Annotated in this window: 101 protein-coding genes, 1 tRNA gene, 2 pseudogenes and 2 riboswitches (2 of these 106 only partly in view); of the genes and pseudogenes, 32 read left to right on the plus strand and 72 right to left on the minus strand. The window is 61.8% G+C overall.

Annotation, left to right across the window (positions count from 1 at the left end; genetic code table 11):
- A protein-coding gene (locus OEG81_RS14165) for an ABC transporter substrate-binding protein (RefSeq protein WP_264129922.1) crosses the window boundary here: on the minus strand, positions 1 to 413 show its start. 1,102 nt of this gene lie to the left of the window's left edge; only the first 413 of its 1,515 coding nucleotides appear in the window; it begins with the start codon at positions 411 to 413; its stop codon lies beyond the left edge, outside the window.
- A 27-nt stretch (positions 414 to 440) separates the two neighbouring features.
- Positions 441 to 2,069 (minus strand): gamma-glutamyltransferase family protein, encoded by a 1,629-nt coding sequence (locus OEG81_RS14170; protein ID WP_264129923.1) that lies wholly within the window; start codon positions 2,067 to 2,069, stop codon positions 441 to 443.
- A 109-nt stretch (positions 2,070 to 2,178) separates the two neighbouring features.
- Between OEG81_RS14170 and OEG81_RS14175 the strand changes: the two genes are divergently transcribed.
- Both OEG81_RS14175 and OEG81_RS14180 read left to right on the plus strand, forming a co-directional pair.
- On the plus strand, positions 2,179 to 3,060 hold the full coding sequence (locus tag OEG81_RS14175; RefSeq protein ID WP_264129924.1) for a LysR family transcriptional regulator: 882 nt from the start codon (positions 2,179 to 2,181) through the stop codon (positions 3,058 to 3,060).
- A 29-nt stretch (positions 3,061 to 3,089) separates the two neighbouring features.
- Positions 3,090 to 4,427, plus strand: a complete 1,338-nt coding sequence (locus OEG81_RS14180; RefSeq protein ID WP_264129925.1) for an MFS transporter — start codon at positions 3,090 to 3,092, stop codon at positions 4,425 to 4,427.
- 21 nt (positions 4,428 to 4,448) lie between these two features.
- Here OEG81_RS14180 and OEG81_RS14185 read toward each other — a convergent pair whose 3' ends face one another.
- Entirely contained in the window at positions 4,449 to 4,781 is a 333-nt protein-coding gene (locus OEG81_RS14185) for a YnfA family protein (RefSeq protein ID WP_264129926.1), read from the minus strand.
- A gap of 159 nt (positions 4,782 to 4,940) precedes the next feature.
- Positions 4,941 to 5,927 carry a Bug family tripartite tricarboxylate transporter substrate binding protein gene (locus OEG81_RS14190; protein WP_264129927.1) on the minus strand — a complete coding sequence of 329 codons (987 nt, stop codon included), beginning with the start codon at positions 5,925 to 5,927 and terminating at the stop codon, positions 4,941 to 4,943.
- A 394-nt stretch (positions 5,928 to 6,321) separates the two neighbouring features.
- Here OEG81_RS14190 and OEG81_RS14195 point away from each other — a divergent pair, with 394 nt between their 5' ends.
- Positions 6,322 to 7,101: an enoyl-CoA hydratase-related protein gene (locus tag OEG81_RS14195; RefSeq protein WP_264129928.1), complete on the plus strand. Its 780-nt coding sequence runs from the start codon at positions 6,322 to 6,324 to the stop codon at positions 7,099 to 7,101.
- A gap of 37 nt (positions 7,102 to 7,138) precedes the next feature.
- A complete protein-coding gene (locus tag OEG81_RS14200) occupies positions 7,139 to 8,335 on the plus strand; it encodes a CaiB/BaiF CoA transferase family protein (RefSeq protein ID WP_264129929.1) in 1,197 nt (398 codons plus the stop codon).
- Between the two features lie 15 nt (positions 8,336 to 8,350).
- Here the strand turns inward: OEG81_RS14200 and gcvA are convergent, their stop codons facing one another.
- The 8 genes from gcvA to OEG81_RS14240 all read right to left on the minus strand — a co-directional run bounded on the left by gcvA (position 8,351) and on the right by OEG81_RS14240 (position 17,216).
- Positions 8,351 to 9,271 carry a transcriptional regulator GcvA gene (gene gcvA / locus OEG81_RS14205; RefSeq protein WP_264129930.1) on the minus strand — a complete coding sequence of 307 codons (921 nt, stop codon included), beginning with the start codon at positions 9,269 to 9,271 and terminating at the stop codon, positions 8,351 to 8,353.
- A gap of 101 nt (positions 9,272 to 9,372) precedes the next feature.
- Positions 9,373 to 10,869 carry a tripartite tricarboxylate transporter permease gene (locus OEG81_RS14210; RefSeq protein ID WP_264129931.1) on the minus strand — a complete coding sequence of 499 codons (1,497 nt, stop codon included), beginning with the start codon at positions 10,867 to 10,869 and terminating at the stop codon, positions 9,373 to 9,375.
- A gap of 3 nt (positions 10,870 to 10,872) precedes the next feature.
- On the minus strand, positions 10,873 to 11,349 hold the full coding sequence (locus OEG81_RS14215; protein WP_264129932.1) for a tripartite tricarboxylate transporter TctB family protein: 477 nt from the start codon (positions 11,347 to 11,349) through the stop codon (positions 10,873 to 10,875).
- A 36-nt stretch (positions 11,350 to 11,385) separates the two neighbouring features.
- Positions 11,386 to 12,369 carry a Bug family tripartite tricarboxylate transporter substrate binding protein gene (locus OEG81_RS14220; protein ID WP_264129933.1) on the minus strand — a complete coding sequence of 328 codons (984 nt, stop codon included), beginning with the start codon at positions 12,367 to 12,369 and terminating at the stop codon, positions 11,386 to 11,388.
- A gap of 156 nt (positions 12,370 to 12,525) precedes the next feature.
- Positions 12,526 to 13,437 (minus strand): amidohydrolase family protein, encoded by a 912-nt coding sequence (locus OEG81_RS14225; protein WP_264129934.1) that lies wholly within the window; start codon positions 13,435 to 13,437, stop codon positions 12,526 to 12,528.
- 62 nt (positions 13,438 to 13,499) lie between these two features.
- A complete protein-coding gene (locus OEG81_RS14230) occupies positions 13,500 to 14,942 on the minus strand; it encodes an NAD-dependent succinate-semialdehyde dehydrogenase (protein ID WP_264129935.1) in 1,443 nt (480 codons plus the stop codon).
- Between the two features lie 32 nt (positions 14,943 to 14,974).
- The gene (locus OEG81_RS14235; RefSeq protein WP_264129936.1) at positions 14,975 to 16,186 is read right to left on the minus strand and encodes an iron-containing alcohol dehydrogenase; all 1,212 of its coding nucleotides are present in this window, start codon (positions 16,184 to 16,186) and stop codon (positions 14,975 to 14,977) included.
- Positions 16,176 to 17,216, minus strand: coding sequence for an Ldh family oxidoreductase (locus OEG81_RS14240; RefSeq protein ID WP_264129937.1), 1,041 nt, complete (start codon positions 17,214 to 17,216; stop codon positions 16,176 to 16,178). Before OEG81_RS14240 ends, OEG81_RS14235 begins: the two co-directional genes overlap by 11 nt.
- Positions 17,217 to 17,394: 178 nt before the next feature.
- Here OEG81_RS14240 and OEG81_RS14245 point away from each other — a divergent pair, with 178 nt between their 5' ends.
- The gene (locus OEG81_RS14245; protein ID WP_264129938.1) at positions 17,395 to 18,093 is read left to right on the plus strand and encodes a GntR family transcriptional regulator; all 699 of its coding nucleotides are present in this window, start codon (positions 17,395 to 17,397) and stop codon (positions 18,091 to 18,093) included.
- 141 nt (positions 18,094 to 18,234) lie between these two features.
- Here the strand turns inward: OEG81_RS14245 and OEG81_RS14250 are convergent, their stop codons facing one another.
- From OEG81_RS14250 to OEG81_RS14315, 14 genes are all read right to left on the minus strand, one after another.
- Positions 18,235 to 18,945, minus strand: coding sequence for a M48 family metallopeptidase (locus OEG81_RS14250; protein ID WP_264129939.1), 711 nt, complete (start codon positions 18,943 to 18,945; stop codon positions 18,235 to 18,237).
- Entirely contained in the window at positions 18,945 to 22,070 is a 3,126-nt protein-coding gene (locus tag OEG81_RS14255; protein WP_264129940.1) for a type I restriction endonuclease subunit R, read from the minus strand. The genes OEG81_RS14250 and OEG81_RS14255 overlap by 1 nt, the downstream gene beginning before the upstream one ends.
- Positions 22,071 to 22,074: 4 nt before the next feature.
- Positions 22,075 to 23,130: a PDDEXK nuclease domain-containing protein gene (locus tag OEG81_RS14260; protein WP_264129941.1), complete on the minus strand. Its 1,056-nt coding sequence runs from the start codon at positions 23,128 to 23,130 to the stop codon at positions 22,075 to 22,077.
- Positions 23,127 to 25,043: a restriction endonuclease subunit S gene (locus OEG81_RS14265; RefSeq protein ID WP_264129942.1), complete on the minus strand. Its 1,917-nt coding sequence runs from the start codon at positions 25,041 to 25,043 to the stop codon at positions 23,127 to 23,129. Before OEG81_RS14265 ends, OEG81_RS14260 begins: the two co-directional genes overlap by 4 nt.
- A complete protein-coding gene (locus tag OEG81_RS14270) occupies positions 25,034 to 27,814 on the minus strand; it encodes an N-6 DNA methylase (RefSeq protein WP_264129943.1) in 2,781 nt (926 codons plus the stop codon). The genes OEG81_RS14265 and OEG81_RS14270 overlap by 10 nt, the downstream gene beginning before the upstream one ends.
- 174 nt (positions 27,815 to 27,988) lie before the next feature.
- Complete coding sequence (ychF, locus tag OEG81_RS14275) at positions 27,989 to 29,080, minus strand: redox-regulated ATPase YchF (RefSeq protein ID WP_264129944.1); 1,092 nt, start codon at positions 29,078 to 29,080, stop codon at positions 27,989 to 27,991.
- Between the two features lie 116 nt (positions 29,081 to 29,196).
- Positions 29,197 to 29,985, minus strand: coding sequence for a type II CAAX prenyl endopeptidase Rce1 family protein (locus tag OEG81_RS14280; protein ID WP_264129945.1), 789 nt, complete (start codon positions 29,983 to 29,985; stop codon positions 29,197 to 29,199).
- Positions 29,978 to 30,577: an aminoacyl-tRNA hydrolase gene (gene pth / locus OEG81_RS14285; protein ID WP_264129946.1), complete on the minus strand. Its 600-nt coding sequence runs from the start codon at positions 30,575 to 30,577 to the stop codon at positions 29,978 to 29,980. The genes OEG81_RS14280 and pth overlap by 8 nt, the downstream gene beginning before the upstream one ends.
- Positions 30,578 to 30,682: 105 nt before the next feature.
- Positions 30,683 to 31,306 carry a 50S ribosomal protein L25/general stress protein Ctc gene (locus OEG81_RS14290; RefSeq protein WP_264129947.1) on the minus strand — a complete coding sequence of 208 codons (624 nt, stop codon included), beginning with the start codon at positions 31,304 to 31,306 and terminating at the stop codon, positions 30,683 to 30,685.
- 126 nt (positions 31,307 to 31,432) lie between these two features.
- Positions 31,433 to 32,383, minus strand: a complete 951-nt coding sequence (locus tag OEG81_RS14295) for a ribose-phosphate pyrophosphokinase (RefSeq protein WP_264129948.1) — start codon at positions 32,381 to 32,383, stop codon at positions 31,433 to 31,435.
- A gap of 110 nt (positions 32,384 to 32,493) precedes the next feature.
- A tRNA-Gln gene (locus tag OEG81_RS14300) sits at positions 32,494 to 32,570 on the minus strand.
- Positions 32,571 to 32,573: 3 nt separating this feature from the next.
- The gene (gene ispE, locus OEG81_RS14305; protein WP_264129949.1) at positions 32,574 to 33,500 is read right to left on the minus strand and encodes a 4-(cytidine 5'-diphospho)-2-C-methyl-D-erythritol kinase; all 927 of its coding nucleotides are present in this window, start codon (positions 33,498 to 33,500) and stop codon (positions 32,574 to 32,576) included.
- Positions 33,501 to 34,082, minus strand: coding sequence for a lipoprotein insertase outer membrane protein LolB (gene lolB, locus OEG81_RS14310; RefSeq protein ID WP_264129950.1), 582 nt, complete (start codon positions 34,080 to 34,082; stop codon positions 33,501 to 33,503).
- The gene (locus OEG81_RS14315) at positions 34,079 to 35,857 is read right to left on the minus strand and encodes a tetratricopeptide repeat protein (protein WP_264129951.1); all 1,779 of its coding nucleotides are present in this window, start codon (positions 35,855 to 35,857) and stop codon (positions 34,079 to 34,081) included. The genes lolB and OEG81_RS14315 overlap by 4 nt, the downstream gene beginning before the upstream one ends.
- 85 nt (positions 35,858 to 35,942) lie before the next feature.
- Between OEG81_RS14315 and mutM the strand changes: the two genes are divergently transcribed.
- The 6 genes from mutM (at position 35,943) to fahA (ending at position 42,405) form a co-directional block, all read left to right on the plus strand.
- Complete coding sequence (gene mutM / locus OEG81_RS14320) at positions 35,943 to 36,770, plus strand: bifunctional DNA-formamidopyrimidine glycosylase/DNA-(apurinic or apyrimidinic site) lyase (protein ID WP_264129952.1); 828 nt, start codon at positions 35,943 to 35,945, stop codon at positions 36,768 to 36,770.
- A gap of 78 nt (positions 36,771 to 36,848) precedes the next feature.
- A complete protein-coding gene (locus OEG81_RS14325; protein WP_264129953.1) occupies positions 36,849 to 37,805 on the plus strand; it encodes an MBL fold metallo-hydrolase in 957 nt (318 codons plus the stop codon).
- 35 nt (positions 37,806 to 37,840) lie between these two features.
- A complete protein-coding gene (locus tag OEG81_RS14330) occupies positions 37,841 to 39,523 on the plus strand; it encodes an FAD-dependent oxidoreductase (protein WP_264132606.1) in 1,683 nt (560 codons plus the stop codon).
- Positions 39,520 to 39,726 (plus strand): DUF2783 domain-containing protein, encoded by a 207-nt coding sequence (locus OEG81_RS14335; RefSeq protein WP_264129954.1) that lies wholly within the window; start codon positions 39,520 to 39,522, stop codon positions 39,724 to 39,726. The genes OEG81_RS14330 and OEG81_RS14335 overlap by 4 nt, the downstream gene beginning before the upstream one ends.
- A gap of 21 nt (positions 39,727 to 39,747) precedes the next feature.
- A complete protein-coding gene (hmgA, locus tag OEG81_RS14340) occupies positions 39,748 to 41,049 on the plus strand; it encodes a homogentisate 1,2-dioxygenase (RefSeq protein WP_264129955.1) in 1,302 nt (433 codons plus the stop codon).
- A 36-nt stretch (positions 41,050 to 41,085) separates the two neighbouring features.
- On the plus strand, positions 41,086 to 42,405 hold the full coding sequence (fahA, locus tag OEG81_RS14345; protein ID WP_264129956.1) for a fumarylacetoacetase: 1,320 nt from the start codon (positions 41,086 to 41,088) through the stop codon (positions 42,403 to 42,405).
- Between the two features lie 61 nt (positions 42,406 to 42,466).
- On the opposite strand, the gene OEG81_RS14350 is transcribed toward fahA, so the two are convergent.
- The 4 genes from OEG81_RS14350 to OEG81_RS14365 form a co-directional block, all read right to left on the minus strand.
- Complete coding sequence (locus tag OEG81_RS14350) at positions 42,467 to 43,828, minus strand: phosphatase PAP2 family protein (protein ID WP_264129957.1); 1,362 nt, start codon at positions 43,826 to 43,828, stop codon at positions 42,467 to 42,469.
- Between the two features lie 129 nt (positions 43,829 to 43,957).
- A complete protein-coding gene (locus OEG81_RS14355) occupies positions 43,958 to 45,334 on the minus strand; it encodes a sensor histidine kinase (protein ID WP_264129958.1) in 1,377 nt (458 codons plus the stop codon).
- Positions 45,301 to 45,999: a response regulator transcription factor gene (locus OEG81_RS14360; RefSeq protein ID WP_264129959.1), complete on the minus strand. Its 699-nt coding sequence runs from the start codon at positions 45,997 to 45,999 to the stop codon at positions 45,301 to 45,303. The genes OEG81_RS14355 and OEG81_RS14360 overlap by 34 nt, the downstream gene beginning before the upstream one ends.
- A gap of 41 nt (positions 46,000 to 46,040) precedes the next feature.
- Positions 46,041 to 47,456: an FAD-binding oxidoreductase gene (locus OEG81_RS14365; protein WP_264129960.1), complete on the minus strand. Its 1,416-nt coding sequence runs from the start codon at positions 47,454 to 47,456 to the stop codon at positions 46,041 to 46,043.
- A gap of 149 nt (positions 47,457 to 47,605) precedes the next feature.
- Between OEG81_RS14365 and OEG81_RS14370 the strand changes: the two genes are divergently transcribed.
- Positions 47,606 to 48,997, plus strand: a complete 1,392-nt coding sequence (locus OEG81_RS14370; protein WP_264129961.1) for a phosphomannomutase/phosphoglucomutase — start codon at positions 47,606 to 47,608, stop codon at positions 48,995 to 48,997.
- A gap of 37 nt (positions 48,998 to 49,034) precedes the next feature.
- Here the strand turns inward: OEG81_RS14370 and OEG81_RS18085 are convergent, their stop codons facing one another.
- The 15 genes and pseudogenes from OEG81_RS18085 to OEG81_RS14440 form a co-directional block, all read right to left on the minus strand.
- Complete coding sequence (locus OEG81_RS18085; RefSeq protein WP_317135383.1) at positions 49,035 to 50,201, minus strand: glycosyltransferase family 4 protein; 1,167 nt, start codon at positions 50,199 to 50,201, stop codon at positions 49,035 to 49,037.
- 216 nt (positions 50,202 to 50,417) lie between these two features.
- Positions 50,418 to 51,395 (minus strand): annotated as a pseudogene (locus tag OEG81_RS18090) (glycosyltransferase); the annotation flags it as partial.
- Positions 51,392 to 52,531, minus strand: a complete 1,140-nt coding sequence (locus OEG81_RS14380) for a glycosyltransferase family 4 protein (RefSeq protein WP_264129963.1) — start codon at positions 52,529 to 52,531, stop codon at positions 51,392 to 51,394. The pseudogene OEG81_RS18090 and the gene OEG81_RS14380, both read right to left, overlap by 4 nt.
- A 2-nt stretch (positions 52,532 to 52,533) precedes the next feature.
- Complete coding sequence (asnB, locus tag OEG81_RS14385; protein ID WP_264129964.1) at positions 52,534 to 54,447, minus strand: asparagine synthase (glutamine-hydrolyzing); 1,914 nt, start codon at positions 54,445 to 54,447, stop codon at positions 52,534 to 52,536.
- Positions 54,448 to 54,483: 36 nt separating this feature from the next.
- The gene (locus OEG81_RS14390) at positions 54,484 to 55,578 is read right to left on the minus strand and encodes a glycosyltransferase family 4 protein (protein ID WP_264132607.1); all 1,095 of its coding nucleotides are present in this window, start codon (positions 55,576 to 55,578) and stop codon (positions 54,484 to 54,486) included.
- 46 nt (positions 55,579 to 55,624) lie between these two features.
- Entirely contained in the window at positions 55,625 to 56,980 is a 1,356-nt protein-coding gene (gene murJ / locus OEG81_RS14395; protein WP_264129965.1) for a murein biosynthesis integral membrane protein MurJ, read from the minus strand.
- Between the two features lies 1 nt (position 56,981).
- A complete protein-coding gene (locus tag OEG81_RS14400; protein ID WP_264129966.1) occupies positions 56,982 to 58,007 on the minus strand; it encodes an SDR family oxidoreductase in 1,026 nt (341 codons plus the stop codon).
- A 13-nt stretch (positions 58,008 to 58,020) separates the two neighbouring features.
- On the minus strand, positions 58,021 to 59,295 hold the full coding sequence (gene tviB, locus OEG81_RS14405) for a Vi polysaccharide biosynthesis UDP-N-acetylglucosamine C-6 dehydrogenase TviB (protein WP_264129967.1): 1,275 nt from the start codon (positions 59,293 to 59,295) through the stop codon (positions 58,021 to 58,023).
- A 55-nt stretch (positions 59,296 to 59,350) separates the two neighbouring features.
- The gene (locus tag OEG81_RS14410) at positions 59,351 to 60,430 is read right to left on the minus strand and encodes an MraY family glycosyltransferase (RefSeq protein WP_264132608.1); all 1,080 of its coding nucleotides are present in this window, start codon (positions 60,428 to 60,430) and stop codon (positions 59,351 to 59,353) included.
- Positions 60,431 to 60,961: 531 nt separating this feature from the next.
- A complete protein-coding gene (gene coq7, locus OEG81_RS14415; RefSeq protein WP_264129968.1) occupies positions 60,962 to 61,651 on the minus strand; it encodes a 2-polyprenyl-3-methyl-6-methoxy-1,4-benzoquinone monooxygenase in 690 nt (229 codons plus the stop codon).
- Between the two features lie 25 nt (positions 61,652 to 61,676).
- Complete coding sequence (locus OEG81_RS14420; RefSeq protein ID WP_264129969.1) at positions 61,677 to 62,270, minus strand: hypothetical protein; 594 nt, start codon at positions 62,268 to 62,270, stop codon at positions 61,677 to 61,679.
- A complete protein-coding gene (locus OEG81_RS14425; RefSeq protein WP_264129970.1) occupies positions 62,267 to 62,896 on the minus strand; it encodes an SCO family protein in 630 nt (209 codons plus the stop codon). The genes OEG81_RS14420 and OEG81_RS14425 overlap by 4 nt, the downstream gene beginning before the upstream one ends.
- 10 nt (positions 62,897 to 62,906) lie before the next feature.
- Positions 62,907 to 63,503, minus strand: a complete 597-nt coding sequence (locus tag OEG81_RS14430) for a c-type cytochrome (RefSeq protein WP_264129971.1) — start codon at positions 63,501 to 63,503, stop codon at positions 62,907 to 62,909.
- A 57-nt stretch (positions 63,504 to 63,560) separates the two neighbouring features.
- Positions 63,561 to 64,154 carry a cbb3-type cytochrome c oxidase subunit II gene (locus OEG81_RS14435; RefSeq protein WP_264129972.1) on the minus strand — a complete coding sequence of 198 codons (594 nt, stop codon included), beginning with the start codon at positions 64,152 to 64,154 and terminating at the stop codon, positions 63,561 to 63,563.
- Positions 64,155 to 64,156: 2 nt separating this feature from the next.
- Positions 64,157 to 65,833, minus strand: coding sequence for a cbb3-type cytochrome c oxidase subunit I (locus OEG81_RS14440; RefSeq protein ID WP_264129973.1), 1,677 nt, complete (start codon positions 65,831 to 65,833; stop codon positions 64,157 to 64,159).
- A 248-nt stretch (positions 65,834 to 66,081) separates the two neighbouring features.
- Here OEG81_RS14440 and OEG81_RS14445 point away from each other — a divergent pair, with 248 nt between their 5' ends.
- The 5 genes from OEG81_RS14445 to OEG81_RS14465 all read left to right on the plus strand — a co-directional run bounded on the left by OEG81_RS14445 (position 66,082) and on the right by OEG81_RS14465 (position 70,045).
- On the plus strand, positions 66,082 to 66,504 hold the full coding sequence (locus OEG81_RS14445; protein WP_264129974.1) for an OsmC family protein: 423 nt from the start codon (positions 66,082 to 66,084) through the stop codon (positions 66,502 to 66,504).
- 57 nt (positions 66,505 to 66,561) lie between these two features.
- Complete coding sequence (locus OEG81_RS14450) at positions 66,562 to 67,356, plus strand: thymidylate synthase (RefSeq protein WP_264129975.1); 795 nt, start codon at positions 66,562 to 66,564, stop codon at positions 67,354 to 67,356.
- 19 nt (positions 67,357 to 67,375) lie between these two features.
- Positions 67,376 to 67,873 (plus strand): dihydrofolate reductase, encoded by a 498-nt coding sequence (locus tag OEG81_RS14455; protein ID WP_264129976.1) that lies wholly within the window; start codon positions 67,376 to 67,378, stop codon positions 67,871 to 67,873.
- A 103-nt stretch (positions 67,874 to 67,976) separates the two neighbouring features.
- Entirely contained in the window at positions 67,977 to 69,260 is a 1,284-nt protein-coding gene (locus tag OEG81_RS14460; RefSeq protein ID WP_412034148.1) for an aspartate aminotransferase family protein, read from the plus strand.
- A 131-nt stretch (positions 69,261 to 69,391) separates the two neighbouring features.
- Entirely contained in the window at positions 69,392 to 70,045 is a 654-nt protein-coding gene (locus OEG81_RS14465; protein WP_264132609.1) for a dihydrofolate reductase family protein, read from the plus strand.
- An 81-nt stretch (positions 70,046 to 70,126) separates the two neighbouring features.
- Here the strand turns inward: OEG81_RS14465 and OEG81_RS14470 are convergent, their stop codons facing one another.
- From OEG81_RS14470 to OEG81_RS14480, 3 genes and pseudogenes are all read right to left on the minus strand, one after another.
- Positions 70,127 to 70,933 (minus strand): SDR family NAD(P)-dependent oxidoreductase, encoded by an 807-nt coding sequence (locus OEG81_RS14470; RefSeq protein WP_264129978.1) that lies wholly within the window; start codon positions 70,931 to 70,933, stop codon positions 70,127 to 70,129.
- Positions 70,917 to 71,807 carry a glutathione-dependent disulfide-bond oxidoreductase gene (gene yghU, locus OEG81_RS14475; RefSeq protein ID WP_264129979.1) on the minus strand — a complete coding sequence of 297 codons (891 nt, stop codon included), beginning with the start codon at positions 71,805 to 71,807 and terminating at the stop codon, positions 70,917 to 70,919. Before yghU ends, OEG81_RS14470 begins: the two co-directional genes overlap by 17 nt.
- Positions 71,808 to 71,838: 31 nt before the next feature.
- Positions 71,839 to 71,994: pseudogene (locus tag OEG81_RS14480) on the minus strand (glutathione S-transferase family protein); the annotation flags it as partial.
- 108 nt (positions 71,995 to 72,102) lie between these two features.
- Between OEG81_RS14480 and OEG81_RS14485 the strand changes: the two are divergent.
- The 3 genes from OEG81_RS14485 (at position 72,103) to OEG81_RS14495 (ending at position 74,146) form a co-directional block, all read left to right on the plus strand.
- Positions 72,103 to 72,696 carry a TetR/AcrR family transcriptional regulator gene (locus OEG81_RS14485; RefSeq protein ID WP_264129980.1) on the plus strand — a complete coding sequence of 198 codons (594 nt, stop codon included), beginning with the start codon at positions 72,103 to 72,105 and terminating at the stop codon, positions 72,694 to 72,696.
- A gap of 37 nt (positions 72,697 to 72,733) precedes the next feature.
- On the plus strand, positions 72,734 to 73,417 hold the full coding sequence (locus OEG81_RS14490; RefSeq protein WP_264129981.1) for a haloacid dehalogenase type II: 684 nt from the start codon (positions 72,734 to 72,736) through the stop codon (positions 73,415 to 73,417).
- A gap of 219 nt (positions 73,418 to 73,636) precedes the next feature.
- Complete coding sequence (locus OEG81_RS14495) at positions 73,637 to 74,146, plus strand: GNAT family N-acetyltransferase (RefSeq protein WP_264129982.1); 510 nt, start codon at positions 73,637 to 73,639, stop codon at positions 74,144 to 74,146.
- Positions 74,147 to 74,186: 40 nt separating this feature from the next.
- Here OEG81_RS14495 and OEG81_RS14500 read toward each other — a convergent pair whose 3' ends face one another.
- Together OEG81_RS14500 and OEG81_RS14505 are read right to left on the minus strand one after the other, a co-directional pair.
- Positions 74,187 to 74,789 carry an NADPH-dependent F420 reductase gene (locus tag OEG81_RS14500; protein WP_264129983.1) on the minus strand — a complete coding sequence of 201 codons (603 nt, stop codon included), beginning with the start codon at positions 74,787 to 74,789 and terminating at the stop codon, positions 74,187 to 74,189.
- A 72-nt stretch (positions 74,790 to 74,861) separates the two neighbouring features.
- Positions 74,862 to 75,596, minus strand: a complete 735-nt coding sequence (locus OEG81_RS14505; protein WP_264129984.1) for an SDR family NAD(P)-dependent oxidoreductase — start codon at positions 75,594 to 75,596, stop codon at positions 74,862 to 74,864.
- A gap of 113 nt (positions 75,597 to 75,709) precedes the next feature.
- Between OEG81_RS14505 and OEG81_RS14510 the strand changes: the two genes are divergently transcribed.
- A complete protein-coding gene (locus OEG81_RS14510; RefSeq protein WP_264129985.1) occupies positions 75,710 to 76,648 on the plus strand; it encodes a LysR family transcriptional regulator in 939 nt (312 codons plus the stop codon).
- 72 nt (positions 76,649 to 76,720) lie between these two features.
- Here OEG81_RS14510 and OEG81_RS14515 read toward each other — a convergent pair whose 3' ends face one another.
- Entirely contained in the window at positions 76,721 to 77,041 is a 321-nt protein-coding gene (locus OEG81_RS14515; RefSeq protein ID WP_264129986.1) for a DUF1330 domain-containing protein, read from the minus strand.
- A gap of 118 nt (positions 77,042 to 77,159) precedes the next feature.
- Here OEG81_RS14515 and OEG81_RS14520 point away from each other — a divergent pair, with 118 nt between their 5' ends.
- Positions 77,160 to 77,690: a nuclear transport factor 2 family protein gene (locus tag OEG81_RS14520; protein ID WP_264129987.1), complete on the plus strand. Its 531-nt coding sequence runs from the start codon at positions 77,160 to 77,162 to the stop codon at positions 77,688 to 77,690.
- A 42-nt stretch (positions 77,691 to 77,732) separates the two neighbouring features.
- Positions 77,733 to 78,596: a helix-turn-helix domain-containing protein gene (locus OEG81_RS14525; protein WP_264129988.1), complete on the plus strand. Its 864-nt coding sequence runs from the start codon at positions 77,733 to 77,735 to the stop codon at positions 78,594 to 78,596.
- Positions 78,597 to 78,885: 289 nt separating this feature from the next.
- Here the strand turns inward: OEG81_RS14525 and gcvP are convergent, their stop codons facing one another.
- The 9 genes from gcvP to apbC form a co-directional block, all read right to left on the minus strand.
- Positions 78,886 to 81,789, minus strand: a complete 2,904-nt coding sequence (gene gcvP, locus OEG81_RS14530) for an aminomethyl-transferring glycine dehydrogenase (protein WP_264129989.1) — start codon at positions 81,787 to 81,789, stop codon at positions 78,886 to 78,888.
- Positions 81,790 to 81,836: 47 nt separating this feature from the next.
- Positions 81,837 to 82,217, minus strand: a complete 381-nt coding sequence (gcvH, locus tag OEG81_RS14535) for a glycine cleavage system protein GcvH (RefSeq protein ID WP_264129990.1) — start codon at positions 82,215 to 82,217, stop codon at positions 81,837 to 81,839.
- Between the two features lie 47 nt (positions 82,218 to 82,264).
- Positions 82,265 to 83,359 (minus strand): glycine cleavage system aminomethyltransferase GcvT, encoded by a 1,095-nt coding sequence (gene gcvT, locus OEG81_RS14540; protein ID WP_264129991.1) that lies wholly within the window; start codon positions 83,357 to 83,359, stop codon positions 82,265 to 82,267.
- Positions 83,360 to 83,413: 54 nt separating this feature from the next.
- Positions 83,414 to 83,524: riboswitch (glycine riboswitch) on the minus strand.
- A 20-nt stretch (positions 83,525 to 83,544) separates the two neighbouring features.
- A riboswitch (glycine riboswitch) is annotated at positions 83,545 to 83,633 on the minus strand.
- Between the two features lie 64 nt (positions 83,634 to 83,697).
- Positions 83,698 to 84,939 (minus strand): NAD(P)/FAD-dependent oxidoreductase, encoded by a 1,242-nt coding sequence (locus OEG81_RS14545; RefSeq protein WP_412034149.1) that lies wholly within the window; start codon positions 84,937 to 84,939, stop codon positions 83,698 to 83,700.
- 91 nt (positions 84,940 to 85,030) lie between these two features.
- Complete coding sequence (locus OEG81_RS14550; protein WP_264129993.1) at positions 85,031 to 87,292, minus strand: arginine/lysine/ornithine decarboxylase; 2,262 nt, start codon at positions 87,290 to 87,292, stop codon at positions 85,031 to 85,033.
- Between the two features lie 39 nt (positions 87,293 to 87,331).
- Positions 87,332 to 87,895, minus strand: coding sequence for a dCTP deaminase (gene dcd / locus OEG81_RS14555; protein ID WP_264129994.1), 564 nt, complete (start codon positions 87,893 to 87,895; stop codon positions 87,332 to 87,334).
- A gap of 74 nt (positions 87,896 to 87,969) precedes the next feature.
- A complete protein-coding gene (locus OEG81_RS14560) occupies positions 87,970 to 91,686 on the minus strand; it encodes a translocation/assembly module TamB domain-containing protein (protein WP_264129995.1) in 3,717 nt (1,238 codons plus the stop codon).
- 5 nt (positions 91,687 to 91,691) lie between these two features.
- Positions 91,692 to 93,464 carry an autotransporter assembly complex protein TamA gene (locus tag OEG81_RS14565; RefSeq protein WP_264129996.1) on the minus strand — a complete coding sequence of 591 codons (1,773 nt, stop codon included), beginning with the start codon at positions 93,462 to 93,464 and terminating at the stop codon, positions 91,692 to 91,694.
- 4 nt (positions 93,465 to 93,468) lie between these two features.
- Positions 93,469 to 94,554: an iron-sulfur cluster carrier protein ApbC gene (gene apbC, locus OEG81_RS14570; protein WP_264129997.1), complete on the minus strand. Its 1,086-nt coding sequence runs from the start codon at positions 94,552 to 94,554 to the stop codon at positions 93,469 to 93,471.
- Between the two features lie 128 nt (positions 94,555 to 94,682).
- Here apbC and OEG81_RS14575 point away from each other — a divergent pair, with 128 nt between their 5' ends.
- The 3 genes from OEG81_RS14575 (at position 94,683) to OEG81_RS14585 (ending at position 98,156) form a co-directional block, all read left to right on the plus strand.
- Positions 94,683 to 94,931, plus strand: a complete 249-nt coding sequence (locus tag OEG81_RS14575; protein ID WP_412034074.1) for a hypothetical protein — start codon at positions 94,683 to 94,685, stop codon at positions 94,929 to 94,931.
- A 238-nt stretch (positions 94,932 to 95,169) separates the two neighbouring features.
- Positions 95,170 to 97,242, plus strand: a complete 2,073-nt coding sequence (metG, locus tag OEG81_RS14580; RefSeq protein ID WP_264129999.1) for a methionine--tRNA ligase — start codon at positions 95,170 to 95,172, stop codon at positions 97,240 to 97,242.
- Positions 97,243 to 97,244: 2 nt separating this feature from the next.
- Positions 97,245 to 98,156, plus strand: a complete 912-nt coding sequence (locus OEG81_RS14585) for a cation diffusion facilitator family transporter (RefSeq protein ID WP_264130000.1) — start codon at positions 97,245 to 97,247, stop codon at positions 98,154 to 98,156.
- A 25-nt stretch (positions 98,157 to 98,181) separates the two neighbouring features.
- Here OEG81_RS14585 and OEG81_RS14590 read toward each other — a convergent pair whose 3' ends face one another.
- From OEG81_RS14590 to OEG81_RS14600, 3 genes are all read right to left on the minus strand, one after another.
- A complete protein-coding gene (locus tag OEG81_RS14590; protein ID WP_264130001.1) occupies positions 98,182 to 98,883 on the minus strand; it encodes a tellurite resistance TerB family protein in 702 nt (233 codons plus the stop codon).
- A 194-nt stretch (positions 98,884 to 99,077) separates the two neighbouring features.
- Positions 99,078 to 99,494: a DUF411 domain-containing protein gene (locus OEG81_RS14595; protein ID WP_264130002.1), complete on the minus strand. Its 417-nt coding sequence runs from the start codon at positions 99,492 to 99,494 to the stop codon at positions 99,078 to 99,080.
- 35 nt (positions 99,495 to 99,529) lie between these two features.
- Positions 99,530 to 100,210, minus strand: a complete 681-nt coding sequence (locus tag OEG81_RS14600) for a GntR family transcriptional regulator (protein WP_264130003.1) — start codon at positions 100,208 to 100,210, stop codon at positions 99,530 to 99,532.
- 210 nt (positions 100,211 to 100,420) lie between these two features.
- On the opposite strand from OEG81_RS14600, the gene OEG81_RS14605 reads away from it, so the two are divergent.
- The 5 genes from OEG81_RS14605 to OEG81_RS14625 are packed head-to-tail and all read left to right on the plus strand — an operon-like array spanning position 100,421 to position 105,048.
- Positions 100,421 to 100,774, plus strand: coding sequence for an NIPSNAP family protein (locus OEG81_RS14605; RefSeq protein ID WP_264130004.1), 354 nt, complete (start codon positions 100,421 to 100,423; stop codon positions 100,772 to 100,774).
- Positions 100,771 to 101,748, plus strand: coding sequence for an NAD(P)-dependent oxidoreductase (locus OEG81_RS14610; protein ID WP_264130005.1), 978 nt, complete (start codon positions 100,771 to 100,773; stop codon positions 101,746 to 101,748). The genes OEG81_RS14605 and OEG81_RS14610 overlap by 4 nt, the downstream gene beginning before the upstream one ends.
- Positions 101,745 to 102,896 carry a mandelate racemase/muconate lactonizing enzyme family protein gene (locus tag OEG81_RS14615; RefSeq protein WP_264130007.1) on the plus strand — a complete coding sequence of 384 codons (1,152 nt, stop codon included), beginning with the start codon at positions 101,745 to 101,747 and terminating at the stop codon, positions 102,894 to 102,896. Before OEG81_RS14610 ends, OEG81_RS14615 begins: the two co-directional genes overlap by 4 nt.
- A 35-nt stretch (positions 102,897 to 102,931) precedes the next feature.
- Positions 102,932 to 104,041, plus strand: coding sequence for an enolase C-terminal domain-like protein (locus tag OEG81_RS14620; RefSeq protein WP_264130008.1), 1,110 nt, complete (start codon positions 102,932 to 102,934; stop codon positions 104,039 to 104,041).
- A 38-nt stretch (positions 104,042 to 104,079) separates the two neighbouring features.
- The gene (locus OEG81_RS14625; protein WP_264130009.1) at positions 104,080 to 105,048 is read left to right on the plus strand and encodes a Bug family tripartite tricarboxylate transporter substrate binding protein; all 969 of its coding nucleotides are present in this window, start codon (positions 104,080 to 104,082) and stop codon (positions 105,046 to 105,048) included.
- A 197-nt stretch (positions 105,049 to 105,245) separates the two neighbouring features.
- Here OEG81_RS14625 and OEG81_RS14630 read toward each other — a convergent pair whose 3' ends face one another.
- The 5 genes from OEG81_RS14630 to OEG81_RS14650 all read right to left on the minus strand — a co-directional run bounded on the left by OEG81_RS14630 (position 105,246) and on the right by OEG81_RS14650 (position 109,458).
- Positions 105,246 to 105,860 carry a membrane integrity-associated transporter subunit PqiC gene (locus tag OEG81_RS14630; protein ID WP_264130010.1) on the minus strand — a complete coding sequence of 205 codons (615 nt, stop codon included), beginning with the start codon at positions 105,858 to 105,860 and terminating at the stop codon, positions 105,246 to 105,248.
- Positions 105,861 to 105,904: 44 nt separating this feature from the next.
- Positions 105,905 to 107,512 (minus strand): intermembrane transport protein PqiB, encoded by a 1,608-nt coding sequence (locus tag OEG81_RS14635; protein WP_264130011.1) that lies wholly within the window; start codon positions 107,510 to 107,512, stop codon positions 105,905 to 105,907.
- Positions 107,509 to 108,132 (minus strand): paraquat-inducible protein A, encoded by a 624-nt coding sequence (locus tag OEG81_RS14640; protein ID WP_264130012.1) that lies wholly within the window; start codon positions 108,130 to 108,132, stop codon positions 107,509 to 107,511. The genes OEG81_RS14635 and OEG81_RS14640 overlap by 4 nt, the downstream gene beginning before the upstream one ends.
- The gene (locus tag OEG81_RS14645) at positions 108,129 to 108,632 is read right to left on the minus strand and encodes a paraquat-inducible protein A (protein WP_264130013.1); all 504 of its coding nucleotides are present in this window, start codon (positions 108,630 to 108,632) and stop codon (positions 108,129 to 108,131) included. The genes OEG81_RS14640 and OEG81_RS14645 overlap by 4 nt, the downstream gene beginning before the upstream one ends.
- A 124-nt stretch (positions 108,633 to 108,756) precedes the next feature.
- A complete protein-coding gene (locus tag OEG81_RS14650; RefSeq protein WP_317135384.1) occupies positions 108,757 to 109,458 on the minus strand; it encodes a MarC family NAAT transporter in 702 nt (233 codons plus the stop codon).
- A gap of 736 nt (positions 109,459 to 110,194) precedes the next feature.
- Between OEG81_RS14650 and OEG81_RS14655 the strand changes: the two genes are divergently transcribed.
- On the plus strand, positions 110,195 to 110,779 hold the full coding sequence (locus OEG81_RS14655) for a YSC84-related protein (RefSeq protein WP_264130014.1): 585 nt from the start codon (positions 110,195 to 110,197) through the stop codon (positions 110,777 to 110,779).
- A 71-nt stretch (positions 110,780 to 110,850) separates the two neighbouring features.
- On the opposite strand, the gene OEG81_RS14660 is transcribed toward OEG81_RS14655, so the two are convergent.
- The 4 genes from OEG81_RS14660 to OEG81_RS14675 all read right to left on the minus strand — a co-directional run.
- Positions 110,851 to 112,062, minus strand: a complete 1,212-nt coding sequence (locus tag OEG81_RS14660) for an NAD(P)/FAD-dependent oxidoreductase (RefSeq protein ID WP_264130015.1) — start codon at positions 112,060 to 112,062, stop codon at positions 110,851 to 110,853.
- Between the two features lie 3 nt (positions 112,063 to 112,065).
- Positions 112,066 to 114,066, minus strand: coding sequence for a LodA/GoxA family CTQ-dependent oxidase (locus OEG81_RS14665; RefSeq protein WP_264130016.1), 2,001 nt, complete (start codon positions 114,064 to 114,066; stop codon positions 112,066 to 112,068).
- A gap of 116 nt (positions 114,067 to 114,182) precedes the next feature.
- On the minus strand, positions 114,183 to 114,464 hold the full coding sequence (locus OEG81_RS14670) for a twin-arginine translocation signal domain-containing protein (protein ID WP_264130017.1): 282 nt from the start codon (positions 114,462 to 114,464) through the stop codon (positions 114,183 to 114,185).
- Between the two features lie 585 nt (positions 114,465 to 115,049).
- Positions 115,050 to 115,343, minus strand: the 3' end of a protein-coding gene (locus OEG81_RS14675) for a helix-turn-helix domain-containing protein (protein WP_264130018.1). It continues 732 nt past the right edge of the window; the window shows 294 of its 1,026 coding nt (coding positions 733-1,026); the start codon falls outside the window, past its right edge; its stop codon occupies positions 115,050 to 115,052.

The raw sequence follows: 115,343 nt of genomic DNA on the forward strand, positions 1-115,343 counted from the left end.
ATGACCAGCGTATACGCATCGGGCGCCTCAACCTTGCTGACCGATGCCAGCTCGCTCTTGCGCTGGCTTTCGGGCAGGGTCAGGGCCCTGTCCAGGTTGGCCTTGGCGGCCTGCGCGTCGAACTTGCTGCCGTCATGGAAAACGGCGTCTTCGCGCAGCTTGAAGGTCAGCGCGGTGTTGTCGTCGTTCCAGGACCAGGACTTGGCCAGCTTGGGCACGAATTGCAGCTTGCTGTCGATATCCACCAGCTTGTCGCACAGCGAGGTGAAAACGATGCGCGCCGCATAGGTGCGCGAGCGATGCGGATCCAGCGTGTCCGGATCGTCCTGCATGCCGATGCGCAGATCCTGCGCGTGGCCGACGGCGGCCATGCCCATCAGCAGGCCGCCCGCGAGTAAGGCTATTTTTTTCATGTCTTGTCTCCTCTTTACCCTTATTGATTAGAAACCTACCGCCTGGCCATCCCTGCGGCCGTCGCTGGCCGCCACATACCCTTGCTCATTGTCGTCTTCGGATATGCGCCAGATGAACTGGCCCGCACCGAAATCCATGTAGGGGTCGTTCACCGAGTGCAGCTTGTGTCCCAGTCCGATCAAGCCCTGGGTAAGCGAGGCATCCATGGTGTGCTCGATATCCAGCGTGAAGTCGCGGTTCACCTTCCAGCGCGGCGCGCAGCAGGCGGCCTGCGGCTGCTGGTCGTAATCGATCATGCGCACCACGGTCTGCAAATGGCCCTGCGGCTGCATGTCGCCGCCCATCACGCCGAAGCTCATGACCGGCTTGCCGTCCCGGGTCAGGAAGCCGGGGATGATGGTGTGGAAAGGCCTCTTGCCACCCTCGACCACATTGGGCGATTTCGGGTCCATCGAAAAGCCCACGCCGCGGTTCTGCAGGCTGATGCCCGTATCGGGCACCACCACGCCGGACCCGAAGCCCATGTAGTTCGACTGGATGAAGGAAATCATCATGCCGCTTTCGTCGGCGGCGCTCAGGTAGATGGTGCCGCCGGCATGGGGACGGCCCGCCTCGGGGAAGGAGGCCTGGTCCAGGCGTATGAGCTTGGCGCGGCCATCCAGGTAGTTGTCGTCCAGCATTTGCTCGGGCGTCACCGGCATGCTGCGCGGATCGGACACATAGCGGTATAGATCGGCGAAGGCCAGCTTCATGGCCTCGATCTGGATGTGCTGGGAACGGATCGAATCGACCGGAATATTGCGCAAGTCGAAACGCTCGCAGATGCCCAGCGCGATCAGCGCCGCGATGCCCTGCCCGTTGGGAGGAATCTCGTTCAGGGTGTAGCCGTGATAATTCTTGGAAATGGGCTCCACCCATTCGGGCTTGTAGCCGCGCAGGTCGTCCAGCGTCATGGCGGCGCCGCACTCGCGGCTGAAGGCGGCGATCTTCTCGGCCAGTTCGCCTTCGTAGAAATCGCCGCCATGGCTTTGCGCAATACGCCTGAGGGTGTTGGCCGCCCCCTTCAAGCGGAACAGCTCGCCGGTGCGCGGCGCGCGGCCTTCGGGCATGAAGGCATCGGCATAACCCGGCTGGTCCTTCAGCTCTTCAGCCGCTTTGGCCCACTTGCCGGCCACCACGGGCGGCACCACATAGCCGCGCTCGGCGATCTCGATTGCCGGCTCGAACAGGGTTTCGAACGGAAGTTTGCCGAATTTGCCGTGCAGGGCAGCCCAGCCCGCCACCACGCCCGGCACCGAAACGGCGTCCCAGCCGCGCTTGGGCTGCCTGGCCAGGCCATTGGAGTCGGTGCCGTACTTGCGCTTGAAATACTCCACATTCCAGGCGGCCGGCGCCACGCCCGATGAATTCAGGCCGTGCAGCTTCTTGCCGTCCCACAAGATGGCGAAGCAATCGCCGCCTATGCCGCAGGACACCGGCTCGACCAGCGTGATCGCCGCGGCGGCCGCAATGGCCGCGTCGACCGCATTCCCCCCTTTCAGCATCATGCGCAATCCGGCCTGGGCGGCCAGCGGATGGGACGTGGACACCACATTGCGCGCGAAGACCGGCGTACGAATGGACGGATAGGGATTGGACCAGTTGAAGTTTTTCATGTCGGAGGAGGATGTGTTGCCAAATAAAGATGTTGCTCAAACCGCCTAAGCTACTATCATTCTCTCATTAGATCAATTTAGTTTTATATTTGTCTTTCAAGTTTTTCTTATGAGTTCACTACGCTTCCTGCGCACCTTCGTCGCCATCGCCCGGCTGGGCTCGTTTTCCGAGGCCGCCGAGCACGTGGGGCTGACCCAGGCCGCCGTCAGCCTGCAGATGCGGACGCTGGAAAAAGAGTTCGGCCGCGAACTGTTCGACCGCAGCGGGCGGCTGGCCCTGCTGAACCAGGCGGGGCGCGAATTGCTGCCGGAGGTGAACCGCCTGCTGGAACTGTACGACCGCATCCGGCTGCCGAAGCCGCCCACCGGACACTTCATGGGCGAACTGGCCATAGGCTCCATCGTCTCCAGCATGAGCATCCTGGCCAAAATCGTGTCCCAGTTCAAGAACGAGCACAAAGAGCTGGGCATACGCCTGGTCTCGGGAAAATCCAGCGAGCTGACCCAGAAGGTGGAACGGGGCGACATCGACGCCGCCTTCGTCGTCGGAACCGTCAAGCGGCCCGCCGGCACGACGTGGTCCCTGCTCTACCGCGAACCGCTGCGCATCATCGCGCCCCCGTCCGTCCGCAGCGACGACCCCAGGGAAATCCTGACCCAGCATCCTTTTCTGCGCTTCGACCGCAGCCAGCACACCGGCAGGCAGATAGACCGCGTGCTGCAAAAAATGGGCATCGTTCCCGACGACTTCCTGGAACTGAACGCCATCGAGCAACTGCTCAGCCTGGTGCAGCAGGACGTGGGGGTCACCGTGCTGCCGCTGCTGCATACGCTGGACTGGGAAACCGTGAGCGGCCTGCGCATACTCCCTTTGCCCGCCGAGCTGGGCTCGCCCTCGCGCGATATCGGCATGATCGTGCGGCGCGACAGCATGCAGCTGGACATCACCCAGGCCATCTACGACCGTTACGCCAGCCTGTCTGTCTCTTAGGTAGAATGTGAAAAAAACAGGAGGCGGTCTTGGCGCTCGGACGTATCGGTAATTGGTATTTCGGATGGACCATCGTTGCCGCGGCCGCAACGCTTACGCTATTGACGGTGGGCCTGCGCATGGGCATAGGCCCATTCTTCCTGCCCATCGCGCACGACCTGGGGTTCAGCCGTAGCCTGCTGGCCGGCATCGTCGCCATCGGCATGCTGTTCTACGGCATAGGCATGCCCATCGCGGGGCATCTGGTCAATACCCGCGGAACGCGCTTCGTGCTGCTGCTGGGCACCGTCCTGGTCGTGGCCGCCATCGCCTGGACCGTCGTCGCCAGCGGCCCCATAAGCTTCCTGCTGGCCTTCGGGGTGCTGCTGTCCCTGGGCCTGTCTTTCATCAGTCCCGTCACCATGACCCCTGTGCTGAGCCGCTGGTTCGTGCGGCGGCGCGGCATGGCGCTGTTCTTTCTGTCCACCGGCTCCATGGCCGGCATCGCCATCCTGACGCCCGTGCTGGGCCTGTCCATCGAATGGCTGGGCTGGCGCGAGACCATACTGAGCTTCGCCGCCGTGCTGGCCGTGGTCACCGTCCCCATCGCGCTGTTCATCATCCGCGAAGATGCGCCGCCCGAAGCGGATGCCGGCCCCGCGGCAGCGGGCGCCGCTGCATCAACGGCATCAACGGCCGCTCCATCGGCGCTCGCCGCCGCCAACTGCGCATCGCCCGCGATCGGACAGGCGGCGATCCGGCCCCTGCCCTCCGCCGATCTTAAAGTCCGCGATGCCCTGCACACCGTCCAGTTCTGGAAGATCGCCTTCGGCCTGTTCGCCTGCGGGTACAGCATGAACCTGCTGGGCACCCACGGCGTACCCATGCTGATGGACCATGGCTTCGACGCGATGACCGGTTCCTTCGGCATCGGCCTGATCGGCTTCGCCGCCATATTCAGCACCCTGGTGCTGGGCCGCCTGTCGGACATGGTGCCGCGCAAGAACATTCTTTCCGCGATCTATCTGATCCGCGGCCTGGGCTTTTTCGCGCTGGTGATGGTGGGCACGCAATGGGAACTCTACGCCGCCGCCACCATAGGCGGCATCGTGTGGGCCGGCAGCATCGCCCTGTCCTCCGCCATTCTGGCCGATCTTTACGGCGTGCGCCTGGTCGGCATTCTTTACGGCTGGACCTACCTGGGCCACCAGGTCGGCGGCATGATCAGTTCGTGGCTGGGCGGCTGGGGCTACGAAACCTTCGGCACGCACTGGATCGCATTCGGCAGCGCGGGGGCGCTGCTGCTGGCGGCCAGCAGCGTATCCATGACGCTGCCCGCGTCCCGGCAGGCCTTCGTGCTGCCCGCGGTAGCGCGACAGCCGCGATAGACAGGCCGCGAGCCCTTACTCTCAATGCGCCGGAGGCTGCAAGGCGATGACGGCCATGCCGAGCAGCGCAATGGCCGCCCCCGCCACGTCCCAGCGTGTCAATGCAACGCCATCGACGAATCGCAGCCACAGCAGGGCCATCGCGATATACATGCCGCCATAGGCCGCGTAGGTCCTGCCCGCGGCGGTGGGGTGCAAGGTCAGCAGCCAGGCGAACAAGGCCAGCGAAATAAAGGCGGGAACAAGCAGGTACAGGCTCTTTCCCTGGCGAAGCACCAGCCAGGGCAGATAACAGCCGATGATTTCGGCCAGGGCCGTAACGGCGAACAGCAAGCTCAAACGCAACAGTTCCAACACGGGCTCCACGGACGCAATACTTCATAGCGGGACGATAACGCACAAAGCGGCGGCCTGCCGGCCGCCGCTTTGTGCGTCGTTGCTGGATATCTCGGTGGCCCTTTGCGTTCGCCGTCCCGAATCGGTCCGATCGGACGCTTCCGGCCAGCGCCCCGCCTATTGCGGCTGCAGGTTCGCCTTTTTGATCAGCTTTCCAAACCGCTCGAATTCCTCGCGATTCATCTCGGCCATTTCCGCCGCGCTTATCGGCGTTATCTCGCCCCCCAGGCCCAGCAAACGCTCACGCACATCCGGCATGGCCAGCGTCTGATTCAAGGTCTTGTTGAGCAGCTCTATGATTTTGGGATCGGTGCCGCCGGTGACGAACATGCCGTACCACGTGTACATATCGGCCCCCGTCACCCCGCTTTCAGCCAATGTCGGGACGTCGGGCAATTGCTCGGAGCGCTTGGGTGAAAGAACGGCCAGGGCGCGCAATCCGCCGCTGCGAATCTGGGCCATGGAGGAAGAGCTGGTGTCGAACATCATGGACACTTCGCCCGAGATGATGTCTATATGCGCTTGCGAGCTGCCCTTATAAGGCACATGCGTCGCTTCGGCGCCCACCGCCAACCCAAAAGCCACTCCAGCAATGTGCTGCGTGCTGCCGATACCCGAGGAGCCATACGTCAGTTGGCCCGGATTGGCTTTCATGGCCTCGATGACATCCTTCACCGACTTGTACGGCGAATCCTTGCCCACCACCAGAACGTGCGGCACCTTGGCAATCAGGCCTACCGCGTTGATGTCCTTGAGCGGGTCATAAGCCAGCTTGAGCATGTGCGGGGCAATGGCCTGATTGGTGTTCGTGGCGGCAAGCAGCGTATGGCCGTCCGCCGCTGCGCGCGCGGTGGCATCCGCCGCAATGGTCTGGGAGGCGCCGGGGCGGTTCTCCACGATCACCGACTGCTTCAGCGCCTGGCTGAATTTGTCGGCGAACATTCTGGCCAGAATGTCTGTGCCGCCCCCGGCCGAGGCGCCCACCATGATGCGTATGGGCTTGCTCGGGTAGTCGCCGGCAGCCATGGCGGGTGCCGCAAAGGCCAGCGCCAGCGCCATGCCGCCGCGCAGCAGTCCCCGGTAAAAAGCAACGTTCCTGATCATCGAATTGTCTCCTGGGTTTTCTATTTAGCTGGTTATTCAATGCCAATGAAGAGATGGCATGACTGCTGAGTGTACAAGTGGGATGAATGCCGGCCAAATGATTTTTTCTTTCGTCGAGGACAAGAAAAGGTATCGCCGAAAAGCAGATCGGCAGACCCTTTCACAGGCTAGTTTTTTTGCTCATATGCACAAGAAAATGTCGTTTGATTCGCTATGGGGGCTCTTGTAGACTGTTTTCACTCAAGGGACACGGCGGTCCGAAGGCATGCCCCGTGCCGTTTCCCGGCGTTTCCCGACAACATCAAGCCCACGCAAGCACCACGTCTCCGTCCGCCCCGTCGGACACCGGATTCGTTTGCACTTGCCGATCAACCCAGACGTAGGATAGGAACACATGACGAACAGTATCCAGGTAGCAAAGAAAGATCACGTTGCCACGGTCTTGCTAAACCGTCCTGACAAAATGAACGCGCTTGACTACGACGGCTGGATACAGCTTGACCAGGCGCTGCGCGCGCTGTCGGACGATGATGACGTACGCTGCATCGTGCTCAGCGGCGCCGGAGGCCGTGCATTCTCGTCGGGCGCCGACATTTCGGAATTCACGACACGGCGCCAGAATGCGGAGCAGGCAGCCGCCTACGGGGTGGTAACGCAATCCGCCATGGATGCGCTGGCCACTTGCCGGCATCCCACCATCGCCATGATCACCGGCGTATGCGTCGGGGGCGGACTGGAGCTCGCTTCGGTTTGCGATCTGCGCTACAGCAATGCGTCAGGCCGTTTCGGCGTGCCCGTGAACAAGCTGGGACTGGTCCTGTCCTACGGGGAAATGCGCGGTCTGGTCCGTGTCGTGGGCACGGCCATCGCCATGGAGATCGTCCTGGAAGGCCGGGTGTTCGATGCCGAAGAAGCCCAGGACAAGCGGCTTATCAATCGCATCTACCCGGATGAGGCGCTTGAAGGCGCCGTCATGGATATTGCCAACACCATCGCGGAGCGCGCCCCGCTGGTGAACAGGTGGCACAAGAAGTTCAGCCGCCGCCTGCTGGACCCCGCGGAGATTACCCCGGAGGAATGGAAGGAATCCTATGCCTGCTTCGATACCGAAGACTTCCAGATCGGCTACCAGGCATTCCTGAACAAAGAAAAACCACAATTCAAGGGCCGCTGAGCCGCCCGATTCCCAATCAATTCCCACACGAGTCACTATGGATCTACCTCTTTCCAACATACGCGTCCTCGATGTCAGCCAGATCATGGCCGGCCCTTTCTGCTGCATGCTGCTTGGCGATATGGGCGCGGACGTCATCAAAATAGAACCTCCAGGCGTCGGCGACCAGACCCGCAAGGCGATGGGGTTCAAGCTCAAGGGCGAAGACAGCGGCGGCTTTCTGGCGCTGAACCGGAACAAGCGCAGCGTCGAGATCAATCTCAAGTCGGAAGCGGGCCTGGAGGCGTTCTACGCCCTGGTCAAGACGGCGGATGTGCTGGTCGAAAACAACCGGCCGGGCGTCGCCAAGCGCCTGAAGATCGACTATGAGACGCTTAAGGAAATCAATCCGCGACTGGTGTATGCCAGCATCTCGGGCTTTGGCCAGACAGGGCCGTGGACATTGCGCCCCGGCCTGGACCTGATAGCACAGGCCACGTCCGGCGTGATGAGCGTCATGGGCCACCCCGGCGGCTTGCCCGTCAAGTCCAGCATACCGCTTGCCGACCTGGGCGCGGGACTGTTCTGTGTATACGGGATACTCAGTGCCTTGATGGGCCGGCAAAGCAGCGGCCTGGGCCAGTACGTCGATGCATCGCTGTTCGAGACGGCGCTGGGCTTGTCGGTCTGGGAAACCACGGAGTACTGGGGCACCAATACCCTGCCGACACCCATCGGAAGCGCAAACCGCATGAGCGCGCCCTACCAGGCCGTCAAGGCCAGCGACAGGTACTTCGTCATTGGCGCCGCCAACCAGAAGCTGTGGACCGCCTTGTGCCGCGCCATAGGCGGCGATGCCTTGCTGGACGATCCGCGCTATGCAACGAACGCCGACCGCATCAAGAACCTGGCGCCGCTCATCGAAAGCCTGGAATCCATATTCTCGGCCAAAACCGCCGAGGAATGGGTGGACATCATTCTGGAGGCGGGTGTGCCGGCCGCCCCCATTTTGAACTACCAGGAGGCCACGACGAATGAGCAGGCGCAAGCGCGGCAAATGGTGTTGCCGATAGAGCATCCGGTCGAAGGCAGCATCAATACATTGGGCTTTCCCGTCAAGCTCAGCCGGACACCCCAGAAAGTGCGCCATGCGCCTCCCCTGCTGGGCCAGCACACCCGCGAAGTCCTGCTCGAGTCAGGCCTCGATCCGGAACAGTTCGAGCAGCTTGCCGAGAAAGGCGCGTTTCAAAAGTAGCTCAAGGAGCGGCCGTCAAGCGGCCGCTTCGGAGTTGCATGCCGCCTGTCCGGCCTGCGATTGAACCCAATCGACGAAACTGCGTATGGCGGGAGACGCCGAGCGGGCCTCGGGATAGCTGATGTAGTACGCATAGCTGACCGGCAGGCTGGTATCGAACAATTGCACCAGACGGCCTTCGGCCAGGTCCTGCTCGATCCATGCGCGCTTGATCAAGGCAACCCCCAGGCCGTCGATGGCCGCATCGATGACCAGATGGCTGGGCCAGAAGGTGGGGCCGCGCGAGGTATCCACATCGTGGCAGCCGACATGCTCGAACCAGCTTCGCCAATTGGGATGGGTATGATCGCTGCCATCGTGCAGCAAAGGATAATGCTGCAAGTCTGCGGGCTTGCCCGGCGCTCCCCTTTCGGCCAGCAGCCTGGGGCAGCAGACCGGCACCGCTTCCACTGAAAAGCAGCGTTCGGACCGCATCCCGGGGTAATTCCCATGTCCGTACCGGATGACGAGATCCAGGTCTTCCCTTGAGAAGTCGATCAGGTGATTGGACGTGGAGAGCTTCAGGTCGATGTCCGGATACCTATGGAAGAAGCCCTCGAGCCGGGGCAGCAGCCACTTCACCGAGAAGGTGGGGGACGCGTTGATCTTCAGCACCGAAATATCCTTATGCCTGTGCAGAAGGTCGGTGGCGTCCAGCACTTGCCGGAAGGCCTGCTGGATCGCGGGCAGATAGGCCTGGCCGATATCCGTAAGGGCCAGTACGCCGTTATTGCGCGAGAACAGCTTGACTCCAAGGCTTCCTTCGAGCACGCGTATCTGGTGACTGACGGCGGCCGCTGTGACCGACAGTTCATCGGCGGCACGTATGAAGCTGAGATGCCGGGCCGCCACCTCAAACGTGCGCAAAGGGTTCAATGGTGGAATTCTGGGCGCCATGTTTACTCCGATTTAGCATTACGCAGCGACAGTCGACCCGTGGCCGCCGATTCCTTCAACCGGCGGCCACGCTGCGCGGCCGCCGCCGCATGCCGGCCCGCTTAAGCCATTGCCCGCGCAGTCCCCTTCCGGAACAGCCGGCGCAACAAGGGGAAGCACCAAACCAGCAAGGTGACGATGCCCAGGATCGCGGACAAGGGACGCTCGAAGAACCCGGTCAAGCCGCCTTGCGTGCTGATCAGCGACTGCATCAAGTTGCGCTCCACAATTGCTCCCAGCACGATTCCCAGCACCACCGGCGCTATGGGAACTCCACATTCCTCCAGTATGTAGGCCATGATTCCGACCCAGAACATCACGGCGATTCCGGAAGCATCGTTATTGATGGCAAACGACCCCACCACGGCAAGAATCAGCAGTGCCGGCATGATGAGCCTCTGCGGTATCCGCAGCACGACCTTGGCAATGCGTATGGCAAACCAGCCGAATGGCAGCAGCAATAGATTGGCCAGGAAGAAGACAATGAACACGGCGTAGACCAGATCCGCATTGTTGATGAAGACCGCCGGCCCCGGGTTCATTCCTTTCAGGTAAAGCACGCCGATGGCGATTGCCGTGATGGTATCCCCAGGTATGGCAAATACCAAGGCGGGAATCCATGCGCTGCTCAAGGCCGCGTTGTTTGCGCTGGAACCGGCGATCACGCCTTCTATGTGGCCTTTGCCCCATTTTTCCGGCGTCCGTGAAAAGCGCCGGGTAATGGCGGTCGAGATCCATGAGGCAATGTCCGCGCTGGCGCCGGGCAACATGCCGACGAAGGAACCCAGGCTGCAGCTGCGCAGCACGACTCTGCCATAGCCCCACACCGACGAGAACACATTGCGCCACTCGTCCACTGCCCGGGTGCCCTGCGCATTGGCGGCTTTTCCGGTACGCAGGAAGGATCGGATGATTTCGGGCAGGGCAAACATGCCTATCAATGCCGGAATAAAAGAGACGCCCTCGAGCAGATCGGCATTGCCGAAGGTGAACCGGGGATGGCCCGAGGAATACTCCATGCCGACGCAGGAGATTCCCAATCCTATAAGCAGAGCCAGGCCGCCCTTGATCGTGTCGTCTCCCGCCACGAAGATCGCGCAGCTCAGGCCCAATGCGCTAAGCCAGAAGAATTCGAATACGCTGAATTTCAGGGCCACGTTCGCCAGCATCGGCGCGGCGAAGATAAGGACGGATGAGCCGAACACGCCGCCCAGCATCGAACACAGCGCCCCGATGCCTATGATATAGCCCGCCCTTCCCTGCAAGGTCAGCTTGTGGGCGTCGTCCACGTAGGCGGCGGATGCCGGCGTGCCGGGAATGCGCAGCAAAGCCCCGGGAACGTCTCCGGCGGCCATGACCATGGCCGCCGCCGACACAATGGAGGCAATTGCGGCAAGGGGGCTCAAGGCGAAAGTAAGCGGAACCATCAAGGCGACGGCCATCGTCGCCGTCACTCCAGGGAGCACACCCACGACGAAGCCGAACAACGACGATAGCAATACCACCAGCAATATGTCGGCTTGAAACACCATGTCCAAGGCCGGAAGCAAATAATCCATGGGCTACCACCAAAACGGTTGAAGGACGCCGGCTGGCAGCGGCACCCGGAGCAGTTTGCTGAACAGGGCATCCAGCAATAGTGTGATGAACACCGCCAGGCCGACGGAGAAAACGAGGCTCCGGCCCGCCCATAGAAACAGCACGCCCATGGTGACGATGCTGAGCAGGGGGAAGCCGATCGCATCACCCAGATGAATGAAGGCTTGAATGGAGGCCAAGACGACAAGGACGGCGAACGCCCCCCTGCCGTTGCCGCGCCAGTCCGGGCAGGAAAGCAGGGCCTGGCGCCAGCCGGCCTGACGGCCCACCCGTATCAGGAGCAGTCCCCCGAACAGGATGAAGCCCCATGCCACGATGGCGGGAAACATGGCAGGCCCATAGTAGTGGCCGGGAATCTGGGGAAAGCTCTGGATATGCCACAGTATGGCTATCCCCAGGACTGTGGCCAGCAGCCCCAGCAAAGTATCGCTAAGTCGCACGCTATTTCCTGATATTTTTTGAACGGGGCAAGGGCCTTACTTCTTGACCTTGGCGAGGATGTCGGAAGTGCTCTTCAAGTCGTTCGCCAGCAAGGCCTTCCACTCTTCATCGTCACGCCACATCACGTCGATGCCGCGGGCGTCCATCGCTTTGCCGAATTCTTCGCTCTGGATCACCTTGCCCAGGGCAGCCGTCAATTTCTTCGCGATATCGTCCGGCAGGTTCTTGGGACCGGCTATGCCGTGCAACACCGAATAGGTCCAGTTCGAACCCGCTGCTTCCTTGAGCGTGGGCGTATTGGGGAAGCGCGGCAGACGCTCCGGCGTCATGACCGCCAGGGCTTTGAGCTTATCGGATTCCAGCAGTGCGGCCGCCTCGGCCATGGACGCCGTGGAAAACGTGGAATTTCCCGAAGCCACGTCCAGGTGGCCGGCGGTTCCGCCCTGGGTCGGCACCCAGATGACCGTATCCGGGTCTATCCCCAGGTCCAGCATCAATCCCAGAAAAGAGATGTGCCAGTTCACGCCCGGCGCGGCGCCGGTCGCCTTCAGCTGGCCCGGCTTGGCCTTGATGTCATCGACCAGATCCTGAAGCGTGTTGTAAGGCGCATCTTTTATGACGTTGACGGCCGATGCGATTTGTGTCGCCTGCCCGAGCGGGCGCATGTCGGCGTAGGTGAGCTCGGCCAGGCCCTGCGGCTTGTACAGGCTGATGTCGTTGGTCACCACGCCGATGGTGTAGCCGTCGGGCTTGGCCTTGGCAATGGCGGTGTGCCCGGGTATGGCTGCACCGCCCCCGCGGTTGATGACATTGACCGGCACGCCCAGTTCCTTCTCCAGCAACCCTCCCCAGGTTCGCGCGCCGATGTCGGCGCCGCCGCCGGCGGGATAGGGAACGATGACCGTGATGGGACGGCTGGGCCAGTCTTTTGCGTGGGCTACGCCTGCGCCGGCGACGACGCCAAGAGCCAGCGATACGGCGAGAAGGTTGCGTTTGGAATGCTTGAATAAACCGAGCATGTTTGTCTCCCTATTGGTTCTGATCATGTGGGCTGTTCTTCGCCGCATGCGCGGCGATAGACAGCGTCTTGAAAAAAGTATAACGGATATTAGATACGATATGATTTCAAAAGGGCTTGAATATACCGGTGTTTTCCCTAGGCCTGCGAACGGCCGCTACGCGATCCGATAGTACCGGCGCGCATTGTCATGAAACAGCTTGGCCTGCGCCGCCTCTGGAAGATTGCTCACTATGGTCTTGAATCCGGTGAAGATCGTGTCGAACGACGCACACAATCCATCGACCGGGAAATTGCTGGCGAACATGGCACGATCCACGCCGAACAGATCGATGACCTGTCGGACGATCCATTCGTTGGCCTGCACCGTCCACGGAACGCCGCGCACGCCAATGCCGGATATTTTCACGGCCACATTGGGGCATTGCGCGAACAAGGCCATCGCCTCGCGCCACTGCGCCAATCCGGCTTCGCTGCGATCCTGTGGCAGACCGGTGTGATTCAACAAAATGGTGGTGTCGGGGAAATCCCTGGCAAGCCTGGCCGCCTCGCGCAGGTTCCACCAAGGCGTTTGAAGGTCGAAATGCAGGCCCACGTCGGCGAGCCGGTCATAGCCGCTACGCCATGCCGGATCGCTCATCAGCGTTGTCTGCTTGCCCACGTCCTCCGGGCGCTCGGGCCCGCCGGGCTTGTGGCGCACACTGCGGACCAAGGGAAAAGCCGCCTGCGCCCGCAGGATTTCAATCGCATTGGCGTGATGCAGCCATGCCTGTGCAACAACCGCATTGGGATAGCCTGCGACGCCGGCCAGCTCCGTCACAAACCGCGTTTCGCCTGTCGGATCGGACGGCTCCCATTCCGTTTCGATATACACCGACTGCACGACATTATGGCCGGCGGTATCGGCCAGGTAGTCCTCGGGGAAATAACGGCGCTTGATCGGGTTGTAATCGCCGTATCGGAACGGAATGTTGACCTCCGGCCGCAGCCACGGATGCGGGTTGTTCTGCGGATCCCAGAAATGTTGATGGGCGTCAACGATGGGCCCTTCATAAAGGACATGACTCATGCTGCCTCTGCAAAGCTGATTATTCATGGCTCATCGGGGATGAGCCATACAAGGAAAATGGATCACCAGTCGGTTGCTATGTATTTGGCTTCCATGAACTCGAGCATCCCATGGTGGGCTCCTTCGCGCCCAAGCCCGCTTTGCTTGGTCCCGCCGAAAGGCGCGGCGGGGTCCGAGACCAGGCCCCGGTTCAAGGCCAGCATCCCGGCCTCCAGCTTCTCGGATACCCGCAAGCCGCGCGCCAGATCGCGGGTATAGACATAGGCGACCAAACCGTATTCGGTATCATTGGCGCGGGCTATCGCTTCGTCTTCGGTATCGAAGACGTAGATCGGCGCGACCGGCCCGAATATTTCTTCCCGCTCCATCGCCGCCCCCGCCGGGACGTCGGTCAGCACCGTGGGCAGATAAAAGCAGCCGTCCTGATCCAGCGCCTTGCCGCCGCACAGGACCTTGGCCCCGCCCGACACCGCCTCGTCGACCAGCTTGGCCACCTTGTTGACCGCCGCGGCATCGATCAGCGGTCCGCAATCGGTATCCTCATTCACGCCCGGCCCCACCTTCAGGCTTTGCATCTTTTCAGTCAGGCGGCGCGCAAACTCCTCCGCCACGCCGCGCTGGACGTAGATCCGGTTCGCCGCCGTGCAGGCTTCGCCGCCATTGCGCATCTTGGCGATCATGGCGCCTTCCAGCGCCTTGTCCAGATCCGCATCGTCAAAGACTACGAAAGGCGCATTGCCGCCCAGTTCCATCGAACTATGGATCACCTGGTCGGCCGCCTTGCGCAGCAGCACCCGGCCGACTTCCGTGGAGCCCGTGAACGAAAGCTTGCGCACGCGCGGATCGTCCAGCATGGCATCGACCACCTCCGACGTCGTCGATGAGGTGATGACGTTCACCACCCCGTCGGGAACCCCCGCTTCAGCCAGTATCTTGGCGACCGCGTAGGCCGTAAGCGGCGTGGCGGTGGCGGGCTTGAGCACGCACGTACACCCCGCGGCCAGAGCCGGCGCAATCTTGCGGGTGGCCATGGCCGCCGGGAAATTCCAGGGGGTTATCAGCAGCGCAACCCCGATGGGCTGGTACTGAACCAGAATCCGGTTCGCGCCTGAAGGCGCGATGGACAGGTCACCATTGATGCGGACCGCCTCTTCGGCAAACCAGCGGAAGAATTCGGCGGCGTAAGCGACTTCGCCCCGCGCATCTTTCAGCGCCTTCCCGTTTTCCAGCGAGATGAGCTGGGCAAGGCTTTCCGCATCGCGGACCATCAGCTCATAGCATTTGCGAAGAATTTCCGAACGCCGGCGCGGCGCGGTGGCCGCCCAGCCGGCGGCGGCGTCCGCAGCCGCATCCACAGCGGCGATGGCATCGTCGGCGCTGGCATTGGCCACCTTCAGAAGAAGGCTGCCATCCGATGGGTTCACTACGTCGATCGCGTGTTCGCGGCTTGCCGCGCGCCATGCGCCGCCGATGAAAAGCTTGTTGTCGTATACGCTGTCAGTCATGTTTTTTCCTGTCTTCCTGTTCAGGCAAGTATTCAAGCGGCCTTCATGGCCTGGGTCAGAATGGATTTGATCGACGCCGGATCCAGCGGGCGCGGATTGTTTTCAACCAGGCGCGCGGCGCCCATGGAAAGCGTGGAGATGCTTTCCAGATGCTCGTCCTGGATGCCGATTTCGCGTAGGCTGACCGGTATGCCGACTTTTGCCAGCAAAGCGCGGATCGCGGCAATCGCCTTTTCGGCCGCCTCGAGGTCGGAATCCGTGGCCGAGGCCGCGCCTATGGCCCGGCCTATTTCGGCATACTCGGTTGTTGCGGCGGGCAGATTGAAATCCATCGTATAGGGCAGCAGCACGCCGATGCCCAGCCCATGCGCCGTCGAGGTCTGGGCGCCTATCGGATACTGAATGGCGTGGGCCGCCGACGTGCCCGCGCTGCCGAAGGCCAGGCCGGCGTAGGTTGCGCCCAGCATGACCGAGCTGCGGGCGTCGATATCGTCGCCCGCATTGGTAGCGCGCTCCAGGTTCGCAAATATCAGCTTGATCGCCGTCAAGGCGTAATGGTCGCTAAGCGCGTTCTTGCCCACAAACACGCGGGACATCGCCATTTCCGGGTCCGCCGGCCGCGATTTGGCCGCGAACGCCTCTATCGCGTGCGTCAGGGCATCGGCGCCCGAAATCGCCGTCAGGCCTCTTGGGCACGTCGCGGTCAGCTCGGGATCGCAGATCGCCGTATGCGGAATGAGCTCGGGGCTGGAGATACCCACCTTCATCGTCCGGCCGGAGTCGCCCAGCACCGCAACCGGCGTGACCTCGGCGCCCGTTCCCGACGTCGTGGGCACGGCGATGACCGGCAGTATCGGGCCGGGAACCTTGAATTCGCCGTAGTACAGCGACAGCGGGCCGGGATGCACAAGAAGCAGGCTGACCAGCTTGGCCAGGTCGACGCAGCTGCCGCCGCCGATGCCGATCAGCACCTGGGGCGCAAAATCCCGATGCTGGTCGACGCAAGCCAGGATGTTGTCCAGGGGAAGCTCGGCCTGCGTCTCGCTGAAAAGCCGGGTCTGAACGCCATGGCTGGCCAGGTCCGCAAGGATTTCCTTCATGACCGGCAGATCGGCAAAGCGCGCATCGGTACAGATCAGCGCCCGCTCGCCCAGGCTGGCGGCGGCCTTACCGATGGAGCGTCTTTGCCCTGGGCCAAATATCAAACGGGCCGGCGCCCTGGTCACACCATAATCAAGCCTCATGTATCTTCTCCTGAATCGTCCGGCAAGGCGCCGGACCGTGTTGTGCTAGTTGTTGAATGTTTTCCCATACCCGCGCCGCCAGGGGTATGTTGCCGTCCAGGCCTGTGGCCCTAGCTTTCAGGGCCCGGTCTCCCGGCACCCGTACCGGCGTGGCCGGATCGGCCGCCGGCGATTGGCGGATGGCATCGAGGTAGCGTGTCACCATCATTCCGGCATCGGCATGAGGCTCGATCACGATGAAGATGTCGCCTTTATTGCAAGGCTCCGTGGAATCCAGCGTTCCCTTCACATCGCGCCCAATGGCCGAACCGGCAAGGCTTGCCACCAGCAGTTCAAATGCCAGGCCCAGCCCATATCCCTTGGCGCCGCCAAAAGGCGCGATCGCGCCCGATTTGGCCGCATTCGGATCGGCGGTGGGATTGCCTTGCGCATCCAGCGCCCAATCAAGCGGAATGGGCAGGCCCCGGCCGGCGTGGTCATGTATCTTTCCCATGGACACCCGGCTGGTGGCCATGTCGAATACAAAAGGAGCATCGCTGCCCGGAATGCCGATGGCAATGGGATTGGTGCCCAGCAAGGCCTGGCGGCCGCCCCAGGGATGAACCAGCGCCTCGCTGATCGTCAAGGCGATCAGTATTTTTCCCTGTCCGGCCACGTGTCTGGCATACCAGGCCAACATGCCCAGATGATCGCAGTTGCGCACGGCGGCGATCGCCACACCGGTTTCAGCCGCCTTCCCGCATATCGTGTCCAAGGCCTCGACCGCAACCACCGGCCCCAGGCCCTGAGCGCCATCCACTTGCCAGAATGCGCCGGCCTGCCAATGCCCGGTTCCGCAGGCGAGCGGATCCGTCACGCCATTGGCGATGCGTTCCACTATCCGCGGCAGGCGCAACAGGCCATGAGACGGCACCCCGCTCAACTCGGCTTCCAGAAGCAGGGAAAGCTGGGTTTCGGCGTGGCGCGGGGGAACGCCGACGCGTTGCAGCGCCTGCAAGCTGGCTGACCGGATTTCCTGCAGAGTCGGCATGGGTCTCCTTGCTCGCCCGTCGATTTATTTGGGCTTTTGTCGCTATAATTATGATTGAATATCAAATATCATATCCGATCTTAAATAATCGAGTCAATCAAAAGCGCAATAATAGCTATTGAATTTCCGACATCGTTGGGATCAAATCCTACGTGCCCATAAGGCGAAAACGAGAACCATGAAACCATTACGAGACAAAACAGACCCCGCTTACATAGTGCCCATCCACCGCGCGTCGTTAAGCGAAGACGTGTACGAGACCCTGGTTTCCCACCTGATTTCCCTGCGGGTGCGGCCGGGGGAGCGGCTATCGGTGGATGCGCTGGCGCGTCAGTTCGGCGTATCCCAAACCCCGATACGGGCCGCGCTGATCCGGCTGGAAACCGAAGGGCTGGTCGTCAAGAAATTCAATAGCGGCTACAGCGCCGCACCCATTCCTTCAGGCGCCCACTTTCGGGATATCTATGCCATGCGCCTGCTGCTGGAGCCCGAGGCGGCCTTTCTTGCCACCCAGCGCATGAATAAAGAGGGATTGCAGCAGCTTGTCGAGCTGTGCGAGAAGATGGCGAACCTGGTGAAGGGCGATACCCACGCCAATTATGGGCGTTTCGCCCTGCTTGACGGCCAGTTCCATTCGCTGCTGGCTTCCTTGTGCGGAAACCAGGTTCTTGCGGATACGCTGCATGGCTTCTATGCCCACATGAATCTGTTCCGCTTGCGCTATCACTCGGCGGTCGCCGAAGAAGCCATCAAGGAACACCAGGCCATCATGGAGGCCATGGAAAAAGGCGACGCGCAGGCGGCCAGGGCCGCCATGGCAACACATATCGCGGCATCCAGGGACAGGATGGAGCCGTATTATCAGACGGAGGAGTAGGCGGTCCGTGGAAATTGGCGCTTTAAATGGGGGATTGGCTTGATGAATACCCCATTTAAAGCGCCGATTACCCTGTTTGCAGATCCGGTACGGCATGGGCGAGTCGATGTAGTCTCGATTTATCCTGGCCGGTAGCAATATTCAAACAGTCTGTCCCAGTGGCAGCGCATTCAATTCCGCTCGAGCATCCCGCCAAGCGGGATAGTGTTGGGCCAGCAACGATATGAACCGCTCATTATGCGTCGGTTCGATCAGATGGATCATTTCATGCACGATCACATATTCAAGCAAGTCACGAGGCTTCTTGGCCAGTTCCGTGTTGAGCCGAATGTGGGCCTGGCGATGATTGCAACTACCCCATTTGGTTTTCATCCGTTGCAGGAAGTAGCCATTGACCTTCACGCCGATACGTGGCTCCCAGTATTCGATCAGGGGTGCAATAGCCTGATGTAGCAAACCGCGTTGCCAGCGTTGATAGATGGATTCGCGCTTGGCTGCACTGGAGCCGGGGCGCACAGACAATGTGATGCGACGGTGATCCATCTTCACCGCGGGCGGGGCATCGCGCTCCAGCACCAAGAGCAGATAGCGACGTCCCCAAACGTAGTGGCTTTCCCTGGTAACGAACTGGCGAGGAGTTTCGCGGGACTGTGCCTGCAATTGCACCTGTTGCTGGCGAATCCAACGCAGCTTGGAAACAGCATAGGCACGAGCAACTTCTAGCCGCGTGCCTATCGGGGCCACCAGCGTCACCGCACCCTTGGGCGGATGCACGGAAAGATGGACATTCTTCACGGCCTTGAACGTGACGGCGATGTCCAGTTCCCCCAGACGTATGTGCGTCTGCACCATCAGTAGCCCGGCTGATTTCTCAGCAAATCGAATAGTTTGAGCGTGGCCTCGCGGTTGCGTCCGGTCAACGGGTGTAGGAAATTCTGCACGATGCGCTCCTTGGCTTCGTCGCCACGCCATCCTGCCGGGGCTTCGTCACGCATCACACGATCGATCTTCAGTGCCAGCAAGGCCAACGGGTCTCCGTATTCGGCCTGTGGCTCTTTGACTACACCATCCGTATCGGGCAGCACATCGCCGGAAATGATGTCAGGCAGATTGCGATAAATCACCAGCGCACCTGCATTGCCGTGCAATATGGCAGGCTCATCGATGTCATGTTGTTTCGCGCGGTGCTTCTTCAGTATGTCTTCCGCCTTGCTCAGGAATGATTCGTAGGCCTCGGTGCCTTCACGGCTTTGCTGGATCAGGTCATCGAGCAGCTTGGACATCTGCTCATAAAAGCGCGGATCGGTCAGGCGATCTCGGATGATGGTCTTGCGGACGTTATTGATGATGGTTTCCGCAATGGCGTCCTTCGACAGCTTGCCCTTCTCATTGAGTTTCCTGGCGATGGCGTCGTGGATGCTGGTCTCGATAATCAGTTCGGTCAGCGACAGTTCTGCCAACTCGCCCAACGCCAGCGCTGGCTCGGCCTGGATATAGGTGTTGATAAGGTGGCGCATGTCGGCCTCATAGGGCTTGATGTCCAGCTCTTCGCCGCTGTAATGCTTGATGGCCGAACGCAGCTCAGCATAGAACTCGGTTTCCCGCCGCACAGTGTCGGCTTCGCTGTCTGAGTAACCCGCCTCGGTCAGGTTCTGGGCGATGTCCGCGAAGGCACGCAGATAGGTCGCCACCGCCTTGTAGAAGGCAATACGCAGCGCCTCGCTTTCCAGCAGAGCCTCCGGATAACCGGCATGGCCGCAGAAATAGTGGATGAACTGCTCCAGCTCACGCGGCGGCGGCACCGGCTCGCACAGGTAATGCAGCGCTTCACGGGCCTCGTCCAGTTGCTTGCGACCTTCCTCCAGCCAATTTTTCAGATGGACGTTGTTGTCGCCGCCATTGCCCGCATCGATGTCCAACTCGTCGGAGCTGTACACCGCAATGGCCTGCTGCACGTCACCGAAAAGCTCCTTGTAATCGACGATATGGCCATAGTCCTTGTCGTCACCGTCGAGCCGGTTGGTACGGCAGATGGCCTGGAACAGATTATGGTCGTGCAGTTCGTTGTCCAAGTAGATGTAGGTGCAACTGGGCGCATCAAAGCCGGTCAGCAGCTTGCTGACCACGATCAGCAGCTTCATGTTGGCCGGTTCCTCGATGAAGCGGCGCTTGGTTTCGTCTTCGTACTGTTTGGTGGTCTGGCCGGCACGGAGCACATGCTGCTTGTATGTGTCGTATTTGTAGCGTTCGTCGCTACCTGGGGATTCCTTCGAGATGGCCGTTGGGTTCGGCTGATACGAGGTGATGATCCCCACATGAGGGCCGAAATGCGTGTTCTGGAACAACCGGAAGTAATGGCAGGCATCGTAGATCGAAGCCGCTACCAGAATCGCTGTTCCGCGATCATTGTCCAGACGAGGCTTGAGGCTGAAATCCTCAATGATGTTGGCAACGATGCGATCCTTGCGTTCCTTGGCGCTCATCAGCTCTTCCATCGTGGCCCAGCGCTTGCGCAGGATGGATTTCTGGAAGTTGTTTAGTCCGCGCGTTTTCTTCTCGAACCAGGCATCGATGGCCTGGCGTGAAGTCAGCCGCTGCGGCACATCACGGGCCTCGTATTTCAAATCCAGCACCACCTTGTCGGCCACCGCTTCGTGGAACTTGTAGGTGTGGATATAAGTGCCGAACACTTCGCGAGTGGTTTGCCGATCCTTACGTAACAACGGTGTGCCGGTGAAGCCGATGAAGATGGCGTCGGCCAGCCAGCGCTTCATCTGCTTGTTCATGTTGCCGCCCTGGGTGCGGTGGCACTCATCCACGAATACATAGAAACGCCCATGGATGGGTGGTGGCTTTCCCTTGAGATCGGCCGCATCGAATTTGTGGATTAGAGCGCACAACACGCGCGGTGAGGTAGCGCTGAGTTTCTGCACGAAGTCTGCCCGTGAGGTAATGCGTGGTGGAGTCGCCCCTTCCCCGATCACCCCGGCGTTGCGCATCACGCCTTCGATCTGTTTGTCCAGCTCGTCGCGGTCGGTCACCACCAGTACCCGCGCATGCGGATCATGCTCCAGCAACCACTTGGCCAACAACACCATCAGGATGCTCTTGCCGCTGCCCTGGGTGTGCCAAATCACACCACCTTCGCGTTTGGCGATGCGTTCCTGAGCGGCCTTGATGCCCTGGTACTGGTGCTGACGGGGCACCTTCTTGAAGCCTGCATCGAAGATCACGAAGTTGCGGATCAACTCCAGAAACCGCGCCTTCTCGCATATCTGAACCAACGGGAGATCCAGCAACGCGCCCGCTGTTGCCATGGCTGACGGTTGTTCATCCTTCCACTGCACGAAAAACTGTTCCGGTGTGCCGGTGGTGCCGTAGCGCAAACCTTGCGCATCGCTGCCCGCCAGCAGCAACTGCACTGTGCTGAAGAAGCCCTGATTGAAGGTTTCCTCCTGATTGCTGCATAACTGGCGAATACCATCGCCCACATCGACCGAGCTGCGCTTGAGCTCGATCATCGCCACCGCCAGGCCATTGATGTACAAAACGATGTCCGGCCGGCGGGTGCTCCCGCCCCGTAGCGTCACCTCCTCAGCCAACGCGAAGTGATTACGGTCGGGCTGCACCCAGTCGATCAACTGCACTGTCTCATGCGATTGGCCCGCCGCGATCTGCACCGGCACGCCGTAGCGCAGCAACTGGTAGGTACGCAGCTTGGCCTGGTAGGGCGTGATGCCGGTGAAATCCACCGCAACTTCCAGCTTCTGCAACGCTGCGCCGATGTGGGCGGGCGAATAACCGCGCACGGCCAGATTGGCGCGCAACAGCGCGGTCTCGACGGCGCGGTTTTTGTCGCGCTTGCTCCAGTTGCCCAGGTGTTCGTAGCCCAGGCCGCCATCGGCCAGCGGAGTGGTGAACAGCCGTGCCACGCGGTTTTGGCTGTTGCGCTCGGAGCGCGGCATGGGTTGGGTCATCGCATCATTCCTCGGTGCCATCATCCATAGGCTTGCCCAGCTCCCACTCGATCTGTTCGATCGTCGGCAGGCTGGTTTGCAACTCTTGCGGCAGGGATTCCACCAGCTTGTATTCGGCAATACCCATGGGCTGCGACTTATCGCCCAAGGCGTACTCGGCCACCACCTTGTTCTTACTCTTGCACAGCAGCAGGCCGATGCTCGGGTTGTCCTGCGCGTACTTCACCTGCCGATCCACCGCCGTCAGGTAAAAGCCCAGTTGCCCCAGGTGCTCGGGCTTGAACTTGCCGGCCTTCAGTTCGATCACCACGTAACAGCGCAGCTTGAGGTGGTAGAACAACAAGTCGATGAAAAACTCCTCGCCGCCCACGTCCAGCAACACCTGTCGGCCAACGAAGGCGAAACCCGCACCCAGCTCCAGCAGGAAATCGGTGACGTGTTGTACCAGCGCCTTCTCAATTTCGCGTTCCTGAGCTTCCTCGCCCAGGCCGAGAAAATCGAAGCGGTAAGGATCTTTCAGTGACTCGTTGGCCAGATCAGATTGTGGTGCAGGCAGGCGCTGATCGAAGTTGGTAACGGCTTTGCCCGTGCGCTCCAGCAGGCGGGTTTCGATGTGGATGTTCAACACATTCCGCGACCAGCCATGTTCGATCGCCGCGCGGGCATAGGCCAGGCGCTCCGTTGGCGCTTTCAGGCGATCCAGCAATACCAGGTTGTGCCCCCAGGGCAATTGTGCAGCAGCCTGCTGCACAATTTCGGCGTCCGGCCAGGCCTCGGCAAACGCACGCATGTACTTGAGGTTGCGCGGCGAAAAACCTTTCATCTCCGGGAACGCCGTGCGCAGGTCATGCGCCAGTCGATCGATCACCTTTGCGCCCCAACCCTGCTCGGCCTGCCGCGCCAGAATGTCGCAGCCGATCTGCCAGTACAGGCTCACCAGTTCCCGATTGACCGCCAATGCCGCACGCTGCTGCGCGGAGTGGATGCGTCCCTTCAGGTCGGCCAGCCAGTCGGCGTAGCCTTGCGGGGCTGAAGTCAGGGAGACTGGCTTGTCGGTCATGGCAATGTCACTCCTTTGGGCACAAAACCTTTTTCTCGCATCCAGCGTAGAGCCTTCAGCCAGCGATCTTCAGATATCCGCTGCTTTGCTTCGTGCCAGTTGTACAGCACCTCATGCACGATCATTTCATCGGAGACGGCTCCTTTTTCACGCAGCAGATCGCTCCATGCCACCAGCAAGGTAGCGACGATTTCGCATTGCTCCGATTTGGCAGTTTTGAAGGTACTCAGAATTTTCTCAAAGGTCTCGACGATTCCAGAGAAATGCCGATCAAAGTACGGCTTGTGGCCGCCGCGCTTCGCCAGCGGTACGTATTGGTAACGCCCTTCTTGCTTCCGCGCCTCGAACCATTGCTGCTTCTGTAATTGGCTGTCTATCGAGCGCAGCGCCCGATTGTCATAGGGGCCGGCGGCCTTGCGGTGATAGGTGGAGCCAATATCAACCTCACACAGATGCTCGGCGAGGAACATCATCTTCTCGAACTTGACATGACCGAAGGTCGGTTGCTCGTGCAACTGGTCGATGATTTCAGCAGCCAGTACGCTTCTCAGGAAATGGACATTTGCCTTGCGTCCTTCCGTTTGTGCCGCCGCTTCCTCGTCAGGCTTTTCGGTAGACTTGACCAGCCGCGTCCTGCCGGTCAGCAGTTCCTGCATCATGGCCTGCTTGAGGGCGCGGGTTTTGATGTGGCGAGTTTCGAGGGCTGTGATTTCGGCTTCCATGTCGATGAGCAAAGAGGAGATAGCCTGCTGCTCATCAATACTAGGAAGCCTCAATTCAGCGCTGGCGATATGTGCTCGATTCGTCGCATACACCTTTGTGCCGGCGGCAAGTTGCCGAAGGTGATCGTGGAACTTTGGGATGAACTGGATATAGGCTTTGAAACCATCTGCCAGCACACTCTTGTCAAATCTAATTACGATGGTATGCAATCCCGAAACCAGATTAATGCCCGTCGCATTTTGGATTTCAACCGATTTGCCAATACCATCCATATCCTCAGATGCGTCAGCAAAAATGAGGTCGCCATTTTGCAGGCGATCCAAGCGACTCGCCTTGACGCGTGGGAGGCTAGGCATTTCTACGCTGGCAGGGTCAAGCATCACTCGCGAAGATCCGTGGATGTCGCCGTAATGCAAGTATAGAACATCATCACCCCAAGAAAGCTCGGCACGTGAATTCACACCGTTCTTCAGGAAGGTCAAATGATCTCCCAACCGCTTCACCTCCCAATCCCGATTAAACCCCGGCAGGCGGGTTTGGCCGGTGAGAAGTTGCTGCATCGTGGCCTGTTTGATTGCACGCTTTTTGGCGATCAGGCGATCCAGTCCGTCCAGCAGTGCGTCCATGTCGTTGAGGGCCGCGGCGATGGTGCGTTGTTCATCTAGGTCGTTGGGACATGGAACCTTGATGTTCCCTAGTGCACTACGCGATATACGTTTATGGGTTGTCCCTCCGACTTGCTCCAAAACCGATTCAAACCACTGAGGTGTGGAAAAATACTGAACAAGGTAACTACGATCGGCGACTATCTCAGCTGGCCGAAAGATAGTCACATCTACTGCCGTAACGACTTTTGTTTCTGCGAGATTTGGAAGGATGCAAGCACGACCAGCCGGCTCTGCCAAACGACATATCAGAATATCGCCTGGAATCAATTCCTTGCACTTCAGTTTTTCGAAAGATGACTCATAGATATATTTCTTGGCATCCTTTTCTACGAACTTTCCCATTCCAATGTTGCCCGTCTGAACAATTCTGTATCCGCCATCAGAAATATGCTCCGCTTCGATCCAGTCTCCATCATCAAATCGTGCCTTTTGATATCCAGCAATTTCAAAGACTGTCCTAATGCCCCAATCCTCCGGGATCACCCCCACTTCCGTCTGCTTATACCCCGGCGTCACTTCCATGTCGCCCCCATCTTCTTCAGGTGTGCTCCCACCTTGACACTGAGGGCTGCCACCTCGTCTTCCAACTTGGGCAGCGGGGTGCCGTAGCGTTCGGCCAGTTCGCGGATGCGCTGGGCGAGGGTTTGCGAGATGCGATCCAGCTCCTGCTGCACGTTGGCCTGCAAGCGGGCCAGCCACTTGTCTCGTACCACCAGCGTTTTGACCTCGATTTCGCTGAGGGTGACGTAATGGTCGTGGGCTTGCTGGTCGAGTTCCGCCTCCAGCGTTTTGACGGTTTTCTTCAGTGCGGCTTCGCGGGTGCTGAGTTGCTGCCACTGCTTGAGCACGGTGCGTTCGTCGGCGCTGTCGGCGTCATCACCGATTTCGGTGAGGCGATCTTTCACCGGCCCGGCGTTGATCTTGTCAAAGCCTGCGAAGGCGCCGTCTTCGCCGCCGTGTTCTTCTTCCAGTTCGGCGATCTGGCTAGCAATGCTTTCAAGCTCGGCCTGTTTCGCGTCCAGTTCAGCTTGCTCGTCGGCGAAGTAGCGGGCGACGATGTATGGCTTGGGCAGAAGGTCGCAGGTCCAGCCCTTGTCCTTGATCTTGCCCTTCTTGTCGGTTTCCATAATACGCCGAGGCAGCGCCATCCAGCCGTCGGCAACGATCAGGTAGGCGTCGTCCTGCATGGTTTCGGCCCAGTAGTCCATCAGGTGCTGGTAAATGTCGTAGGGATCGAGCAACGGCGCGGCGTGGAAGGTGGTGAGCAGGGTTTCGGAGACCTGCGCGACCAGCGCCTTGGGTTTGTCGCCGGGCTGGATGCCGGTGAGCAGCGGCATGACGGCCTGCTGCCATTTGCCGAACAGGGTTTCCACCTTGCTACGGAATTGCTGGAACTGCGGGTGGGCGAGGATGATGGAACGCACTTCGGCCATCGGCTGGCGCAGCCGCGCATAACCGGGACGCTCGGCCTCGAACAGCGCATGGCGCAGTGCGGGCATTTCCTGCCAGTCGGCTGCGAAGGCGTCGATGTCGCGCTCGGGGATGCCACCGTTGAGGTGGGCATTAATGTCGTGCAGGTCTTCCGGCTCACTGCTGTCGATGTAGCGCGGCAGGTTGAGGTTGTAGTCGTTCTTTTCGCTGGCGATTTCGTCCAGCGGCACCATGCGAGCGTAGCGCGGCTCGTCCGCGCTACGGCGGAAGGTATCGACAATGCGGTGGATGTCCTGCTCGCGCAGGCGGTTCTTGGGGCCGTCCTTGACGAAGCCTTTGCTGGCGTCGATCATGAAGATTCCCTTGCGGGCGCTGGCGTTTTCCTTGTCCAGCACCAGGATGCAGGCGGGAATGCCGGTGCCGTAGAACAGGTTGGCAGGCAGGCCGATGATGCCCTTGAGGATGCCCGAGTGCACCAGTTGCCTGCGGATGTGGGCTTCCGCATTGCCGCGGAACAGCACGCCGTGCGGCAGGATGATGGCACCCTTGCCGGTGGTGGCCTTCATGCTGCGGATGATATGCAGCAGGTAGGCGTAGTCGCCCTGCTTGGCGGGCGGCTCGCCCCAGGTGAAACGGTGGTACGGGTCGTTGGCCGGGTTGAGGCCGGTGGACCATTTCTTGTCGGAAAACGGCGGATTGGCGACTACGTAGTCGTAGGCACGCAGTTGTTCGCCATCCTTGAACTTGGGGTTTACCAGTGTGTCGCCGCTGAGGATGGTGGCACTGGGGAAGCCGTGCAGGATCATATTCATCCGCGCCAGGCCGGCGGTGGCCACGTCCTTTTCCTGCCCTTCCAGGGTGATCTGCCGGCCTACCTCAGCGGCTACTTTCAGCAGCAGCGAGCCGGAACCGCATGTCGGGTCATACGCAGTGGTGGAAGCCTTGGTGCTGGCGTGCGAGATGCCAATCACCTGGGCAATGATGCGGCTGACTTCGGCCGGGGTATAGAACTGGCCCTTGCTCTTGCCGGAATCCTGCGCGAAGTGGCGCATCAGGTATTCGTAGGCATCGCCGAGCAAATCATCGTTGTCGGCGCGATTGTTGGCGAAGTTCAGCTCGGGCTTTTCGAAGATGGCGATCAGGTTGCCCAGCCGTTCGACCATGGCTGAGCCTTCGCCGAGCTTATTGGGGTCGTTGAAGTCAGGGAAGTCGCTGCGTGCCAGCTTAGTGTTGGCGTCGATCAGCTTCTGGATGACCTGGATGTTGATTTTGTCACCAATATCGTCCTTGCCCTTGAGCGCCACCATGTCCTTGAACGAGGCACCGGGCGGGATGACCACGGGCGGGGCGAAATCGTCGCTGTTGCCGTACTTGTCGCTGATGTACTTGATGAACAGCATGAACAGCACGTAGTCCTTGTACTGACTGGCGTCCATGCCGCCGCGCAGTTCGTCGCAGGAGGCCCAGATGGAGCTGTAGAGATCGGATTTCTTGATGACACCGTTGCGCGGGGCAAGCGTCTTGGCAGCAGGGGTAGCAGTCGCTCCGTCCCGCGATGACGAATCTGCTTTCATCTTTGTCTTCAGGTATGGCACGGAGACTTCGCGTACCTCCAACGACGTCGCTGATTCTTTGTTTGCCGTATAGGTTGTTGTGGCCAGGGCGACTGAGCCGCCGCGACCTTGGCCGGGAACGATCCGGCTTTCCTCAAGCAATTGCTGCTTGATACTGTCATAAGTGGATTCTTGCCATCCCAATGCTTCCCGCAGCCGCTGATTTTCCGCGGAACTACCCATAGCTTCGAGCGTGCTGATAAAGCGCTCGATCTTCTTTTCAGTACTTGTCACTTCAGTATCCATCATGGTTGGCGGCTTAGCTGGATACCGGCCTCTTTTTCTACAGTACCCAACGTTCAGGCGGTAGGAAGCAACTTCGCCCCACGGACTTTACCGGTTGATTCGACCAATTTCTCTGATTTCATCACCTGCAGCATTAGCCAAATCACGTCCCGGCTCACGCCCGGGCCGGCAAGCGAATCAAACATTAAACAGGAAATTCAACACATCCCCGTCCTTCACCACATACTCTTTCCCTTCCGCGCGCATCTTGCCGGCTTCCTTGGCGCCCTGCTCGCCCTTGCAGGCAATGAAGTCCTCGAACGCGATCGTCTGCGCACGGATGAAGCCGCGCTCGAAGTCGGTGTGGATGACGCCGGCGGCCTTGGGCGCGGTGTCGCCGATGTGTATGGTCCAGGCGCGCACTTCCTTGACGCCGGCGGTGAAGTAAGTCTGCAGGCCCAACAAGTTGTAGGCCGCGCGGATGACGCGGTTCAGGCCGGGCTCGTCCATGCCCATGTCGGCCAGAAACACGCTTTTGTCTTCGTCGTCCAGCTCGGCGATCTCCGCTTCGACGGCGGCGCACACGGCCACGACGGGGGCGTTCTCGGCCTCGGCGTACTTCTGCACGGCGGCCAGGTGCTCGTTGTTCTCGAAGCCGTCTTCCTTGACGTTGGCCACGTACATGCAGCGCTTGGCGGTGATGAAGCAGAACTGCTTGATCAGGGCCAGGTCGTCGTCGTCCAGTCCCAGCGAGCGCACGGGCCGCGCCTCGTTCAGGACGGGGATGATTTTTTCCAGCAGGGCCACCATCTTGATGGCTTCCTTGTCGCCGGCGCGCGCGGTCTTCTGGTTGCGCTGCAAGGCTTTTTCGGCGGTGGCCAAGTCGGCCAGGGCCAGTTCGGTGTTGATGACTTCGATGTCGGAAACGGGGTCGATGCGGCCGGCCACGTGGATGACGTTCTCGTCGTCGAAGCAGCGCACCACGTGCACGATGGCGTCGGTTTCACGGATGTTGGCCAGGAACTGGTTGCCCAGGCCTTCGCCCTTGGATGCGCCCGCCACCAGGCCGGCGATGTCGACGAATTCGACCACGGCGGGCAGGATGCGCTCGGGCTTGACGATTCCGGCCAGCGCCGCCAGGCGGCTGTCCGGGACTTCGACGACGCCCACGTTAGGCTCGATGGTGCAGAAGGGATAGTTCTCGGCGGCAATGCCTGCCTTGGTCAAGGCATTGAACAGGGTTGATTTTCCGACGTTGGGCAGGCCAACGATGCCACATTGCAAAGCCATGAGTGTCCTGAGATATAAAGATAAAAACGGGAAGAAGCCGCTATTGTAGTGGTTTGGGCGATCGACCTGGCATGAAGTTCGCCGGTCCGCAAGCGGGCCGCTCCGGAGCCGGCGGCTTACGCCGCCAGTTCGGGGGCATAACTCAATATCAGCCACACCACCAGCAAAGGACCGCCGTTGAACATGCAATGCAGCAGCATCGACGCGCCTATGCCGCGCCGGACGCGCAGCCAGCCCAGGACCAGTCCGGTCAGCCACTGGGGCAGGACCAGCAGGGGCAGCAGCCACAGCGGTGTGTGATGCAGGTTGAAGTTGTACAGATGCACGGCGGCGAACAGCAGGGACGACAGGTGAAAGACCCAGGGGAAACAGCGCCGGTACATCCAGCGATAGCGCCAGGGCAGCGGCCTGCGGGTATAGGGCAGTGCCGCCATATAGGGCAGCCAGCACACAAGCAGTATGCCGGTGAGCAGCAGGATGCCGGGCCAGCGCCCTCCCATGAGCATGGCGGCCACGGCGGCGGGCAGCAGCCACCAGGCCTGGCCCAGGCGGCGCAGGCTGTAGCGAAAGACCAGTTCTTCGACAATGGGTGCCCATAGCAGGGCCTGCAGCCAGGGCACATTGTTCAGGTCCAGCCGGTGTGTGGCGCCCCCCGCTCCGGCGGCGGCCACGGCAATCGGTCCCAGAAAAACCAGGTTGACGGCCCACAGGAAGAACGCCCATTTCAGCAGGCGCCCCGCGGACAGGGCCGGAAACCAGTCTTCCCACCAGCCGCTGACGGCATGCCGGCCGGGCAGCCGGGGGCCGAAACGGGGTTTGAAAATGAAACGGAAAAAGTCGCGCAATTCGTCGCGAAAGCGTGGGCCGCAAATGCGGGGCCTGGCGGCCGCTGCGGCATCAGCCACGATTGGCCTCGTGCAATTGGCTGGTGGCCTGCGTGAACTCGCCGCGCAGCAATGCGGGCGCGACGGCGCGGCAACGGTCTATGACGGCTTCTATCTCTTTCAGTTCCTCGCGCCGCGGCGGATTCAGCACGAAGGCGGCCACTTGCTGCGCCAGCCCAAGCGTGCGCGGATGGCCGATGCCCAGCCTGAGGCGCCAGAAATCCGGGCTGGAAAAAGCCGCCTGGATGTCGCGCAGTCCGTTATGGCCGGCATGGCCGCCACCGCGCTTCAGCTTGACGTTGCCGGGCAGAAGATCGAGCTCGTCGTGCAGCACCAGGACCTGTTCGGGAACCAGCTTGTAGAACCGCATCAGGGCGCCGGCCGCCTGCCCCGAACGGTTCATATAGGTGGACGGCTTGGCGATGATGACCGCCTCGCCGTCGAAACGCGCCTTGGCCACCCAGGCGGAGAACGCTTTTTCCAGCGTGAAGCTGGCCTTCAGGTCGTCGGCCAGGTGGTCGGCCAGCCAGAAGCCGGCATTGTGGCGTGTGGTTTCGTATTCGGGGCCGGGGTTGCCCAAGCCTATGATCAGGCGCACGGGAGGTTGAGTCATAGTCCAGAGTCTACACAAGAAAAACCCCTGCCGGCTGAAGGCCAGGCAGGGGTTGGTCCGGGACGGGTCCGTCAGTGATGAACGGACATCCGTCCGCTGCGGGCCTTACTCCGCGGCGGAAGCGTCGGCTTCGCCGGCGGCCGCATCGCCGCTGTCGGCAGCGCCGCGCTGAGCCAGGGCGGCAGCCAGCACCAGGTCGCTTTCAGCGCCGTGAACCGTGTGGGTCACGCCCTTGGGCAGGGTGATGTCCGACAGGTACACATTGGCGCCGCCGGTCAGTTGGGCCAGGTCCACTTCGATGAACTTGGGCAGGTTGGCGGGCAGGCACGTGACTTCGAGCTCGGTCACGACGTGGCTGATGATCTGGCCGCTGACCTTGACCGCGGGCGAAATTTCGCCGTTGACGAAGTGCAGGGGGACCTTGGTCGTGATGGCCTGCGAGGCATCGACGCGCTGGAAATCGACGTGCAGGACTTGCTGCTTGTAGGGGTGCCATTGCACGGCACGCAGCAGGACCTGATCGCCTTTCTTGCCATCGAGCTCCATATCCAGGATGGAGGCGTGGAACTCTTCCTTGCGCAGGGCATGGTAGATTTCGTTGTGGTCGAGCTCGATGCTCAGCGGATCGGCGGTGCCGCCGTACACAATGGCGGGCACACGGCCAGCGTGGCGCAGGCGGCGGCTCGCACTCGTACCCTTATCGCTACGCGAAGTGGCGTTGAATTTCATGGATAACTCCAGATTGCTTTGGACTTGCACTACCCTCGCGGGAGGCGCAGGTCCTGTTGGTAAACGCGGCGCCATCATGCGCCGCGAACGACTGTTGCCCGCCGCGACCAGCGGGCAACGGTATGCTTAATCGACGAACAGGGAACTGACCGATTCGGCGTTGGAAATACGTAATATGGTTTCGCCCAGCAGCGATGCGCAGGACAGCTGGCGTATCTTGCCGCAGTCGCGCGCCGCTTCCGAAAGCGGGATGGTGTCGGTGACGACAAGCTCGTCCAGCTCGGATTCGACGATGCGCTGCACGGCGCCGCCGGACAGGACGGGATGCGTGCAATAGGCGTAGACGGCGCCGGCGCCGCGCTCTTTCAGCGCCTGGGCGGCCTTGCACAGCGTGCCGGCGGTATCGACCATGTCGTCCATGATGATACAGGTGCGGCCATCGACTTCGCCAATGATGTTCATGACTTCCGACACGTTGGCGCGGGGACGGCGCTTGTCGATAATGGCCAGGTCGGCTTCCAGCTGCTTGGCCAGCGCACGGGCGCGCACCACGCCGCCGATATCGGGCGACACCACGACCAGGTTCTGATAGTTGCGGCGCCAGATGTCGCCCAGCAATATGGGGCCGGCATAGATGTTGTCGACCGGAATATCGAAGAAGCCCTGGATCTGGTCAGCGTGCAGGTCCATGGTCATGACGCGGTCCACGCCGACCACCTGCAGCATGTTGGCAACCACCTTGGCCGAAATGGAAACCCGCGCGGAGCGCGGGCGTCGGTCTTGGCGTGCGTAGCCGAAATAAGGGATGGCGGCGGTGATCTTGCCGGCCGAGGCACGGCGCAGGGCATCGACCATGACCATGATTTCCATCAGGTTGTCGTTGGTCGGCGCGCAGGTGGGCTGCAGCACGAAAACGTCTTTGCCACGCACATTCTCATTGATTTCCACCATGACCTCACCATCCGAGAAACGACCGACGGTCATTTTTCCGAGCGACATGTCAAGGTGATTTGCAACATCGACCGCTAAACGAGTGTTAGCCGTGCCGGTAAAAATCATGAATCTGTCGTGTGCCATGGCGGAGGGTAGATTGCGTAGCGTTAAACAACAAAGCTGTTGACCAGCACCGCCGTTTGGGGCCGACTCAACAGCTTTACGTTAACTGCAAGCCTGTTGGCTTGAAAAAGTGGCTGGGGAAGAAGGATTCGAACCTTCGCATGCTGGAATCAAAATCCAGTGCCTTAACCAGCTTGGCGATTCCCCAATTTCAACTGCTTATCCAGCTTCGTAGCGGATGATCCATCAGCCCCGGGCAAGCCCAGGCATTTTGAATGGCCGCTGCGTCGTCGCTTTCGCGACAAGATATTTTACCGATAATTTGCCGCTGGCACACGAGTGCTTGTTCCAGCGTTACAAACTCTGCAAAAAAACAAGAACCCGAACCGCTCATTCTTGCGCTCAACCCTTGTTGAAGAAGCCAGTTGTGTACGGCCCCGACACGCGGATACTTCGCAAAAACGACTGGCTCAAGATCATTGCGCCCAAAAAAACCGTTCTCAAAAAAACCGTTATCGGGCGCATTGTTTTTTTGCCAATCAGCAAAGACCGATATTTTGACCGAAGGTGAATTCCTTGTCAAATCGGGCGAAGAAAATATCCCCGAGGTGGGGACGCTTTGCGGCGGCTGCGCCACAAGATAGGCACGCTCGGGCAGCGTCAGCGGGGACAGGATTTCGCCTACCCCTTCGGCGAACGCCGGCTGACCGTATATGAAGACGGGAACATCCGCGCCCAGCGGCAGTGCCAGCCTCATGAGGTCCTGGCGGCCCAGGCCGGTCTGCCACAAGCGGTTCAGGGCGATCAAGGTCGAGGCGGCATCGCTGGAGCCGCCGCCCAGGCCGCCGCCGGACGGTATGGTCTTGCGATAGCGGATTTGCGCACCCAGCTGCGTGCCTGTGGCCTTTTGCAGCGCCCGGGCTGCACGCACCACCAGGTCGTCTTCCTGGGCCAGGCCGGCCAGGCCTTCGCCCTCGCGCATGACATGCCCGTCGCGGCGCAGATCAAAGCTCAGCGTGTCGCACAAATCGATGAAACGGAAGGCCGTCTGCAACAGATGGTAGCCGTCGTCGCGGCGGCCCGTTACGTGCAGGAAAAGATTGATTTTGGCCGGCGCCGGCACATCGTACAAGGCCATTTATTCGTCGACCACCAGCCGCACGCTGATGCGGCGATCGGGGTCGTTGCGGTTCATCTGCAACAAGGCAGGTCCCTGGCCGTCGTAGCGTGAAAGCTGCACGCGCCAGCCATCCTGGGTGAACGCGCCGACCTGGCCGCGCTCGTTCTTTTGCAGGTCGGACACGCCGGCGCCGCCGACCCGTCCCTGCAGCCAGTCGCGCAGGCCCGCCACCGGAATGGGGCTGCCCAGCACCTGCTCGACCAGCGCATCGGGGTGAGCCGCCTGTTCACGCTCGCCATTGCTGCGCGTGAGCGTGGCCAGCCCCGGCTCGACGTCGACCCGCGCCAGCGTATTGCCCAGCGGGTTGGCCAGGTCCAGGGTCAGTGCATTGCCCTGGTCGCGCCAGGCGAACCCGCCCTGCACGGCGTCGTGCCTGCCGTCGAAATAATTCACGCTGACGGCGAAGCGCCCCGCGCGTTCGAACGCGGGGCCGGACGCATCGCCGCCGATTTTCCGCGGCGTCGCGCAGGCGGTCAGCAAAAGAGCCGCCAGGCCGGCGACGCACCATGCCCTGTATCGCCGCAACAGCGCTTGCCTCATTTCAGGTCCACTCCCAGCCGCTGCAAGGTCTTCACCAGGGTTTCGTTTTCAGGATCCTGGTCCCGGCCTTCGCGCCAGATGCGCTTGGCCTCTTCGCCCCGTTTGCTGACCCACAACACCTCGCCCAGATGGGCCGCCACGTCGGCCGTGGGCAATTGCCTATAGGAGCGTTCCAGGTATTCGATGGCCGCCTCGTTGTCGCCCGTGCGGAACAGGTACCAGCCGACGCTGTCCAGGATGTAGGGGTTGTCGGGGTCGAGTTCCAGGGCGCGCTCCAGCAGGTCCTGCGCTTCGTCCAGCCGACGGTTCTGGTCCGCATAGGTGTAGCCCAACGAGTTGTACGCATTGGCGTTGTTCGGGTCCAGCTCGATGACACGCCTCATCAGCGCCTCGAACTCGTCCATCTTCCCTTGCCGCTCGTAGAGCATGGCCAGGTCGTACTTGACCTCGGCGCTGTCGGGGATTTCTTTATCGGCCTTGACCAGGACCTCGACCGCCGTGTCCGTGCGGCCCGCCTCGCGATAGATGGAGGCCAGGGTCAGCGCCACCACGGAGCGCTCGTGGTTGTCCTGGGGCTTCAGCGCGTCTATGGTCTGGCGCGCCTTGTCCAGCCGGCCCTGCCTGGCTTGCAGCACCGCCTTGTGGACCTGCGCCTGGAAGCGCAGCGACGGATCGTCGATCAGGTCCAGTTCGGCAATGGCGTCGTCGATGCGATCCTGCTTCTCGGCGATCTGCACCAGCAGCAGGCGCGCATCGGATGCATCGGCCGCCGCGCTGGTGGCCTTGTCGCTGATGGACTGGCGGCGCTGGGTCTGCACATTGATGTATTCACGCAGCAATGCTTGCGCCTGGGTATAGCGCTCGGCGCGCACATTGACCTGGGCCTCGTTGTACAGCAGGTCGAAATCTTCGGGAGCCTGGCGGCGCATGGTCTGGATTTGCGCGATCGCCGCGTCGAACTCATGGCGGTCCGCAAGCCGGCTGACCAGCATGAGCTGCAGCTTGCGGCTGCCTGGATGCTTGGCCAGGTAGGCGCGTGTGCTGTTTATGGCGGCAACCGGATCCACTTTCAGGCCATACTCCAGCACGCGCTGGGCGGCGGCATCGGAGTCGGGCTCCATGGCCTGAGCCTGCCTGGCTTCTTCGAGCGCCCTGGCCGGTTCCGAGGCCGCCCAGGCGGCATCGGCCAGCGCCAGATGCGCCACCGGCAAGGAGCGGACGGAGGGATGCAGGGCCTGCTCCAGCACATCCAGGGCCAGGCGCTTGTCGGCCATCTTGGCGACGATGGCCGACGCCTGCGCCACGGCCTGCTCTTTGTCCTGGGCTTTTTCGATGCGCGCCCACAAGGCGGACGCCAGGCCCGAGGTCTGGCCATTGGAGGCGGCCAGCGCCAGCGACGAGGCCACGGCTTCCGGATCACGGGGGGAAAGCAGCGCCCATTCGCGCGCGGCGCTGAGCGCCTGCGCCATGTTGCGATCGGCGATGGAAAGCTGGAAGGCGCGCTTGGCCAGCCTGGGATCGGAGGTTTCCCGCGCCAGGGCAAGCAGCGTCTGGCCCGCCACATCGTAGCGCCCGCGTGTGGCGGCGACTTCGGAAGTGAGTATCCTGTAAAGGATATCGGCGGTAAGCTTGACTGCGGGCAGTTCGCCGGCGCGTAGACGGATCTGCTCGACCTGGCCGGCGGGTTCGTCGGCCGGGGCGGAATGCGCGGGGACAGCCCACTGCGCAAGAACAGGCGCCAATACCGTAAACACCAAGGGAATCGAAAGTTTCATTCAAGAGGACCATCGCCGCTGCGCCCGGAATAAGCGTCAGATGGCAAAATTACACAGTCAGATTTAAAGATGTTATCACCCCCTCATGCCTGAACTGCCAGAAGTCGAAACGACGCGTCGCGGAATAGCGACGATTATGCCCGGCCACGTGCTCGAGCGCTTTGTGGTCCACGAGCCGCGCATGCGCTGGCCCATTCCCGCCGATCTGCCCGACAGGATCAGCGGCCGGACGGTGCTGGCCTGCGAACGCCGCGGCAAGTACCTGCTGATCAATTTCGATCATGGCACACAGATCATTCACCTGGGCATGTCCGGCTCGCTGCGGCGGACGCCGCAGAACGAGCCACGGCGCAAGCATGACCATGCCGAATGGATCTTCGGCCATGCCCGCTTCCTTCTGCACGACCCGCGCCGCTTCGGTGCCGTGCTGTGGCACGATGCCGCCGACGGCCCCATTGCCGCCCATCCGCTGCTGGCCACCCTGGGCATCGAGCCCTTCGACGAACGGTTCACGCCCGATTATCTGTACGGCAAGCTGCGGGGCAAGACGCTGTCCATCAAACAGGCGCTGCTGGCGGGGCATATCGTCGTAGGGGTGGGAAATATCTACGCCTCGGAAGCGCTGTTCCGGGCCCGCATCAACCCCCGCACACCCGCGGGCACCGTATCGCGCGCCCGCTGCGCGGCGCTGGCCGCCGCGGTCAGGCAGACGCTGAGCGAAGCACTGGAATCGGGCGGCAGCACCTTGCGCGACTACGTCAATGCCACCGGCCAGCCGGGCGCTTACTTCGAGATGCACGCGGCGGTGTACGAAAAAGCCGGACAAGCCTGCATTGAATGCTCGACCCCCATACGGCGCATCGTCCAGGGCCAGCGCGCCAGCTATTTCTGCCCAAAATGCCAGCGCCGATGAACTAAATTCGTCTATAACGAATACATTGCATATAAACAAACAATACGATATATTCTGCCCATCAACGGAGATCTACCCATGAGCAAACAGTTCGCGTCCCACGCCGACCTCGACGACAAGGTCGTTTCATTCGAAAAGCTATCCGACAACGCCTACGCCTACACGGCCGAAGGCGATCCCAATACCGGCATCATCGTCGGCGATGAATCCGTCATGGTGATCGACACCCAGGCCACGCCCGTGATGGCGCAAGACGTCATCCGCCGCGTTCGCGAAGTGACAGACAAGCCCATCAAGTACATTTTGCTGTCGCACTACCATGCCGTGCGGGTGCTGGGCGCATCGGCCTACAACGCGCAGGAAATCATCGCCAGCCGCGACACCTATGACCTCATCGTCGAGCGCGGCGAACAGGACAAGGCCAGCGAGATCGGTCGTTTCCCACGCCTGTTCCGCAACGTGGAATCCGTGCCTCCCGGCCTGACCTGGCCCACCATCACCTTCGACGGCGAAATGACGGTCAACCTGGGCAATCTGGAAGTCCAGATCTTGCAAGTGGGGCGCGGCCACACCAAGGGCGACACCATCGCCTGGCTGCCCGAGCAGCGCATCCTGTTCGCCGGCGACCTGGTCGAGTATCAGTCCACCCCTTACGCGGGCGACTGCTACTTCCGCGAATGGCCGCACACCCTGGACACGCTGGCCGAATTCAATGCCGAAAAAATGGTGCCCGGACGCGGCCCCGCCCTGAAGTCGGCCGACGAAGTGCGCAAGGGCCTGGCCGGCACGCGCGCCTTCCTGACGGACCTGTACACCTGCGTGAATACCGGCGTGGCCGAGGGCAAGGACCTGAAGGCCATCTACCGCGAAACCTACGATTTCATGAAGCCGCGCTATGCCGACTGGGTCATCTTCGACCACTGCATGCCCTTCGACGTCTCGCGCGCCTACGACGAAGCCACGGGCTACGACGATCCGCGCATCTGGACGGCGGAACGCGATATCGAAATGTGGAAGCAGCTCGAAGGCCAGTAAACAGGCCGCCACCGCACATGGACGAGGAGCAAGGGGTGGGAGACATCGACTACCAGGCCCTGGAATTCGATTATGCGCCGCGCAGCGCGCCCGACACGGCGCGGCATGCGGTTGCCGTCGTGGGCGCGGGTCCGGTCGGCCTGTCCATGGCTCTGGACCTCGCGCAGCGGGGCCTGAAGGTCGTCGTCATCGACGACGACTACCGGCTGTCCACGGGCTCGCGCGCCATCTGCTTCGCCAAGCGCACGCTGGACGTGTGGGATCGCCTGGGCGTGGGCGAACGCATGGTGCAAAAAGGCATTTCATGGAATGTCGGCCGGGTCTATTTCAAGGGCGACGAAGTCTGGCGTTTCGACTTGCTGCCCGAGCAGGGCCACCGTCGGCCGGCCTTCATCAACCTGCAGCAATACTATTGCGAAGGTTTCCTGTACGAACAGGCGGCCGGTCATCCCAATATAGAACTGCGCTGGAAGAACAAGGCCGTCGCCGTCGAACAGCGCGATGACCATGTCGCCCTTACGGTGGACACGCCCGACGGCCCCTACACGCTGGCGGCGGACTGGCTGGTGGCCTGCGACGGGGCGCGCTCACCGCTGCGGAAAATGATAGGCCAGGAAAGCCACGGGCGCGTTTTTCGCGACCGCTTCCTGATCGCCGACGTCCGCATGCAGGCCGACTTCCCCACCGAACGCTGGTTCTGGTTCGATCCGCCCTTCCATCCCGGGCAATCGGTGCTGCTGCACAGCCAGCCCGACAATGTCTGGCGCATCGACTTCCAGCTGGGCTGGGACGCCGACCCGGTGCAAGAGGTCAAGCCTGAAAACGTCATCCCCCGCATCCAGGCGCTGCTGGGCAAGGACACCCGGTTCGAGCTGGAATGGGTCAGCATCTACACCTTCGCCTGCGAACGCATGGACAGCTTCCGCCATGGACGCATCGTCTTTGCCGGCGACGCCGCGCACAGGGTATCACCCTTCGGCGCGCGCGGCGCCAACAGCGGCGTGCAGGATGCCGACAACCTGGGCTGGAAACTGGCCCTGGTCAGCCAGGGGCTGGCGCCCGAAACCCTTATCGACAGCTATGCGGCCGAACGCGAGCAGGCGGCCGACGAGAACATACTGAACTCGTCGCGCTCCACGGATTTCATCACACCCAAAAGCGAGATCAGCCTGCTGTTCAGGAACACCGTCCTGAAGCTGGCGCAGCATCACGATTTTGCGCGCAAGCTGGTCAACAGCGGCCGGCTTTCCATGCCGACGTCGTACACCGCATCCAGCCTGAATACGCCCGATACCGCCGATTTTTCCGGCGCGCCGCCGCTGGGAGGCGTGGCCCCCGACGGGCCCATCACGATAGACGGACAGCTGGACTGGTGGCTGGGACAGCTGTCGGGCCGATTCGTGCTGGCCCTGTTCTGCAATACCGGCATTCCCGACGCCGATGCCTTGCGCGAACTGGCCGGCCTGCAAGACGATCCCCTGGGCCTGAAGCTGCTGCTGGTGCTATCGCCCGCCCTGGCGCAGCGCGCCCCCGACGGATACGCCTGCGTGGTGGACAGGCAAATGACGCTGGCCCGGCGCTACGACGCCGTCCAGGGCGCCTGCTACCTGATCCGGCCCGACCAGCATATCGCCGCCCGCTGGCGCGAGGCGGATGCGCCGTCCATCCGCAACGCCTTACGGCGCGCAACGTGCTCGCCCATGGAGGCCAGGCCATGAACCGATTGAATACGCAATCCAATTTTTCCGCGCCCGACGACTTCTATGAACAGCTCATCGAGGCGCACCGCGACTTGAGCACAGAGCAAAGCCACGCCATGAACGCCGCGCTGGTCCTGCTGCTGTCCAACCACATCGGCGATCTGGGCGTGCTTGCCCAGGCTCTGGAAACAGCCCGCAACACCGTGCAGTCCGCCGACTGACATTTTTCAGGAATTCCCGCCATGAGCACACTGCAATATCAGACCGGCTTCGGCAACAACTGTTCCACCGAGGCGCTGCCCGGCGCACTGCCCCAGGGCCGCAACTCGCCGCAAACCTGCCCTTACGGCCTGTATGCCGAGCAGCTGTCCGGCACCGCATTCACCGTGCCGCGCGCCGAAAGCCGCCGTTCCTGGCTTTACCGCATCCGTCCGGCGGCGCTGCAGAAGGCGTTCGAACCGTTCGACGGCGCAAAACGGTGGACCAGCCGCTACGGCGACGGGCCCGTCACGCCCAACCGCCTGCGCTGGAATCCCGTGGACATCCCCGCCGAGCCCACGGATTTCATCGAAGGCATGCAAACCTGGGCCGGCAACGGCCACAGCGACGACCTGAGCGGCGTCGGCATCCATTTGTATGCCGCCAACCGGTCCATGAAGGACCGCTACTTCTACAACGCCGACGGCGAGATGTTGATCGTTCCGCAGCAAGGCCGCCTGCGCCTGGCCACCGAGCTGGGCCTGATCGATGTCGAACCCTGCGAGATCGCAGTCATTCCCCGGGGCGTTCGCTTCCGCGTCGAATTGCCGGACTCGTCGGCGCGCGGCTATATGCTGGAGAACTTCGGCGCCACCCTGCGCCTGCCCGAACTGGGTCCCATCGGGTCCAACGGCCTGGCCAATGCGCGCGACTTCAAGATTCCCGTCGCCTGGTACGAAGACCGCGAGGGCGAGTGCGAACTGATCGCCAAGTTCACCGGCGGCTTCTGGCGCACGACGCTGGGCCATTCGCCGCTGGACGTGGTCGCATGGCACGGCAGCAACGCGCCCTACAAATACGACCTGCGCCTGTTCAATACCATAGGCTCCATCAGCTACGACCACCCCGACCCCTGCATTTTCACCGTGCTGACCTCGCCTTCGGACACGCCGGGAGCGGCCAATATGGACTTCGCCATCTTCCCGCCCCGCGTCCTGGCCATGGAAAACACCTTCAGGCCGCCCTGGTTCCACCGCAACATCGCCGGCGAATTCATGGGCCTGATCCAGGGCGTCTACGATGCCAAGGCCGACGGCTTCTCGCCCGGCGGCGCCAGCCTGCACAACTGCATGAGCCCGCACGGTCCCGATGCCGAGACCTTCGAGAAAGCCTCCGCGGCCGACCTGAGCGAGCCGACCCGCATCCGCGACACCATGGCATTCATGTTCGAGACGCGACGCGTCATCCGCCCCACCGCCGCGGCCCTTTCCTCGCCAACGCTGCAAACGGATTACGATGACGCCTGGTCCGGCATCCAGAAGCATTTCGACCCCAGCAAGCCCTAGGGCCGGGACAGCACACTCGCATCACAGGATTCAAGCATGTCTTATCTGAACGAAACCCATGACCCGGCGCTGCAAAGCTGGGTCGCGTCCGCCAACGTCAAGGACAACGGCTTCCCCATCCAGAACCTGCCCTTCGGCGTTTTCCGCCCCGCGGGCACGACGCAGGATTTCCGCCCCGGCGTCGCCATCGGCGATAAGGTGCTGGATCTCGCCGCGCTGGCCCACGCCGCATCCTGGACCGGCGCCGCGGGTGAAGCCCTGGCCGCCTGCAAGTCCAATACCTTGAACGGACTCATGAGCCTGGGCCAGGCCCACTGGTCGGCCCTGCGCCTGGAGCTGTCGCGCGCCCTGCGCAGCGGCGCGGCGCTGCAAGGCGTGCTGGAGCCCCTGCTGGCCGATGTGTCCGGCGTGGAAATGGGCCTGCCCGCCCGCATCGGCGACTACACCGATTTCTATATCTCTCTGCACCATGCCACATCGGTGGGCAAGCAGTTCCGCCCCGACAATCCCCTGCTGCCCAACTACAAATGGGTGCCCATCGGCTACCACGGACGCGCATCCAGCATCGGCGTTTCGGGCCAGGCCTTTCCACGCCCCGTCGGCCAGACGCGTCCCACGCAGGAGAATGGCACGCCCGGCTTCGGCCCTTGCCAGCGGCTGGACTACGAACTGGAGCTGGGCATTTTCGTCGGACAGGGCAACGCCCAGGGCGAACGCATCGGCATCGGCGAGGCCGAGTCGCATGTGTTCGGCCTTTGCATACTGAATGACTGGTCCGCGCGAGACCTCCAGGCTTGGGAGTACCAGCCCCTGGGTCCCTTCCTGGCCAAGAACTTCGCCAGCACGATCTCGCCCTGGATCGTCACTCTCGAGGCATTGGCGCCCTTCCGCGTGGCCTTCGAGCGCGACGCCGCCGATCCGCAGCCCCTGCCCTACCTCAGTTCCGGGCAGAACCAGGCGGCCGGCGCCTTCGACATCGCCCTGGAGGTCTTGCTGACCACGCAGAAGTCGCGCGCCGACAAGGCCGACCCGGCCCTGCTGTCGCGCAGCAATTTCAAGGAAGCCTATTGGAACGTGGCCCAGTTGCTGGCCCACCACACGGTCAACGGCTGCAATCTGCAAGCCGGCGACCTGCTGGGCACGGGCACGCTGTCGGGCCCCGGCAAGGGCCAGGAAGGCTCGCTGCTGGAACTGAACCAGGGCGGCAAGCATCCCGTCAAGCTGCCCTGGGGTGAAGAGCGCGTCTTTTTGCAGGACCACGACCAGGTGATCCTGCGCGCCGTCTGCCAGAAGTCCGGCTACCCCGCCATCAGTCTGGGCGAATGCGCAGGCACCGTCCTGCCGGCCCGAAGCTGATCGACGGCCGCGGCACAATGGATACGGCGGCCCGCAAGGCCGCCGTTCTCGAACGTCCGATTCACGGCAGGCGTATCAACACGGGAAACCATCCCGTCCCCTGCCCCCATTCGATCAGTTCGAACAGGGGCAGCGCCAGCAGATAGGGTACGGCATCGCGTATCGTGCGCCCCAGGCCCGACACCGAAATCAGCACCTGCTCCTGGCTCTTCCACCCCGATAGGCGCGGCCCGAAGCGCGGAACCCGTGCGCAGTAGTCGGCATAGCCTTGCCCGAACGCCTTGCTCAGCAAGCGCTCTTCTTCGGCAATCACATTGTTGAACACGGCATACACGAACAGCGTCAGGATGGGACCCAGCAACAGGCTGCCCGACTGGGCGCCTATGCCCGCCACCGCCAGCATCGAGAACAGGTACAAGGGATTGCGGCTGATCGAATACGGCCCCTGATCGATCAATTCGGCGCCCTTGTGCCCGCCCAGGTACAGAATGCACCAGCACCGGCCCGCGATCGCCAGCAGGATCAGTCCAAGGCCCGTCCATTCCACCCCCTGATGCATCCACGACTCGGCCGGCCAGGTCGAGGACAGGAAAGGCAGCAGGCAGACCAGCAATACGCCGTATACGGTCAAGGTATTGCGCCGGCGCACCTGGACGATGGACAGATGCCTCCAGATATCGTCCAGGCGATGACCATGGACGCCGTCCGGCGCACCGCGATGGGACGTGACGATAAGCGGATAGAACAGCACGCTGCATACGCACCATACAAAGGCCAGCGACCACATGACCTGGCTGAGGAAATGCGCTCCCTGCATGATGCGCAATCCGCCGAAGAGTCCGCCCAACGCCAGGCCGCCCGCCAGTCCCAGCCAGCGCATGCGGCGGCTGCCCAGGGCCCATCCCGCAAAATACAGGGCCAGCACGGAGAAGCCGGTGGCCGCATGCACGCTGGGCAGGGCCCCGCCGCCCGGCTCCCCGGCCGCCGCCCAGAAGCCCGGCGGCAACTGCACGTAGCCGCCGAACATGGCCAGGGCGAATGGGCGCGGCAAGGCGGTGTAGTGCTTCAGCCCGCCGGCCAGCAGCGGAACCAGGCAGAACACGGCAAACAGCGCCCACAGGACGCTGCGGGCCGGCGCAAGCGCCTTGATCCGGTAGCTGAGCGCGGCAGCCGCGCCGCAGAACAAGGCACCGCCTATCGGCACCAGCCACACCACGAACTTGCCCATGGCGTACACGAAAGGCTGATGCCGCCAGGGAAAGCCGTGGCCGGACGCATCGTAGAAATACCGTGTCAAGCCCAGGTCCAGCGGCGAGTGCTGCACCGTATACGCCAGCCATCCCATGAGCAGGCTCAAGCCCAACACCTGGGTCAATACATAAAAGAAGGGTTTTTGATAATGCATGCTCGCCGGCTGGCTCATGAATCCATCCCGAACAGGGCGTGTGCGGCCTCCTGGCTCCACGCCAGGCGCAGGACGCCGGAAAGGCCACACGATACAGCCGCCCGCGTGAAATAAACGTCGAATGCCTGAACGGCCGGTCAGCCGGGCTCAGTAAGGCCGGGCAGCCGGCCCGTCGCCCAGCCGCAAGATGAAGGTCGTGCCCCTGCCGGGTCCCGCTACGCTGGACTCGACCGTCAAGGTCCAATGCTTGCGCTTGCACATCTGGCGGGCGATGGCCAGGCCCAGGCCTCGGCGCGACCCCTCGATTCCGGCCGTATCGGGCGCCTGGCCATCGGCCATGGCGTCCTTGCGGCGCGTGCTGAAATAGCGCTCGAAAAGCAAAGGCAGGGCATCGGAGGGAATGCCCGGGCCGTCGTCCGAAAACGCCAGGGTGTGGTCGTCCAGGCATGACGCGCGCAGCGTGGCCGGCGCCGCGTGCTCGGCCGCGTTGCGCATCAGGTTGCGCACCACGGTCAGGAAGGCATAGGGATCGAGCACCCGCCTCATGCCGGCTGGAATCTCGTTGGCGAAGTCCAGTCCGCGCCGCCGCGCCTCCGCCTCGAAGGCCAGCCAGGCCTCGTCCAGGCACTCGCGCAGGTCGATCTCCTTGTCCACGGCCGGCAGATCGCGCGACAGGCTCTCGGCGCTGGCGATGCTGCCGGCCATCAGATCGGCCTGCGCAACCATGCGCTCCAGGCGCCGGCGGCTGGTGGAAGCCATTGCATCGTCAAGGAGCAGCATCTCCGCATCGGTCCGCAGCGCCGCCAGCGCGCCGCGGATTTCATGGCTCAGGTTGAAGGCGAACTCGCGCTCGAAGGCCAGGGATTCTTCGACACGGCCCTGCACCCGATTGAACGTCTCGATCAGGCGCCCCACCTCGTCGTCGCGCCGCACGGAAATGTCGGGCGCGCCCGGAGCCCAGTTGGAAAGATGGTCGGCCAGGTCCAGCAGCGGCCCCACCACCAGGCCGGCCAGCCACCTGGACAGGGCAAAGACCGCCGCGATGCATACCGCCCCCAGGATCAGGACGATCCAGCCGAACTCATGCACCCGCGCCTCGTGGGCCGTGGCGTCGTAGAGCACGTACAGGGTGCCCTTCGGGGCTTGCGCAACCAGCACGTGCCAGGTCTGATCCCCCGGGCCGAGCACATGCGTGCCCAGGCCGATGCCGCGCAAGGGCGCGGGCAGCAGGGCTTCGTCGCCGCGGCCGTCGATCAGCCAGGTCTGCAACTGCGCCCCCAGCTCGGTCTGGCTTTGCTGGGTGGGTATGGCCTGGCCCTGTTCGAGCCGGCCGAGCATGTGCTCCACTTCGGTCGCCAGGACGGCATTGACCAGATCGTCCTCCATCTGATCGAAGGAAAGATAGAACACCGCGCACAACACGACCACGAAAAGAGTGGCCGACCCCGTCAGCGCCCAGGTAACGCGCTGCATCAGGGAATAGCGCGCCATCATGGAGCGCCGCCCGGATCGTTCAATTTCCATCCCTGGCCGTGCACCGTCTCGATGCCGTCGTAGCCGGCCTCCTGCAAGGCCTTGCGCAATAAATGCATCTGGCTGCGCAGCGCCTCGTCCGAGGGCGGCTCATCCGGCCACAGCGCTTGCTCGAGCCGCCGGCGCGGCACCAGCGCGCCCGCATGGCGCAGCAGCAGTTCAAGGATGATCAGCGACTTGCGTGTCAGGCGGACGGCCTTGCCATGCACCCGCAGGGATTGCGTATCCGCGTCGTAGGCGATGCCGGCGAACGCCGGGACGGCTTCCCGATGGACGCCCGACGCATGCCTGAGCATGACCCTCAAGCGCGCCTCGACCTCGGCCAGCGCGAAGGGCTTGACCAGGTAATCGTCGGCGCCCAGTTCAAAAGCGGCCAGCTTGTCCTCCAGCTGGCCGCGGGCCGTCAACATCAGGACGGGCAGGCCCGCATGGCGGCCGCGGCGGATCGCCTGCAGTACGCCGTAGCCATCCAGCCCCGGCAGGCCGATATCCAGGATGACGGCATCGAACTCGCCGGCTTCCAGCAGCCCCAGCGCGCCATGGCCGTCGTAGGCCGCGTCCGGCGCGAAGCCCTTGAGTTCAAGATAGCCGTACAGGTTCTGCGCCACGGTGAAGTCGTTCTCCACCAGCAACACCCTGGGTTTCGGCGCGTTCATGGCGGCAGGAACTCAGCGCGTGGCCGCGGCTCGGGCGCGCATCAGGGCACCAGCACCTTGCCGGGATTCATCAGCTGGTGAGGGTCCAGCACCTGCTTGATCCGGCGCATAAGGGCAAGCTCGACCGGATCCTTGTACTTGGGCAGGGCATCGCGCTTGAGCTGGCCCACGCCGTGCTCGGCGCTGATCGAACCGCCGAATCGATGCACGCTATCGTGCACCAGTTCGTAGATGTCGTACTGCATGGCCAGGAGCTGGTCTTCGGTGTAGGCCTGGCCGCGCGCCACGTTGTAGTGCAGGTTGCCGTCGCCCAGATGGCCGAAGATCACATGCTCTATGCCGGGAAAATGCTGCTGCAGGGCGGCGTTGGTGGTTTCCACGAATTCGGCGATCAGCGAAACCGGAATCGACACATCATGCTTGATGCTCTTGCCGAATGCCTTCTCGGCCAGGGGTATGCTTTCGCGCAGGTGCCACAAGGCCTTGCTTTGGCTGATGTTTTCGGCGATGACGGCATCCTGCACCAGACCCGCCTCGATCGTATCGCCGACGATGGCTTCGAAGCGCTCGCGGGCATGCTCCGCGCTTTCGCTGTCGGACAGCTCCAGCAAGGCGTACCAGGGCTTGGCGGCCGATTCGCCCTCGAAGGGAATGCGCTGCTGCGGATAGCACTGGGTGACGCCTTGCAGGCAGTTGCCCGCGATCAGCTCGAACCCCGTCAGGGCCGCGCCGAAACCCTTGCGCGCCGCCGACAGGACGGCCACCGCGTCCTCGACCGAGTCCAGCGCCAGCAGGGCGGTGCACTGGGCCACCGGCACGGGATAAAGCTTAACCGTGGCCGCCGTGATGATGCCCAGGGTGCCCTCGCTGCCTATATACAGATTGCGCAGATCGTAGCCGGTGTTGTCCTTGCGCAGGCCGCGCAGGCCGTGCCAGATATCGCCGTCGGCCGTGACGACCTCCAGGCCCAGGACCAGCTCGCGCGCATTGCCATAGCGCAGGACCTGCGTGCCCCCCGCGTTCGTGGCCAGGTTGCCGCCCAGCGTGCAACTGCCTTCGGCGGCCAGGCTAAGGGGAAACAGGCGGTCGGCGTCGCGCGCGGCCTGCTGGACCGCCTGCAGGATGCAGCCGGCTTCCACCACCATGGTGTCGTTATCGGTATCGATGGCGCGTATCGCATTCAGGCGTGTCAGCGAAATGACCAGCGCCGCGCCGCTGGCGTCCGGCGTGGCGCCGCCGCACAAGCCCGTATTGCCGCCTTGTGGCACCATGGGCACCTTGTGCGCGACACACCAGCGCACGACCTCGGCCACTTCCTGCGTGGACCCGGGTTTGACGACGGCCAGGGCCGTGCCGCTATAGCGGCCGCGCCAATCGACCACATAAGGTTCGGCATCGCCGCCCGTCAATACATACTGGGAGCCCAGCATCTGAACCAGTTCGTCTAATCGACTCATTGCGCGCCTTCTTTCAAGAAACAAAAATCGTCTGCGGCCATTATTTTAATGGCCTTACATATCCTTACCGGGCAATCCCCTTCTTTCAGCAGGGCCCGGCATAATCCGGGATAATCATAGCCATTGGACAAGCCATTCAAGGATACACCGTGACCCGCCAAGCACCGCTACCCGCCGCCGTATTCAAAGCCTACGATATCCGCGGCACCGTGCCCGGTCAATTGAACGCCGAGTTCGCTCACCAGCTGGGCCTGGCGCTGGCGCAACGCGCGCGCGCCGAAGGGGTCGGCACACTGGTGGTCGGCTACGACGGCAGGCTGAGCAGCCCCGAGCTTGCGCAGGGACTGCAGAACGGACTGATGCAAGGCGGCATCGACACCCTGGACCTGGGCATGGTGCCCACCCCCGTCGTCTACTTTGCCGCCTACACGCAGCATACCGGCTCGGGCGTCGCGATCACCGGCAGTCACAATCCGCCCGACTACAACGGCTTCAAGATGATGATGGACGGCAAGACACTGTACGGCGCCGACATCCAGAAGCTGGCGCAGATCATGGCCGCGCCCGAACCCGTCGACGCCATCGCACCCGGAACCCGGCGCGAGCTGGATCTTCTGGACGCCTATGTCGAGCATATCCGCAGCACCATCACGCTTGCGCGTCCCATGAAAATCGCCATCGATTGCGGCAACGGCGTGGGCGGCGCCGTGGCGGCGCGCCTGTTCCGGGCGCTGGGCTGCGAGGTCGACGAGCTGTACTGCGAGGTCGACGGCCGTTTCCCCAACCACCACCCCGACCCGGCCGACCCCCACAACCTGGAAGACCTGATCCGGCACGTAAAGGAAAGCGGCTGCGAATTGGGCCTGGCCTTCGATGGCGATGCCGACAGGCTGGGCGTGGTCACGCCTTCGGGCGAAATCATCTGGCCCGACCGCCAATTGATCCTGTACGCGCAAGACGTCCTGCAGCGCCAGCCCGGCTCCACCATCATCTTCGACGTCAAATGCAGCCGCCACGTCGCACGCGCCATCAAGCAGGCCGGCGGCAAGCCGCTGATGTGGCAAACCGGCCATTCCATGATCAAGGCCAAGCTGGCCGAAACCGGCGCCCCGCTGGCCGGCGAAATGAGCGGCCACATCTTCTTCAAGGAGCGCTGGTTCGGTTTCGACGACGGCCTGTACGCCGGAGCGCGCCTGCTGGAAATCCTGTCCGCCCATGATCGCCCCTGGACCGTGCTGGAAGCCCTGCCCAAAGATATCTCCACGCCCGAAATCAAGCTGGAAATGCAGGAAGGCCAGCCCCACGCCCTGATCGCGCGCCTGCAGGAAGAAGGCCAGTTCCCCAGCGCCACCAATATCAGCACCATAGACGGAGTCCGCGCCGAGTATGCCGACGGCTTCGGCCTGGCGCGCGCCTCCAACACCACGCCGGTCATCGTCCTGCGCTTCGAGGGCGATACCGCCGAAGACCTCGAGCGCATCATGGACGAGTTCCGCCAGGCGCTGACCGCCCTGGCGCCCGACATCGTCCTGCCTTTTTGATTGCCGTTGCCGCTGCGCCGGCCATCCGGCTAACGAATCAGCGGTCAGCCAACAGCGTTTCGTAGATATCCAGGTGGGCCTGCGCCACCTTGCGGATGTCGAACTCGCGTTCGGCCAGCCGCCGGCCTTCGATTCCCATCTTGCGCCGCAGGTCGCCGTCCCGGGCCAGGCGCAGCACGGCCTGCGACAGCGCCCCGGCATCGCGCGCAGGCACCAGCAGGCCGGACAAGTCTGGCTCGATCGCGTCGCGGCAGCCCGGCACATCGGTGGTGACCACGGCGCGGCCGCAGGCCGCCGCCTCGACCAGCGACTTGGGCAAGCCCTCGCGATAAGAAGGAAGCACGGCGATATGGGCCTGGCCGTACAGGTCGGCGATATCGGATCGCTCGCCCAGGCACTGCACCACCCCTTCCTGCCGCCAGCGTTCGAACTGCTCCATGCTTATGCTGGCCGGATTGCCGGGATCGGGGCTGCCCGCCAGCACCCAGCGCAGGCCGCTGGGATCGGACGCCGCCGCGCGCGCGGCGTCGACGAACTCCAGCACTCCCTTGTCGCGCAGCAGGCGCGCCGCCATGATGGCGACGGGCGGCCCCTCGGGTTCCGGCCGGGCCTGGAACTCATCGAGGTCCACGCCCGAGCCTCGAATCAGCACGACCTGCTCCATACGGACCACGCCGGCCTTGCGCAAGACGTCGCGATCATTCGCATTCTGGAAAATCACGCGGCTGTTGGGATGGCCCAGCGCCAGGCGATACAGCACGGTGGCGGCCATGCGCAGAAAATCGACTCCCCGAGACGGCCGCGTGAAGATGAAGCCCAGGCCGGAAATGGCGGCGACGTACGCCGGCACGCCGGCCAGCCTGGCGGCGATGCCTCCATACAGGACTGGCTTGATGGTGACGGCATGGACAAGCTGCGGCCGCAGACGGCGAAACAAGGCCCATAACGCGTAAAGGCTGCTGATTTCCTGAACCGGATTCTTTCCGCTGCGCGACATGGGTATCGCATGATGCGCAAGGCCCAGTTCGACGATACGCGCAACCGAGGGGCCGTTCATGGTCGCCACGTGCACTTCGTAGCCTTCCTCCTTGGCGCGCAACGCCAGCGGCAGGCGGTGCGACAGGAAGAAAGCAGGGTTGTTCACCACGAACAGCAGGCGGCGGGCCGCCCCGCCCTGTTCCGGCGCCTCCCGGCCGTCCCGCAACAGGCCGCTGGCCCCAGCGCGGCGGGGAAAATCGTCCGCCAGCCGGCGCCACACCACGTGGTAGGCATCGACCATGGCCTCCAGGCTGAACAGGCTGCCGACGCGTTCCCGGCCTTGCGCCACGCGGTCGGCGTGCTCCGCCGTGCCCAGCGCCTGCGCCGCCTGGTCGATGGCCGCCGACAAAGCGGCCGCATCCTGCGCGGGCGCCAGCCAGCCCGCGGCGCCCAGAATGACGGCAGCATCGCCTACGTCGGTCGCCACGCAAGCGACTCCGGTGGCCATGGCCTCGGCCACCACATTGGGAAAGCCTTCGGCGCGGCTGGACAGCACGTGCACGTCCAGCCCGTTCATCAAGCGCGGCACATCGTCGCGGCGCCCCATCAGGATCACCTTGCCGCGCAGGCCATGGCCATCCAGAAGCCGCATCAATTCAGGATTGGACTCTTCCATGCCGTGGCCGATTAGGACGCAGCGCATGGCCGGGTGGCGGCGGACGCTGAGCGCGAATGCGGCCAGCAGGTTGGCATGGTCCTTGAGCGGATTCCAGCGCGCCACGCTTCCGATCACGGGGACATCGGCGGGCACGCCCCACTCCTCCCTGACGGCCATGCGCGCCTGCGCATCGCCGCGCCAGCGCGAAAGATCGTAGCCATTGGGAATGACCAGCATCCGGTCGGCGCGATAGCCCCATTGGCGGTGGCGCCGCGCGGCGTTCTCGGCGCAGGAGACAATGACCGCCGGCACCCAGCCCGACAAGCGGGCGCACAGCCATGAAAACAAGCGGGCGGACACGCTGCTTTTATGGAGATCGGCGCCCGAATTGCGTATGCCCCAGGACACGGCCTTGATGCCCGCCAGGCGCGCCACGATGCCGCCGATCAAGTCCGCATGGTACATCCAGGTCTGGACCACATCGGGATTCAATTCGCGCAAGAGCCGGTACATGCGCCAAGCGCCCTTGAGCATGCCGGCCGGGCTGTCCATATGCAGCGTGTGGACCGGTATGCCGGCCTCGAGCAGCCGGGGCCCGAACACGCCGGGGCCGCCCATGGAGATCACCTGATGGCGATCCGGCTGGGTCGGGGCGGAAAGCAGGCGATGCAGGACCGTTTCCGCCCCGCCCAGGCCCAGGCCCGAAATAATGTGGACCACCTGCAAGGGTGCTTCCTGCTTGTCGTCCCGCCCTGCGCTCATCCAGCCACCTTGCTTTCTTCCACGGCTGACGGCATGGCCCTGGCGATGACCTCGTCCCAGCGCAGCAGGATCTCGGACAGGCCGTAGCGCTCTTGCACCGAGGCGGCCGCATGCCGTCCCATGACATCGCGCAGGGTGGAATCGTCCATGAGCTGTGCCATGGCGCGGCACAGGGCCGGCTGATCGCCCAGGGGCGTCAGCAAAGCGTACTTGCCATCCTGGCTGAGCTCCCGGGGACCGCTGGGGCAATCCACCGTGACGCAGGCCCGCCCCAGCGCCATGGCTTCCAGCAGCACATTGGGAAAGCCTTCGACCTCGGAGGTCAACACGAAAATATCCGCCTTGGCCATTTCCTGCCAGGGCTGCTCCGTCCGCCCCGGCAGCGAGATGCGCCCAGCCAGGCCGGTTTCCTGTATTTGCTGCGTCAGTTCATCGCGCTGAGGCCCGTCGCCCCATATGGCCAGATCCCAGTCGGGATAATCGCCGGCCAGCGCCGCGAACGCCTGAATCAAGGCATCGAAGCGCTTGAACGGCACCAGCCTGCCCATGGCCAGGACAAGGCGCCGGTCCGATGCGGACGCCGCCGGGGCCAGATTGAGGTCGCGCAAATCGGGCGGCAACGGGTTGGGCACGACCTCCAGTTTTTTGGCCCCGGGGACCATCTGCGTGAATGCGGCCAGGCTGTCCTGCGATTGCAGCACCACGGCGTCCGCCCATGGGTAGCTGACGCGCCGCAAGCGCTGCAGGAAAGCGCCCGCGCTGCTGCTGAACGCGGGGTTGGTGCGCTCGCAGACGATGACCGGCACGCCCAATCCGCGCGTGGCGAACAGGACCACGACATTCACATTGGTCAGGAAGGAAATAATGACGTCGGGATTGGTTTCACGGACCAGCCGCCGGACGGCGAACCATTTGCTGATCGATGGAAACAGCGTACGTCCCAGCCAGCCCATGCGGTCGGCCAGCCAGACCAGCCGGACGGCCGGATTCAAACTGTAGAAGCAATTGCCCTTCTTCGTGTAGGTGGGCGCCAGCGTGACCAGGTCGCCGCGCCGCGCCCAGCCGCTAGCCAGCGTGGCGGCTACGCGCTCCGCCCCGCCCGCATGCATGGAACTGACAAAGAACAGTATCTTCATGGCTACCCCTTCGCGGTATTGGTCTTGTTTCCATCCAGCCAGGCCTGCGTCATCAAAATGCTCCACAAATGCGTGCCCCAGTCATGCGTTCCGCGCTGATGCTCCTCCCATTTGCGCACGATGGGCGCGGCGTGAAAGAGTCCATCGGCGCGCAAACGCGCGGGATCCAGCAAGGCGGCCCCCCAATCCTTCAAGGGGCCCCGCAGCCATGCCGCCACCGGCACGGAAAAGCCTTTCTTGGGACGGTCCACCAGTTCGCGCGGCACATAGCGGTACAGCAGTTGACGCAGCAGCCACTTCCCTTTGCCGTCCCGGACTTTGTAGCCCAGAGGCAGGCTTTGCGCAAACTCGAACACACGATGATCCAGCATGGGTACACGGGTTTCCAGGCTGGCGGCCATGGCCGCCCTGTCGACTTTCACCAGGATATCGTCGGGCAGGTAGGTCTGCGCATCCAGCAGCATCATATGCTCGAACAGGGCGTCCCGCGGCGGCGCGTCGAACGGCGTCTGCGGCAGATCGGCGCCTATCAGCGCCTCGGCCGGCTGCTTCCAGTACGACACGAACTGCCGGTAGAAGAGCCCCGCGTGCCCGGCCCCCAGCACTTCGGAAAGCTTCAGCACTTGATCGCGCCCGCGACCCATGGGCATCATGCCCGCCCCGGCGCGGGCCGCCAGCGCCATCGGGCCGCGCAGCATGGCGGGCACGGCCTGGCGCTTGTCCCACCAGCGCTGCGCCCGGAAATAGCGGGAATAGCCGCCGAACAGTTCATCCCCGCCGTCGCCCGAGAGCGCCACGGTGACATGCCGGCGCGCCATGCGCGCAACCAGCACGGTGGGTATCTGCGACGAATCGGCAAAGGGCTCGTCGTACATGGCTGCCAGATCCGGCACTACCGCCAGCGCATCCTGGGCGCTGACGTACAGCTCGGTATGCGAGGTTCCCAGGTGGGCGGCAACGGCCTTGGCATGCTCGGCCTCGTTGAAGGCGGGGTCGTCGAAGCCGATGGAGAAAGTCCTGACCGCCTGGCTGCTGGCCTTTTGCATCAGCGCCGACACCACCGATGAATCGATGCCGCCCGACAGGAAGGCCCCCAGGGCCACGTCCGAGATCATCTGCCCCTTGACGGCCGTAGCCAGCACTTCGTCCAGCGCATCCACGGCCTTCTCGTCCGAGTCGAAAGACAAGGGTCTCTCCAAGGCCTCGCGCCTTGCCTCCTGGACGGACCAGTACCGGCGCGCGGCGGGAAGGGCCGCCTGATGCAAGTGGGACCCGGACAGCGTCAGCCATGAACCCGGCTCCAGCTTTCCGATACCGCTGTAGATGCTGTAGGGAGCGGGGATATAGTTATGGCGCAGCAGCAGCGACAAGGCCCTGCGGTCCAACTCCCGGCCGAAGCCGGGAACTCCGTCCAGCGCCTTCAACTCGGAGGCAAACACAAAATTGCCTCCCGCGAATCCAAGGTACAAGGGCTTTTCGCCCATGCGGTCGCGCATCAGCGTCAGTTCACGCTCCTGGCGGTCCCACAATGCCATGGCGAACATGCCGACGGCCGATTCCAGAGTCTCCTGAATACCCCATGCCGCGAAGGCGGCCAGAACGGTCTCGGTATCGGAATGGCCGCGCCAGGCCGGCGCCTTCTCCTGCGCCTCCAGCCGCGTGCGCAACTCCATATGATTGTAGATTTCGCCGTTCAATATCAGCACGAACCGCCCGCAGGCCGACACCATGGGCTGATGGCCGGCGGGAGTCAGGTCGAGTATGGCCAGGCGGACGTGCCCCAGAGCCAGTCCGGCGCCCTCGTCCTCCCAATAGCCCTCGCTGTCCGGTCCGCGATGATGCATGCGGCGGCAACCGCCGCCGATCAGCGCCCGCTTGTCCGGCAATGCGCCCCAAATGCCTACGATTCCACACATAGTCCGCTCGCTTACGCCTCCGGATGCCGGGCGGCGTCAATGCCCCTCAAACAAATTGCCCCACAATGCCATGATGCGGGGAGTGGAAAAACGATCTCGCACATCGACGGCTCGCCGGGCATAGGCCTCGCGCTTTTCCGGATGAGCCATCAAGTCGGACAGGTGGGCCGCCAGCGCCTCGCTGTCGTCCGCGGGGCTGACCAGGACACCATCGATGCCATTGCGCACGATTTCGCGCGGGCCGGTCTCGCAGTCGAAGGCCACGGGCGCCAGCCCGCTGGCCATGGCTTCCAGCAAGGTATTGGACAGGCCTTCCACCCGCGAACTGAGCACATACAGATCGGACTGCATGTACCAGTCGGTCACGTTGCCTACCCTGCCCGGCATGCTGATGCGTTCGCCCAGGCCCGCCGCATCGATCTGGCCCTGCAAGTCCGCGCGGCAGTCGCCCTCGCCCAGGATGATGAGGTCCCACTCGGGAAAATGAGCCGCAAGCTCCTGAAAGGACCGGATCAGAATGTCGAAGCCTTTATGGGGATGCAGGCGCCCGACGGCCAGCACGCGGTAGCGGCCATGGCGAGGCGGCGGCTCGACCACGGGCTCGGTGCTTTCCAGCGGCCAGCGCACGGCATTCGGAATGACCGCAAGGCGCGATCCGGGCACGTGCTTTTCCAGCCAGGCGGCCGTGCCCGACGTCAAGGCCACCACTGCGCTGGCCTGGGGATATGCCCAGCGGCGCAGCCGCTCCCACATCGCGGGAAGCTCTTGCGAAGGCGGATGCGTGTGTTCCGTGGCGATCACGCGGCAAGGCTGCCCGCGCGCCGCCGCGATCGCCAGCACAGAGGCCGTCGTCATCATGCCCAGCACGACCGTTGGATGCTCCCGCTTTATCAGCCGGCGCAGGCTCCAGACGCGCCGCAGATTGGCCAGCACGGCGGACAGGCGCCCCGTGCTGGGCGCCGCGGTGCCCAGCGCGTGGCGGCTTACCTCGGGATGCAAGGGATAGGCATCGGTGCTGGCGTCCGCCTGCGTGACCACGGTGACCTTGTAGCCCCGTTGGACCCAATGGGCGCTCAGGTCGGCCGCAACCCGTTCGGCCCCGCCCCCGCTCAGGGAGTGGATGACGATCATGAGATGAGGCGGATGGAAAGAATGACTCAATGCAATACCTGTGTTTCTAAAGCGGAGCGGATGCCGCCGGCGCGGCCGGCGGCCGCAAGGCCACGGCCGCATAGCACGCGTACGACAAAGCGTACATGATGCTGGTCGCCAGCATGATGCCGGACGGCCCCATGTGCGGAGCCAGCAGCGGATTCATGACGGCCTTGATGGCAAAGTTGGCCACCGCGATGGCGGCCATGATGCGATAGCGATTCTGGCTGGCCAGCAGTTGCACCAATATCAGAACCCCGAAATAAAAAGGCAGCTGCAGCAGGCCCCAGCGCAGCACCTGCGCCACGGCCTCGGTATTTTGCGCCGTGAATGCCCCACGCTCGAACAGCAGCGCCACGCCCCAGGGGGCCAGCACCCAGCCCGCCAAGGTGACCAGCGCACCCGCCGCCACCATCAGCACCGACCATTTCAGCGCGGTGGAGCGCGCCCTGGCCCGGTCTCCGCGGCTGTGGATGTCGGCCAGGACCGGCAAGGCCGCTCGCCCCACCGAAGCCGCGCCCACCCCCAGAAGCAGGGACAGCAAACGGCTGGCGTAGCCCAGCGTCGCGTTGGCATTGCTGCCCAGATTGGCCGCGGTGTACTGGTCGATAGGCCCCACGAAGCTCATGGCCACCTGCCCCACCAGCATGATGCCTGCCGCCTTGACCAGCTCCGGCCAGTGCGGCGAAGCCAGGCTCAGGCGCGGCCGCCCCCACATGCCGTCCGCCCTGGCCGCCAGCCAGAGCAGCCATGCCGACTGGATCAGGTAGCCGACCAGCGTTCCCCATAATAAAGGCCCTATGTCGTCCACCGTGGCGGCCAAAAGGACCCAGATCAATATGACCACCGCCGGCACGCTGTCCAGCAGGGTATTGATGTGCCGCTCGTGCGCGCGCAGCCGCGCGGCGCTGATGCCGGTCATCAGGGTCAGCAGGGCCGCCGGCGCGAAGGCCAGGGTCAGCTCCCTGCTCATCCGGCCGGCATCGGGCGACAGCCTCCGCCCCGCCAGGTCGAGCACCCAGGGCCAGGCCACATAAATGGCGACGGCCAGCACCGTGCCCGCCGCAATGATCCAGCCCTGGAGTTCGCCCAGGAAGCGTGCCCGGCCGGCGCGCGCTTCGCGGCGTGTGCGCACCAGCACCGGGATCAGCACGACCGAGAGCGCGCCCACGATGGTGATCGGCAGCCAGTTCGCCATGGTCATGGTGAACTGGTAGGCATCCACCGCGGCGCTGATGCCGTAGCGGTAGGCCACCGCCATTTCCTTGAACGCGCCCGCCGCCTTGCCCAGCAAGAGGAAAAAGGCCACGCGCATCGCACCCTGTGCAATGCGCTTGTGATCGGAGTGCAGACTGGAAAGCCGCCGCGCCAGGGTTTTCAAATCAACGCAAGAATTGCGTATACCAGGGCATGGACACCTCGAGCCCCTGCACGATGTTGTGCATGGGCTCGTACCCCAGCAATTGCCTGGCCTTGCTGATGTCCGCCTGGGAATGCCGCACGTCGCCCGCGCGGAAGTCGGCATAGACCGGCTGCTTGTCGTACGCAATGCCGTTGTTGCCCAGGGCCTGGGCCAGGTAGTTGAAGAGCTCGTTCAGGCTGGTACGGGCGTTATAGGCCACGTTGTACACCTGGTTCACACCGTCCGGCTGGGCCAGCGCCGCCAGGATGTTGGCCTGGACCACATTATCGATGAAGCAGAAGTCGCGGCTGGTTTCGCCATCGCCGTTCACCGTCACGTCTTCGCCGCGTATCATGGCGGCGATCCACTTGGGGATCACGGCGGCATAGGCGCCATTGGGATCCTGGCGCTTGCCGAAGACATTGAAGTAGCGCAGCCCGATGCTGCCGAAGCCGTAGGCGCGCGCAAACACGTCGGCATACAGTTCGTTGACGTATTTGGTGACGGCGTAGGGCGACAGCGGCCGTCCTATGCGGTCCTCGACCTTGGGAAGGGCCTCGTGGTCGCCGTAAGTGGAGCTGGACGCCGCATACACGAAGGATTGCACCTGCTCATCGCGCGCGGCGACCAGCATGTTCAGGAAACCGTCGATATTCACGCCGTTGGTGGTGATCGGGTCCTTCAGCGAACGAGGCACGGAACCCAGCGCCGCCTGATGCAGGACGTAGTCCACGCCCGAGGCCGCCTTGCGGCAGGTGTCCAGATCGCGGATGTCGCCTTCGTGGAAAGTGAAGTTGGCCCACTGGGCCGGCTCGACCGTTTTCCGGACCTCGTCCAGATTGTATTGATGCCCGGTCGCGAAATTATCCAGCCCCACCACCTTCTGGCCCATGAGCAGCAAGGTTTCCAGAAGGTTGGAACCGATGAAGCCGGCGCAACCCGTGATCAGCCACGTCTTGGGCTGGGACTGCAAACTGGCCGTTACTTCCTGATAGCGTGTAGTCATAAATCCCCCTTCCTTACAGCCGCAGATCGGACTCGTGGGCGTCCAGCACGTACTTCAGGTCGTACAGCACATGCTCGGGCTTGCCCAGGGCGCGTATGGCCTGGCACCCCATGGCCACGAACTGTTCATGCGACACCGCCAAAATAATGCCGTCGTAGGAGCCGGCTTGCGGGCTATCGATAGGCGTGATGCCGTACTCATGCATGGCTTCGCCGGCATCCACCCACGGATCGTAGACATCGACGTCGATGTTGTATTCGCCCAGCTCGCGCACGATGTCCACGACACGGGTATTGCGCAGGTCGGGGCAGTTTTCCTTGAAGGTCAGGCCCATGACCAGCACCTTGGACCCCTGCACCTGTATGCGCCGTTTTGTCATCGTCTTGACCAGCTGCGATACGACATAGCCGCCCATGGAGTCGTTCAGCCGCCGGCCCGCCAGGATGATCTCCGGGTGATAGCCGATGGCTTGCGCCTTGTGGGTCAGGTAATAGGGATCCACGCCTATGCAGTGGCCGCCGACCAGGCCGGGGCGGAAGGGCAGGAAATTCCATTTGGTGCCGGCTGCCTCGAGCACGGCCTGGGTGTCGATGTCCATCTTGTTGAAGATGAGCGCCAGCTCGTTGATCAGCGCGATGTTCACGTCCCGCTGGGTGTTCTCGATGACCTTGGCCGCCTCGGCCACGCGTATCGACGGCGCCTTGTGCGTGCCGGCCACGATGATCTGGCCGTACAGCTCGTCGATCAGGTCGGCCACTTCCGGCGTGGAGCCCGACGTGACTTTCTTGATGGTGGACACACGGTGCGACTTGTCGCCCGGATTGATGCGCTCGGGACTGTAGCCGGCGAAGAAATCCTCATTGAAACGCAGGCCCGAAACACGCTCGAGGACCGGCACGCAGACTTCCTCGGTCGCACCCGGATAGACGGTCGATTCGTAGATCACGATATCGCCGCGCTTGAGCACCTTGCCTATGGTCTCGCTGGCGCGTATCAGGGGCGTCAGGTCGGGCTGCTTGTATTCGTCGATGGGGGTCGGCACGGTCACGATGAACACATTGGCCTGCGCCAGGTGCTCGGCTTCGTGGGTGAATTGCAGTTGGCCGGCCTCGGCCAGCTCTTTGGACTCCACCTCGAGCGTGTGGTCGCGGCCTTCCTTCAGCTCTGCAATGCGGCGCGCATTGATATCGAAGCCCAACACCGACCGCTTCTTGCCGAACTCGACTGCCAGAGGCAGGCCAACGTAGCCCAAACCGACTACCGCAAGTTTCACATCTTGAATTTGCAAGTTGAATCTCCCACGCTGCGCGTTAAAAAAGAAGAAAGTAATTTATGGGCCGGCACTACTTGCGACGATTATCGCGCCCGAGCGAAGGCAATAACAACCACGCGGGGCGCCGCCACGAAACCAGGCGGGAATACAGCCACAGGTAGACCAGGGAAAAAACCAGCAGGCTGATGCACAGGGCCCAGGCATTGTCCCACCAGATCGTCGCGGGCACGAGGCCGATCAGGGCCAGCACCCACAAGTAGGGCGAAGTCATGGCATTGCACAGGGCCGGCACCGAATGACGCCGGTCGCGGCTGAACGTGGCCCGGACCAGGCGCCGGAAAACCAACTGGTGCAGGTGCAGCGCATCGGGCTGGTCGACGGGCGTGCCGCGCTTGAAACGGCGGCGCCAGATTGAAAACAGGGTTTCGAAGACCGGGTAGAACAGCACGGCCAGCGCATAGAAAGGCGAAACGCTGGGGTTGCGCACCACAAGCTGGACCGCCAGTTCGGCCAGCATGAAGCCCAGGAAATAGGCTCCGCCATCGCCCAGGAAGACGCGGCCGAAAGGAAAATTCCAGACCAGAAAGCCTAGGGTGGCCGACGCCAGCGCGGCGGAAATCAGGAAGATGGGAATATCCTGCACTTGCAGGGCGACCAGCGCCAGCGACAAGGCCATCAGGGTTGCGATCATGCCCGCCAGCCCGTTCATGCCGTCGACGATGTTCAAGGCATGCGTGCAGCCCCCCACCGCGATCATGGTGAACAGCAAGGACACCGGCCAGAATGAAAGTATCCAGTCGGCCCAGGACAGGCCCACGCGCGAAACGCCGCCCAATAGCCACCAGGCAATGGCGGCGGATGCAAAAGCCGCCAACAGGCGCTTTCCGGAACCGACGTCCTTGGTGATGTCTTCCAGCAGGCCCGCCACGAACACCGGCATCGCCGCGATGAACAACACCGGCCACAGCCAGGTCAGCGTCATATTGCTGGGGCCCAGCACAAGCAGGCCCGCCAGGCTGCCGGCCAGCACGGCCAGCCCGCCGACACGCGGAGCGGCGCGCGAGTGGGTGGCTTGCGGCTTGTTCATGTCGGAATCGCCGGTGAACATCCCGTGCCAGCGTTCGGAGGCGACAATCAGTCCGCCCACCATGAACGCCACGATACAGATGTAGAACCAGGTGAACGATTCCCAGGCTTGAGGAGAAATCACGAAATCCCTATTGACGGTGGAAACTACAACATTATCGGGCCAATTTGTAACCAGACACTGGTTTTGCTCGTAACAGCTGCAACAAGAAATATAAGCATGATCCCGCGATCCTGCCTATCCGCCATGTGGCACACACGAAAAAACATAAAAAAAAGCCCGAGATCGTGAGATCTCGGGCTAAATCCACCAAAGGAGGAGGGTGGAGGAGACAACCTTGGCATGTCGGGCTGCTAAAGCACTGGGCTTGAGACCGGGTGATTGGGGTTTTCCCTCTGCAATCACGTTTCGACATCCGATAACTAAAGTATATAGCGTTTTTTTGTGCGATGCAAGATAAAAATGCGGAAAAACTGTAAATCGCTACTTTGTGGCTTTTTTCATACTATGCCACAGCTGAAACCCGGAAGGAGTAATTAAGTGTTAACCCTTTGTTAACCCTTGCCCTCGCAGTCTGTTACAAATTGGCCAGCCCTAGAGCCGATAGGCGGTGGTCGTCATCACTTTGGACATTGCCTTCATGGCCAGCTGGACGGGCTTGGGCAATTTATGGGCACCGTGCGTCTCGGCCGTATTGCGGTGGCTGATCTCGTCGTCGCGCATCTGCGTAACGATGTCGCGTGAACGCGTATCCGCGGCAGGCAGGTCGCTCAAATGCCGATCCAGATGCTGCTCGACCTGCTTTTCCGTCTCGGCCATGAAGCCCAGGTTCTTGCCTACGCCCGCCCGGCTGGCCAGCACGCCCAGCGAAAACGAGCCCGCATACCAGAGCGGGTTCAACAGGCTGGGACGGCTTTGGAGCTCGTGCAGGCGATCGCGGCACCACACAAGATGGTCCACCTCCTCCGCAGCCGCCCGATGCAGGACTTGGCGGATTGATGCATCGCGGCAAAACAGGGCCTGCCCACGATACAGGGCCTGCGCGCATATTTCACCCACATGGTTTACCCGCATCAGGCCGGCCGCGTGTTTCTGCTCGGCCTGCGACAAAGCAGCCGACTCGTCGGCCGACAGCGGCGGCTTGCCGGCGGGGTTGGGCCGCCCTGCATGAACCGAGCCATCCAGCACCTGAACAGCGCGCCCCAGTTCGGAGAAAATCCGGTCCAGCACGCTCATGCGGCGCGAAAAACCCGAAGGGGTCGGCAATGTGCTTGGCTTGTCCATCGTCTTCTATCGTGCTCCATATGAATTACTGCTGCAAGAATCGCCGGATGCGGCGGCGTTCGGCCAACAGCCACGCCACGGGCACCAGCACCGCAACGGCCACCAGCCCCCTGCCCGCGATTTCCTGGTCGCCCAGCAAATAAAAATTGCAGAGCCGCTGCGGGTTGTCCTGATACAGCAATCCGGCAATGGCCGTCATCCAGGAAAAATTCCCCAGGAAAAACAGGATTATGACGCTATTGGCCCGGCGCAAGGAATCGCACAGCGCCATCCCCGCAATAAACAGGCCCAGGTATTTCAGGCCATTAGCCGGCGCCGAGACCAGAACCTGGTCCAACGACCTGGGTATCATCCAGTACGCCGCGACAAAACTGCACAGCAGCAGGCCGGCTATGCCGTACTCATTATATTTCGCATAATGCGCGCGCAAGCCGGAAACCCGGATGGCCGCTCCGACGCGGCCGGCAGCAACAGCGCAGGCGGCCAGAATGCCCGAAAGCAGAATGAGGGGAATGTGCAGCAGCATGTGCAGGCTCATGCTGCGCGTCAGGAGAGCCTCGAACGCGGCGGCAAGCAGCAAGGCCGCCGCGCTGAGCGCCGCCCAGTACCCGGCCTTCATCGCGCCGCCCTTTCGCCCGTCACCCTGGCCGACACATCGTCCAGCAAGCCGGCGGCATCGCCGATATCCACGATGCGCGCCAGCCGCCCCTCGGGCGTCACGACATGGTAGGCGGCATTATGTTCATACTGGCCCAGGGGGGCCGGCACCACCACGATGCCGAAGGCATCCAGCAGCGCCCTGCGTTGGTCCGCATCGGCCATGGCGGCAAACTGCCAGATGCCCGGGTCCGCCCGCATGCGGGCCGCGTACCGGGACAGGTCGCCAGGCGTATCGGCGGGGTCGAAACTAAGGCTGACGATGCGGACGCGGTCCGCCAGTCCGCGCTGCCGGATGGCCTCCTGAAGCTGCTGGAATTCGCCCCCCATGGCCAGGCAAATCGAGAAACACCGCGTATACATGAAGTTGACGACCGCCACGCGTCCATCGTTGCGCAGATCATCTTCAAGCGAAACACGCTCGCCGGAACGGGTCAGCAGCGCCGCGTCGGGCAGCGCCCTGGGATGCCGCGCAATGTCGGCGCGCCGCGCCGCTTCGGTGGTCAGCGCGGTAAAGCCGTCGGTCTGGGCCCACAGGGCGCCGATGCCCAGCATCGCGACCACCAGCACGGCCAGAAGCAGTTTCATGCGGCGCCGCCTATTTCAGCGCCTCCAGCTCGGCATCGCCGTTCCAGGGCTGGGTATGAGCGGCCGTCGCCTCACGCTCGGCCTTGACCGTGGCCGCATCGACGGGCCCCGCCAAGTTGCCGAAGCTGCCGCGTATATGGCTGACCACCGCGGCGATCTGCGCGTCGTCCAGTTTGTCCTTGAACGTGGGCATCTGGCCGTTGTAATGCGTGCCGCCCACCGTCAGGTCGCCCGTAATGCCATGCAGGACGATCTGCACCGCCAGTGTGGCCTTGCCATTGACCCATTCCGAACCTGCCAATGGCGGGAATACGCCGGGCAGCCCCTGGCCGCCGGCCTGGTGACAGGCCAGGCATTGCGCGGTATAGATCTGGGCTCCATCCACCTTTCCGCCCGCTGCGCTCGCCGCCACCTTGAAATCCGCCGCCGTGCGGCGATCGCCGTAGGACGGCGGATTGGTCTGATGCGTGAAGCCGATGTAGCCGATGGCCCATGCAAAGATACCGGCAACGATGATGATGACCAGCCAGGGAATGGGCCGGTTGCCTTCATAAGGCTCCGGCATCTCCCGCTGCTGGGCTTCGATTTTCTTGGAAGTGTCTGACATCCTGTTCTCCAACGACTCGTTCTGCGCCCCGGCCCTTTTACGCGGCCGGGATGGCGGCTATCGGGCGGCCTCGGGAGGCGGCTTGACCGGATACGTGCGATCCAGCGCCAGCAGGTATTCCACCAGGTCCAACGCCTCGGGGCGCGCCACGACCACCTGCCCCACCGGCGCATAGCCCGGCGGCAGGTTCACCACCTTGTCGCCCTTGTCGGCCTTGTCCTTGACCTCGAACAAATAGGGATAGGACGGCATGATGCTGCCCGGCGTGTAGGCGCGGGGCTGGTACAGATGGCCCAGGTTCCAGTCGGCGCTGGGCTGCCGCGCGCCGATATTCAGCAGGTCCGGACCGGTGCGCATGGTGCCCAGCAGATGGGGATGGTCGTAGTAATAGTCGCCCGCCACCGGCGCGCGGCCCCAGCCCCGTTTGAAATCGGGCGCCTGCGACTGCGCGCGTGGCTGCTGGGTGTGGCAGTAGACGCAGCCGTTGTCGATGTACTGCTGCCGGCCGCGCAACTGCGCCGAGGTATAAGGCTTCAACCCTTCGGAAGGCTGCGTGTCGGACAGCTGCATGTATGGAACGACAACGAGGGTGGCTGTCGCCAGGGCCAGGGTCACCATGGCGCCGCTCAGCAGTTTGTATTCGTTTTCCATGATCAGGCCTCCACCGCCACAGGCGTCGCCATGGGATCGGCGGATCGTTTATGGAACAAGGCCGGGCCCACCCGCTTGCGGCCATAGCGCAACGCCATGGTGACGAAGTGCACTGCAAACACCAGGTGGCCCAGCGTCATGACCGCCCCGCCCACCGAGCGCGCCTCCAGATAAGGAATGGTCACGCGCACCGATTCCATGAAGGAGCGCGAGGCATCCAGCATGGCCACGCCCTGCAGCCATCCCCCTATGCTCAGGCCGATGAAGTAGATGCCGAAGCCCACCACGACCAGCCAGAAATGCAGGGCGATCAGCTTCGGATAAGGCCATTCCCAGGACATCACGCGGGGCATCACGAAATAGATGGCGCCGAACATCACCAGCGAGAAGAATCCGTATAGCCCAAGATGGGCATGGGCCACCGTAAAGTGCGTGAAATGGGTGACCGTATTGATGCTGCGCAGGGCCTCGAAGGAACCCTGCACCGAACTGAGCGTGTACATCATCCCGCCCAGCACGATGAAACGCAGCGTGGGCGAATAGATCAGCGTCTTGAAATGGTGCCGCATGGTCAAATGCTGATTGACCGAGAACGCCAGCACCGGGACGATCATCATCATGCTCTGCACGATGGACAGCGTGATGAGCCAGCTGGGCACCGGGCCGCCCACCAGGTGATGGCCGCCCACCTGCCCATAGAAGAAGGCCAGCGCCCAGAAGCCCAGCAGCGACAGGTTGTACGACTGTATGGGGCGGCCGATGATCTTGGGCAGGAAGTAATACACCGACGCCAGAGCCACCGGCGTGTAGAACAGGCCCAGCACATTGTGCCCGAACCACCAGTTCATGGTGGCCTGCTCCACCCCGAAATGCACGCCCGGCAGGTTGCCCACCAGGAACAGGATGGGGAACCAGAACAGCGCCGCGCCCATGTACCAGATCGAAACGTACAGGTGTTTCACCTTGCGGTTCTGCAGCGTGAAGACCAGGGGCAGGCCGATCAGCGCCCCGCCTATGACGAACAGGATGTCGATCTGCCAGGGAATTTCCAGCCACTCCAGCCCGTCGTTGAAACCCGCGGCGATGCTGCCCAGCCCCGCGATCAGCGCCGCATTCCACAGCATGGCGCCCAGGATCGCGAAACGGCCGCCCATGAGCTCCGTTTTCAGCAGGCGCGGCAAGGTCCATATGGCAATGCCGAAGGCCGCCATGGGCGCCCAGCCGTAAGCCACGGCGTTCAAGTGCAGGGTCCGTATGCGGCCGAACGTCAGCCAAGCATAGTCCGTCAGGAAATCGGGCTGGTGCAGCTTGATCGAACTGATCAGCCCGGCGGTCGATGCGAAGATCAGCCACACCACGGCACAGGCCAGGAAGACGAAAGTCACGTAGGCGGTCGACCGGTCCGCCTGCACGCGCTGGGCCAGCTCCACCGCCATGCGCGCGTCGCGCGCCGCGTCGGCGGCGGGGGCATGCGTGGCATCCACGGCTTCTTGCAGCGCGCGGTGCTGATCCGCCGTGGCGGCGGGCTCCTCGATCTTGCCGATCTCGCCTTCGGAAAATATCACGTTGGCCGCGGCGGGGTTGTCGTCGAAAAGATGATGGCGCAGCGACCAGATGAAAACGAACAGGCCCGTGACGGAAAGAATGAATGTCAGTAACAATAGGGTGATGGTGTTCATCAGAACTCCGGGAACAGGTGCGGGAAGCGAAAGCCGGGATTGGATCGCCCGGATCAACACATCGCCTCACGATAGAACTGCCGGAATGATAAGGGATGGATTAGGGGAAACCCGTAATTTCCCTACGCCGAATATTGGTAATGAGGGCCGCCCCGCAGCCTCCCGGCGGCCTCGGCCCGCATGTGACGCCGGCGGCGCTTATGAGTATGATTGACCCTTCACCTGAATGTTGAAGCGGAAGATCGGAAATGGAAAGCACGATAGACTGGGGCGGCCCCGAAGGCATGCTGTTTGTGGCGCGTACGGGCAGCGGCCACGTGACGGCCATGGATGGGGCCCCGGACGGCGGCGGCAACAATCTGGCGCCCCGCCCCATGGAGATGCTGCTGACCGGCGCGGGCGGCTGCGCCGCGTACGATGTGGTGCTCATCCTGAAGCGCGGCCGCCATGTGGTAACGGGCTGCCAGGCCAAGCTGACCGCCGAGCGGGCGGCGACCGACCCAAAGGTCTTCACCAAGATCCATTTCGCCTTCACGGTCACGGGCAAGGGCCTGCCCACCGCCGCGGTGGAACGCGCCGTGCAGCTCTCGCACGAGAAATACTGCTCGGCCAGCGCCATGCTGGCCAAGACCGCCGACATCACGCATTCGGTCACCGTCGTCGAAGCCTAGCGCCACGGGCCGCCTTGGCGGCACTTGCCACAACCCTGGACCATGCCCGGATCATCCATGCATCAGTACGAAGATTTCATGCGCCATGTCTACGAACATGGCATCGCCAAGACCGACAGGACCGGAACGGGGACGCGTTCGGTCTTCGGCCATCAGATGCGCTTCGACCTTGCCGAAGGCTTCCCCCTGATCACCACCAAGAAGCTGCACACCAAAAGCATTTTCATCGAACTGCTGTGGTTCCTGCGCGGCGATTCGAACGTGCGCTGGCTGCAGGAGCAAGGCGTCAGCATCTGGAATGAATGGGCCGACGAAAACGGCGACCTGGGGCCGGTCTACGGCGTGCAATGGCGGTCCTGGCCCACGCCCAATGGCGGGCACATCGACCAGATATCCCAGTTGCTGGACCAGATTCGCCAGAACCCCGATTCGCGCCGCCTGATCGTCTCGGCCTGGAACGTGGCCGAGATACCTAATATGGCCCTGCCGCCCTGCCATGCCTTTTTCCAGTTCTATGTGGCCGACGGCAAGCTTTCCTGCCAGTTGTACCAACGCAGCGCCGACATCTTCCTGGGCGTGCCCTTCAATATCGCCAGCTACGCCTTGCTGACCCATCTGGTGGCGCAGCAATGCGGCCTGGACGTGGGCGACTTCATCTGGACGGGCGGCGACTGCCACCTGTACAGCAATCACCTGGAACAGGTCGAGCTGCAACTGTCGCGCGAACCCCATCCCTATCCCAAGCTGAACATCAAGCGCAAGCCCGATTCCATCTTCGACTACCGCTACGAGGACTTCGAGATCGTGGACTATGAAGCGCACCCGCACATCAAGGCGCCCGTCGCCGTCTGACCCGCCCTTTCGGAACCGCATGCCTACGCCCACCATCCAGCTCGTCGTCGCTTATTCCCGCAACCGCGTCATAGGGCGCGACAACGCACTGCCCTGGCGGCTGCCTTCCGACCTGGCGCACTTCAAGCGCACGACCCTGGGGAATCCCATCATCATGGGCCGCAATACCTGGGAGTCGCTGGGCAGGCCCCTGCCCGGCCGTCCCAACCTGGTCGTCAGCCGGAACCTCGCCTACCAAGCCGAAGGCGCCACGACGTTTTCAACGCTGGAAGGCGCGCTTGCCGCCTGCGGCACGGCCGACAAGGCCTGCGTCATCGGCGGCGAGCAGCTGTTCCGCCATGCCCTGGACCTGGCCGATGAAATCATCGCCACGGAAATCCACGCGGACATCGCCGGCGACACCTACTTTCCCGCCCTGGATCCCGCCTTGTGGCAAGAAGCCGAGCGGCTGCCGCAGGCCGAGGAAAACGGCCTGGCTTTCGATTTCGTCCGCTATACGCGGCGGCCCGGCGCGTAGATACACGACACAAGCAGCTACGCACCCACACCCGTCTGCAAACCCTGTCTTCGAGGTGACCATGAACAGCCAAGCCCAACCCACAGACCTGTCCAAGCTCTGGATGCCCTTCACGGCGAACCGCCAGTTCAAGCAGCAGCCTCGACTGCTGACCCGGGCCAAAGGCATGTACTACTACGCGGACGACGGCCACGAGATCCTGGATGGAACGTCGGGCCTGTGGTGCGTGAACGCAGGGCATGGACGCCAGGAAATCGTCGACGCCATTTCACGCCAAACCGCCGAGCTGGACTATGCGCCCAGCTTCCAGCTGGGCCACGACATCTCCTTCCGCGCCGCCTCGGCCGTGGCGGCGCTGATGCCCGCCGGCATGGACCGCATCTTTTTCACCAACTCGGGCTCGGAGTCCGTCGACACCGCGCTAAAGATCGCCCTGGCCTACCATCGCGCCCGCGGCGAGGGCCAGCGCACCCGCCTCATCGGCCGCGAGCGCGGCTACCACGGCGTGGGCTTCGGCGGCATTTCGGTGGGCGGCATCTCGCCCAACCGCAAGATGTTCTCCGGCGCCCTGCTGCCCGGCGTGGATCACCTGCCACATACGCACGACCTGTCGCGCAATGCCTATTCGCGCGGACAGCCCGCCTGGGGCGACCATCTGGCCGACGAGCTTGAACGCATCGTCGCCCTGCACGATGCCTCCACCATCGCCGCCGTCATCGTCGAGCCGCTGGCCGGCTCCACCGGCGTGCTGATACCGCCAAAAGGCTATCTGGAAAGGCTGCGCGCCATCACCGAGAAACACGGCATCTTGCTGATTTTCGACGAGGTGATCACGGGTTTCGGCCGCCTGGGCGCGGCCACCGCCAGCGGGTTCCTGGGCGTCACCCCAGACCTGATCACCCTGGCAAAAGGCATCAGCAACGCCAGCGTCCCCGCCGGCGCCGTGGCCGTGAAGCGGGAAATCCACGACACCATCGTGAATGCGTCGGCCAGTGGCATCGAGTTTTTCCATGGCTATACCTATTCGGGGCATCCATTGGCCATGGCGGCCATCATTGCGGCCCTGGACATCTATGAGCGGGAGCAGCTATTCAAGCGCGCCGCGGGGCTGGCGAAGGCGTTCGAGGATGCGGCGCATCGATTGGAGGGCGCGCGGCATGTGGTGGACGTGCGGAATCTGGGGCTGGTCGCCGGCATAGAGCTTACGCCCAGGCCTGGCGCACCGGGGGCACGTGCGGCGGAGGTTTTTGCGAAGTGCTTCGACCAGGGGTTGATGGTGCGCTATACCGGCGATATCCTGGCGATCTCTCCGCCGCTGATTATCGAGGAAGGCCAGATCGCGGAGATATTCGGGAAGATCGGGGATGTATTGAAGACGGTGGATTGATCGCCCTATCTAGATACTCTGCTGCGTGGCTGGCTTGGGTTCATGGCGCGCTTTGACAATTGGCTTGCGCCTGGGGAACCAACATTATCATGGTGGCTGATACCTGTCAGGCATTCAAACGAAGGCAAACCATGACACGAGTTCGCGTTGAGGGCTTCACCATTTCGCTCGACGGATACGGGGCGGGTCCGAAGCAAGACATCGACAATCCACTCGGCATTGGCGGAACGGATCTGCATCAATGGCTGCTTCCAACACGCACGTTCCAGCGGGCCTTGTTCGGCAACGATGGCGGCACGGTCGGGATTGACGACGATTTCGCCGCCCGCGGCTTTCAGAATGTTGGCGCCTGGATTCTTGGAAGGAATATGTTCGGCCCCATTCGCGGAGACTGGTCGGACACCAGCTGGAAAGGCTGGTGGGGAGACAATCCACCGTATCACGTTCCAGCCTTCGTCTTGACCCACCATGCCCGGCCATCCATCGAGATGGAAGGCGGCACCACGTTCCACTTCATAACGGGCGGCATACACGAAGCGCTGGACCGCGCACGCAAGGCTGCCGACGGAATGGACGTGCGGATCGGCGGTGGGCCGGACACAATACGACAGTATCTACGCGAAGGCCTCATAGATGAACTGCACATTGCCATCGCGCCGGTCCTGCTCGGCCAAGGAGAATCGCTGTACGAAGGGATCGACTTGCGGGCTTTGGGATACGAATGCGTTGAATCCGTAGCGTCGGAGAAAGCCACGCATGTCGTACTACAGCGCCTGGGACAATAGTTCCGGGAGCTTGTTTCAGGGGGCATGTTAAGGCTGGTCGGGGCAAGCCGTTGAAGACCCCCATGGGCAGATTTGAGCACATCAAAGTGCCGAATGGTCCTTTATTGCATCCTCCAGTGCCGGCTTCAATCCGAGAAAGCGCTCGTCGATGGCCGCCGGGTTGTCGCGGTTCAGGGCGATCATCTGTGCCCGGGTATCGCCGCCCCGGATGACCTCGAAGGCTTCGGACTCCATCCCGGCGACAATGGCATCGGCGACTGCGGAGGCCGGCTCACGCGAGAAGCCCAGCTCGGGGCCTGCCCGGTTGGACTTCATCATCGGCGTGTCTGTGCCGCCCGGATAAACGGTCAGCACGTGCACGCCTTCACCTTTAAGCTCGCGCCGCAACGATTCGCCAAAACGAGCGATGCCGGCCTTGACGGCGGCGTAGGTTGCGTAGAAAGGCGCTCCCACCAAGGCGATCCCGGACGACACATTCACGACCATTGCTTCGCCGCTGGCACGCAGCGCCGGCATGGCGGAACGCGTCAGCATGATCGGCCCCACGAGATTGACGTCTATCATGGCCTGGAGCTCGGCTTCTTCGGTGTTCTCCAGCCTGCCCGCCCTGACGCCTCCCGCGTTGTTGACCAGGATATCAAGCCCGCCTAATGCATCCACGGCTTCATTGATCGTGGCCGCACGCCCTTCCGGTGTTGACACATCGGCGGCGATACCGTGGACGACGGAACCACTTTCTTGAAGCGCCTGGGCTGCTGTTGCGACAACATTGGGACGACGGCCGCTGATAGCGACCTTTGCGCCTTTGGCAAGCAGCGCCTGGGCCAGCGCGTAGCCAATGCCGCTGGTCCCTCCGGTGATAAGGATACGTTTACCGCTGATGTTCATCACTGCCACCTTGAAGCTTGTCTTGTGTTTTCGTGTTGAAGTCGTCGGCGTCGTGGCGCTCGTGCAACTGGGACGAGAGATCGCCCGACACACGGTTGACCATGCGCCCGCGCTTGACGGCGGGCCTTGCCAGAATCGTGTCGGCCCAGCGCTGTACGTGCGTGTATTCGTGTACCGATAGAAATTCAGCGGCGCCATACTGCCAGCCCTTGGCCAAGCCCCCGTACCAAGGAAACACAGCGATGTCGGCAATCGTGTATTCGCTGCCGCCCAGGTATTCGCTTTCGGCCAGGCGGCGATCCAGCACGTCCAGCTGACGCTTGACCTCCATGGCATAGCGGTCGATGGCGTATTCGATCTTGAATGGCGCGTAGGCGTAGAAGTGGCCGAAGCCGCCGCCCAGGTAGGGCGCGCTGCCCATCTGCCAGAACAGCCAGGACAGGCACTCCGCGCGTGCAGGTTGCGTCGTCGGCAACAGGGCATCGAATTTTTCGGCAAGATAGACCAGAATCGCGCCGGACTCGAACACCCGTACAGGCGTTGCGCCGGAACGGTCCATCAAGGCGGGGATCTTGGAATTTGGATTGACGTCCACAAAACCGCTGCCGAACTGGTCGCCCTCGCCGATGCGGATCAACCACGCGTCGTATTCCGCCCCGGTGTGTCCCAAGGCCAGCAGCTCTTCCAGCATGATCGTGACCTTCTGGCCGTTCGGCGTGGCAAGGGAATAGAGTTGGAGCGGATGGCGTCCGACCGGCAATTCCTTTTCGTGCGTCGGCCCCGCGACCGGGCGGTTCACGCTCGCGAAAGCGCCCCCGTTGGGCTTGTTCCAAGTCCAGACTGCCGGCGGTGTGTACTCGGGAAAATTCGTCATGCTTTCATCTCCATGGATGCGTACGCCTGCCTCAAACGGCAGAAGGATAGTTGGACGGGAACAGCGCCCGTCTTGTTTCTTCGTCATTGACCCGCTTGAAGGCATGGTCCTTGCCCACCTCGCGCGCACGGGCGACTGCCGGCCGCGCTTCGACATTCATAAAAAGCCGCTTCAGGTGGGGGAACGCCCCGCGCCCTTCCTGGTGTACGTTCAAGTTTTAGTTCATTTGTTCTATAATGGCACACAACATCCAAAAAGTGAAGCCGTTCAAGGCGTCATACCAAGGAGAGGTCACATGGCCAGACCCCGTGAATTCGACGAGGAAGCAGTGCTCGACAAGGCAGTCCTGTGCTTCTGGAACCAGGGCTATGAGGCAACCTCGGTACGGGACCTGATCAATGAAACAGGCCTTACCGGAGCAAGCCTGTACAACGCATTTGGCGACAAGCGGGCGCTCTATCAAAGGGCACTGGACCACTATGTCAATTGCAGCGTCGCGCAGCGCATCCAGTCTTGCGATGCATTGCCGCCTCGCGAGGCGATAGGCGCATTCTTCGCCGATATCGTCCAGCGTTCGCTTAGCGATCCGCAGCATAAAGGATGCATGTTGGTCAACGCCGCTCTTGAGCTGGCCCCGCACGACCCTGAGTTTCAAGAGGTCATCGCCGGCGTTTTAATGCGGATCGAACACTTCTTTCTTGAACATCTGCGCGCGGGGCAGTCTGACGGGAGCATCGGCAAATCCACCCCGCCGGAACTCCTGGCCAAGCATCTTCTCGGCGTCCTGATGGGAGTGCGTGTCCTGGCGCGAGTCCGTCCCGAACCTGGACTTCTCAAAGGAGTAGTGGCGCCTGCACTGTCCCTTCTAGACATCCCCGACACACCATGACGCCACGGCCTTCGCTGCGATCAAACTGGAGACAAACATGAATTCGACCCGTGCATGCATCTTTGATGCCTATGGCACCCTTCTGGACGTCCATTCCGCCGTGATGGCGAATGCAGATAAGGTGGGGGATGGAGCCGAGGCATTCTCGGCCCTATGGCGCCAACGCCAGCTTGAATACTCATGGACCCGCGGAATGATGGGGAAATATGCGGACTTCTGGCAACTGACCATTGAAGCGCTGGACTTCGTCCTGCAGGCCTATGGACTTGAAGGCCGGCCAGGCCTGAAAGAAAATCTGCTGAACGCCTACTTCGAACTGAAAGCCTACCCGGATGCCGCCAAGAGCCTTGAAATGCTGAAGGCTCAAGGCTACGTCACCGCCATCTTGTCCAATGGAAGCAATGACATGCTGCAGGGCGCGATACGCGCGGGCAATCTGGGCGGCTTGCTGGACGACTGCATCTCGGCGGATGATATCAAGACCTACAAGCCCGATCCCAGCGTATACCAACTGGCGTGCGACCGTCTCGACGTGCGCCCCCACCAGGTTTGCTTCGTGTCATCCAATTCATGGGATGTCGCGGGCGCGGCAGCGTTCGGGTTCAACGCTGTCCGCATCAACAGGAACGATGCGCCGCTTGAATATCATTGTGCTCCGATGAAGCATCAGTTGAAGGCCTTGGCTGAGCTGCCTATGCTGCTGTCTCAAGCGCGGGCATGAAGGATTAGATAAGATCGCTCGACAAAGTTAAGCGTATGTAAGGAAAATTTCCGTCCAGCTCTCGAACCAGGGCTGTTTCCCCAGAATGCTCTTGCTCAAGGACGTTTGGCGAGAGTTATCCGCTTCCATTGGCGGCTGGTTGTAGCGCCCAGGCCCCTTCGTTTTATGTGTCCAATTGCCTGAACGACAAGACAGATATCGTCGCCTATACTGACCTACATGACGAAACCGATCATTCGCCCCGAAACCCCAGAAGATGTTGCGGTCATTCAGGCAGTTATTGAATCAGCATTTCTGGGTGCACCTCATGCGAACCGGAACGAGCAGTTCATTCTCGCCGCACTGCGCGATGCCGGTGCGTTGACCCTTTCCCTGGTTGCTGTAGTGGACGAATCTATAGTTGGAAATGTCGCGGTTTCGCCGGTTTCCATATCCGACGGAGCCCCAGGATGGTTTGGTGTTGGCCCTGTTGCAGTCGTCCCCGACCTGCAGCGACGTGGAATTGGGTCCGAACTAATGCGCGAGGCACTTGCGAGGCTTTCCGAACAAGGAGCATCGGGCTGCGTCGTCCTTGGCGACCCGTCCTACTACCAGCGATTCGGTTTTACCAACAATGCTGGGCTCGTGTTGCCAGACATACCACCCCAATACTTCATGGTACGGCCGTTTGGGCAAGCAGTGCCGACCGGTACGGTCACCTACCATCAGGCATTCAGCGCGCCCGAGTGACTGGCGGCTTGGGTCTACGAAAAGTCAGCCACATCACGACTCATCGGTCAAACTTAACCAAGTCCTTAAAGATCAGCCGGCCCCAGCTGTTTCCCCGCCCGTGAACAAGCAGCCCGCCTTCCGCAAGCCCGCCAAGTGTGATCGGGGCGAAGCCGAGATCTTCCGCTAGCGCGGCAACCTCCGCTGCGGCGTCGTCATCGTCGCTCGTCAGGAACACGACTCTTCTGCCACCCTGTATGCCGGGGTCCCGGCCCAGAACGGCAGCGGCCAGGTGATTGAAACCCTTGACCAGCCTTGCACCCGTAAAGGCCTTGGCGACGACCTTGGAAGAAGGCTGTTCTCCCAGTTCTTCAGGGGGCACGCCGTAGGCATTGGTCACATCGATGATGGTCTTTCCCTTCCAGGTAGGCAGCGCCTTCGCTACCTCCTGGTGCGAGGCGTAACGCACAGCCAGGAAGATGACATCAGCCTTGACGGCCTCCGCCAGCGTCTTCGGAATGATCTCGGGGCCGATAGCGGCCGCGTCGGAGGCAAAGCTCTGCGGGTCGCGAGTGGTTGCAACAGATACCTCGATGCCGCTACGGGCAAAGGCCTTGGCAAGAGCCTGGCCGATGTCGCCGAAGCCAATAATCGCATAACTCATATATTTTCCTTTTGGTTGCAGCGCCCTGCGGGTTTCAGCTATCGGCTGGAGTAGCCGGCAGAGCGCCTTATGTCAGATTTGCGCCAGGCCGCCGTCGACGGCAAGCTCGCTGGCGGTCATGAAACTGCTGTCCTGCGATGCGAGAAACGCAGCCGCCGCTCCGATCTCCGCCGGCTCAGCCATGCGCTGGAGCGGATTCATCGACGCGAAGACCTTCATGCCCTCCTCGCCCACTGCTGCTTTCGCAAGCTCAGTCGCCGTCGGCCCAGGCGACAGCACGTTTATCCGGATGCCGGTGCCTTTCAGGTCCTCCGCCCAGGTCCGCACGAGGTTGCGCACTGCCGCCTTGCTCGCGCTGTAGACGCTGAATGCCGGCGCCCCCGTCGTGCCGGCGCTCGATCCAGTGAGGATGATCGAACCGCCCTCGCCCATCAACGGCAGCGCCTTCTGGACCGTGAAAATCGAACCCTTCACATTGGTGTCGAAGGTTTCATCAATGTGCTTGGCGGTGATCTTGCCAAGCGGAAGCAGGCCTCCCGTCCCCGCGTTGGCGAAGACGATGTCGAGAGTTCCACGTTCCGCCTTCACCGCCGCATACAAGCGGTCGAGGTCGTCCGGAGCGGAGACGGAGCCCTTCACCGCGCGCGCATTGGGGCCCAGGTCGGCCACAGCGGCGTCAAGCGCTTCCTGCCGACGGCCGAAGATGAAAACGAAGGCGCCTTCCTCGATGAAGCGCTTAGCCGCGGCGCGGCCGATACCGGTGGCGCCGCCGGTGATCACGGCGGTCTTTCCATTCAGTCTGTTCATGATATTTCGCCGGGTCGGCGTCCTATTGTTAAAACCAGAAAACAGTCTAGGCCCCTTGACGCATCAATACAATTGACGAAAAATCGATTAATTCAATCTATTAACTAGATGATATGCTCGACAATGTCACCATCAACCAGCTGCGTGCCTTCGTTGCGGTATGCGACCAGGGAAGCTTTTCAGCTGCGGCGCACAAGCTCAGACGCGCCCAGTCGGCCATCAGCCATGCGATCAAGGCGCTGGAAAGCGCATTTGATGTCGAGCTGTTCGAACGAAACACACGGAAGGCGCAGCTCACCGCGGCGGGACACAGCCTCTTGCCGGACGCGCGTGCGGTTATCTCACGCACGGAAGAGATGAAGAACCGCGCCAGCGCTATCGCCAGCGCCGGGGCACCACAGGTTTCAATTGCGATCGACGCCTACTTCCCGCGTGCCCACCTGATCGACTGCTTGATGACGCTGCAAGCGGAGTTCAGCACCGCAGTGATCGACCTTCGGATCACCACCATGCAAGGCGGAGAGAAGCTGGTGCTCGAAGGCGTATGTGCCCTCGCTGTCACGATCCAGAACGTGCCCGAGGTCGACCCGGACGCCATGGAACGCCACTGGCTGTGCCAGGCGGACATGGTGACGGTATGCGCACCATCCCACCCGCTCGCTTCGATACTGAAACCCATCCCGAAGGACGAGTTTGCCCGACATGTTCAGATCGTCGTTACGGACAACCAGCCGGAAGCGGAAAAGACCCAACAGGGCGTCGCCGGCAAGCGCCAGTGGCTGGTCAATGACCTGGGCGCCAAACGCGATCTTCTCAAGGCCGGCCTGGGCTGGGGACACATGCCACGACACATGGTTGGCGACGATCTAGCGAGCGGACAGCTCGTCGAACTTGAACGCCGCGCCTGGCACCTCGGTTCGCTTACGTTCATGGTGTCGCGACGACGGGGACACGACCTTTCCCCATGCGAGTTGCGGATGGTCGAGCTGCTTGGTAAGCCTTGTGCATCGCGAAGAATATTGGGCGGCGCTCAGCTTCAGGGAAAGGTGTAAAAGCTTGAAGCCTCGGACATCCGCAAAGCAGACCTTGCACGATATAGCTGCATCCGGCAGTTGGTGCACCGCTCAAGCAAGAATGTCCATAGCGCGGTGATCTGCCGGCACACCCTGGACAAGAAACACTGTCCCAACGCTGTTTGCCGTCCTTAATGCTTTTATCGCTTGGTAGGCCGGCGAATCATACCAGCGCGACGCACGCTCCAGATCGGGAAACTTGATGACGACCAGGTCTGCCGTCGGCTCGCCCTCCAACGAAAGATACGGCCCGCCGTGGATGATGAATTGGCCTGCGAACGGCTGGAGTGTCGAGTCGATTTGCTCGAGATAGGCGCGGATCTCGTCGTTCGGACGCGTTTCGGAAATGATGGCGACGGCATAAGCTGGCATGAATGACTCCTGAATGACGGCGTTGATAAGTGCGCAACCATGCAATGTGTTGCGGTGATGTCATGCCATTGTCGACCGGGCGATCCTGTGCGTCGATGACGTCGGAGGTAATCGCGTCGTGTCCCATCCGCTGGCGTATTTCCAATCGCGCAATAGCGCTATTACCTGGCACGTAATCGACCGGGATCGCACGCTGCAGCAAAATCATGCTGTTGCATTCGACAATGCTTGTCCGCAACAACCCAACCATTTTTCCAAGGAGATTCCCATGACCGAAAATACCCGTCCAAGCATCCCGGCCCAAATTGCCGCACAATATGTCGGCATTTGGAACGAAAACAATCCGGCACGCCGCCGCACGCTAATCGAACAGACATTTACGGCGCAGGCCAGTTACCTCGATCCGGTCATGCAGGCGGCTGGGCACGATGGCCTCGATGCGATGATCAGTGCCGCCCAAGCGCAATTTGCCGGCTTACACTTTCACGTGTCCGGAACGCCGGATGGACATCATGACGTCGTTCGCTTTTCGTGGTCCCTTGGTGCAGATGATGCCGAACACCTGGCGGCTGGCACCGATATTGCCGTTGTAGCGCCGGACGGACGCATCGAACGGATCACGGGTTTCCTTGACAAGATGCCTTCCTGAAGCCGGACGTGTCGTGTGGCAGCTATTCAGCATGGAGATAGCATGGAACAACAAGAACATGTCCGGCAGAGTGAGCGCGACAGCCGCTACTTTGCCGATTTCGCCACGGCACTGCGCTACTGGCGCGACAAGCGTGGCTATACCCAGCTTCGGCTGTCGAGCGAGAGCGGTATCTCGCAGCGACACATCAGCTTCCTCGAAAGCGGCCGTTCGCAGGCGAGCCGCGAGATGGTTCTGAAACTTGGAATCGTCCTCGACATCCCGCTGCGCGAGCGCAACGTGATGCTGCTGGCGGCCGGCTATGCGCCGGCCTACCGGGAACGCCGCCTGTCCGATCCGGAACTGGCCGCGGTGAAGCAGGCCTTGGACTTCATGCTGGCCCAGCAAGCCCCGTATCCGGCGCTGGTGGTCGATCGGCTGTGGAATCTCGTGATGGCCAATGCGCCAGCGGCAACGATGATGCGCTGGCTGCTCGATATGCCGAACGGCGCTCCCCTGCCAAGCGAGGGTGTCAATGTGCTGAAACTGATGCTCGATCCGAATGGTGTTCGCAAGCACCTGCAGAACTGGGAAGACGTCTGCGCTGACCTGCTGCATTGGATCCAGCGTGAAGCAATGAGCGACGGCCTCGGGAGCGAGGCGGCGAACTTGCTCGGTGAATTGGCCGCATTGCCAGGGATCAGCGAGACGACCCGCTTGGCCAACCTCGATGCGCGCGCGCTGCCCTTCCTACCGATGCAGATTCGCAAGGATGGTGTCGCGCTGAACTTGTTCACTTCAATTGCCACCATGGGCACTCCGCACGACGTGACGGTGCACGAGTTGCGGATCGAATCGTTCTTTCCGGCTGACGAGGCCACGGCACGCTGGTTCCGTGAGCGCGCAGCGATATCGGAACCAGTGTGAAGGAGACGAGCGTACCCGAAGGTCGTAAATCTGACCGGAGCGCGGCGGAGGGAGTTCGGCCGACGCCGCCTGGACGAGGAAGGCGCGGGTAGCCCGGTCTTGGCCGGGCCGCTAGACGTGCCGGAGGCCCACCCCACCTGCCCGCCGGCGTCTTAAGAACTGAACATGGAAGCATAAGAACGCTTCCGCAGCCCATAACGACAATCAAGCCGAAAAAGATATCTACGAAAAACAAAGGCTGCAACAGCAACCGCTGCTACAGCCTTTGATCAAAGCAGATAAGAAGGATTTAAGCCGAAGCCTCCGACACCACAGCCGCCGCATCGTCCTCATACGCCGACATGGGCGGGCAGGAACACACCAGATTCCTGTCCCCGAACGCATTGTCCACCCGCGAAACCGGCGGCCAATACTTCCCATCCCGCAAGCTTGCCACCGGATAAGCCGCCTTCTCACGCGTGTAATCGTGGTGCCATTCCGTCGACAGCAGCATCTGGGCCGTATGCGGCGCATTGCGCAGCACATTGTCCTGCGCGTCCTTCTCGCCGCGTTCCACCTGGGCGATCTCTTCCCGTATCGCGATCATCGCATCGATGAAGCGGTCCAGCTCAGCCAAGCCTTCCGACTCCGTGGGCTCCACCATCAGCGTGCCCGCCACCGGGAAGCTCATCGTCGGCGCATGGAAACCGTAATCCACCAGGCGCTTGGCGATGTCCTCGTTCGAGATCCCGCAAGCATCCTTGATCGGCCGGATGTCCAGTATGCACTCGTGCGCCACGCGGCCGTTCTTGCCCGCGTACAGCACCGGGTAATGGTCGCGCAGGCGCGCCGCAATGTAGTTCGCGTTCAGTATGGCCACTTCCGTAGCCTGCAACAGGCCTTCCGAGCCCATCATGGTGATGTACAGATACGGTATGGGCAGGATGCTGGCCGAGCCGTAAGGCGCCGCCGAAACGGGGCCCACCGCTACACCTTCCGGCAACTGACCCGACTCGTCGACGATGCCCGGCAGGTAAGGCGCCAGATGCGAGCGCACGGCCACCGGGCCCACGCCCGGCCCGCCGCCGCCGTGCGGAATGCAGAAGGTCTTGTGCAGGTTCAAGTGCGACACGTCGGAGCCGAACTTGCCGGGCTGAGCCAGGCCGACCATGGCGTTCATGTTGGCGCCGTCCAGGTAGACCTGGCCGCCGGCGTCGTGCACCAGCGCGCAGATCTCGGTGACCGCCGTCTCGAACACGCCGTGCGTGGACGGATAGGTAATCATCAGGGCGGCAAGCCGGTCGCCCACGCTGGCGATCTTGGCTTTCAGGTCGGCCACGTCCACGTTGCCGTTGTCGTCGGATGCCACCACGACCACGTCCATGCCGGCCAACTGGGCCGACGCCGGATTCGTGCCGTGCGCCGACGCGGGAATCAAGCATACGTTGCGCTGATGCTGGCCGTTGGCCTGATGGTAGCCGCGTATCGCCAGCAAGCCCGCGAACTCGCCCTGGGCGCCCGAATTGGGCTGCAGGCTGATCGAATCGTAGCCGGTGATCTCGCACAAGGCGGCCGACAGGCGGTCGATAAGCTCTTGGTAGCCCTGGCTTTGCGAGGCCGGCGCGAACGGATGCATGGCGCCGAACTCGGGCCAGGTGACGGGGATCATCTCGGCCGTGGCGTTCAGCTTCATGGTGCACGAGCCCAGCGGGATCATGGTGCGATCCAGGGCCAGGTCCTTGTCGGCCAGGCTGCGCAAATAGCGCAGCATGTCGGTTTCGGATTGAATGCGCGAGAACACCGGATGCGACAGGATGGCCGACTGGCGCAGCAAGGTGGAGGGAATGCCGTGCTGCGCGGGCAGCATGCGCTTGACCGCAGCGTCCCAGGATTTGCCCAGGCCTTCAGCGAAAACCTGCAGCAGGGCATGCACGTCGTCGACGGTCACGGTTTCGTCCAGCGACACGGCCAGTTGCTTGCCGTCCACTTGCCGCAAATTGATCGAGGCCGCCTGCGCCGCCTTGACGATGGCCGGGGTGGCCGCGCCGGTGTCCAGCAGCAAGGTATCGAAGAACTGGCCGTTGACCGACCTCACGCCCAGTTCGGACAGTGAATCGCGCAGGAAGGCCGTCAGGTAGGCGACACGCTGGGCGATGCGCTTGAGGCCGGCGGGGCCGTGCCAGACGGCGTACATGCCGGCCATCACGGCCAACAGCACCTGCGCGGTGCAGATGTTGGAGGTGGCTTTCTCGCGGCGTATGTGTTGCTCGCGCGTCTGCAAGGCCAGCCGCAAGGCGGGCGCGCCCTGGCTGTCCTTGGATACGCCGACCAGGCGGCCCGGCATGTTGCGCTTGAACGCGTCCTTGCAGGCCATGAAGCCGGCGTGCGGGCCGCCGTAGCCCATGGGCACGCCGAAGCGCTGCGCCGAACCGATGGCGATATCAGCGCCCCATTCGCCCGGCGCGGCCAGCAAAGCCAGCGCCAGCAAGTCGGTGGCCACGGCCACCACGGCGCCCTGAGCATGCGCGGATTCGGTCAGGGCACGGTAATCGGCAAAGCTGCCCAGGCTGTGCGGATACTGAAGCAGGACGCCGAAGCACTCGGGCAGGCCTTGCGCCTCGTCGCCCACCACCACGTCGATGTCCAGGCCGCTGGCGCGGGTGCGCAGCAGTTCTATTGTCTGTGGATGGCAATGCAGCGATGCGAAGAACACCTTGCTCTTGGAGCGCGAGCCGCGGCGCGCCAGGGTCATGGCTTCGGCCGCCGCCGTGCCCTCGTCCAGCAGCGAGGCGTTGGCGATGTCCAGGCCGGTAAGATCGGCCACCATGGTCTGGTAATTCAGCAGCGCTTCCAGCCGGCCCTGCGAGATCTCCGGCTGATAGGGCGTGTAGGCCGTGTACCAGGCGGGGTTCTCCAGGATGTTGCGCAGGATGACATTGGGCACATGAGTGCCGTAATACCCTTGTCCGATATAGTTGCGGAACACCTGATTCCGCCCGGCGATTTCCTTCAGCTCGGCCAAGGCATCGGCCTCGCTGCGCGAAGCCGGAAGGTTAAGCGCGCCGCGCTTCAGGATGCTGGGGGGCACGACTTCCTGGATCAGGCTGTGCAGGTCGGGCACGCCGATCGCAGCCAGCATCTTGGCCTGGTCGGCCTGGCCCGGGCCAATGTGCCGGGGAATGAAATCGGAATGAGGGTCTAGTTCACGCAACATAAATCAACCTAAACAGAACAGGTTCGCAGCAAAGGCGATATAAAAAATCAGCCGGCGTTGACGATGGCTTCGTAGCCGGCGCCATCCAGCAGGCCGTCGGCATCGGCGGCATTGACAGGCTTGATCTTGAAGATCCAGGTGTCGAAGGCGGCTTCGTTGATCAGGTTGGGCTGATCGTTAAGGTCTTCGTTGAAGGCAACGATTTCCCCGTCCACGGGCGCGTAGATGTCGGAAGCGGCCTTGACCGATTCCACCACGCCGGCGGTCTCGCCCGCTTTGAGGCTGGTGCCGGGATTGACGTCGCCCACAAAAACCAGGTCGCCCAGCTGATCTTGTGCGTTATCGGTGATGCCGACCATCAGCAGGTCGCCCTCGGCTTTTACCCACTCGTGTGAAGAGGTGTATTTGCGGTCGCTAGGAAGATTCATGATTTACCCCGTATTGAATGAAATGGATGTTCTGGTTCAGGAAATGATCAGGCGATGATTTTGCCATTGCGCACAAACGGCATTTTTACAGCTTCGGCCGGCAGCCATTTACCGCGAATTTCAACTTGCAATGCATCGCCCGGCTGAACGCCGAGCGGAACGCGCGCCATGCCGATGGACACACCCATGGTCGGCGACATGGATCCGCTGGTCAGTTCGCCTTCGCCTTGCGCCGCGCGCACTTTCATGTGGCCGCGCATCACGCCGCGCTCCAGCAGCTTGACGCCTATCAGGCCGCGATCGACCTGCGCCGATTCCAGGGCATCTCGCCCGATGAAGCGGCGATCGGCGTCCTTGAGCGACACGGTCCAGGCCAGGCCCGACACCAGCGGATTGACCTGCTCGTCCATTTCCTGGCCGTACAGGTTCATGCCCGCTTCCAGCCTTAGCGTATCGCGCGCGCCCAGGCCGCAAGGCCGCACGCCGTTCTCGGCAAGATCGCGCCAGAAGGCTTCCACCTGAGCGGCGGGCAGGACGACCTCGAAGCCGTCCTCGCCGGTATAGCCGGTACGCGCCACCAGGGTGTCGTCGCCGACGAACGCGCCGGTGAATGGGGTCAGGTCCTGCGTGGCCGCCTTCCAGGCGGGGCGAACGGCCCATAGCTTCTCGCGCGCGTTCGGCCCCTGCACGGCCACCATGGCCAGGTCGCGGCGGGGGCTTATGCTGACGTTGAATTTTTCGGCGCTGGCGACTTCCTGCATCCAGGCCACATCCTTGTCGGCGGTACCTGCGTTGACCACCAGACGCCATACATCGGCACTGAAGAAATAAACGATAAGGTCATCGATGACGCCGCCTTCGGCATTCAGCATGCAGGAATACAGCGCTTTGCCGGGCACCGTGAGCTTGGCCGCGTCATTGGCCAGCAGGCGCCGCAGATAGGCCAGCGCATCGTCGCCCTGGACATCGACATTCAGCATATGGGACACATCGAACATCCCGGCGTCCTGCCGCACCGCATGGTGCTCTTCAAGCTGGGATCCATAGGACACGGGCATGTCCCAGCCTCCGAAATCGACCATTTTGGCGCCGGACTCGAGGTGGACGGAATGCAGCGGGGTATGCTTTGACACTGAAGACATGGAGACTCCGGAAGACGGGAAACGAACGACGTAAGCCAACGATGTGCTGGCCGGCACCGCCCTTCTGTCCTTTTGCCTGAGAGTTGACCCGCAATGGCGGATGTTCACCTTCGGCGCTCGAAGCCCTGCCCTTTGGGCGGAACGAGTCTCTCCAGAATGCTGCCTTGCCCGGCGATCAGCCAAGCAAAACACGAGCGGTACGGGGTGCCTGAGCGATTCTGGGCGAATTGCGCCTTCGGCGGTCGAAAAATCGACACTCTCCCACTCTGTGTGACTAACAGCAGTCGCAAAGAATAACTCGAAAGCGGGCAGAACGCCAAATGAAATAAAACGCGGGCCTAAGCGGCCTTCAACGCCCGGCCGCAAGCAACGCCCGACGCCCACGCCCACTGGAAGTTGTAGCCGCCCAGCCAGCCCGTCACGTCCAGTGCCTCGCCCACGAAATACAGGCCGGGCACATGGCGGGCCTCCATGGTTTTCTGGTTGATCCCACGGGTATCCACGCCCCCGCGCATCACCTCGGCCTTCTTGTAGCCGGCCGTGCCGCTGGGTACCAGCATCCAATTATGGATGTTGGCGGCCAATTCCCTCAAGGTCCTGTCGGGCACGTCGGCCAGGCGCTGGGCGCCGATATTCCCACCGCCCGCTGTGGCCGCATTGGCCAGCCATTGTTCGGCCAGGCGCTTGGGCCACAGGCCCGCAAGCGCCGTGGCCAGTTGCTGCCGGCCGCCCGATTTTGCCTCCAGCAGATCCCGCTCCAGATCCTGGCCGGGCGCCAGGTCGATGCAGATGGCCGCGCCCGGATTCCAGTAGCTGGACACCTGCAACACCGCCGGGCCCGACAGGCCGCGATGGGTGAACAACAGATCCTCCAGGAATACGGTGGCGCGCTGGCGGTTTCTGCCGGCCCGCCGGGCCGCGGCCCCGCTCTCCTGTCCGACGGCGGCGTCCGGGTTTTTATCGTGCTCCCTGGCCTGTATCTCCACTTCCACGGCAAGGCCGCTGAGCGAGGCGAAGGGCTCCCAGGCTTGAGCGTCGAAAACCAGCGGCACCAGCGCCGGCCTCGGCTCGATCACTTTCAGGCCGAACTGACGCGCGATGCCCAGCGCGAAGTCGGTCGCGCCCAGTTGCGGGATGGCCATCCCGCCGGTGGCCAGCACCAGTTGCCGGGCGGCGATGGCGCCCTGGCCGGTCTGCAAAAGATAGCCGTCCTCGTCCCGCGACACGCCCTGGACGGTACAGGGCATGCGCCATGAGACGCGCCCAAGATCGCATTCGCGCTTGAGCATGGCAATGATTTCTTCGCTGGAGTCGTCGCAGAACAGCTGGCCGCGATGCTTCTCATGCCAGGTGATGCCGTGCCTCTCGACCAGGTCGATGAAATCGCGCGGCGTGTAGGCCGCCAGCGCCGACCGGCAGAAATCGGGGTTCTGGGACAGGAAGTTGGCCGGTCCCGTGCCGATATTGGTGAAGTTGCAGCGCCCCCCGCCGGAGATGCGTATCTTCTCGGCCAGCCTCGACGCGTGCTCGACCAGCACCACGCGCAACCCGCGCTGGCCGGCCACGGCGGCCGCCATCATGCCGGCCGCGCCGGCGCCGATGACGGCTACGTCAAACCCGTCGGAGGTCAACTCTGGATCCTGCCAACGCGAAAAGGAAACCGCACTGGCCCTAGCCTTCTTTGATGCAGTCGACGTAATACCTGTCCATGCCGTCGGGCCCCATGTCCTGCGCCAGGCCGTGGACGTAGGTTTCGAAGCCGGGGAACTTGGCATTGAACTCGCGGGCGAACTGCAGGTAATTGACGATGCGTTTGTTGAAGCGTTCGCCGGGAATCAATAGCGGAATGCCCGGCGGATAAGGCGTAAGGAGCACGCCGGTCACGCGGCCTTCCAGCTCGTCGATGCTGACGCGCTCGGCTTCCCGGTGCGCCATCTTGGCATAGGCGTCGGAAGGCTTCATGGCCGGCACCATGTCGCTAAGATAGACCTCGGTCGTCAGGCGGGCCAGATCGTACTTGCGGTAGGCCTGATGAATCTGCTGGCACAGGTCGCGCAGGCCCATCTTCTCGTAGCGGCGATGCTCTTTGCAGAAATCCGGCAAGATGCGCCACATGGGCTGGTTGCGGTCGTAGTCGTCCTTGAACTGCTGCAAGGCGGTCAGCAGCGTGTTCCAGCGGCCCTTGGTGATGCCTATGGTGAACAGGATGAAGAAGGAATACAGGCCGGTCTTCTCGATCACCACACCGTGCTCGGCCAGGTACTTGGATACCAGGGCGGCGGGGATGCCGGTCTCGGCAAAGGTTCCCGAAATGTCCAGGCCGGGGGTGACCACGGTGGCCTTGATGGGATCCAGCATGTTGAAGCCGTCGGCCAGGTCGCCGAAGCCATGCCACTCGTCGCCCGACTCCAGCAGCCAGTCGTCCCGGTTGCCGATGCCGTCGGACACCAGGCGATTCGGGCCCCACACCTTGAACCACCAGTCGTTCTTGCCGAACTCGGATTCCACCTTGCGCATCGCGCGGCGGAAGTCCATGGCTTCGGCAATGCTTTCCTCGACCAGCGCGGTGCCTCCGGGCGGCTCCATCATGGCCGCCGCCACATCGCAGGAGGCAATAATGGCGTACTGCGGCGAGGTGGAGGTGTGCATCAGGTAGGCTTCGTTGAATACGTTGCGATCCAGCTTGCGCGTTTCCGAATCCTGCACCGTGATCTGCGAGGCCTGCGACAGGCCGGCCAGCAGCTTGTGCGTTGAATGGGTGGCGAAAACCATCGCGTCCGGACTGCGCGGCCGGTTCTCGCCGATGGCGTGCATATCCTTGTAGAACTCATGGAAAGCGGCATGCGGAAGCCAGGCTTCGTCGAAATGCAGCGTGTCGATTTCGGAACCCAGCTTTTCCTTGATCATCTCCACGTTATAGATGACGCCGTCGTAGGTGCTTTGCGTAAGGGTCAGAATGCGCGGGCGCTTGTCCTTGGCATTGCGGGCGAAGGGGTTGGCCTCGATCTTCTTGCGTATGTTCTCCGGATCGAACTCTTCCAGCGGAATCGGCCCGATGATGCCCAGGTGGTTGCGCGTGGGGCGCAGGAAGACCGGAACCGCGCCCGTCATGGTGATGGCGTGAAGAATGGACTTGTGGCAGTTGCGGTCGACCACCACCACGTCGTCCGACGCCACGTTGGCATGCCAGACGATCTTGTTCGAGGTGGACGTGCCATTGGTCACGAAGAAGCAATGGTCGGCATGGAAGATGCGCGCGGCGTTGAGCTCCGACTCGGCCACCGGTCCGGTGTGGTCCAGCAGCTGGCCCAGTTCGTCGACCGCATTGCAGACGTCGGCGCGCAGCATGTTCTCGCCGAAGAACTGGTGGAACATCTGGCCCACCGGGCTTTTCAGGAAAGCCACGCCGCCGGAATGCCCGGGGCAGTGCCAGGAATACGAACCGTCAGAAGCATACTTGACCAGTTCACGGAAGAACGGCGGCGCCAGGCCGTCCAGGTAGGCGCGCGCCTCGCGGATGATATGCCGTGCGACGAATTCCGGCGTGTCCTCGAACATATGGATGAAGCCATGCAGCTCGCGCAGTATGTCGTTGGGAATATGCTGCGAGGTGCGCGTTTCGCCGTAAAGGTAGATGGGGATCTCTTCGTTGCGGAAGCGCAGTTCGCCGATGAATGAGCGCAGGTTCTTGATGGCATTGGCCACGTCTTCGGGCGAATCGACGTCGAATTCCTCATCGTCGATCGACAGGATGAACGCGCTCGCGCGGCTCTGCTGCTGTGCGAACGAACTGAGGTCGCCGTAGCTGGTGACTCCCAGCACCTCGACGCCTTCGGCCTCGATGGCCGCGGCCAGGGCACGAATGCCAAAGCCCGAGGCGTTCTCCGAACGGTAGTCTTCATCGATGATGACGATGGGGAAACGGAATTTCATGCGATGACTCCAGTCAGGGTCTGTTAACGCTAAAAGGCCCTAGGTGCGAGGCAGGGTCACGCCCTGCTGTCCCTGATATTTGCCGCCCCGGTCGCGATAGGATGTCTCGCAGACCTCGTCGCTTTCGAAGAACAGCATTTGCGCGCATCCCTCGCCCGCGTAGATCTTCGCCGGCAACGGCGTGGTATTGGAAAATTCAAGCGTGACGTGGCCTTCCCATTCGGGCTCCAGCGGCGTCACATTGACGATGATGCCGCAACGGGCATAGGTGCTTTTTCCCAGGCAGACGGTCAGGACACTGCGGGGAATGCGGAAATACTCCACCGTGCGGGCCAGGGCGAAGGAGTTGGGCGGAATAATGCACACGTCGCCGGTAAAATCGACAAAGGACTTTTCATCGAAGGCCTTGGGGTCGACGATGGTTGAATTGATATTGGTGAATATCTTGAATTCGTTGGCGCAGCGCACGTCGTAGCCGTAGCTGCTGGTGCCATAGCTGACGATGCGGTTGCCATTGATCGAACGAACCTGGCCCGGCTCGAACGGCTCTATCATTCCAGCGCCGGCCGATTGCCGGATCCAACGGTCGTTTTTTATGCTCATAGCCCTAACCTTATTACGTTGGCGCGTATTTTATCCCCTGTGCGCCAAAGAAGCGCGGCCGCCGCAAAACAAATTCAATCCCTGGAAAACCAGCGGTAAACCAGCGCCAGCCCGTTGACCGTGCCGGCGGTCACCTCGGCGGTCAGGCCCCGCGCCAGGCGGTAGCTTGCCCTGCCCACCGTGCCGGTGTCCGACAGCGCCTGCTGGATGCTCAGGGTGATGCCGCCGGCCAAGCCCTTGCTGACCGTAATGAACTTGCGCTCGATGTCGCTGGTGCCGCTGTCCAGGCCGCTGACCACGCTTTCCACCGGCAGTATGCTGCCCGCCGCGCCCAAGTCGCCCGATCGTATGCTGACTTCGTCCACGCCGAACTTGCGATAAAAGGGCTCGCCGCTGCCCAGGAACGAGGTGCCCACCGAAAGCAGCAGGGCCACGTCGCCGCCCGAATCGTTGGGACCGTGGCCCAGCAGCAGCCAGGAAAGCTTCTCGATCTCGCTGACCGCGGGATACGACACCAGGTCGATGCGCGGCCGCTTGGCCGTGCCCGCCACCCGCACCCCCGCTTCGACAGCAAGTCCCGTGCGCAGGGCCTCGATGTCCAGCACGGGGCTGGCGATGTCGCCCTGGAAGGTGATGGCGCCCCGGCGCAGCTGCAGGCGCTGGCCGTAGGCCTCGATGGCGCCGCCGCGGGTGCGCAGCGCCCCCATGGCGGTCAGCTTGCCCTCGGCCATCATCACGTGCAGCTTGCCCACCAGCCCCGAATTGACGCCGTAGCCGGTCAGGTAGAAGCGCGGCCCCAGATCCAGTTCGAGGTCCATGGACACATCCATCGGCGCGCTGACCTCCTTCTGGGTTTCGCCCGGCCGCAGGACGACCACATCGCCATCCACGGTGGGAACGCCGCCCAGCACGTCCAGGTCGAACCAGCCCGCATCGGCGGTCAGCGCTCCCTTGAGCGCAATGCGCGGCAAGCCCGCATCCAGCGACAGCTTGCCGCTGACCATGGCGTAGCGGTCCGAGCGCTGCAGCAGCGGATAACGGTACAGGTCGATGTTCACCAGCCCCTGCGACTCGAACAGGTTCCAGTCGCCGCTGAGCGTCAGGCTCCCGCCTTTGGCATCCGGATTCGTGCCGACCCACTCGGCCGTGCGCCATTCCTTGGGCGTGACCCGCAAGACGGCCGGAAACGAAAGCTTGTCCAGGATCAAGCGGTCGCCCTGCAATCGTGCGGCCAGCGTGCCGTCCAGCAGGCGTATGCCGTCGTCGATGCGCACGACCCGTATCTTGCTGCCCGTGATGGTGCCGCCCGTATCCCAGCTGCCGTCGGGCTTGCTGTTCAACTGCACCCTGGCCTGCACGGCGCCGCCCAGCTCCATCGCATCGTCCAGCAGCAGGCTGGTCCACCCCAGGTCGTCGATATCGGCGTCGACCTTGACCGTCTTGGCGTCTTTCGGATCCAGAAACAGGCCGCCGCCCGGGCTGGCATGCAGCAGCGTCGACGCGCTGGCCGATACCCGGCCCATCTTGGCGGTTGCGACCCTGGCCTCGGCGCTGAGCCGGCTGGCCGCCTCGCCTGCCCGCCTGGCAACCAGATCCACGGCCAGCTCCTGCAAGCCCAGGGGGAAGGCGGGCTCCGCCGGCACCATGACGTCGCCCGACACGCGCGCGATGTGCGCCTGGCCCTCCAGGGCGCCGGCAAAGGCCAGCTTCCAGTCCAGCGACAGCACGATCTCGGCCAAGTCGCTGCCTTCATCCGACTTGATCTTGACTCCGCCGCGCTGCTCCTGCTCCCGGAAAGCGGGGTCCAGTTTCTTGCGCAGATCGGCAATCAGGCGCGGCGAAACCGGCAGATGCGCAATCGCCCCCTGGGTTTCCCAGCGTCCGGCGCCGCCGCGCGATGCCTTGTGGTCCAGCGTGAACAGCGAGCGGGACGACATCAGGAAATCGATGCGGGTATCGCCCACCTGCCATTGCCAGGCCGGCGCGAGCGCCGAAGGCACAAAAGCGATGCGCGCGGGCCTGGCAAGCTTCACGCCCAGGCCCGCATGCTCTGTATCCAGCATGGCCAGGGTGCCGCGCCAGCCTTCCAGGCGGTCTTGGTCTGACGGACCCGGCCCCCAGCCGCCCTCCAGCACCGCATGCGCCGCGACCGGTGCGCTGCCCACCTCTTGGGCCTTGCTGTTGGGCGGCGTGTATTGCGCGTCCAGATCCGCCTTGTGCCTGGCCAATGTGCCCGCCACTTCGCCGCGCAGCCGGACTCCGCCCGGCAGGGCCGGCCAGAATGCAGCCAGTTCAGGCGCGGCCAGGTCCAGCTTGAGCCGGCTGTCCGACGCGCCCAGCGAGCCGTCCGCCTTCAGGTGGTTGCTGCCCAGGCGCAGATCCATGTCCACCGCGGCCAGTTGCAGGCCTGTCCATAAAGGCTGGTCTATCGCGGTTTCGACCTGGACCCGGGCATCGCCTTCAGCTTCGGCCGCGGTCCCGGGTTGGCCTCCCGTCCCGGCTCCGGACGATCCGGGTTCCTGCTCGGCCGCCGGAACAGGCTTTGCCTCGTTCACGATGCGGGCGCTCAAGCGGCCCGACAGCGCTTCCTTGTTCCACGTCGTTCCCTTGGCAAAATCAATGGCTACTTCCGCCGAGCGGACCTGATCGCGATCCAGCAGTTGCACGTCGAACTCGGAGGCCATGCTGACGACAGCCGGCGGAATGACGGGGCCGGCCAAGCGGCCGATATCCAGCTTTTCGGTCTTCAACGTTCCTTGCAGGCGATCGTGCACCGCGCCGTCCAGCACCTCGGACGTCCAGTCCAGCCGGCTTTCAAGCAGGGAACCGTCCGCTAGATGCAAGGCGGCCGTGGCATCCTTCAAGGGGAACGCGGCACGCGGCGCGAGATTCGCATCGACGTCGATGCTCATGCCTTGCCCCGCCCCGCTCACCACCAGTTTCATGGCGTCCAGCGTGCCGGCCAGGGTCGTCTCGATGTCCAGCGTGCAAGCGGCGGCGCCACCCCGATCTCCGTCCTCATTGCCGCCTTCCTGCTCCTTGGCGGCGGCCTTAGCTTCATCACCCGCGGACGGATTCTTGTCCTTCTTGCTTTCCGCCTCCTGGGTCGCGGGCGGCGGAGCGATGTAGCGATGCGCGCACAGGGGCGAGTCGTCCCCCACGCCCACTGCCCTGGTCGCCAGGCGGGCCTGCATGGGCCAGGGGTCCTGCAATGCCTGCAGCACCACCTCGCCGTCAAATCCGGCCTTGAGCATCTCGTGCTCGACCTCCAGGCGCTGCAACACCAGCTGGCCGCCCTTTTCATCCAGCGCAAGCGCCGTGGACAACGAGCCAACCCGCAAGGGGAGCGGCTCTCCGTCCTGTGAAACACGCAGTTCGCCAACCGCAAAGCGGTCAACGGCCACGCGCACCGGCAAGGCGGGCATCTTGAAGGGTTCAGAGGGCGGTTCGGCTTCGGGCCCCGGAAGCAAGTCGGCATCCACCATGTCGGCCGACAGGTCGGCCACATGCAGGCGGCGGTCCAGCAATTCGCGCCACTCGACCCTCAGATGGAAACCGCTCAGCTTCAGCGCCACGGCCTGCGGCACGGTCATGGAAAATTCGCTCACCCGCAAGCCGGTCCAAAGCGTGCCCGACACGCCACGCGCCTGGCCGTCGAACTGCTGGGCGGCGGTGATCAGGGCCCAGCGGGTACCGGGCTGCGTCGCCGCCACCCAGTAGACGAAGCCGCAGACCGCCGCGACCAGCAGCACAAGCGGCGGCACCAGCCACAGCAGAAGACGGCGCAACACAGTAATCAAAACGCAATACCCAGGGAAAAGTGCAGCCGCAGGCGCTTGTCGCGCTGGCCGTAGGCCAGGTCCACGAAAAACGGACCGGCCGGCGTGCGGAAGGCCATGCCTACGCCATAACCCAGCGACATCTTCATCTGCCCGAAAGAGGCCGCCGCATCACCCGCGTCCACAAAGAAGTTCATGCCCAGTTGCTCGGTGAAGTAGTGCGTGTACTCGACGCTGCCCACCGCCAGCGCCGGAGCTCCGATGACGGCATCGCCGCGATGCAGGCCTATGCTTTGGTAGCGGTAGCCGCGGATCGACCGGGCGCCCCCCGTGCGATAGCCGAAGTCCTGCGGCAGGCGATCCGTCTTGGACCATACCTTGCCGACCTCGCCGCGAACGGTCAGGACGTCGCGCCGCCCGACCGGCCACCACTTCTGCACACGCAGGCTGGAACGATAGAAGCGTTCGGCCTTGTCCAGCGTAACGCCGGCGCCAAGGCCGAAGTCGATCAGGTTGCCTTCGCGCGGGTCGTACTTCTTGTCCACGTCGCGCCGCAGCCATTGCCAGGTGCCCACCAGCGTGGGCACCTCGAAACCGGGCGCGCCGCTGATGCGGGTCTTGTCGTGGGCGGCGATCAAGCCCCATTGCGTTTCGTATTCGACCCGACTGTCGCCCGCCGCCTTGCGTTCCTGGCGCCGCTTCCAGCCCAGGCCGGCCCGGGTATTGTCCAGGCCCTCGATGTCCGAGTGCTCATACAGCACGCCCACGCTGTCCTTGTAGCCGCTGGTTGTGGGCGGCAGATGCACGTCGAAGAAAGCACGCTGGCGGTCCTTGTCGACGCCGGCGCCGGTTTCTATCCAGACCGGCTGCCCAAAGACGACATTCTGGCGATACAGGCCCTCGACGCGGACGCCGTGGTCGCTGTCCACGCCCAGGGAAGTGGTCACCCGCCGGGCCGGCGCTTCGGAAACCTGGACGCGCACCGGCAGCTCCACTTCGCCGTCGGGCAGGGTCTTCCTGGCCGACTCGTCCTGATCCAGCGTGACGAAAGCGCCGCGAAAGAAGGACGTGGATTGCAGGGCCTGCTGCCACTCATCCAGCAGATCCTGGTCGTAAGGGTCGCCCGGCGTGTAGCGCACATAGCGGTCGATCAGGCTGGCCGGCACACGCTTGAGCCCGATCACGGTGACCTCGCCCATGGTGACGCGCGGCCCGCTTTCCACCTGGACCGACAAATCGGCCACGGCCTCTTCGGCATTCACCGTGGCCTGCGTCGAGGCCAGCCGCGCAAAATAGAAATCCTTTCGGCTGACGTCGTCGAGCAGGCCCGCCTTGGCCCTGCTCCAGGCCTCGTTCACGAACGGCATGCCCTGCGTCAGCGGCCATTGCTCCTTCAGCGACTGGACGCGCGCAGCGAACTCGGGCCGCTCGATCTGTCCCGTGAAACCCAGCTTGACGCTCGATACGTGGGTGAGTTCGCCAGGCTCGATGGTGATGTCCCAGGCTTCGCCGTCCAGCCCCTCGCTGACCTCCAGCGTGACCGTGGGTGCATAGTAGCCCTGCGTCTGCAGGGCCGATATGGTCGCATCGTGGGCGCGCCGCCGCAGGCGCGAGACTTCGCCGCCATCCTGATCTTCGGCCAGCCGGGTGATGGCCTGGACCGCGCTGTTGATGGATTGCAAAGCCTCAGGGGGAATCCCGCCCGGGTCGATGATGACCTCGGGCGGAGCCGCATGGGCGCTCTGGGCAACACCCCATGCCAGAAACAGGCAAACCGCTCGAGCCCGCATTAAATCAAGTCTTCCTTGCCACGACCGTGGGCATTTTTCCGGACATATCGCGCGGCAGGGCCGCCACATTGGCCGCTATGCCTTGCGCAATATCGTTATAGGCCTTGGCCGCCTCGCCCTTGGGGTCGGCGACCACGGTGGGATTGCCTGAATCGGTCTGGGTTCGTATGTTCAGTTGCAAGGGCAATGCGCCCAGCCAGGGCAAATTGAATTCCGCCGCCATGTTGCGCCCGCCGTTTTCACCAAAAATGGGCTCGGCATGGCCGCAATGGGTGCAAATGTGCACAGACATGTTTTCGACCACGCCCAGCACCGGAACGTTCACTTTCTGGAACATGCGCAAGCCCTTGCGCGCGTCGGCCAGAGCCAGGTCCTGCGGCGTCGTAACGATGACGGCGCCGGTCAGCGGCACCTTCTGCGCCATCGTCAAGGCAATATCGCCGGTTCCGGGCGGCATGTCGACGATCAGGTAGTCCAGGTCGTTCCAGTTGGTCTGGTTCAGCAACTGCGTCAGCGCCTGCGTCACCATCGGGCCGCGCCAGATGGCCGGCGAATCCTCTTCAATAAGAAAACCGATGGAATTGGCTTGCAAGCCATGGCCCACCAGAGGTTCCATGGTCTTGCCGTCCAGGCTCTTGGGCTTGCCCGACAGGCCCAGCATGATGGGTACGCTGGGGCCATAGATGTCGGCATCCAGCAGTCCCACCCGGGCGCCCTGGTTCAGCAGCGCCAGGGCGATGTTCACGGCGGTCGTGCTTTTGCCCACGCCGCCCTTGCCCGACGCCACGGCGATGATGTTGCGCACATTGGGCAAGGGCCTCAGGCCCGGCTGTACGGCATGGGTCTGTATGGCGGTCTTCGCGTCCAGCGATTTCAAGTTCAAGCCCAATGCCGCCAAAGCGGTTTCAATCCGTTTCTTCAATTCCGTCAGCCCATTGTGCGATGGATAACCAAGGGGTACAGTGATATCTATATCCGCTCCATTCAACTGTATTTCACAGTTTTTCGCCGTAACGGCAAGCTTCTTCTTGGTGTGGGGGTCCATCACTTCGGATAGCGCACCCAGTATTTGTTCAGGATTTAAGCTCATGACTATAGGCCTTGCTTGAAATAAGTACACCGAAGCCTCAAGAATAGCGGATAGAAGAATTAATTTTCCCCAAACGAACGCTCGGATTGGGGGAATTATTTTCCCCTGACGGGGTCTACGTAATCAATATGAATACATTTAATCAAATTCTCCGCGGTATCTTGTTTCTGGTGCTGGCCGTTTTCGGCATGGCCATGGCATTCATATTCATGATTTCCACCGCAATCGCCGTCGCCATCCTGTACGTCGTGGCGCGCATCAAGGGCCGCCCCTTCGGCGTGAAGGCATACTGGGACGAGCGCCGTCGGCCCGATTCGGCCAAAAACGTCTTCAAAAACAAGGACGTGACCGACATCGAGATGCGCGAAATCCCCTAAGGGACAAAGCGGGCGCCCATCATACCCAGCGCACGCCCGCCCGATGGCGTTCGCACACCAAACTTAACAATTCATCACCAATCCGCAGAATCGGATGCATGTCCGGAGCCGAAATCGGGTCATGGGCGGCCGCGCCTTGCCCGCCTGCTATGCTTGCGTGTTCAGCATGATCCGGGGGAAAGCCCTAAAATTGGCAGTTCCCCGCTTTTTCTCAATCTTTTCATAGACATCTTCCGACATGCCTCGCACGCTATTCGTAACCACTGCCCTGCCTTACGCCAACGGTTCCTTCCATATCGGCCACATCATGGAATACATCCAGGCCGACATCTGGGTGCGTTCGATGCGAATGTCGGGGCACACGGTGCATTTCGTGGGCGCGGACGATGCCCATGGGGCGCCCATCATGCTCAAGGCGGAAAGCGAAGGCATCACGCCGCAGGCCCTGGTGGCCCGCTATGCCGGCGAGCGCCCCCAGTACCTCAATGGCTTCCACATCGAGTTCGACCATTGGCACTCCACCGATTCGGCCGAAAACATCGCGCTGTCGCAGGACATCTACCGGCGCCTTAAAACGGCCGGCTTCATCGACACGCGCACCATCGAGCAGTTCTACGACCCTGTAAAGGGCATGTTCCTGCCCGATCGCTACATCAAGGGCGAGTGCCCGCGCTGCCATGCCAAAGATCAGTACGGCGACTCCTGCGAAGTTTGCGGGGCCGTGTACGCGCCCACCGAGCTCATCGATCCGTATTCCACGCTGACCAAAGCGACGCCGGTGCTGAAGTCGTCCGAACACTTCTTTTTCAAGCTGTCCGACCCGCGCTGCGTCGAGTTCCTGCAAGCCTGGACCACCGGCAGCAATGCCAGCGGCAATAAGCGCCTGCAAGCCGAAGTGCTGGCCAAGACCCGCGAATGGCTGGGGACGGGCAGCGACGACGGCGAAGCCAAGCTGGCCGACTGGGACATCTCGCGCGACGAACCCTATTTCGGCATTCCCATTCCGGACGCCCCCGGCAAATACTTCTATGTCTGGCTGGATGCGCCGGTGGGCTACCTGGCCTCACTGAAAGCCTATTGCGACAAGCAGGGCCTGGATTTCGATGCCCTGACCGCGCCCGACAGCAGCACCGAACAAGTGCATTTCATCGGCAAGGACATCGTGTATTTCCACGCCCTGTTCTGGCCCGCCATGCTGAAGTTCTCGGGCAGGAAGACGCCCGACGGCCTGCACGTGCACGGCTTCATCACCGTCAGCGGCGAGAAAATGTCCAAAAGCCGCGGCACCGGCATCTCGCCGCTGCGCTACCTGGAACTCGGCATGAATGCCGAATGGATGCGCTATTACATCGCGGCCAAGCTGAACTCCCACGTCGAAGACGTGGACTTCAATCCCGACGACTTCATCGCACGCGTCAACAGCGACCTGGTCGGCAAGTACGTGAACATCGCCAGCCGCGCCGCCAATTTCATCAGCAAGCATTTCGACGGCCAACTGGCCTACCTGGGCGACACCCAGGTCCTGCAAGACGAACTGGCGCAAGTGGCGGAAACGGTGCGCGCCGATTTCGAACTGCGCGAGTACGGCCGCGCCATACGCCGCATCATGGCCCATGCCGACCAGATCAATCAGGCCTTCGACGCCGCCCAGCCCTGGGTCATGGCCAAAGGCATCGCCACCGCCGGCGACGAACAGAAAGCCGGGCTGCAGAATGTGTGTTCCCGCGCCCTGGCCGGCTTCAAGGCCTTGTCGGTCATGTTGACCCCTGTGCTGCCGGAACTTGCCGATAAAGTCGCGCGCGACCTGTTCGGCGCAACGGACGCCTTCCGCTGGCCCGACGCCGGCCAGCTGCCCGCGCAGATCGCCCCCTTCAAGCACCTGATGCAGCGCGTCGAGCCCAAGATGCTGGACGATCTTTTCGAGCCGCCCGCCGAGCCCGTACCCACGCCTGGCGGCGAAGCCATCGCCGAAACCATAGACATCAAGGATTTCGCCAAGGTCGACCTGCGCATCGCCCGCATCGTCCACTGCGAAGCCGTCGACGGCTCCGACAAGCTGCTGCGCCTGACCCTGGATGTGGGCGAAGGCCGCCACCGCCAGGTGTTCTCCGGCATCAAGGCGTCGTACCAGCCGGCCGACCTGATCGACAAGCTGACCGTATTGGTCGCCAATCTGGCTCCCCGAAAAATGCGCTTCGGCGTATCCGAGGGCATGGTGCTGGCCGCCAGCCACAACGACGAGAAAGCCGATCCCGGCATCTATATTCTCGAGCCCTGGCCGGGCGCACAGCCCGGCATGCGCATCAGTTAGCCATGAGTCCGCACTTTGCCCCCGATCGCCAGATCGCCGGGCACCGCAGCACCCTGGTGAGCGTCGCGGTCAACATCGCGCTCACCGCCATCCAGCTGGTCGTCGGGCTGTTCGCGCATTCGCAGGCCCTGGTCGCCGACGCCATTCATTCGCTGTCCGACCTGGTGTCCGATGGCGTCGTCCTGGTCGCCAACAAGCACAGCCAGAAGGCGCCCGATGCCGATCACCCCTACGGCCACAGGCGCTTCGAGACGGCCGCCTCGCTCATCATCGGCGCCCTGCTGCTGTCGGTGGGCATAGGCATGCTGTGGAGCAGCTTCGTCAAGCTGCAAAGCCCGCAAGCCATTCCCGAAGTGCACAGCGCCGCGCTGGCCGTCGCCCTGCTGGCCCTGGCTTCCAAGGAGTTGCTGTTCCGCTACATGCTGCGCGTCGCCAAGCGGGTGCGCTCGTCCATGCTGGTCGCCAATGCCTGGCATGCCCGCTCGGACGCCGCCTCCTCCCTGGTGGTGGCGCTGGGCATCCTGGCCAACCTGGGCGGCTTCCACCTGGCCGATCCGCTGGCGGCGCTGGTGGTGGGGCTGATGATCATACGCATGGGCTGGCGGTTTTTCTTCAGGTCCTTCAACGACCTGATGGATTCGGCCGTGGACGATGAAACCGAGGGACGGATACGCGGTTACCTGTTATCGACCCCCGGCGTGCACGGCATACACGGACTGAAGACCCGCAAGCTGGGCGACATGATCTGGGTGGAGGTCGACCTGGAAATGGACGGCGACCTGACCATCACCCAGGGTCACGCCATTGCCACGGAGGCGCGCAAGCGGGTCATGCAGAACGAGCCCGTGCTGGACGTGATGACGCACTTCGATCCGGTGCATATGCCGGCGGGAAGGAGCGGCGAGAGTAGCTGAGGTCACCAACGGCCAGCCAGCAGCGTTAAGCCAAGCTGCGCACCTTGGCTTCCAGTTCCAGCTTCAAGCCTTCGGGCAGCGGCATCTGGCGAGCGAGTTCATCCAGATAGGCGCGCTCCATATAGCTTTGCTCGTCGATGACCAGCAGGCTGGCCAGGTACACCTCGGCGGCCTGCTCCGGCGTTGTCGCCAATGCCGCGGTTTCCATGGGATCGGCCGGCTTGGCCAATTGCGCGTCGAACCAGGCTCGGTCGGCGGCGTGATTGCTTGCCTTGGCAATTTCCGCATCCAGCAACTGGCGCTCTTCGGCGCCTATGTGCCCATCCGCCTTGGCGGCGGCGATCATCGCCGCCAGAATGATGCGGCTGTGCTCTTCGAGTTGGCTGGCGGGTATCGCCGCCGGCGCCGGAATCGGTTGCGGCGCAATTTGCGCCGGGTTGGAAACCGCCGCCTGCTCGGCCGACTTCTGCTGCCAGTCCTGGTAGGTCTTGAGCGCCAGGGCGCCCAGCGCCGCAGCGCCGCCGTATGCGGCCACGCTGCCGCCCATCTTGCGGAACTTCTTGTTGCCCAGGAGCAGCCCCAAAGCACCGCCGGCCAGCGCGCCGCCGCCAAAGCCGCCCAACGTCGAGCCCAGGCCCGGCGCCGCCTGGTTCACCTTGCTGCCGGCATCCTGCGCCAGGCTTTGGCCGGATTGAAGAACTTGCTGCAACAGCTGCTGTATGGACATATCGGTTTACCTGTTTTGAAGTAAAAGGAACGCCACGGCATGCCGCCGGCATTCAAGAGATCTATTGTTGACCCGATTTCAGACGGCAGGTTCCCGAAGAATTGCACATTCCGGTCAGGGCGATTGCTTTAAATGGATCGAGGCAAGGGCCGGCGAAAATGCGGATCGTCCACGCCCATCACCTATCGCAGCCATCAATCTCGCGAAAAGGGCCTGCCGGCAAAATCAACAGTGACCAGATTGCCATCAAGCTGGCCCATGCCGGGCGAGTTCAAGGGCATGCCGGGCGCTGAAACACCCTTGACGGACGAATCCGCCAGCAGCTTGCGCACCGCATTGGCCGGCACATGGCCTTCGATCACCTGCCCGGTGCCCTCCACCACGCCGGTATGGCAAGAACTTAAATTCATCGGCACGCCCAGCTTCTGCTTGACCGTGGCCATATCGGCGGTTTTTATGGCTTTGACTTCAAAGCCCGCATCGCGCATGTGCTGTACCCAGCCGGAACAGCATCCGCAGTTGGGGTCCTGGTAGACAGTGATGGCGCTATCCGCCGCATGGGCGACGGTCGCCGCGGCCGCCAGGGCCGCCATGGTGAGCCAGGTTTTCACGATAGAACTCCAGATTCGTTTCAAGGAAATTTACTTCAAGACATCAACAGCTGTCTTCCGTTGGGAGGGATGTACGCGTATTGCACATAAATGGCATCGCCTCTTGTATCTCGTGCAACGATGTCCAGGCGTGCGCCAACCGTTCCCTTTGGCAATTTCAGCGCCTGCGTAACGAAAGCCGGAAGAGGCTGGACGCTCATTTGCTCTGTGTACGAGGCCGTCCGCTGGCGGTACCTTCGGAACAAAAGGTCCTTGAAACTGACACCGTTCAGCTTTGCCGTGTCGATGGACGTCAACTCGGGAAAGCGGATGGTGCAGAAGAAGATGCGCACATATAGAGAGAACTCGTTGTTGATGGAAAACTCACGGTCTATGCAGACAATTTCGCCGCTATCGAGAAAAGCATCCCAAGGACCCGCTTCCTTCACGATGAAGCGCTTCAGCACCGTGGTGTAGATCGGCAAGATTCCATCGCCGGCATCGTCGACGAAGCGGAAGTGCTGGAAGGGCCCGCCCAAAGGATGAGACTGTTTCGCGACAAAGGTTCCAGAACCATGGCGCCGAACGAGAATGCCTTCATCGACCAGCATGCGCAACGCCCGCTGCACCGTACCCAGGCTGAAGCCCGAAGCCTGCACCAGCACATCTTCAGCGGGCAACTGCTCTTCCGCCTTCCACCGCCCCGCCGCTATCTCTTCCGCCAGGGCGTTCTTCAACTGCAAATACCTTGGCAAGCCTTCGGGACCAGCCAAGCGGATATCGGGTAGCGAGCGGGAGGGTCTTATTGTCATGGCGATAGTTTATCTCCAGGTCGGAATGACTGTTGCATAAAAAAAATCGGCTTTGGCCTTGACAAGCATACGAAGTCAGACGACACTAAAGTCCTACACAGGACTATAAGTGTTTATAAAGGTGTTGGCCACAACATGATCATTGAAGAACGCATCTATACCTGCCTCTGCGGCAAGGCGGCGCAGTATGTCAAGGCTTACCAGAACGAGGGCCTGGCCATCCAGCGGCCCATTCTTGGCCACCTGGTGGGCTACTTCCTGTCTGAGATGGGGACCCTTAATCAGGTGGTGCACATGTGGGCGTACGAGGACCTTGCCGACCGGGCGCGCCGCCGCGCGATACTGCTGGCCAATCCCGACTGGAAGTCTTATGCGGCGAAGGTCCAGCCCTTCGTCCTGACGCAAGAAAACAAAATACTGCTGCCCGCCGAGTTTTCTCCATGGGCCGACGGCCCCGCCTACAGTGGGACGGAGGGAGTGCAGCCATGAAAGTTCTATGCACAGAAACAATGTCCGTTGCAGCCATGGAGCAATTGAAGAAGGTGGCCGAGGTGGTCATATTGAAGGACCGCAGCGCCAGCGGCTATCGCTCCGCCATCGCGGACGCGGACTTCCTTGTGGTGCGCAATAAGCTGCCCGACGATATCTTCCAGCATGCCGCCCGGCTTCGAGGCGTGGTCAGGCACGGTACCGGCCTGGACCTGATTCCGGTAGACGCCGCCACAGCCTTGGGCATACCTGTTGCCAATGTCCCGGGCGCCAACGCGCAGGCGGTTGTGGAATATTACGTTTCGGCCATGCTCGCCTTTGCCCGGCCTCTGGCGCGCATGGAAGCCACAATCCGAGCTCAAGGGTGGGATGCCGGACGCGCGCTCACCTCGATGGCCACACAGTTGTCGGGAAAGACGCTGGGCGTCGTTGGCGTCGGCACAATCGGCCAGGGACTGGCACAAGCCTGCATCGCCGGATTCGGCATGCAAGTGCTCGGTTTGCAAAGGGCCGGCATCGCCCTGCCCGACAATGTGCGGGCGGCATCGCTCACAGACTTGCTGGCGAACAGCGACTATGTGGCGCTGTGCTGCCCATTAACGGATGAAACGCGGGGCATGATCGGCGCGAAAGAACTGCAAGGCATGAAGAAGGACGCAGTCTTGTTGAACGCGGCCCGAGGCGCCATCGTGAACGAGCGGGCCCTGGTCGACGCCCTGCGGGAAAAACGGATACGGGGAGCGGCGCTGGATGTATATGCGAGCCAGCCGCTGGATCGGGGTCATGCCTTCTTCGAGTTGGACAACGTCCTGCTCACGCCGCATGTCGCCGGGGTTACGGCCGAAAGCTTCAACGACATGAGCTCAGGCACCGTCAAGCAGCTTCTCCAGATGATGGCAGGCGAGCGCCCCGAATATCTCGTGAATCCAGAAGCCTGGCCTGGCCGCTGCGCGCTGCGAGGAGGCCGAGCATGAGCAAGACAGACCTGGATATCGTCGAACTGCGGGCCATTGCGTCATCAGTGCCCGTACGCGATGGCGTCACGCTGGGCATCGGCCGAGCCGTCAAGCGCGACTGCGTGATCATCAAGATCGTCACACGAGGCGGGCTGGTGGGCTGGGGAGAGTCCCACCACGGCCGCTGCCCCGGTGCGATCGCCCACCTGGTAAACACCACCTTGCAGCAATTGCTGCTGGGCATGCCCGCCGATGAAGTCAACCACATCTGGGACAAGGTCTACGTAAAGCAAATGGCCAGCCATGGCATGGGCACGGCCGCCGCCCTGGCGTTCAGCGGCATCGACCAGGCGCTATGGGACATCCGGGGCCAGGCGGTCGGCTGGCCCGTCTATCGCCTGCTGGGCGGATCCCGCAAGCCCATCCCCGCCTATGCCGGCGGCATTTCCCTGGGCTTCCAGGCGCCGGACATCCTGGTGAACGAAGTCCATGCCTTGCGGGAACAGGGCTATAGGGCGATCAAGCTTCGCCTGGGCGACACGGCGGCGCTGGACATCGAGCGGCTTCAAGCCGTACGCAAAGCGTTCGGCGACGAGCTGGGCATCATGGCCGACGCCAACACGGCCTACTCGCTGGCCGACGTGCACAATGTGGCTTCCGCGCTGCGGGAATGCAAGGTTATCTGGCTGGAAGAGCCGTTCTCGCCCCATGATTATCGCAGCTACGCCACCGCCGCGGCCCTGCTGGGGACGACGCCCCTGGCAGCCGGCGAGAACCACTACACGCGCTACGAGTTCGCCCGATTGATCGAGGACAAGGCGGTTGGCATTCTTCAGCCCGACGCGTCCAAGGCCGGCGGCATTACCGAACTGATGCGCATCGCGGCACTGGGCTCGGCCTGGCGGCTTCCCTTGTGCCCGCATACCTGCGCAACGGGACTGAATATGGCCTCCAGCATTCATGTACTGGCCTCCATCGATAACGGGGGCTATTTCGAAGCCGACACCGCCAAAGAGAATTTGTTTCGTGACCGCCTGACACGGCGCGCGGACAGTCTCGATGAAAACGGCTGCGTAAGCCCATCGGACGAACCGGGGCTGGGCGTAGCCGTCGACGAAGAGTTTCTTCGCGCCCATCCCGTCATCGAAGGCCCGGCCTACGTTTGACAAACCTCTTCACCCTACAACAATCAAAGGACACCATGAAAATAATCGATGTCACCCTGACACTGTTTGCCTGGGACGATATTCCGCCAACCAGCTATGCGGCGCACACAGGCAAGTTCGCCGGCTCCAGCAAACTGGGGCTGCTGAAAATCGAAACCGACGAAGGAATCACGGGCCACAGCTTCCTGGGTTCCGCGTATTACGGCGCGGACCTGGACGGCCCCAACCTGATCAAGTACCTGAAGCCCATCCTGATGGGGCAGAATCCGCTGGACCGCGAGCGCCTGTACCACGCACTGTGGCGCAGGGCCAGGACCACGACCGTCCGCACCGTCGGCGCCTGCGATGTCGCGCTTTGGGACATCTGCGGCAAGGTGGCCGGCCTGCCCATCCATCGGCTGCTGGGCTCCTACCGGGACCGCGTCAAGGCGTATGCAAGCTCGATGATACTGGACAGCCCGCAGGAATATGCCGAAGAGGCGCTGCACTACCAGTCGCTGAACTGGGCGGCCTACAAGATCCATCCCCCGCACCCCTGGCAGGAAGACATCAAGGTTTGCGAAGCCGTCCGCAAAGCGGTGGGAGACGATTACCTGGTGATGCTGGATGCCGCATGGAGCTACCAGTATCCCGAAGCGGTGCGAGTGGGCCGCGCATTGCAGGATCTGAACTACTACTGGTACGAGGATCCTTTGCACGATGCCGACATCTACAACTATGTAAAGCTCAAGCAGCAACTGCATATTCCCATCATGGCCACCGAATTCCCGGCCGTCGGGCTCGATTCCTACGCCCCCTGGGTGCTGCAGCAAGCGACCGACTTCCTGCGAGGCGACGTGGCGCTGAAAGGCGGCATCACCACCATGATGAAGACCGCCCACCTGGCTGAATCCTTCCGGATGAACTACGAAGTCCACCATGGTGGAAACTCCCTGAACAACGTTGCCGGCCTGCACGTGATCATGGCGCTGAAGAATACCGAGTTCTTCGAAGTGCTCCTGCCCGACGGCGCCCAGAAGTACGGCCTGGCTGAAGACATCCATGCCGACGCCGACGGCTACGTCTATGCGCCGACGGATCCGGGCCTGGGCGCAAAAATCGATTTCGATCTGATCCAGAGGAAAACGGTGGCCGTACTTTCATAGGCGCGCCGCCCATTCCCATAACTTATAAAGGAAGAGACATGTCCCACTTACGAACCACCTTTTTCACGCTGCTCGTTGCGGCCTCCGCAGCTTGCAGCACCCTGGCCCACGCCGCCTACCCGGAGCGCAGCGTCAATGTCGTCGTGCCGTTCTCGGCCGGCGGCAGCACCGACATCGTGGCGCGCATCCTGGCCAACGGACTTTCCAAGGAGTTCAAGCAGCCGGTCGTCGTGGAAAACAAACCCGGCGCCAGCGGGAATATCGCGGGAGACTACGTTGCCCGATCGAAGCCCGACGGCTACACCCTGTTCGTGGGAACCAGCACATCCATCGCCAATATCTCATTGTTCAAGAGCCTGCCGTTCGATATCCTGAAGGACTTCATTCCGGTATCGCAGATCGTTCATACGCCGTTGGTGCTCATCGTCAACAATGACCTGCCGGTGAACGATGTGGCCGGCTTGATCGAATTGGCAAAGAAGAAGCCCGGCGAACTGAACTACGGCTCTGGCGGCTCGGGAACCTCGCAGCACCTGGGCGGCGTCATGTTCACGACCATGGCCAATGTCGAGATGACGCACATACCCTACAAGGGCGCCGCTCCAGCCGTCACAGATTTGATTGGCGGCAGCATACAGGTCATGTTCGCCCCTTTGATCGATGCACTGGGTTACATACGCAGCGGAAAAGTGAAAGCACTGGGCTTGACCACCGACAAGCCAGCTCCTCAGATTCCGGACGTACCACTCATCTCCAAGACGCTGCCCGGCTTCAACGTGGCCACCTGGAATGCGATCTTCGTTCCGGCCGGCACCCCGGCACCCGTCGTGGATACACTCTCGCGCGGCATCTCCACCGTGATGAGCAGCCCGGAGGTGCGCAAAACCATTGAGGACCAGGGCTCTGAAGCCGTGGGCAGCAGCCCGGCGGATTTCAAGAAGTTCCTGGATAAGGAAGTCATACTGTGGAAGGGGCTGGTGGAGTCTTCTGGCGCAACGCCTAATTGAGCGGGTTGAAAACCCGCAGTAGCAGGCCACGCCATGCCACCCTCGAATTCGCCCCCGCGATTGTCTTATCACGCGCGGGGCGAATTCGCCGCAAGGCTATCTGATTTATGGGGACGACCAATTCTCTGGCGCGCGCGACTGCAGGCGCGAGCCCGATCCGTGACAGCGCGAAAATCGACGAGGCGACACCGCAAACGCTAGCACTCGTTTGCGTTCACAACTTCCAATGTGGATATCTTTCTCGCATCGGCAGCGATGCGTTCGGCCAACAAACTGATAGCTTGCTGCTGGGCTTGGACCAACTCCACATAGCCACCCGGGGCTGAAAGGCTGAACTGGGCGCCGCAGGTCAAACCACCTTCTTTTGCCTTACCGACGACACTCAGACTCCAGTCCGCACTCAGATGGACCTTCGTGCCCAACCAAGCATCGAACCGACGCACTTGTAGCTTGACTCGCACTACCGGTGCCCGGACTGACCCCGTCAGCCCTGCGATATCCTTTGTCCCGAGTTGTTGAGTCAATGCCGCAGATAGTGCTTGACGGATTTCATCGTCCAGCATCGATGCCCAACGCTCGGTTTCAAGCACCGACACACCGTTGTCACCATGACGTACTACGAGCTGGGGACGATCGAGCTGCTCCGGAACACCAACTGGCAGGACCTCAATCAAGAAGGGCACCCGTTGCCCCGGGAAAGCAGCCTCTGATGGAGGAGCCACCAAGGTGTGATAGTGGATCGGTGCCGATGCGCAAGCACCTAGTATCAATGTAGTGACCAGTAGTATGGCCGCTTGAGAGAAGCGAAACATCAATTTGATTCCCCGAAAGTCACAGAAGAAATCTGATAAAACATCTAAGGCAAACCACGCAGCAAGGCCTCAGGGTTGCGGCCGAGCATATCGGTCAGTGTGCGCAACGAACGTGAAGTACGTTGCACCTCGAGCAGCGTTTCGCCCAGACTCTGCTGCGTTGGGGAGTCTTCGGATAGCCAATACTCCATTCCTCGCAGGGTGTCTCGAGTCTGTTTGAGCGTCTTGGATGCCTCGGGCAGAACCTGGCCATTTATCTGACGCAGTGTCGTCTCGAGATTCAAGAGCGACGCATCAAGCCTTTTGCCCATCGACTCAAGCGGCATTTTGTCTATTTTGTCCAGAATGCTGGCCACTCTATCTCCAATTTGGTCGTAACTACTGGGAATTGTGGGTAATGTCAGGGGCATTGCTTCCGCATCAAACGCAACCTTGGGCGCATCCGGTATGAAATCGAGTGCGATATAGCGTTGCCCCGTCAACAAATTCCCGGGCCTGACCTGCGCTCGCAAGCCACGCTCAACAAGGCTGCCCAGGAACTGCGAGTGCGGTGCGGCGCTTTGCCCCTGAATATCGCCGGCATCAGGCAATTTTCTCAGCACCCGCCCAAGCCGTTGCGGATACACCGCGATATTGACGATCGTTGGAAAGCGCTCGCTGTCCGGATCGTAATCAAGATCAAGCGAAACGACACGCCCGAAATCCATTCCTGAGAACTGTACTGGTGCGCCTACCGAAAGACCGGGTAGCGACTGGTCGAATTTCAACTGGATGTATGAGGGGGGCCCTTCTGGCGGGGCAAATGCCGTCTCCTGATCTTTGGCCAGTACAAATTCAGCCTGCTCAGGCGCAGGAGTGCCTCGGTCATGCTTGGGTGAATCGAATGTAATCCCTCCGGCCAGGATGGTGTCAAGGGACTGCGTCTTGAGCCTGAAGCCCTCCGCATTAACCGATAGATCCACGCCACTCGCTTGCCAGAACCGGCTACTCGTCGTGACGAGGTTCTCATAGGGTGAGTCAACGAATACCCTGATATCAATACCGTCGCCTCCATCACTCAATTTATATGCGGATATTCGACCGACTTGAATCCTTCTGTAGTAAACCGGAGATCCGATGTCCAACGATCCCAGGTCTTTCGTATGCAGAAGAAATGATCTTCCCGGCATCCCCGTGATCACGGCAGGCGGGTCTTCGAGGCCAACAAACGAAGTCGTCATCTTGCCAGATTTTGCACTATCCACCGCGATGTACGCGCCGGACAGCAACGTATCGATTCCAGACACGCCATGCATACCAATACGAGGCCGGACCACCCAGAACCGGGTACCTTCGTGCGTCAAGCTATAAGCACTTTTGACTAATGACACGTGGACGACTACGTGCGTGCCATCGCTGCTCAGATCAATTGAGGACACCGTGCCAATGGTGACGTCCTTGTACTTGACTGCGGTTTTCCCGGCCGTCAGACCTTCGGCTGTCTGAAAGGTAATAGCAATCCTTGGCCCTTCCGACAACCATGTATGCATCAGCATAGCCAAGCCAATTAGCACTGCCGTGGCAGGCACCAGCCAAATAAGCGACGGGCGGCTGCGGCGAGGCGTTATACGAAGCTCATGCGGCTCGGATGCGAGATTCGGTCCATCATTCATTCTTCATCATCCCAAATCAGACGGGGGTCAAAACTCATGGCGGACAGCATCGTGAGAATCACTACCGCACCAAAAAAAAGGATCCCCACGCGCGGCTCTATGGTAGCCAGCTCACGAAATTTCACTAATGCCACTACCACGGCGACGACCAGAACGTCGAGCATGGACCAATAACCTATGTGCTCGATCATTCGATACAATCGGGCCCGCTCCAGTCTGGCCCAGCGACTACGTTTACGCGCAGTGATCAGCAACGTGGCAAGTATTAGAAATTTCGCGCACGGCACTGCTATGCTGGCAATAAAAATCACCAGAGCGATCCCGTAAGACCCGCTATTCCAGAAACTGACGACACCGTCCGTGATGGTGCTTTCGATACCATTTCCAAAAAAACTGGTGTACATGACTGGCAATATATTCGCAGGAATGTAGAGAATCACTCCTGCTATCAAGAAGGCCCAGGTTCGGACAATGCTATTGGGAAGGCGTCGGTGCACGGCTGCCGCACAGCGGGGGCATCGTACGGCTTTGCCAGGCTCTTCAGCAGGTTGGAAAACGAGATCACAAATATGACAACGGATCATTCCCAACTGATCAGCTCGGGGCGGCAGGGATTTCATACGCGTGCCGTCGTACGCTGGCGACTATACTCGTCTATATCCCACAAAGAGGATAAATCGCGTTTCGAGACAATAGTAATTAAAATCATTGATGCCGCCATGGCCCAGATACCAGCCCCGAGGACAATGTCTGCCAGCTTGGATAGCTTTATCGCCGCAATCAAAATTCCGAGGAGCCCGACTTCGACCATGCTCCAAGGACGCAGGATGCCCAATATGCGCATCACATATACGAAGCCAGGGGCACGCCGACCAACGCGGGAATACGCAAGCACCCATCCGAGCAGGGAAATCTGCAGGAACGGCACCAGAATAATGAAAAGGGCAGCCGGCACGGCAAGGGGAACAGTGAGGCCCTGTGCCAACGCACTTGCCGCTTGCCAAAGCGTAGTTTCGTTATGTATTCCCTGTAGATTTATCTGCAGTACTGGGTAGCTGTTCGCAATCAGGAACATGACTCCAGCGGCGATCGTCAGGGCCAGCCACCCATCAGCACTCAAGCGACATCCACGGCGGAGCTCAAACGCGCATCTCTCGCAGCGCGCGACTCCTTCGTCCAACGACGTCGGGCGACGGTAGATGCTGTCGCAATATTCGCAAATCATCAAGTCTGCAGAACCTTGCCTACACATGACCCGACCCGCCACCCTGCAAAGTGACTATTTCAAGGACGCCGTTAATCAAAAACTGCACTCCCATGCATACCAACAGAAAACCCATCACTCGCGACAAAGCTTCCACGCCACCATGACCAAGCAATCTTACAAGTACCGTAGAGGAACTCAGGCAAACCCAGAATAACAATCCGAGTAGAGAAAAAACAATAATGGGAGCGACGCTCAATACCCACTCTGAAGCGTCCGGATTGATGACGCCCTTAGTGGAAGCAGCTGCGCTAATAATCAGCGCGATCGTGCCCGGCCCTGCTGTTCCAGGCAGAGCCAGTGGAACAAACGCGATATTTGGCGTCTGTTTCCGATCAAGCGCCTTTTCCACTTTATCTGCCTCAGGGATATCTTCTACTCCCGACGAAGGAAACAGCATATTGAAACCAATGCCGGTCACTATCAGGCCTCCAGCGATTCGCAAGCCGGGAACGGAAATTCCAAAGGTGTGCATGATCCAAACCCCCGCGTAGTAGGCGACCAACATAATGCCAACGACATAACAGGCGGCCTGCCTGATTTGGCGTTGACGCTCATCGTGGGGAATTCTCTCACCCAGAGATAGCAACAACGTCATGGAAGTCAGTGGATTCGCCAATGGCAACAGTACGACAAGGCCGAGCGTGACCAGTCGCCCCAACTCAATCAAATCATTCATCATTAGTCCGCTGAATGCCCCGTTGCTTACAGTCATCGATCATGGAACGGGCGTCTGTTTTTCACTCAATACCTATTGCTGCATACGCGATCCAAATAAGTGGGTCATTCCGAATTGGCGCGAGACCCAAGCACGGTTAATGGAAAGCCTACAGCGATCATTACGTCGGATGACCAGATTGAAAATTGTATCGCCGCGAGCCTGACGGAGAAGCGATTTTGTTCCATATTTACCGACGATTTATCCCATCTGGGTATTGTTTGGAGACACTGGGCCATCGTTCCTCGTGGTCGGAGCCCCTGCGGTCTTTTCTATACCAAGGGGAATGCAGCGAACAAGCCAACACATGTCGCAACGGGACAAATTGGCAATTCATTTGGGACACTGACAATCTTCCCTTTCGAGAGGCTCCAGCTAGAATAGTGCTGGTTCGCAGAGTGCCAAGAACGTGAAAGCCTACCTCTGAAAAATGCATTTTTCCGCAAAGATACAGGCTGCAGCTTTATGGGTCCCAACTTCAGCCGTTCTGATAATTTTCACCAATCTTTATATGAAACGCCAAAACTGTTGCAGTGCCTCGGCAGCGCTGGCTGAACATAGCTGCACTTTGATACGGTCGCCTGGAGGTTACAGATCGATTCTTTTATTTCTAGTCATGGAGCTCCAGTGTTTAACCACCTTGGCATGGAAGAACTGAATTTTTGGTGGATCCGATGTGTTTCTTAAAAATGGAAAATCGATGAAAAATAATTTTGCGTCTGGATTTATTGCGGCGTTTATGATCAGCAGCCTCACCCTCGCCGGCTGCACTGCCACCCCTAACAAGCCGGATACTCCGTCAGTCAACGTGTCAAAGAGCAAAGCCATCGACGCAAGCGTCGACGTCACTCTCAGTCGCATGTATTCCACGATTAAGGGTTCACGTGAGCTTGTCTCGAAATCCCGCGGCCTGCTCATCTTCCCGGACGTGATTCAAGCGGGTCTGATTGTCGGAGGCCAGTCCGGTAATGGGGCGTTGCGGGTAAATGGGCGCACAGTGAGCTACTACAATTTGTCGTCTCTATCGGTCGGTTTACAGGCAGGTGCCCAATCGAAAGCCATCGTATTCCTGTTCATGACAAAAGATGCGCTGGACGAATTCCACAACTCCAAAGGCTGGACTGCCGGCGCGGACGCATCGGTCGCTCTCGTCAAGATCGGCGAAAATGGCGTGATCGACACGACGACGGCCACCGCTCCTGTCCAGGTGATCGTGTTGACCAACGCCGGACTAATGGGCGATGTGTCCATCAATGGGACGAAAGTCACGAAGCTGGATCTTTGACACGAATCCTAGTTTCAATGGAGTCTGAGCAAATAATCGATGGAACCTGGCGCAACGCGTCGATACGGTCGTTAACGGAAGTTTTCCTGGTCGGAGTTATCGCGGCGCTGCCGACGTTGCCAAAAAGGCTGATCGGACCAACGAGGTTGGACACGATAGTAATAATCTCGTTGTGATATGTATGTTTGCCAAAGTTGCAGTTGCTGCTCAGCGTATTCGTGGATATGAGTATTGCGGCTGTCCAATGCCGACGTACCTGGCGGACAGTCTGTCAATGCATAGTGAACCATGTGTCCAGCGTGGCTACCCGTTCTGAGTGCCTTGTCGATGCCTTGCGACGACAGGGGATCATACGCTTGCGCCGCATCGCCCACCGCCATCCAGGCTTCACCGCAGAAATCCTGTAATCGCTGGCTGTTGGCGGGCGCCCCTCGAATTTCCCCACAAGGGTGAAAGCCCCTGTCATGGAGCAATGGCCTAATAAACGTCGAATCGTTCAACAACTGATCGAAGCCTTGAGAGCGCGCGGCCATTCTCGCTGCAGGCAGGTCCTTGTCGGAAAGAAAGATTACCAGCCGCCTGGTTTGGTCCCGTTCAGCGCCCGGCAAGCGATTGCTATACCACCAGCCGTGCGGCATGGCCTCAATCCGTGTATAGCGGTCATCATCTTTATTGGTACTGGAGTACCATTGCGCGTAGGCAAATAGCTGATCATGATGTTGAATGATCGGGACACCTAGCGCTCTGGCCACGACCGCCCGCCGACCGGAACAGTCAACCAGATAACGGGCGCGATATTGCCGCGCCTGCATACCTGACGTTAAGGTCACTTGCCAATTTGAGAAGCCGTCCGCGATCCTCGCGCAGCTCTCGAAGCGAGCACCTTTGAGCAACGTTGCACCGGCCGCGACCGCCCTCGACCGCAGCGCCTCATCAAATGCCAGTCGTTCGATGCACAGCCCGAAGCCCGTCGGTGTGAAGAAAAAGTCAGAGACATCCGCCTGGTCGGTTCCCCACAGCGAGGCATTGCCCGCCGTCCTAAAAAGTCCCGGCAGGTCCCGTTCGGGACGCTCGAGATCCCCCAGGAATCGCGTGACCAGGCCAATGGAGGCAGGCGGCAGCGACTCGCCCAGCTTGAAGCTGGAGGATACCCGTTCGTCCACCAGTAAAACACGCTGGCCAAATCCGGCCATCGTGTTCGCCGTAGCTGCCCCAGCTGGCCCGGCGCCGACGATAACAACGTCCCATGCTGTACTCGTCAGGTCGTTCTGCGCTGAGGGCACGGCTCAGCTTCCTTTGGCGGGAGGCCGGTTCAGTATTGGATCACGTTCTTGCTCGACGAATACGGTCGCGCCGCGATCTTTCAGAAAACTGCCGTCCTTGGTCTTCACTGGAAGCACCATCCCCAGTTTCGACCACGCATACGCCATCTGGCTGTAGCCATCAGTGGAAGATAGCGGCTCACCGTCAGCGTCGTACCCACGGAACCATTCTTTATGGGTCCTGGATTGGTTCCTTTCGTCATATTCGAAAACGACGTCCGGCCGTTGTACCGGCCACCACGCCATGTTGCATGACCAGAAGTCACCTTGCCATGGACTCGACATATAGGCGGCCAGCGAACCGGGTGCGTTGTCTTTGCCCACGCGGAACGCTTCGGCGAAATAGTCCCGATAGAGAATTAAGTAAGGGAACTCTATACCCGGGTGAAAGCCACCGCCGATGGTCGGTTCGAGCGCCGAGCTATCGAGTGCATGCGGCTGTTCGCCCAATGGCAGTTTCTCCAGGGGTATGGGCTCCTGAAGGGCGCCGACCTCGAAGTCTCCATCTGCCCAGTTCTTCAGATGATTCAGCTGCCAGTCAGTCAAGCTCAAAAACTGTTCCGGCAAATGGTTGCCCAACTGCTGGTTCTGCAAAGGTTTCCCCCCCGAACCCCATAGCTTGGGCATCTTGGAATCGTCCTCGGTGCGTTTGAACTCTTCATTCTTCCAACTGGTTGGCCGTTGTGGAGGAGCGGGCAGCAGCGAATCCACTAGCCGACCGCGCTTTCCAGGCGCATGGCGCATCAATCCATAGACCATTTGTCTTATGGGCTTGCTCTTCTCGAGTGGATCGGCCAACGAAGCTAGATACTCTGCGCTGAGCAAATCACCAGCTTGCCCCGGTCCATGGGCCGCCCCCTTCGTCGCGGGCGTAACGCCCGCCGCCTCGGCACTGACCCAGCCGTAATTTACCGCCTTGGCAAAAATGGGATAGATATCGCGGTAGAAATTCGTCTTTTTCCCAGCGTAGGGGTAGGCCTCCGGGAAAGCCTCATAAACGCGGTCTAGAATAGACACCACGTGGTACATGTGCGGGGCGAACTTAGGCGGTGCGGTGACAATCCACGCCCCCGCGCGCGGATTCCTCGTACCTTCGTCCGTCTCTACCTTCACGCCGTCACGCGTACTCAAGACAGTGCCATCCTGGAGAGTGACCGTGACATCGATCTCACCCCCACAGGTGTCATCCCACCAGCCCGGAACATTGAAATAGGAAAACTGGTTCGTCAGCGGGTTTTCACCATTTTGAGGGCCGTTTGGAGGGTTGACGGACGCGCTCGGGTTCGACAGGGCCACCTTGGGCGTCGTGACGCATTCCGTTTTTCCAGGCCCGGGAACGAACAGCAATCGACTTTGGGAGTCCAGGTGGAGCTGCCCAAGCTCAATATCCTTAGCACCCTTATAGCTGACTTCAACAGCCTTTGAAGGATCCTTCGGCGTGAAGCCTTCGTAACGCAATTCGCCTGGCAACGAAACTTTTCCAACGCCCGTGAAAATGTCCCCCTTCATAGCAACCGGGCCGGTTTGCCCGGAGGAGATCGTATGCACTCCAGCATCGATGATCAGTTGATCACGTTCGGTCGGCTTTTTGCCGGGTTGGATGGATGGATTGCGCAATTTGTCAGGATCAAACAGATATGGACCTTGAAACGCATAATTCGCCGCTTTCATATTTCTGACATGCACACGCCATCGCATGGATTTGACCAGATTCGAATCCGACGTAAGTTCCGCAACGACTTTGTCATTCTCATCATAGGCGTATACTCGATATCGCTGTGCTTGGCGCTTCAGACGCGCCTTGCCATCGCGATAAGTCCCACCGTTCGGACCCGGTCCGTTGCTACCACCCGGATCAACCACAATTCCCGGCGCCTCGGGGCCGATGTAAAACTCGTCACTGTTTCCCACGCGGGCCAAGCCCATACCGGGGTGAATGCGAATGCTCTTGATCTTCTCGGTCACTGCTCAACTCCTCTGCAAAAATTGTTTTTCAACTCGACTCTGGGCACGTCCGCCACCAGCAGATAGGCCTCCTCGGCTCCTGGGCATTGCTGGCCCGGAAGCGCGGCCCTGATTGGTCAGGTAGAGGCGACAATGGTCCAATCAAGCATGTCTGCGGAAGCGACCGAGTAACGATTACCGGCATGTTCGATGTCAGCGTAAGTCATCCCTCTGGTTTGAGCATGCCCCCGTACCGAGAAGCCGCCGCCGAAGCCCGCCTTGATCGATTTTTCGATACGCGAATCAGCAGCGGGCTCCAAAACGCTTTCTGAGCTTTGCGTGGCTGCGCCCACGCCCGGCAATAACAGAACGCAGGCCGCTGCGCACCCTTTGACGAAATTCCTACGTGTGACTTCCATATCGTTCCCTCCATAGTTTCAACACATAACAGTGTTGCAAAGTTTATGGCTCCAGGGTTGCAACCAGCATGCTTAGAACGCCATATGGAACAAAAACATATTTAAATTGGGATTAAATCGATAATTCCTGGGCGAGAATTTGTCCCCTATCAAGCTCGATCCTTTTTTTTGGCACTGATAGCTATCAAAAGTGAACCACCGAGACTATGTTTCTGATGTGCATGTCAAACCCAATGCTTGACCGGTACGGCCGGCTCATCGATTTCGAGTTATGGTTGTGGCAGATAATGGATGACGACATCGCCCGGTAGATCATGCAGAACGTGCATCCCCTGGATGTCGCATTCAAACTTGTCCTGCGACATCGTATGGTGCCGCTCAACGGTCTGAGGTTCGACTCATCCGGCTAGCTGGCCCGCGTTTCCTTGCCCAACCAGGACGACGCGGTTTATGCGCGCATTGGTCACGCGGTGCGGGTAGTGACCTTGGGCTATGTGCGAGCTACCGCGCAGCCAAAGGGCTGCCAATATAATAATAAGGAAGGTGGGAACTTGATCCCAACCTGACGCCCCTGCGTTGCGACCGTCAATTCCCCCCAATGGCAGGCGGAATCCGCTCGGCAATGTACTCATGGAACAGGATGGAAGAATTCATCCCGCGCGGCAACGTGTCCTGCAAATGGCGCAACTCTTTGGGATTGACCCCAAACCTGTCCTGAAAAAACCTCGAAAACTGCGCCGCGCTCGAGAAACCGCAGCGATAGGCAAGCGCTTTCAAGGACAGCGGCTGATCCCGCTGCTGCAAAACCATGCGGCATGCCATGTCCAACCGCTTGTTCCTGATCAGTCGCGCCACGCCTTTATCCATCTCGAACGCACG

Origin of the sequence: Pollutimonas sp. M17 (assembly GCF_025836975.1) — a bacterium.
In the GTDB taxonomy this organism is placed as follows: Bacteria; Pseudomonadota; Gammaproteobacteria; order Burkholderiales; family Burkholderiaceae_B.

Coding starts and splice junctions, on each gene's coding strand:
- OEG81_RS14350 (WP_264129957.1), bottom strand. CDS start 43,828: ATGAGCCAGCCGGCGAGCATGCATTATCAAAAACCCTTCTTTTATGTA.
- OEG81_RS14450 (WP_264129975.1), top strand. CDS start 66,562: ATGCATCAGTACGAAGATTTCATGCGCCATGTCTACGAACATGGCATC.
- OEG81_RS14200 (WP_264129929.1), top strand. CDS start 7,139: ATGGATCTACCTCTTTCCAACATACGCGTCCTCGATGTCAGCCAGATC.
- OEG81_RS14175 (WP_264129924.1), top strand. CDS start 2,179: ATGAGTTCACTACGCTTCCTGCGCACCTTCGTCGCCATCGCCCGGCTG.
- OEG81_RS14265 (WP_264129942.1), bottom strand. CDS start 25,043: ATGGAAGTGACGCCGGGGTATAAGCAGACGGAAGTGGGGGTGATCCCG.
- OEG81_RS14325 (WP_264129953.1), top strand. CDS start 36,849: ATGAGCAAACAGTTCGCGTCCCACGCCGACCTCGACGACAAGGTCGTT.
- OEG81_RS14195 (WP_264129928.1), top strand. CDS start 6,322: ATGACGAACAGTATCCAGGTAGCAAAGAAAGATCACGTTGCCACGGTC.
- OEG81_RS14235 (WP_264129936.1), bottom strand. CDS start 16,186: ATGAGGCTTGATTATGGTGTGACCAGGGCGCCGGCCCGTTTGATATTT.
- OEG81_RS14390 (WP_264132607.1), bottom strand. CDS start 55,578: ATGATCGTCATCCACTCCCTGAGCGGGGGCGGGGCCGAACGGGTTGCG.
- OEG81_RS14210 (WP_264129931.1), bottom strand. CDS start 10,869: ATGGATTATTTGCTTCCGGCCTTGGACATGGTGTTTCAAGCCGACATA.
- OEG81_RS14610 (WP_264130005.1), top strand. CDS start 100,771: ATGAAAGTTCTATGCACAGAAACAATGTCCGTTGCAGCCATGGAGCAA.
- OEG81_RS14460 (WP_412034148.1), top strand. CDS start 67,977: ATGCCCTTCACGGCGAACCGCCAGTTCAAGCAGCAGCCTCGACTGCTG.
- OEG81_RS14565 (WP_264129996.1), bottom strand. CDS start 93,464: ATGCGGGCTCGAGCGGTTTGCCTGTTTCTGGCATGGGGTGTTGCCCAG.
- OEG81_RS14550 (WP_264129993.1), bottom strand. CDS start 87,292: ATGAAATTCCGTTTCCCCATCGTCATCATCGATGAAGACTACCGTTCG.
- yghU (WP_264129979.1), bottom strand. CDS start 71,807: ATGACGAATTTTCCCGAGTACACACCGCCGGCAGTCTGGACTTGGAAC.
- metG (WP_264129999.1), top strand. CDS start 95,170: ATGCCTCGCACGCTATTCGTAACCACTGCCCTGCCTTACGCCAACGGT.
- OEG81_RS14380 (WP_264129963.1), bottom strand. CDS start 52,531: ATGAAGATACTGTTCTTTGTCAGTTCCATGCATGCGGGCGGGGCGGAG.
- OEG81_RS14170 (WP_264129923.1), bottom strand. CDS start 2,069: ATGAAAAACTTCAACTGGTCCAATCCCTATCCGTCCATTCGTACGCCG.
- gcvH (WP_264129990.1), bottom strand. CDS start 82,217: ATGAATCTTCCTAGCGACCGCAAATACACCTCTTCACACGAGTGGGTA.
- lolB (WP_264129950.1), bottom strand. CDS start 34,082: ATGAGGCAAGCGCTGTTGCGGCGATACAGGGCATGGTGCGTCGCCGGC.
- OEG81_RS14620 (WP_264130008.1), top strand. CDS start 102,932: ATGAAAATAATCGATGTCACCCTGACACTGTTTGCCTGGGACGATATT.
- OEG81_RS14230 (WP_264129935.1), bottom strand. CDS start 14,942: ATGACTGACAGCGTATACGACAACAAGCTTTTCATCGGCGGCGCATGG.
- OEG81_RS14635 (WP_264130011.1), bottom strand. CDS start 107,512: ATGAATGATGGACCGAATCTCGCATCCGAGCCGCATGAGCTTCGTATA.
- OEG81_RS14245 (WP_264129938.1), top strand. CDS start 17,395: ATGAAACCATTACGAGACAAAACAGACCCCGCTTACATAGTGCCCATC.
- OEG81_RS14485 (WP_264129980.1), top strand. CDS start 72,103: ATGGCCAGACCCCGTGAATTCGACGAGGAAGCAGTGCTCGACAAGGCA.
- OEG81_RS14220 (WP_264129933.1), bottom strand. CDS start 12,369: ATGCTCGGTTTATTCAAGCATTCCAAACGCAACCTTCTCGCCGTATCG.
- OEG81_RS14615 (WP_264130007.1), top strand. CDS start 101,745: ATGAGCAAGACAGACCTGGATATCGTCGAACTGCGGGCCATTGCGTCA.
- OEG81_RS14625 (WP_264130009.1), top strand. CDS start 104,080: ATGTCCCACTTACGAACCACCTTTTTCACGCTGCTCGTTGCGGCCTCC.
- OEG81_RS14470 (WP_264129978.1), bottom strand. CDS start 70,933: ATGAACATCAGCGGTAAACGTATCCTTATCACCGGAGGGACCAGCGGC.
- hmgA (WP_264129955.1), top strand. CDS start 39,748: ATGAGCACACTGCAATATCAGACCGGCTTCGGCAACAACTGTTCCACC.
- OEG81_RS14640 (WP_264130012.1), bottom strand. CDS start 108,132: ATGAAATCCCTGCCGCCCCGAGCTGATCAGTTGGGAATGATCCGTTGT.
- ychF (WP_264129944.1), bottom strand. CDS start 29,080: ATGGCTTTGCAATGTGGCATCGTTGGCCTGCCCAACGTCGGAAAATCA.
- OEG81_RS14355 (WP_264129958.1), bottom strand. CDS start 45,334: ATGGAAATTGAACGATCCGGGCGGCGCTCCATGATGGCGCGCTATTCC.
- OEG81_RS14575 (WP_412034074.1), top strand. CDS start 94,683: ATGAATACATTTAATCAAATTCTCCGCGGTATCTTGTTTCTGGTGCTG.
- OEG81_RS14670 (WP_264130017.1), bottom strand. CDS start 114,464: ATGGAAGTCACACGTAGGAATTTCGTCAAAGGGTGCGCAGCGGCCTGC.
- OEG81_RS14410 (WP_264132608.1), bottom strand. CDS start 60,430: ATGGTGGGCGGACTGATTGTCGCCTCCGAACGCTGGCACGGGATGTTC.
- OEG81_RS14240 (WP_264129937.1), bottom strand. CDS start 17,216: ATGCCGACTCTGCAGGAAATCCGGTCAGCCAGCTTGCAGGCGCTGCAA.
- OEG81_RS14590 (WP_264130001.1), bottom strand. CDS start 98,883: ATGTCCATACAGCAGCTGTTGCAGCAAGTTCTTCAATCCGGCCAAAGC.
- OEG81_RS14315 (WP_264129951.1), bottom strand. CDS start 35,857: ATGAAACTTTCGATTCCCTTGGTGTTTACGGTATTGGCGCCTGTTCTT.
- OEG81_RS14490 (WP_264129981.1), top strand. CDS start 72,734: ATGAATTCGACCCGTGCATGCATCTTTGATGCCTATGGCACCCTTCTG.
- OEG81_RS14585 (WP_264130000.1), top strand. CDS start 97,245: ATGAGTCCGCACTTTGCCCCCGATCGCCAGATCGCCGGGCACCGCAGC.
- OEG81_RS14495 (WP_264129982.1), top strand. CDS start 73,637: ATGACGAAACCGATCATTCGCCCCGAAACCCCAGAAGATGTTGCGGTC.
- OEG81_RS14445 (WP_264129974.1), top strand. CDS start 66,082: ATGGAAAGCACGATAGACTGGGGCGGCCCCGAAGGCATGCTGTTTGTG.
- asnB (WP_264129964.1), bottom strand. CDS start 54,447: ATGTGTGGAATCGTAGGCATTTGGGGCGCATTGCCGGACAAGCGGGCG.
- OEG81_RS14420 (WP_264129969.1), bottom strand. CDS start 62,270: ATGAAGGCCGGGTACTGGGCGGCGCTCAGCGCGGCGGCCTTGCTGCTT.
- coq7 (WP_264129968.1), bottom strand. CDS start 61,651: ATGGACAAGCCAAGCACATTGCCGACCCCTTCGGGTTTTTCGCGCCGC.
- gcvP (WP_264129989.1), bottom strand. CDS start 81,789: ATGTTGCGTGAACTAGACCCTCATTCCGATTTCATTCCCCGGCACATT.
- ispE (WP_264129949.1), bottom strand. CDS start 33,500: ATGGCCTTGTACGATGTGCCGGCGCCGGCCAAAATCAATCTTTTCCTG.
- OEG81_RS14440 (WP_264129973.1), bottom strand. CDS start 65,833: ATGAACACCATCACCCTATTGTTACTGACATTCATTCTTTCCGTCACG.
- OEG81_RS14500 (WP_264129983.1), bottom strand. CDS start 74,789: ATGAGTTATGCGATTATTGGCTTCGGCGACATCGGCCAGGCTCTTGCC.
- apbC (WP_264129997.1), bottom strand. CDS start 94,554: ATGAGCTTAAATCCTGAACAAATACTGGGTGCGCTATCCGAAGTGATG.
- OEG81_RS14630 (WP_264130010.1), bottom strand. CDS start 105,860: ATGTTTCGCTTCTCTCAAGCGGCCATACTACTGGTCACTACATTGATA.
- OEG81_RS14430 (WP_264129971.1), bottom strand. CDS start 63,503: ATGTCAGACACTTCCAAGAAAATCGAAGCCCAGCAGCGGGAGATGCCG.
- fahA (WP_264129956.1), top strand. CDS start 41,086: ATGTCTTATCTGAACGAAACCCATGACCCGGCGCTGCAAAGCTGGGTC.
- OEG81_RS14260 (WP_264129941.1), bottom strand. CDS start 23,130: ATGACCGACAAGCCAGTCTCCCTGACTTCAGCCCCGCAAGGCTACGCC.
- gcvA (WP_264129930.1), bottom strand. CDS start 9,271: ATGGCGCCCAGAATTCCACCATTGAACCCTTTGCGCACGTTTGAGGTG.
- OEG81_RS14360 (WP_264129959.1), bottom strand. CDS start 45,999: ATGAACGCGCCGAAACCCAGGGTGTTGCTGGTGGAGAACGACTTCACC.
- OEG81_RS14650 (WP_317135384.1), bottom strand. CDS start 109,458: ATGATGAATGATTTGATTGAGTTGGGGCGACTGGTCACGCTCGGCCTT.
- OEG81_RS14525 (WP_264129988.1), top strand. CDS start 77,733: ATGGAACAACAAGAACATGTCCGGCAGAGTGAGCGCGACAGCCGCTAC.
- dcd (WP_264129994.1), bottom strand. CDS start 87,895: ATGAGCATAAAAAACGACCGTTGGATCCGGCAATCGGCCGGCGCTGGA.
- OEG81_RS14250 (WP_264129939.1), bottom strand. CDS start 18,945: ATGGTGCAGACGCACATACGTCTGGGGGAACTGGACATCGCCGTCACG.
- OEG81_RS14425 (WP_264129970.1), bottom strand. CDS start 62,896: ATGAAACTGCTTCTGGCCGTGCTGGTGGTCGCGATGCTGGGCATCGGC.
- OEG81_RS14655 (WP_264130014.1), top strand. CDS start 110,195: ATGAAAAATAATTTTGCGTCTGGATTTATTGCGGCGTTTATGATCAGC.
- OEG81_RS14290 (WP_264129947.1), bottom strand. CDS start 31,306: ATGAAATTCAACGCCACTTCGCGTAGCGATAAGGGTACGAGTGCGAGC.
- OEG81_RS14605 (WP_264130004.1), top strand. CDS start 100,421: ATGATCATTGAAGAACGCATCTATACCTGCCTCTGCGGCAAGGCGGCG.
- OEG81_RS14225 (WP_264129934.1), bottom strand. CDS start 13,437: ATGAGTCATGTCCTTTATGAAGGGCCCATCGTTGACGCCCATCAACAT.
- OEG81_RS14435 (WP_264129972.1), bottom strand. CDS start 64,154: ATGGAAAACGAATACAAACTGCTGAGCGGCGCCATGGTGACCCTGGCC.
- OEG81_RS14270 (WP_264129943.1), bottom strand. CDS start 27,814: ATGATGGATACTGAAGTGACAAGTACTGAAAAGAAGATCGAGCGCTTT.
- OEG81_RS14295 (WP_264129948.1), bottom strand. CDS start 32,383: ATGGCACACGACAGATTCATGATTTTTACCGGCACGGCTAACACTCGT.
- OEG81_RS14335 (WP_264129954.1), top strand. CDS start 39,520: ATGAACCGATTGAATACGCAATCCAATTTTTCCGCGCCCGACGACTTC.
- OEG81_RS14505 (WP_264129984.1), bottom strand. CDS start 75,596: ATGAACAGACTGAATGGAAAGACCGCCGTGATCACCGGCGGCGCCACC.
- OEG81_RS14515 (WP_264129986.1), bottom strand. CDS start 77,041: ATGCCAGCTTATGCCGTCGCCATCATTTCCGAAACGCGTCCGAACGAC.
- OEG81_RS14510 (WP_264129985.1), top strand. CDS start 75,710: ATGCTCGACAATGTCACCATCAACCAGCTGCGTGCCTTCGTTGCGGTA.
- OEG81_RS14465 (WP_264132609.1), top strand. CDS start 69,392: ATGACACGAGTTCGCGTTGAGGGCTTCACCATTTCGCTCGACGGATAC.
- OEG81_RS14400 (WP_264129966.1), bottom strand. CDS start 58,007: ATGACTACACGCTATCAGGAAGTAACGGCCAGTTTGCAGTCCCAGCCC.
- OEG81_RS14455 (WP_264129976.1), top strand. CDS start 67,376: ATGCCTACGCCCACCATCCAGCTCGTCGTCGCTTATTCCCGCAACCGC.
- OEG81_RS14545 (WP_412034149.1), bottom strand. CDS start 84,939: ATGATGGCGGCCGCCGTGGCCGGCCAGCGCGGGTTGCGCGTGGTGCTG.
- mutM (WP_264129952.1), top strand. CDS start 35,943: ATGCCTGAACTGCCAGAAGTCGAAACGACGCGTCGCGGAATAGCGACG.
- gcvT (WP_264129991.1), bottom strand. CDS start 83,359: ATGTCTTCAGTGTCAAAGCATACCCCGCTGCATTCCGTCCACCTCGAG.
- OEG81_RS14255 (WP_264129940.1), bottom strand. CDS start 22,070: ATGACCCAACCCATGCCGCGCTCCGAGCGCAACAGCCAAAACCGCGTG.
- OEG81_RS14365 (WP_264129960.1), bottom strand. CDS start 47,456: ATGAGTCGATTAGACGAACTGGTTCAGATGCTGGGCTCCCAGTATGTA.
- pth (WP_264129946.1), bottom strand. CDS start 30,577: ATGACTCAACCTCCCGTGCGCCTGATCATAGGCTTGGGCAACCCCGGC.
- OEG81_RS14190 (WP_264129927.1), bottom strand. CDS start 5,927: ATGATCAGGAACGTTGCTTTTTACCGGGGACTGCTGCGCGGCGGCATG.